Here is a 99,941-nt window from a genome sequence, read left to right as displayed (position 1 = left end):
AAGTAATGGTTACCTTATTACTTCGATAAACAGGGGGTGAAAACCTTCAGTCGTATAATTATTCCGCTGTAGTTTTTTTTTCTCTAATCCAATTCTAATTTTTGAATGAGAAGATGTACGAAGTGGAGAGGAGGTCATCGCTTTGTGCTGAGCTGGTTGAGAAATAAGGAAGGAGTTGAGGCGTTATGCTTTCTGCTGCCAAGTATGACAGGGTTTGTCGTTTTTTTCCTCCTTCCTTTTGGAATGGGATTTTATTACTCGCTGTTGGACAGCCCTGTGGACGGCTCATTTGCGGGTTTGACGAATTACCGCGACTTGCTGGGAAACCCGATGTTTCGCCGGGCAGCGCTGAATACAAGCTTGTTCACAGGCATATGCGTCCCTCTGAATATGCTGCTTTCATTGGGGCTGGCCATGCTTCTAAACCGTAAGCTGCCGTTTCGTTCAACGTACAGAATCGCTTTCCTTACGCCGCTCGTCATCCCTGTTGCATCTGTCGTACTTGTCTGGAAGGCTCTGTTCGATTTGCATGGAACCGTGAACGGATTGCTTGCGGGTTGGGGATTCGTTCCGAAGGACTGGATGGAAAGCGAAGCCGCAATGTTCGTGGTCATGATCGTGTATCTGTGGAAAAATATCGGGTACAACATGATTTTATTCCTGGCCGGTCTGCAAAATATACCGAACGACTATTACGAGGCGGCTTCGATCGACGGGGCGGGGAGATTCAGGCAATGGCGTTCCATCACGCTGGTCTACTTGACTCCAACGGCATTTTTCGTTTTGTTGATGTCGATTATCAATTCGTTCAAAGTATTTCGTGAAACGTATCTGATTGCCGGCGAGTATCCCGATGCCAGCATTTATATGCTGCAGCATTACATGAACAACATGTTCAAAGCGTTAGATTACCAGAAGCTGACCTCGGCAGCTTTCCTAATGGCGCTTGGCATTGTACTTCTGGTTTGGCTCATTTTCTTGATCGAGCGGCGAATCAGCAAAATGTTCGGGTAGTTGAAGCTTTAAGTCGAAAGGAGAAGCAGTATGGACAATCGGCTTCACTTCCGGGCCGGTCGCAAGCTTCGACAAATAGCGATCATTGTGTTGCTGACGGCGATGACAGCGGGATTTCTATTTCCGCTAGTGCTGACATCCACCAATTCGTTCATGTCGGAGAGCGAAATCACGAACAATTATGCGGCTCTTGATGGCGTGGACAAAACGAAAGCGAGCAGCAGCGAGTTCGTGCAGTTGAAATGGATTCCGGAGCTTGTGACTTTCTCGCAATATTACAACGTCCTGATCGGAAGACCCCATTTTCTGGTCATGTTCTGGAATTCTATGAAAATTACAGTGCCGGTCATTGCCGGTCAAATTGCGGTTGCCTCGTTAGCTGCCTATGCATTTGCCCATTTGCGCTTCCGCTTTCGAGAGAGCCTGTTTTTCATTTACATCGTCACGATGCTCATGCCTTTTCAAGTAACCCTCGTACCGAATTTCATCATCGCCGATAAGCTGGGCCTCCTTGGCACATATGGGGCCATCATTTATCCGGGAATATTCAGCAGCTTCGGTGTGTTTCTGCTAAGGCAGTTCATGACCTACGTACCGGGAAGCTACATCGAAGCGGCTCGTGTAGACGGTGCAAGCCATTTGTACATATTCGCCAGAATCGTTACGCCCATGTGCAGCAGTGGAGTCGCGTCACTGGCCATTCTCGTCTTTATCGATCAATGGAATATGGTGGAGCAGCCGCTCATTTTTTTGAAGGAGGCTTACCAACAACCGCTCTCGGTCTATTTATCGGCGATCAGCGAAGGGGAGCGGGGCATTGCGTTTGCGGCATCGGCAATTTATATGCTGCCGATTCTGTTGATTGCGCTTTATGCGGAAAGATACTTGGTCGAAGGCATTCAGCTTTCCGGCATTAAGGGGTAAAGAAAGCTTTATAGGAGGAACAAGCAATGGAAGGAACCATGGCCGTCCCCGATGACGAACAGGTCAAAAAAAGAGGAATCAAACGGGTTATCATCAGCTTCGTAATTGCGATGGCGGCGTTGACGTTTTTTTCCAATACGCTGCTGAATATCTCGCTGCCTGAGGTGACTGTCGAACAATCGCGTGCCGGCAGTTTATCGCATGAGGTTTCGGGATCTGGAACGGTGGAAGCGGCGGAAACAGCGGATTTGTATGTAGAAACAACTTGGCCGGTGCTGGAGGTGAATATAAAAGCAGGCGACACCGTCAAGGCGGGTCAGGTATTAGTCACTTTAAAAACGAGAGATGCAGAAGACACGCTCAAAGACAACCAAGCCAGATACGAGCAAAAGAAGATCAGTATGGAAAAGCAGCAGGATGCCTATGCCGAGGCTTTTCAAGCCGATGACGAGAAGCAGCTTCGCAATTTAGCCCGTGATATGGAAACGGCGAAACTGGATCTGCAAATTCTAAAACGGCAAATCGATAATTTGCAAAGGCAGCTTGCTGAATATTCACAAGTGATTGCTCCGGTTGACGGCATTGTCATTGAACTGAATGCGGTGAAGAACGCACCCGTGCCAAGCGGGAAAGCTGCGGTGCGAATTGCGGATTTTACCAAGGGGCAGCTGCTCAAAGCAACGATTGCCGCTGAGAAGAGCTCTTATATGAAAGTAGGCGAAGAAACCGATATTTTATTCACCGCATTGAGCAACGCTCGAATGAAAGCCAAGATTACCGACATTCGGGATGTTGCGCCGGCGGCATCCTCTTCGAGTTCACCCCAGTCTGGCTCGGACCGGAAAGAGGTGACTTTCGCCCTGCGGAGCGATCGGCTTACTGGCGGGGAGAAAGGGGAATTCAATATCGTTCAGAAGACGGCGCCATTTCGTTCGCTGCTGCCCAACGATGCGGTCAGGGAAGACGATAAAGGCAAGTATGCGCTGATCGTGAAGGAGAAGAAAGGGCCGCTTGGCAATGAATATGTCCTGCAGCGGGCTTCCTTGCAGGCAGGAGATGCCGATGACGAGATGACTTCCATCGAGAATGGCATTTCACCGCTGGATCTAGTGGTGGTCTCCAGCAGCAAGGCTGTCTCCGAAGGCGACCGGGTGCTGAAGAGCAAATGAGTAAGGAGGCAAATGCGGTGCGTCATTTACGCTTAAGAGGCTGGTTGGTGTTTCTAGGGATGCTGCTCATCCTGGGGAGCATGGGGCTAATGTCGTCAGTGCTCTCCGAGTGGGAGCAGGTAAGCGGAGCCCGTCAGTTGGATAAGCTCGTTGTGAACGTGAACGCCGCTGCGTCGAAGGCGAAAGGCTTGGAGCTACAAGAAGCCGAACAGTTATCCAAGAAATGGCCGCTTGGGATCGCCTATTCGGCGGCAGGTCAAGAGAAGGCGGCTGTAGGCAGCGTCTCCGTGCTCTGCAACGTATTCGGCGTGAGCGGGGATTACAGCCAATTCACTTCCTTTCCGATGAGAAGCGGCTCAACGATAACACAAAAGGCGGTCGACGAACATAGTCGCGTCGTTGTTCTTAGTGAACGGACAGCTGACAAGCTGTTCCGGTCGAGTTCTATAGTCGGCAAACAAATCAAGCTGTTTGACACAAATTTCACGATCATCGGGGTTTATGCCGATCGCGAGTCTTTACTGAGACAGCTTTGGGATGACGGCAAAGCGGATATGTGGATTCCGATTACTGCAATGCTTGATGTGAGCCCGGAAAGCCGAATCCAACACATGCAGCTTGCCACTTCTTCGGAGGGGGCTGTCAGAGCGGAGGCAGATGCCGTTAACGGGCTGAGAGCCATCGGGATGAACCCGGCGAGCTTCCGTATCGATAACGAAGTGCTCAGTTATCGTCAGCTCGCCCAACTGCCAAAACTGCTGCTGTTTGGCTGCGGGACTGCTGCGATTTATATGCTGGCGCGGTTGATTATCCGGCTATGGGGGGAGCAGATTACATCGATCAGGCGAAGGCGGCTGACGGAAGAATTATCCCATATCGTAAAGCGTAAACGATATTCGCTGCTAATCTGCATCATTGCAACTTTCGCCGCAGCTGCATGTACAGCCTTGATATGGCAGCAGATCCAGTTCCGTTTCTATATTGACCCCGAATGGCTGCCGGAAGAGCTGATTCAAGTGTCTTTTTACATGGATAAGCTGAGGAGCCTTTGGGAACAGCAAGCCGTGCAGGCGGGCTACGTTCCTTCGCCGCAAGAACGGCTTTCAGATGTGGTAGATCTGCTTTCATGGCGTCTGCTGCTTATTGGAGCCTGCGGCATCCCGATGTTGTGGACGGGGCTCAGGTGGTGGGCGGTAAGACGGGTGCCTGTAAGCATTCAACTGCAAAGCCTATTTCTTATGCTCCCGGTTACAGCCCTAGCGGTATTTGCCGCCGTTCGGCTAACAGGGCTCAATATGCGGCTGGACTTACCGGAATACGCTGTCGTAGGCGTGTTCATGATTTCGTGTGTCTTATTTATTTATAAATTCAAAGGAGTGACTTCTCTTGATGTCCAAAATGAAAGCTAAACGAACGTTTCTCGCTTGTACGCTCATTTCCATGCTAGGTGTTACCGCTTGTTCAGGTTCAGGAAATCCAACCGCCGCCCCGGCAGTCAGTGAAGGGAAAAGCGGCTCAGGTCCCAAAACGGTGTCACTGTCCGTCATGACATCGGACCGGTTTCTTGAACTGGCGAAGCAAAAGTTCGAAGAGGCCCATCCCGATATTAAAATCGAGATCAAAGAGTATGCGGCTGCGCCGAACACAGCGCCGAAAGCGCAGGCGCCCGGACAAAATATCGTCATGATGACAAAGCCGGATCCTAAGAACATCGAGAAATACGTAAGTTCGGTCGGTGCGGAGTTAATGAGCGGCAAGGCTTCGGATCTGATCGTTACCAGTAATTTACCTTACAAAAAGTATGCCGACAAAAAGCTGCTCGAAAATATGGGCGAGATGATGAATAAAGATGCTTCATTCCCGAAAGACAATTATTATACAGGGGTTTTCGATGCGATGAAATACAATGGCGTATTGTATAACGTCCCTGTGCGGGTGGGCTTGAACAAATGGCTTGGCAATCTAAATGTGCTGGGCAGCGAACAAATTGACGATACCAAATGGACATGGGCGGATTTCAAAAAGCTGGCACAGAATTGGATGGCGGATAAAAATAACGATGGCAAGCCGGATACGTATCCGCTGGGAAAAATCGATCCGGATCAGCTCATCTCCTTGATGCTGAACAGTTCTTACAGCAAATTCGTTGATGCAGGCGGTAAAAAGGCGAGCTTCGATAAGCCGGAATTCATCAATCTCTTGAAGCTGGCCAAATCAATGTATGACGATAATATCATTCAAGGCGACAATGCCGATAAAGACGCCGTTGTTTTTCAACCTAAATCCAATTTACTTATGTACATGGACATGTATGCGACGCCGAAAATGTCTTTTGACGGCAAATCGCGTTTTTACGATCTCCCTTCGGAAAATGAAACGAGAGGAAGCTCGTTTACAAGTTCGCTTCTCGTTGCCATGAACAGCAAATCCCCAAATAAGAAGGAAGCTTGGGAATTCGTGAAGTTTCTGCTCTCTGACGAGATGCAATCGACGATGGAACTGAACGGATTCGCCGTGAACAAGAACGGCGCTAAAGCACAAGGCGATACCTTGAGGAAGCTGGGCTCCAGCGACGGAAAAACCATGAAGCTGAATATTAACGGCAAATCGATGACGCTTCAGCCGGCTACGGATGAGGAAATTGCCGCTATTGAGAAAGCTGTAAGCAATGCGAAGGTATATGCCGAAAGCGATCCGAAAATTAGTACGGTCGTAGCGGAAGAAACCGCGCCATTTTTCCAAGGCCAGAAATCCGCTGAAGAAGTCGCCAAGGTGATTCAAAACAAAGTCAGCACGTATTTGCAGGAGTAATCATGATGCACCGCTCACATTTCATGATTTGTCTCGTCCTGTTCATGGTTTTCGGCAGCGTGTCCGGTACGGAATCGGTTCAGGCCGATTCCCCGTTGAACGTAACGAACGACCAACTAATCAGTGAGAATACCGTGGGGAAAGTCAATTTGACAACTGTAAGCACGTTGGAAGTCAAGGATGTTCAGCTGCTTCCCGGCGACAATAGCGCTTTAGTTACATTTACGCTCAGCGTTAAGAACGGGGATGGGATTGACATCGATTTTAAAAGCTATTGGGTTAGACTGATGTCCGCTGCCGGAGAGAAGGTTACTGTCAATTTATTTCCGCAGGATAAGGGGAAAAACAAGATTGCCCCTGGGCAAACAGAGGAATATCATTTCTATGCCAAAGTGAATCAGAATGCAAAGCTGCAGGATTTGGTGTTTAAGTTCGTTAAATTGGATTTTGCGGCAGCAGGGTATGAACAAGAGGTGGGCCGGCTCATCGTGCCGGAGGATTACGGCTTCGTAACCCCCGCAGGTGCCAAGCGTGGTTTCCATATTGGAAGCACGCCGTTTCACGGCAAAATAACCCGTGCCACGCTCAGTTACAATGATGATTATTTTTTGCCGTTAGTCACTTTTGAGCTGACGCATGACGGGTCTCGAGGGGGAATATTGCCGGATCTCGGCTATTATATGCGAACGGGCAGCGGAGCGATGTATCCGCTGCAATCGAGCGCATTCACGGCAGGAAGCGCGATTCAGCCCCTAACAACGAAAGAGGGGAAGCTGAGCGGATCCATCCCGAGAGAGGCAGGGGAGGAAGGATGGCAGCTAGTCATCACGCAATCTATCTCTACAGGAGAATCAGGCGGCAGTGTTCAACTGCCTCTCGCCTTTTTTGATGTAGGAGATGCGGTAGCTGAAGAAGTATCAATTGGCCACGATTATGACTTTACCACCAAGGCAGGAACGTATACCACTCAGCTAACTTCCCTGCAGCGACTTCCTTGGGAGGATGAAGATATATTAGCTGCCAATGTGACTATTAAAAATAAGAGCAATGCGGCGCTTCCAATTCCGGATCTGTCGGGTGCTTTCAAACTCGATGATGCCGTCCATGTGGAGGCCCAAATTGTCCGGATGGATAAAGCGCTAACGCTGCAGCCTGGAAAGGAGCTAAACATCCAGTTTGCCGGCAAAATCCCGTACACCGACGAATTCAGCTCTATTAGCTTGTATCTGCAAGAGAAAGAGTCGGACAGTACCATTGTCGATCTGCTTACGTTCAAGCATAATAAAGATCTAATGAATATGGCATTTGTCCCTGCAAGGAAAACCAAAACGCTTAGGGATACCGGTCAAAGCGCTGCCTATACCGTTCGATCCGATCAGATTTTTCATAGCGATACGTCGGATTTGTACGCCGTGCTCATGGACGTAGAAAACCTGGAAAAAAGGTTTACGCCACTTCGCAAGCAGGTCGCCCAGTTCAAAGCGGCCGATGGGACGGTATTTCCGGCGAGCATAACGGCTCCCTCCGATAAAGTGATGCCTGGCGGGAAAGCGCTGCAGTATATATGGGCGATGGTACCGAAAGGGTACAAGACAGAAGGCATGCAGTTGATCCTCGGAGATGAAATACCTGCTGCTACAGCAGTAAATGACAAGGCGAAACCTCGGCAAGAGGGCTATGTCAACGGGGTTGCATTCGGAATCCCTGAAGATAACAAAGTGCCGCAGGCAAGCTTTGCTAACTTGGCTGTTTATCCCTATTCGATAACATTAAGTCACATTGGTACTCAGGCGAATTTTATGGCCGGAACCGTACAGCTCGATTTCGATTATGAGTTAAGCCGGAATGATCTGGTTGCAGCCGAGATGAGGGATCATAAACTTATCGTTGAGCTGACGGATGAGCTTGTTGATAGCGGCAAAGAGCTTATCGTGAGCCAAACGTTTGATTTTGAGGGTACAGATCCCGCTAAATCACTGCTGCTGGGCAGTCACGATGCCACCATTTCTTACACCAACAAAGATAAAATTTATAAAGTCAAAGACTTCTCATCGTACCGGCTCAGCGTCTACCACGAATTTCAAGGGCAGAAAGTGCTGCTGGCCCAAAAGGACCTTGACTGGTTCATTTATGCGGAGTAAGCTCATGAGATTTTAAGCTGGCATTCATCTTGTCCTTATATACTTAAGCCAATCGCATAAAAAGTAAGCGTTCAAGTCTTCGCCGGGCAAAGAAACAGGAGGCATACATAATGAAAATACTCGTTGTCGAGGACGACGTCCATCTACTCAAAACCATTACGACTCTGCTCACGGAAGAGGGGTACCAAATCGATCCGGCCGTGTGCGGGGAAGAAGGCTGCTATATGGCGGAGCAAAACATCTATGATCTGCTGGTGCTCGACAGAATGCTGCCAGGCATGGACGGTCTTCATATTGTACGTACCATTCGCGCCAAGCAGGTACTGACGCCTATTTTATTCCTTACCGCCAGAGACAGCGTCGAAGATATGGTGAAAGGGCTTGACTCCGGAGCAGATGACTACATGACGAAGCCGTTCGAGGTGCCGGAGTTGCTTGCGCGTGTCCGGGCGCTATTGCGAAGACGCGGTACAATCGATAGCGAACCGGGGCTTGAGTATCATCGGATTGCGCTGAATGTCAGGACGAAAGAAGCCGCCATCGGCGGAAACCCGGTGGATCTTTCGCAGAAGGAATTTGAGCTGCTCGAATATTTGGTGCGCAATCGGGAGCAGATTCTGACCAGGGAGCAAATTTGCATGCGGGTGTGGGGACTAGACTCCGACTTAGGTTCTAATGTGGTAGACGTCTATATCTATTATTTGCGGAAAAAACTAAAGCCTTTTGATTATGATCATCTCATCCATACCATACGGAATGTCGGGTATATGTTGAAGGAGCCTATCCATGTTTAACAAAACCCGGATCCGGCTTACGGCATTGAATGCGGCCGTATTTTTCATCCTAATCGCTCTCATTGGTTTAATCGTTTATTCGGAATTGCGGCATCAGCTGTATTCCAAAGTCGATGAGTCGCTGCAGCTCAGAATTCAGCAGGATTCCCAGCTCATGTTCGCCAAAGTACAGCTGTTTGCCCAAAACGAGATGTCCCTTACGGACGGGACCACGAAGAAAACATTGATTCAGGTGCAGGGGATAGATCCGAGGGCTTTTTTGGTCATGTGGGATGACAAAGAGAATCCATATCCCATCCTCGGAGGGGCGCAGAATCGCAAAACCATCGAAGCGTTCAAGCCGTACCGATCGATTCTTAAGCCGCAAACCATCCATGTGGACGGACATTCGTACCGCATTTATGCAGCGAAATACGAGCAGCCGATTGCGATGAATCAGCAGCTGCTGACAGATATCGCTCAAGGCTCCCAACGTATGATTCAAACGCACGTTTCTGGTACACTAGCTTCGAATATCGTATCCGTTCAAGCGATCTCGATCATCGATTCCGAGCAAAATATGCTCAAACAATTGCTAAAGCTGATTTTGTTCGGTATTTTCGGAGGCGGTGCGGTGACCGTGCTGGCAGGCTTGTATTTGGCCAATCAGGCGCTTCTGCCGATTAAGCGCTCATGGGACAAGCAGCAGCAGTTCGTGGCGGATGCCTCTCATGAGCTGCGCATGCCATTGTCCATCATCCAGGCGAACACTGAGCTTGTTTTCCGTCATCCGGATCGCAGCATTCTCGATATGAGCGAACCGTTGTCTATGGTGCATGCGGAGTCGCTGCGGATGGGGAGATTGACGGCACAACTGCTTACGCTCGCAAGAGCGGACTCCAATCAGGAGGAAATGAGCTTAAAGCATATACAGCTGAATGAAATTGTTTTGGAAGTAGATCGTAAGTTTGAATCGGTTGCCGAACTGAAAGGGCTGGAGCTTGTGCTGGAGATCGAGGAGAGGCTTGAAATCCTGGGAGATGCGGAGAGGCTGCATCAGCTCTTGGTCATTCTGCTTGACAACAGCATGAAGTTTACAATGGATTCGGGCCAAATTAAGCTAAGCGCTCACAAGCGAGGCAGTCATGCCGAGATCGTCGTCGAGGATACGGGTTCTGGGATCGACAGCCAAGATTTGCCGCACATTTTTGACCGGTTTTACAGAGGGGACAAAGCGCGCAGCCGCAGCAGCGGAGGAGCAGGCCTCGGCCTCGCCATTGCAAAATGGATCGTAAGCGCGCACAGCGGTACGATCCACGCCGAGAGTCGTTTGGGCAAGGGAACGACAATGACGCTCCATTTTCCATTGGTGCAAAGGAAATCGTAACTGAAGGCAAGGCGGATAGAAAGAAGGCTGTTTTCAGAGGTCTGAAAAGACGATCTGGCAGAGCCTTCTTTCTCTATTTAAGCAGTCCAATGCGGAGGGCGGCTGAGCGCCATCGGCAGCTTGGTACGAGCATCGCCGATAGCCGCATTGATTTGAAACTGCGTGAGGAAAAGACTTCCAGTTAGATCAGCGCCACGGAGGTTGGCATCCCGCAGGTCTGCTCCGATGAGATCAGCCGATCTCAGATCGGCGTCTCTGAGATCCGCAGCGATCAAGTAAGCGCCACGCAAATAAGCGCCTTGGAGATCTGCGTTTCTGAGATTGGCTCCGATCAGATCGGCTCCGCGATCATAGCTCTTTTGACGCTTGCGGGGACCTTTCTGCTCTCGCTGAACGCCGGCTCGCACGAGCTCGCTTGTCTGAAGGAGCAGAAGATTCACATTCGCACGGTGCGCTGTGATATCCAGTTTTAGGAGCGCTTCAGGGCTTAGCGCTGTTAGACGATCCGTTTCATCCCGCGCTGAGCGCAGCGCTGCATGTATCGAGCGTGTCTGTTCCAGCTCCAGAGCTTCCGATAAATACCAGAGCAATTCATGAAGCTGACGCATGATAGGGAATACCTCAAACATTTGCTTCGCGGTTTGCGGGGCTTGTACCCAATCTTGCCCGCTGTAGGTGACTTGAGCGACCTGCTGACCGGCGCCGAAGCAATCGTACACGGTGCATCCGCGAAAACCGATCTCCCGCAGCTCTTGATGCACGCCGCAGCGAAAGTCGTCTCGCAAGTTATGGCAGGGGCGGCTGGCAGTCTTGTCGATTGCGAAGTCGATCGAAGCGGAGAACGGCAAAGCGACACAGCACAAGCCGAAACAGTTGTCACAATCAGACTGCAGACGGCGATTGTTCCTGTCTGGAGCAAGCTCTGCGTTATCCTGTAGCTCAGACAATGGAAGTCCTCCCTTTACAAGGTGAATAAAAAAGAATTGTTGGATGTCATTTCAAATATAATTTTTAGGCCACTGTTCGTCAACGGCGAAAGATCGTTATAACCAAACTTGCGGCAAGGAACGCCGCCGTATCGCCGCACCGGATTTGGTAATACTATAATATTTACTGAATGGGAGAACGGCAATTATGGATGGGAAGCGGAGGAATGAGATGCAAAAGCTGATCCGGAAAGACAGAGGCAACGATCTTTTTGAACTGGCCTTATATGTGCTTGCGGGCGTAAGTTTTGTATATTTTCTGATCCAAGGCATAGCGCCAAAAATGTGGCAGGCTGTCTTGATTGCAGGCGTACTGCTTTTGATCCGAATCGTGCTGAAGCTGACGAAGACGACGATGTTTGCCGCGCTGCGCTTTTGCGTGCTGCTGTTCATTTTTATCACGATGTTTTTGGCGAACGAGTTCGGGTTTTACAGTGTGATTCCTTATTTGGATAAAGTCGAGCATCTCTTCTCCGGCGTGATTTTGTGTTTTGTCGGTTTACTCATTTATCAGAAGGCAAGCGCTAGCGAGGAAGGCCCGGTCGTTCGAAATGGGAAAGTCGCGATCTGGCTCAGTCTTTTCTTCTCCGTGGCAATGGCCGGCGTCTGGGAAATCTACGAGTTCACGACGGATCGCTGGTTCGGACTGAATTCGCAAAACGGCAGTTTAATTGACACAATGACCGATATTATTTGCGGTACGATAGGAGCTGTGTCGACCAGCCTCTACTTGGTTATTCAGGCAAAACGGAGGAAAATGCCCGTCATAGACGAACAGTAAGGGGAGCTTGCCTAATGGCAGCTCCTCTTTGTTTACACCGGCATGACCAGAATATGCTGAAGGCCGTTTCGGCCCATTTTTGTCCGGCCGTGATCTATGAATCCGCAGGATAAGTAAACATGGCGCGCAGAGGGATTTTGTAAGTTTACCGCTAAGGCAATTTCTACAACCTCTGGAAAGTGCAGTTTCACAAAATCTTTGAGCTGCCTAAGCGCGTCTTTGGCATACCCATTTCCCTGCTCAGAATAGTTGATAGAAAATGCGCGAAGAACAAGGGAATTCGCATGATCTGAATACTCAAACCTTTCTTCGCCGTCATACAGGACGAAAAACCCGACGGGATTGCCATTCGCAACGATAACAATCGGAAAGCGGTGATCGTCCTCTAGTGCGATCTTCAGCATTTCCTTCGGCATCCCGGTAAACTGTTTTTGCGCGTCAGTTAGATGAAACGATTCTAGCGCGGTTTTATGTTCAGTTTGATAAAAGACAAGTTTAGTCTGTGATCGTTCAGCGGTATGTTGACTCATCGTGCCCTCCAAATGGATGCGAAATAATTAGCTTATGATCCCCATTGTACTATAGCGTGGGGGATTTTCTCCATCCATACCTTTTACTTGCAAAAAATAAATTCACCCTCTAAGCATGTTTCAGTACTTTTCGCAGGAAGAGTCTGATATGCATATAACCAAGTAGGTAAAAGGAGGGTGATCGATGTTAGAAAAGTACGAATTTATACTTGCTTTGAAATTGTTGGAATTTGAAATTAGGCAAATGACGAAGTACACGAATGTTTTTCCCAGCTGTTTTGCCTTACTGAAAAATAAATTGGATTTTCTGTGCGAATTTATTAATCTCGATGAAAATGTGCAGAAATGGCAATCTTGGAATGGGCTTGACGAAGTGCAGGAGCATGCGCGGAATCTGAGGGAGACAGCCGTTCAAGCGCTCTGTGAACTGGAGAAATATCAATCGCGGCTTATACATAAGCATGAAAAACAAATTAGTCATTACATCGATCAATTATCAACTTCGGTCCAGGCTGAGTTAGCCAGCTTGCAAGTTGATCATCAATCCAAGGTGCTGTTTATCGGTTCCGGAGCATTTCCTTTATCCGCTTTAACGATAGCCCAGGAAACGGGCGCAGAAGTATTGGGGGTGGATATCGACAAGGAAGCCGTGCTGCTTGCCGAACAGGCAGCTGCGATGTCCGGTTCCGGCAGCAAAATAGCTTTCAGCCATGGAAGCTTAACGCAGCTGGCCTTTACCAAGGAAGCTACGCATATTATTGTAGCTTCGCTTGTTGCGAATAAACTTGAGGTTCTAGAGGAGCTGAAGCATGCAGCGAACAGCCGGGCGAAAATCATGATGAGATACGGCAGCGGTCTGAAGTCGCTGTTTAATTACCCTTTGCCCCAAGAAAAGGAGTTGTCCGAATGGACGCAAAGCCGGGTGCACACATCGTCACAGCTATATGACACTATGATTTTGGAGAGAGCGATGCAAATGAAAGGGGTTTGATTTCACGAATGGCCGCGTAAATCGCGGCTATTTTGTTTTAAACCTATCATAATGTTGCTGATTTGTGCGAAATAAGGATAAACCGCCAATACTTTCTCGCCGCGGTTCTTGTCGTATAGCGTATATCGTCATATAATAGAAGATAATATTTTAATCTATAGGCTTATCATTGATATGGAAAAGATGAGTGATATCTTACGCCTTGGCTTGCTATGCGCCTAAGCGGGAGAGCCTACATCTTTTCTGCAAATTCAGGGTATAAGGATGGTAATAATGGGCAACAGAGAAACTAAAACAGACGTCATCTTAATTGGTGCCGGTATCATGAGTGCTACGCTAGGAACACTACTGAAAGAATTGGTACCGGAATGGGAAATTAAAGTGTTTGAGAAGCTCGAAAATGCAGGCGAGGAAAGCTCTAACGAATGGAATAATGCAGGAACGGGGCATGCGGCGCTTTGCGAGCTTAACTACACGGAAGAAAAACCAGACGGATCTGTAGATATTAGTAAAGCTATCAAAATTAATGAACAATTTCAACTTTCCATGCAGTTTTGGTCTTATCTTGTAAACAGCAAATTGATCCGTAATCCGAAAGACTTTATCATGCCATTGCCACATATGAGTATGGTCCTAGGGGAACAAAATGTAGCGTTTTTAAAGAGACGTTTTGAAGCTCTGTCCAGCAATCCTCTGTTTCAAGGGATGGAATTTTCCGACGACCCTCAAAAACTAATGGAATGGATCCCGCTTATTATTAAAGATCGTCAATCTAGCGAATCTATTGCGGCAACCAAAATCGACTCAGGGACGGATGTCAACTTTGGTGCTTTAACACGCATTCTGTTTGAGCACTTAAAAAGTAAACAAGTCGATATTAAATATAAACATAGCGTTGATAATATAAACCGTACAGGCGACGGCGCGTGGGAATTGAAAGTACGCAACGACAAGGGCAACGTCGAACGCCATACGGCCAAATTCGTTTTCATCGGCGGCGGGGGTGGAAGCCTGCACTTACTGCAAAAATCCGGTATTCCTGAAGGAAAACATATTGGCGGATTCCCGGTAAGCGGAATTTTCATGGTATGCAATAACCCGGAAGTTGTCGAGCAGCATCATGCCAAAGTATACGGTAAAGCTAAGGTTGGAGCTCCGCCGATGTCAGTTCCTCACCTTGACACAAGATTTATCGACAACAAAAAATCGCTGCTATTTGGACCGTTCGCGGGCTTCTCACCAAAGTTTCTGAAAACCGGCTCCATGTTTGACTTGGTAACTTCCGTTAAACCGGATAATCTCGTGACGATGTTGTCGGCAGGCGCCAAAAATATGTCTTTGACGAAGTACCTGATCGAGCAGGTCATGTTGTCGAAAGAGAAGCGAATGGAAGAACTGCGAGAGTTTATTCCAAGCGCCAAGATTGAGGATTGGGAGCTAGTAGTAGCGGGTCAACGTGTACAAGTTATCAAAGATACGGAAGCTGGCGGCAAAGGGACACTGCAATTCGGAACGGAAGTGATTAGTGCAGCAGACGGCTCGATTGCAGCTTTGCTTGGTGCTTCTCCAGGTGCTTCTACCGCTGTTCACGTCATGCTGGAAGTTATCAAAAAATGCTTCCCGCAACAAATGAAAGCTTGGGAGCCGAAAATTAAAGAGATGATTCCTACGTATGGCGTATCACTTTTGAACAACCCAGAGCTTATCAACGAAATTCATACTTCCACAGCGCATGCGCTTGGTTTAAGCGAGAGCGAGAACTTGCCATTAAAGGCAGTACGCAGAACCGTATCCTAATATCTGTACAAAATATGAGGCTGTCTCAAAAGGTCTGAAACGACTATGAGACGGCCTTTTTATTATAGCCAATCTCTCCGTGTCATCTCGCTGAGGTTTTATGGTAAGTTTTAGATGAAAACCGCGTGATGATAGGAGTTGACGGAATGAGTATCAATTTACAGGAATGGATAATAGAATCTGATATTACGAGTATGCAAAATGCGTTGGAAGCGGGATTTTTTACCTCGGAGGATTTGGTTAAGGTTTATTTAGAGCGCATTCATACATATGACGGGAAAATCAATTCGATCCTGGAGTTAAATCCAAAGGCTTTATTGATTGCGAGAGCTCTGGATAAGGAACGCAAAGAATCAGGGAGCCGCGGGAAGCTCCACGGCATACCTATTTTATTGAAAGATAATATAGACACACAGGATAATATGCATACGAGTGCAGGATCAGTGGAGTTAGCCGAATCTTTTGCGGCGAGGGATTCATATGTCGCTTCACAGCTGCGAGCTGCCGGTGCCATACTGCTTGGAAAAACGAACATGACGGAATGGTCAAACTTTATGTCCAGTCAAATGCCGGCAGGCTACAGCTCGCGAGGCGGGTTTGTTCTTAACCCTTATGGAGCCGGTGAGGTGTTCGTTAGCGGCTCAAGCTCCGGCTCAGCGGCTGCAATCGCAGCCAATTTGGGAGCGGCAGCCATTGGAACGGAAACGGCGGGTTCGATCGTAGGCCCCGCCAGTCAACATTTCCTCGTAGGCATCAAGCCCACTGTCGGATTAGTGAGCCGGTCCGGGATTATTCCGATTTCCGTTAGTCAAGATACGCCAGGCCCCATCGCCAAAACAGTTAAGGATGCGGCTATCCTTCTAGGTGCGTTAACGGGAGTTGACGATAGAGACGAGGCAACACGCTCCAGCATGAATTGCCACTTTAAAGACTACACTATTTTCTTGGATGGAACCTTTTTACGACATGCTAGAATAGGGATTCCAAGGCATTACTATGAGCATTTAGATCCTGAAAGAAGGGCGCTCATGGAAGCGGCTATTACGACTTTGCAAAACGAAGGCGTCACGATTGTAGATCCTGTAACGATTCACATTGAACAAAACAGTTGGAATAATGACGTCATTTGCTATGAGTTCAAGAAGGGGCTCAATGAATACTTATCGCAATTAGATGGCCCAGTTCCGGTTCATTCCTTGAAAGACTTGATTGCCTACAATAACAGTCATTCGGAACTCGCTTTACAATACGGGCAAGATACGTTGATCAAGTCGGATGAAATAACGATGACAGAGGAAGCTTACTTGCAAAAGAAACAAGCGTACAGCGAGTTATCCTTAAAACAAGGGATAGATTATGTGATAGATAACTATGAGCTTGACGCTTTATTATTACCGGGAGATGTAGACGGTATGTACATTGCCGCCCGTTTGGGATATCCATTGATATGTGTACCTGCAGGATATTCCCACACGGGCGTCATCGACGCGGATGGTGATCATACGAAAGGGCCTTTCGGTGTGGTATTTTCCGGGAAAGCCTTTTCCGAGCCTACGCTGCTTAAAATCGCTTACGGATTTGAACAAGCGACGAAACATCGTTTTCCGCCTCAACTGGATTAAGCATTTCTGAATATATTCCAGAAGCATTCCCTGCATAAAGCCTGCCGCAATAATCGGCAGGCTTTTTTTACAATATTTGCTGAATAACGATCAAAACTATATTGACACACGATATATCATGCGATACTATATCAACATACGATATATCGTGAACCTATATAGTTAGTGGCGATATAGACAGCTCGATTGAAATGAGGAGGAGCCATGTCGGAGTTTTCTAAAGATTTGCTGCCTTTGACGGAGGCGTTTTACTACATTCTAGTGACGCTGTATCCCCGCGCTGCGCATGGTTATGCCATGATGCAGGATGTAGAAAAAATGAGCGCAGGCCGGGTTCGCATCGGGGCAGGCACTTTGTACACCGCTTTAAACACGCTTTTGAAAAAAGGGCTTATCGAAAATGTGCCTGAGACCGATATTGGCGCAGATTCGAGGCGCAAGCTGTATGGCATAACGGAGTTGGGCAAAAGTGTTTTAAAAGCCGAAATGGAACGTATGGAAGAGTTGCTGCTGAATGCAAGAACAACCATCGCGAAGGTTCAGAAGGAGAGGGAGAGCGGAATATGACAAGTTCATCAAAGAATGATTTTGAGTATCGGACTAGGTTCTCATTTGTTTGGAATTACGAGAGGGATGAGTCTTGGCTTACCGGCTTGTCTGCGCAAGGCTTACATCTGAATAAACCGGGGATATTTCGAAACCGTTTTGAAAAGGATGCTTCAGCCCGATTTGTGTATCGCATGGATTACCAGAAAATCACCGGGGCAAAAAACTTAACTGATTATTTGGCCATTTTTGAAGATTCAGGCTGGGAACATGCAGGATCGCTGGTAGGCTGGCATTATTTCAGAAAACCTTATGAGGAAGACGCATCCTATGACATTTATACCGACCGCGTATCGGTGAAGCAGCTTTTCCGCCGCATACAATTGACTTTAGGAATCGTTGCGGTTGCGAACATACCTGTACTTATTCTGAATATCACTAATTTGTTTTCCGAAACGCGCTCAGAGGTGATAGGAAGCGTGATCTCCTTCGTGGTTCTTCTGGAATTAATGTGTGTTCTACTGTTATCTTACGGCTGCTTGCGATTCGAGAAAAAAATCAAGAAACTTGAAGTACCTGAGTAACTATGAAATGCGATCTCGTTCCAGTTCGCTTAACCGTTCGAGAATGCGCCGCTTCTTGTACAGCATCTTTGCGGCTTCGCCGACGTCTCGAAGCGTTCCGCTATTGATCCATGCGCCAAAGAGAATACCGGCAATGGGGATTAGCTGAAAAAGTTTTTTCCAGCCCCAATTATCGCGGTAAGTCGCGAAAACTTCACGCCAGCCTTGAAGCTGCGAAATGATTTGAATGTCAGCTTCCTCATTCGCGGCTTCATTGGCAAGCTCTTCAAGGATCGCTTTTTTACCTACAATGTCCGCTGACGAGAATTGCATGCATTTGATCGTGAATATCCGTTCCTGCTTCATATTTGGATCGTAACCATAGCAGATCGCCAGCTCTTGAATCGTTTTGAGAGACAAACCAAGTACGGCCGGAATATCGATGGCGAGGGTGAGAATGCCGCCAATGCCTGTTGTCGCTCCCTGGAGTCCGGCCAGTTTCGTTCTGCTTTGAACAATCTCGTCAGCAGCTTGATCCAAGATGTTCAGCGGCAGCAGCCTCACGTCTTCGATCGCCGCGATTTCCTTTGTCAGCAGACGGATTTCCTCATTGCGATACCGTACTTCCTCTATATGTCGCAGTGTGCCTGCTTCCGAAATCAAATACCTGCCGCCCGCTTGCAAGTAATTCCCCAGCTCATTCAAGGCTTCGCTCATTTTGGCAGTTACAAATTTAGGCGTTAACCGATCTAATAATTGGAAAGGCAGCCGTCCGATTTTCTCCCAAAACCACAAGTCTTTTTGTTCCGATTCCCAAGCTTGTATGTTGTGAAGCTCTTCCAGCAAAATTTCTCTCGTTTCCGTCATTTTCTACAACTCCTTTGCAAGTCTTGAAATCTACCATGCGAATGTGTGACAATGAGAATGCACTAATTTTGAACAATGGTAAGAAAAGCCTAGAGGAGGAATTACATCATTATGAGAACCATGAAGCTTGGTACCAGCTTACTAGAAGTTCCTGTTTTAGCGGTAGGCTGTATGAGAATTAATTCGCTGGATAAGAAAGAGGCGGAACGTTTCGTCCAAACAGCTCTGGAAGCAGGAGCCAACTTCTTTGATCACGCAGATATATACGGCGGAGGCAGCTGTGAAGAAATATTCTCGGATGCCATCCACATGAACGATGATATTCGCGAGAAAATGATTCTGCAATCCAAATGCGGGATTCGCAAAGGGATGTTCGATTTTTCCAAAGAACATATTTTGGAATCCGTAGATGGCATTTTGAAACGGCTAAAAACCGATTACTTGGACATTTTGCTGTTGCATCGCCCGGATGCCCTAGTTGAACCTGAAGAAGTGGCGGAGGCATTCGATCTTCTTGAAAGCTCAGGCAAAGTTAGACATTTCGGCGTTTCCAATCAAACGCCTTTGCAAATTCAACTGCTGAAGAAGTCGGTCAAGCAGCCGCTCGTGGCCAATCAATTGCAATTAAGCATCACGAATTCCACGATGATCTCGAACGGCATGAATGTGAATATGCTGAATGATTCTGCCGTGAACCGTGACGGCAATGTACTCGACTACTGCAGATTGAACGATATCACCATTCAGCCTTGGTCGCCATTCCAATACGGATTCTTCGAAGGCGTATTTCTAGGGAACGATAAGTTCCCGGAATTGAACAAGAAGATCGATGAAATCGCGGCAAAATATGAAGTAAGCAATACGACGATAGCGATCGCTTGGATTTTACGCCACCCTGCGCGGATGCAGCCGGTTACCGGAACGATGAATATCAATCGCTTGCTCGATTGCTGCAAAGCGGCCGACGTTCATCTGACTCGTCAAGAGTGGTATGAGATTTTTACGGCAGCAGGCAATGTGCTTCCATAAATGAGAGCTTAAATTATCGCAGCAAGTTGAGAAACCATCGCATCGCAGGATGCGGTGGTTTTGCTTTCTAAAGGAAGGCGGAGCTAGTGCAGCAATCGAATCTACGCTATGAATAAAAGTCGGCTCATATAGGGAAATTACTCCATATACGAATCGAAAAGGGAGGTTTGCATGATGTCTGAACGCCCTAAAGGCCTTAAAAACGTAGTAGCAAACAAAACGAGCGTCTTTAATAACGTTGGACAATCAGCCACAAACTATGTGCAAAATGCTATAGAAAATGTGTTTGATTCCACGCAAGACGCAACCCAAAACCTAGTGAATAACGTAATGAAGCGGCGAAATAACGATAACGAAAACAAGACAGATAATAAACAGGAATGAGCTTATTCATTATAGATAGAAATACATAATAAAAAGGCGGTGCCGCGTAGTTTTGTAACGACCCGGCATATCGCCGTTTTTTGTTTATTTTAACGAAATCATGGTTATTTTGCAAAAGGACATAGAAGAGCATTCGCATTTAATACGCCTAGAGAACGATGCGAAACTTGCTATGGATTAGGTATGCTATCTGTAGATGTAAATTTGCTGCCCGATCTAGATGTGAAGTGTCGCGAGTGTAAGGGGAGGAGGTTTACGACAGAGGTCGTGCAGTTCAGAATGAGGGCTTCTCCATCGGATCTGATTTGAGGCAGTAGTAGAAGAAACTTGGAGGGAACAAGAAACGTGGTAAAGGGAAATAACATAGGTATTATCGTTGCAGGTTTATTACTATCCATCTTAATGGCGTCAATGGACAACACGATCGTCGCAACAGCGATCGGTACGATCGTCGGGGATCTTGGCGGTTTTGACAAGTTGATGTGGGTGACATCGGCTTATTTGGTAGCAGAGATGGCTGGAATGCCGATTTTCGGTAAATTATCGGATATGTATGGGCGTAAACGTTTTTTCATCTTTGGTATTCTTGTTTTCATGGGAGGCTCCGCCTTATGCGGTACCGCAGACTCAATCGTGCAGCTTAGCATTTACCGTGCCATACAAGGGATTGGCGGCGGCGCACTGATGCCAATTGCCTTCACAATTATGTTTGATGTCGTTCCGGCGGATAAGCGCGGGAAAATGGGCGGTTTGTTCGGTGCTGTATTTGGCCTATCGAGTATTTTCGGTCCACTGCTTGGCGCTTATATTACGGATTACATTCATTGGTCTTGGATTTTCTACATCAATTTACCGCTGGGACTGATTGCATTCGTGATGATTGCTTTCTTTTACAAAGAGTCTGTTCAACACTCCAAACAAAAGATTGACTACTTTGGCGCCATTACACTGGTAGCTTCCATCGTCTGCCTCATGTTCGCACTTGAGCTTGGCGGCAAGCAATATGCTTGGAATTCGAGTACAATCATTGGTTTATTCGCAGCTTTTGCAATTCTTATTATCGGTTTTGTATTTATCGAACGTCGTGCCCAAGAACCAATCATCACCTTCGGCATGTTCAAGAATCGTCTTTATGCAACAAGCAACGTTATGGGGATGTTTGCCGGAGCAGCGTTTATTACGGCCTCCATCTATATTCCGATTTTCATCCAAGGCGTTCTTGGCGGTTCCGCTACAAACTCGGGGCTTGTACTGCTTCCCATGATGCTCGGATCCGTCGTAACTGCCGCGGGCGGAGGGTCCATGCTGGCTAAATTTAGATACAGATCCATCATGATTCCGACATTAGCGCTACTAGTTGTCGGTATTGCTCTGCTCACGACGTTAACGACCGGTTCTTCCCGTTTCATCGTCACGGTCTACATGATTCTAGTCGGTCTTGGAATCGGCGCATCGTTCTCAGTCTTAAGCAATGCTGCGATTCATAGCTTTACTGTAAGGCAGCGCGGTTCTGCCAGCTCGACGCTGAATTTCATGCGTTCATTGGGCATGGCGCTAGGGATTACGGTATTCGGTATTATTCAAAGTCACGCGTTTACGAATAAACTGGCTTCCGTGTTCGGCAGCGGCGGCGGAATGCCGCAAGGTTTCGATCTAAGCGATCCCCGTAAAATTTTGACGCCGGAGACGCGGGGGCAGATCCCACCTCAGGTGCTTGATAAAATTACAGAGGCGCTTTCCTCGTCCATCGCTCATACATTTGCATGGGCAATTATCCCGTCCGTCATTGCGCTGCTAGCTGCATTTGCCATGAGTAAAGATAAATTCGACCCGGCTTCTGAACTGGAAGAGTATTCGGCGTCACATTAAAGAGTGTTCATCAATCCGCCTAAATGGCGGATTTTTTTTGCGAACTCGGAAAAATTCGTTTGGCTCGATAATTATTCAAATCTTTTTGAAGACAGGGCATTCTGGATCAGAATTAGTAATACCTTGTACTATACGGTTATTAAATAGGAGGCTGCAGTCTAATGGGCAAAATTCGTATTGGAATGATTGGAACAGGCGGAATATCGCAAGTACACGGTCGTCAATTGCTGGAGGTAGAGGAAGCGGAGATCGTTGCACTCTCCGATACGAGTGCAGAAAACCGGGAGAACTTCGCAGCCAAGTTCGAGCTTGATGATGTGCGGCATTATACGGACTATCGGGAGATGCTGGATCAGACCGAATTGGACGCTGTCGTTATTTGCTCTCCACACACGCTGCACTTCGAGCAGGCGACCGATGCGCTGCATAAAGGGCTGCACGTGCTAATTGAGAAGCCGATGACTTGTTCCTCGGAGGAAGCGGAACTTTTGATTGCGACTGCTGAGCAGGCAGGAAAGGTGATGCAGGTCTCGTATCAGCGTCATTTCCAGCCGGAGTTCCTGTACATTCGCGACGCGATTGCAAGCGGCGAGATTGGGAAATTGACGTCGATAACGGCATCACTGTATCAAGATTGGAAACAACTCACGACAGGATTGTGGAGACATATTCCAGAGCTGTCAGGCGGCGGTATGCTGATGGATTCCGGCAGTCACATCATTGACGTGATGCTGTGGACGACGGGGCTAACGCCTTCGGAGGTGAAGCCAAGCTTGCATCTGCAAGGAGCGCCGGTGGAAATCGATTCCTTCACTTCAATCCGGTTTGAGGAAGGCGCTGTAGGCGGATTGAACATTATCGGATTTGCGCCACGTTGGCATGAGACCTATGTATTTTGCGGCGAAGACGGCGGTATTTTTTATGACAACGGTAAAATTACCATTCAACGCTTCGGTCAAAAGCCCGTCGTACCTGAGCTGCCCAAACCGCAAACGAATCAAGATAAAAGCTTTATCGATGCCATTCTTGGACGTCACGAGGTGGTGGTGCCGGGTACTTTTGCCTTGAAGGTCGTCAAGTTTACCGAGATGATTTATCAAGCGGCTGGTTATAAACCGTTTTAATCCGCAGTAAAGCCAATTCGGAGCAGCCACTTGCTGCTTTCCGGATCTGGCTTTTTTCCATTCTCCAGCCCATTACGGCTGTTTATATATCCACAAAGTGGAAGATGTGATACGATATTTTCATAAGTAGAAAGTCGGATGTGGGGGAAACCAATTGTATACACGTTCTAGCAATCACGCTTTTAAACAACCTTCCCTAGATGGCGCGAAGAGAAGTGCGAATGTGCAGACCCAAGCAGGGCAAAGTCCGTACAACTCGGTCATCCAAATGCAGCGTACGATCGGAAATAAGGCTGTGCAGCAGCTATTTGTCGGGTCGCAGGTGATTCAGGCTATGCCTTGGCCCAGCAGAAAGCCTCAGCAATCTAAGTTAATGGAAGCAATCGCGGAAAATTGGAGTGATCTGGATACTTCCGATGTCAAAAGTTTTTATGCCTGGTGTACGACAACTGAACAGTTTGAGAACATTCCGAAGGAATTAAGCCATTCAGAATGGAAAACGCTTAGTGAGACTTGCACGGGAGCCCAATTTGACAAGCATGGTTTTAACAGCGATCAAAGCACGGGGAATATTCGGGGTATTTTCAAATTCGTTACAGCGAAAAAAGTTGCACCTTACAAAAATTACGATGAAGGAACTTATGATTCATCCAATGAGGAGCTGGCTGCGGATATCTCTAAGGTGCAAACCGAAGGTGTGTTCGATTTGAATCGCATTATTGCCGTGAACAAATCGCTAGCAGCAGATCTGATCCAAGCGGACAAGAATAGACACGCGGCCATTTGGGAAAAAGAAAATAACCCTGACCTCGAACAAGAGAAGAAAACACTGCTTAATCAAAAGCTTAGAGCAGCGAAGGAAAGCATTCAGAACATTCTTGCCCTCTTAACCGGCGAGCATATGATCAAAATTAACGAAGAGAAAGAAGCTGCGAAAAAGAAAGCTAAAATCGACGGTGCCATCACAGCCGCGGAAGAGTCCTATGCCATTACTGGCAGCAGTGCATTAACCCAGGCCATTTGGAACAGTACGAAAGCTAATGCCGGATCAACCGGTTATTTGGAGATCAGCGGCTCTTATTCGGCTCAGGAGTTGCAAACCGCCCATGATGAATGGCGGGACTTTGGTAGCGATTATGCCGATTCGGACGGGAAGGTCGATTATCTGGAGAATATACATAGTCCTGGCAACGGTACGGCGCAAGATAAATTGGGTCATAGCAATTATGAGAGCCGCTCGTGCCGATATCAGGTCGATTTTATCTCGACATGGGGTGGAAATCGAACCGTTATGCATGTAGGCTTACAAGGTACGGAAAAGTAATAAAGCGTTACATTTTTTGAAATGCTGTATACGAGAACTACATGTAGGATTCAGACAGGACGTGAAGCAATGAACGACAAAGTTGTGCTGCCGGTCTGGACGATCGGCTTATTTATCGTTGTCATGAATACAACGATGTTTAATGTCTCCATCCCAAGCATTATCCAAGATCTCCAGATTTCCGCAGATCTCGGCTCTTGGGTGATTTCAAGCTATTCCATCGGTTATGCGTTATCCACTGTGATATACAGCCGGCTCACCGATACGGTGCCTATACGACGATTATTGACAGTAGGGCTGCTTGTGCTAGGCTTGTCGTCTGTCCTTGGCATTTTTGCACGCGATTTCCATGTCCTTCTGATGGCGCGTATACTCCAATCTGCGGGTGCTGGCGTAATGGCAGGGTTAGGATTGGTGCTAGCCAGCCGCTATGTTCCGCTAGAAAGGCGCGGCTCCGCGATCGCCATGATATCGGCAGGGAGCGCGATGGCTTTCGGATTAGGTCCGATTGTTGGCGGGCTAATTTCAGAATATTGGGGCTGGAATGGGCTATTCGCCATAACGGTGCTTGTCCTCGTGATCCTTCCGATTCTGCTTCGATTGCTTCCCAAAGAACCTGGATTGCCTTTCCAGTTAGATATTCTCGGGGCGCTGCTAACGGTAGTCAATGCGGCCACCTTGCTGTTAGCCGTGACGCAAATGTCGCTAATTTGGCTTGCGGTCAGCTGCCTTTCATTTTTGGCGCATTTTTGGCATATGAGACGGGGAAAACAATCGTTTATCAACCCTGTTTTGCTAAAAAGAAACGATTTTCGGCTGCTCGTTGTGATTGGGTTTTGCATTTTGGTTTTGAACTTGGGCAACTTGTTCCTGATGCCGCTGGCTCTGGCCAACTTGTACCACTACTCGGCTATGAAGATCGGCTTAACGATCGCACCGGGGGCGGTGCTGTCCGCTTTCTTGACGCGCTATGTAGGGCGATGGATTGATCTGTACGGCAACTTGCGCTTTCTGCTCATTGGCCATACGGTATTGTCCATTGTCATGCTAGGTTTCTGTACAGTGCTTGGTTTTTCGCCAATGGTGATTCTCCTTGGATATATTTGTTTTTCACCTGCATTTTCTGCAACGATATCGTCTTTGAATAATGAGACGTCGCGTATTTTGCCTAAAGAGCTCATTGGTTCAGGAATGGGACTTATGCAGCTCATTCAGTTTTGCGGTGGATCGATCTCAGTAGCGGTGTGTGGCATTTTGCTTGAAGTACAGAAGAGATCGAGTCTTCTTCAAGCCTACCGGCACGTATACAGTTTACTGCTGATAATCGGATTGGTTTCTGCGGGGATGCTGTTCTGGTATAAGTTTTCTGTTTCGGAGAAAACAGCGGTCTTGGAAAAGTAAGGCTTGCCTGTTTTGTAATTTTGAGAATATAATTAATGAAAATGACTTGTATGTGCGACTGGCGTAAACGTGGAGTACCACGAGGGAGCACATATGTATAGAGCCGTACGCCTGGGCAGAGGTAGGGATGATTATCCCTGCCTCTTTATGTTTAAAGGGGGCTGATCTATATGACAGAGAAGTTAATTCTAGACGGTAATCGAGTCGCGGAGAAGATGAAAGAGGATCTTGCGGAGCGAATAAGAGCTCTATCCGAACGAGGGATTGTTCCCTGCCTAGCTACAGTTTTGGTTGGAAATAATCCTTCCTCAGCCACTTATGTCAGGATGAAAGGCAATGCATGCCGAAAGCTAGGTATGCGCTCCATCCGTGTAGATTTACCTGAGAATACGACTACGAGTGAATTAATCGAAGAAATCAACAAGCTTAACGCGGATCCGAATGTACACGGCATTCTGCTCCAACATCCAGTCCCCCCGCATATTGACGAGCGGGCAGCATTTGATACCATTCGAATCGAGAAAGACGTAGATGGTGTTACCACGCTGGGTTATGCGCAAAATGCATTCGGCATAGCTCGATTTCCATCCTGCACACCCGCGGCAATTATGGCAATCTTGGCGTTTTACGACCTCGAAGTTGCAGGTAAACATGCCGTCGTGATTGGACGGAGTCCCATTCTCGGCAAGCCAGTGTCAGCCATGCTGCTGAACAGTAACGCGACGGTTACAACATGTCATTCTAGAACGGCTAATCTAGAAGAGATTGTACGTTTAGGTGATATAGTGGTTGCAGCTGTGGGGAAACCAAATTTCGTCAAAGGCAGTTGGATCAAGCAGGGTGCTATTGTGTTGGACGCTGGGTACAATGCAGGGAATGTGGGAGACGTAGATTACCAAAGCTGCTTGCTGAGTGCTAGTGCAATCACACCTGTACCAGCGGGAGTTGGACCTGTAACCATTGCAACATTGCTTAAACATACAGTGGATGCTTCTGATAGATAGTTTAAATTCAGTTATGAGAGGCTGTCTCATAAGGAGATTCAGTTGCTTTAGGAGACGGCCACTCTAGGTCGATGTTATCTTGATCTTTAAACCTTCAAGTGTTATTATAGACATTAAGGGTCTTTAATAGTTTTTATACAGGAGGGTGATGAAAATGGCATTATCTTTTGACGCAGCCATTATTGGCGGAGGGCCAGCAGGATTGAATGCGGCGCTTGTGTTAGGCAGGGCGAGAAAACGTGTAGTCGTGATCGACGAAGGACGTCCGCGCAATCGGGTTACTCGTGAGACTCACGGGTTTCTGACGCGCGACGGCATTCCTCCGGGGGAGTTTCGGCGAATTGCGAAGGAACAGATTCAAGCTTATCCGTCCGTTCATTTTGTAGAGGAGACAGCTCATTCGATTTCGGGCGAGGAAGGTAATTTTCAGATTACGACAGGACAAGGCTCATCTTTCAGGGCCAAAAAGCTGCTTTTTGCTGTAGGGATGAAGGATGTACCGTTGGAAATCAACGGCTTGCAAGAGGTATATGGCAAAAGTGCTTTTGTTTGCCCCTATTGCGACGGTTGGGAATTGAGAGACCAACAGCTTGTTCTTATTGGGAAAGGGGCTAGAGCGCTACACTCGGCCAAAATGCTGGCAGGCTGGACAAGTCACTACGTTATCTGCACGAACGGACCAGATGAATTGACGGAAGAAGAACGCGAAGAGTTGAAGCTTCACAATGTACCCGTATTTGATGCTCCTATTGAGCAAATCCATTCAAAGGATGGTATGGTGCAGCATATCCATCTGAAGGATGGCACCCAATTAAACTGTACGGGCATTTTCTTTGCCCCAAATCTGGTTCCCGGATCGGATTTGCCGAGGGAATTAGGCTGCCAAGTGACAGAAACAGGCATGATTGTCGTAGATGCGTTTGGTAAAACAAATGTACCTGGCATTTATAGTGCGGGAGATGCGGCAACACAAATGTATCAGGCGATTGCCGCTGCATCTATGGGGGCTCTGGCCGGTGTAGGCATCAATAATGAACTGCTTGCCGAAGCTTGGAACAGTCCTTCTAATCTCACAGGTGAAACTGAGTAATCGATCTTTAAAAAGTCCGATTAAATTTGCTAAGGAGCTCTCCAAATTTTTGTTGGTCATCCAAAGACCATTCCTGGAGCAGCTCCATAACAAGTTCGAATCGGACTTGCTTGTTAGAAGCGAGTTCCTTGGCGCCGAATTCGGTAATTTGCAAAGAGTAAGCGCGTCCATCTTGAGGATCCGGAATCCGATAGACGTAACCTTTCTGCTCTAATGCGGCGGTTTGACGGCTGATCGTCGACATATCCAGTTGAAACTCTTCAGCCAAAGCTTTCACACCAGCAGATCCATGAGAGGAGATTTGATGGAGCAGAAGATAAGCGGAACGATCCAGATTACCGATTTTTTTATTCGTTGTGGCAGCCAAGAATCGACGCATAAGTATGGTTAGTTCGAGTTCAATCGTTTCGGCAGGATGAATTGTCATAAGTTACCTCATCTTAGTTCTTAGTCTTTATGGATGGGGAATTGAACTTCACGGTGTATAGTTGTATAATACAAATATATAGTTGCATTATACATCTAGTTAAATCCAAAGGCAATTCATATTGGAGGGGAACGGTCATGAAAGCCAAAGAAATCATGGTCCGCCAAGTTTACAAAGTGAAGGAAGATGACCCTGTCCGCAGTGTGATTGAGAAATTTATTAAGTACCGAATCAGCGGGCTTCCCGTCGTTAACGATCGGAATGAGGTAACCGCTTACATTAGCGATGGAGATATTATGCGCTATATCGGCAAGCATGATGACCATGTCTTCGGTTCTTATATTTACACGGCTGTGATCAAAGGAGACAGCGAAGAATTCCACGAAAGAGTTCAAAATCTGCTCCCGATGAATGTCATGAAAATCGCCCAAAAGAAAGTGATTGCTGTCGACGCCGAAGAGGATATCGAGCAAATTGCTGCCATATTGGGTAAAAAACGAATAAAAAAACTGCCTGTCCTGCACCGCGGCGTATTAGCGGGCATTATCAGCAGGGGGGACGTTATTCGCCATTCTTTCCAGTCTTTTTTATAATAGGAAACGAAATAAAAGGATGCCGAATAGCCGGAAGAGGCTAAGGGACATCCTTTTTTTAATGCTTAGTAAGCAAGAGCGAACAAACCGTGAATATGGGACAAGTAGCGAACATTGCTCGCTTCTTTCATCAGGGAAGCAGGCAAGCCTTTCAACTGCGTGCTGTTTCCGCCAATTGTGCCGATTCCGTCTTTACGGCCTAAGCTTCCAAGCGTTCCGGAGAATACAGGGGTGAATTTGTCCATAGCGCCACCCTTGATGAGAACGGAGAGATTGTAACCAACCGTTTCACCCATCTGCCAAGCAAGTTGAGCAGTAGGAGGGTACGGTCTTTCACTGCCTTCAGGGAACACTACCGCGCAGTCGCCTGCCAGGAAGACATCCGCGTGGGAAGTGGATTGAAGCGTCGATGTGACAGTAGCACGGCCGCGGTCTTCTGCGATTCCACAGCTGCCGACAACCGGGTTGCCTTTCACGCCGCCAGTCCAAATGATCGTATTCGACTCGATGGTTTGTCCGCTTTTCAGGGAAACCGTGTTTTTAGTCGCTTCCGTAATTGCTACGCCAGTTAGGAACGTAACGCCGCGTTTTTCAAGGCTGGTTACCGCGCGCTCGATCAGCACTTTAGGGAATACAGGAAGAATGGCTGGGCCAGCTTCCACGCAATAGATGGAGATATCGCTGAAATCGATGCCTTTGCTGCGGCAAACTTCCGGCAGTTTATCCGCGAACTCGCCAACAAGCTCAACGCCAGTCAGACCGCCACCGCCAACGACGATGGTTGCATCAGCTTTGTTGCCGGAAGCTTTATAAGCATCCAGACGAGCTTCAACATGCTCACGAATACGGTTAGCATCCGCAGCGGATTTAAGCACCATGCTGTTCTCTTCCAGCCCTGGAATGCCGAAGTAGTTCGTTTCGCTACCTAGAGCAACGACAAGTGCATCGTAAGTATGTACAGCGCCGCTGCTTGTAACGACTTGCTTATCATTTGGTTTAATTTCTTTAATCGTATCTACAACGATATTGACATGTTTGTCGCCAAGCAGTTTTTGCAGTGGAAGCGCAACAGCTTGCTCTTTAATCGTGCCGCCGGCAAGACGGTGCAGTTCCGTAATAATTTGATGTGTTGGAAAGCGGTTGATGATTGTTATGTTTGCTTCTGAAGCCGTCAAATGTTTACGAGCTGTCAGTGCGGTCAAAAGGCCGCCGTAACCGCCGCCAAGAATAAGTATTTGTTTAGCCATCGTTATCATCCCTAGTCCGTATTAATTTTTACGTTCAGATAGTACGTTCAAGAATGCTTGTGCAAAACGAAGAGTTTTCTGCACTTCAGGATCTTTCAGCATTTTTAGTATACCGAAGAGACCGATTGTTGATCCTGCTTCAGCCTGGGAGCGCTCACCGGCTTCAATAGCCGCGGACGCAATGTCTTTCGCTTTCTCTTGCACAGGCTTAACAAATTCGCCAATACCTTGGGCAAAATCGTTAATCAATACTTTGTCCGTTGCTACGCTTTGTGCAAAATCATACGCTTTGGTTAGCACAGTAACCATTTCCGCCAATTTAGGCAGGTTGTCGACCAGTACAGTCAGAGATTGTTGCACCTCAGGCTTCAGCAATTGGTCAAGTACGTCTAACGATTTTGGTTCCGCAGCGGCCGTAGCAGCTACTTCTTGAAGAGCAGATGTTTGTGACATGTGAAAATCCTCCTTTGCGTTGAAAAAAAATCGGGTACTGTCACAATGTGTACGGGTGAAACAGATGTTTCCCAAATGGTTGTAACATTTTTCACAAATGAAAATGCCAATCAACATCGACACAATTGGATTTAAACCGTATTTAGATATTTTACACCGTTTGCCAGCAAAATTATATTTGAAAATATTTCAAATTCGTGAACATTCGTAAAATTGGGGAAAATACTTCTGTCGGGAAGGAGGGTTTCCGGGAAGGATTCTTTAGAAAAATATTGAAATACTAAAAGCAATTTGTCGCAATTTATCGTAATGGGGAAGGAGCGTTACCGTTTGAACGTTTTTATTATCATTCTCATGCTGCTGGTTCTGATTGGCGTGTCCAATGTCGTGAACCGCTATGTTCCGTTCATACCCGTACCACTAATCCAGATTGCTTTAGGAGCAATTCTGGTGATCGTACCGTTAGGTGTTCACCTGCACCTGGAACCGGAATTGTTCTTCATTCTGTTCATTGCCCCGCTGTTGTATAACGATGGCAAGCATACGCCGCGTGACGAGCTATGGAGACTGCGTGCTCCGATTCTGCTGTTAGCTGTCGGTCTTGTTTTCATCACCGTATGCGTCGTGGGGTATGTGACCCACTGGCTGATTCCTTCCATCCCGCTAGCAGCAGCTTTCGGGTTGGCGGCCATCCTGTCTCCGACGGATGCCGTAGCGGTAAGCGCCTTAGCCGGGCGCATTCATTTGCCTAAAAGCTTGAAGCGTCTGCTCGAAGGGGAAGCTTTAATGAACGACGCATCAGGTCTTGTCGCGTTCAAGTTCGCCATTGCCGCGGCAGTCACGGGTGTTTTTTCGTTGCCGAAAGCAAGTCTCAGCTTTCTTGTCATTTCCATTGGCGGGTTGCTGGTCGGAGCCATCGTAGCTTTTCTCATTATCGTCATTCGCCATCTGCTGCGCCGGGCAGGTCTTGAGGATGAGACGATGCATATGCTTTTGCAAATCTTGACGCCGTTTCTGCTCTTTCTGATTGCGGAGGAGCTTGGGCTATCGGGTATTTTGGCCGCTGTTGCGGGAGGTCTGGTGCATGCCATTGAGAACGAGCGCATTGCGTTTACGATGCCGAATCTGCGGAACGTCTCCAACGCAACATGGTCCGTCATTTTGTTTGTGTTAAATGGATTGGTTTTTGTCCTACTTGGTCTGCAAATCCCAGGTGTGTCTCGAACGATCCTCAGTGATCCGAATTTCGATAATTTCAAAGTCATCGGATACGCGATACTCATCTATGCTCTGCTCTTGATACTGCGTTTTGGGTGGACGTTCATTTTCACCAGAGGAGGGCGCTTGTTCGGGAATCAGAATCAGGCGGTGCCAAGCATGCGCATTCTGATGCTTACGACCATATCCGGCGTTCGTGGAGCAGTTACGCTGGCGGGTGCGTTCTCCATTCCGCTCTTTTTGCAAACTGGCGATCCCTTTCCGCAAAGAGATCTTATTATTTTTCTTGCAGCATCCGTGATTCTGTTATCGCTGCTTACCGCGAGCATCGTCCTTCCGCTCCTTGCTAAGAAGAAAAATACAGCAGGGGATGCCGAGAGAGAGCGTTTGGAGCGCGAGTGGCAGATTGAGGTTCTGGCTTCCGCCGTACGGGCGCTCCAGAAAACGAGCACGGAAAAGAATGAGTTGGCCGTGAACACCGTGATTGGCGATTATAAAATCATGATGCAGCAGCTCGGTCAAAAGGACGGCAGAGTGAAACGTCTCCCGCGTTTTCAGCAGGAAGAAGCCGGGATGCGTCTGATCGCGCTGAAAATAGAGCGCCAGTATGTGAACGATCGTTTGGAGAGCGGACAAGTGAGCCGCGAGCAAGCGAATTACTATTTAAAAATGTTGGAACAACTCGAGCTTATTCTCGCTAATAAATTGGATCTGGGCAAAGTTATTTTTAAAAATATGTGGCGGCGATTTAAAACGGTTATGACGTCCTACTCGCAACCTCGTGTGGCAGCCAGCTTTGTCGAACCTGATATGGTCGAGATCCGTTCGCTCAAAATGCAATGCAGCCAAGCTGTTGTCGAGGAGTTCTCCAAACGCTGCGCGCTTCAGAGCGACGAAGCAGCCGAAGGCGTGCTCGATTATTATCAGCAAACGCTTGACAGGCTGCGCAGATTTACTTTCGGTTCGCGGCGTAAGGACGCCTCGTTCAATGATTGCCTCCGCGAGGTGCACTGGATCGCTATTCAGGCAGAGCGCGATGCCGTGCAGGCGTTTTTCGAGCGTGGAGACATTACGCGTGAGATGGCTTCCCTGCTCAGACGGGTCATTCGCAACAGGGAGGCTTCGCTTTACGAGCTTGAGGAAATTGGATGACATTGAACGCTTAGAAAGAGTTTGAGCGATTAGGGTATCGAATTTCGCGATTTTATTTTTACATTTGGAATAAAAATAGGTTATTATGTGTAATGAGATAAAAAAAAGAAAGTGGGAACAAACGTGGGCCGTAAGTGGAATAACATTAAAGAGAAGAAAGCCTCTAAAGACGCAAATACAAGTAGAATTTATGCCAAATTCGGACTTGAAATTTATGTAGCCGCTCGGAAGGGCGAACCGGATCCCGAAGCTAACCGTGCGTTAAAAGTTGTTCTCGAACGCGCCAAAACTTATAATGTGCCGAAAGCAATTATCGATCGCGCAATCGATAAAGCCAAAGGCAGCTCCGATGAAATTTATGAGGAGCTTCGTTACGAAGGCTTCGGACCTAACGGTTCGATGGTCATTGTGGATGCTCTGACGAATAACGTGAACCGTACCGCACCTGCCGTTCGTTCAGCGTTCACCAAAAGTGGCGGCAATATGGGCGTAAGCGGCTCTGTTGCTTACATGTTCGACCCCACTGCGGTTATTGGGATTGAAGAGAAGAGCATGGATGAAGTTATGGAGCTTCTATTGGAAGCGGATGTTGATATTCGTGACATCGTCCAAGAGGACGAGATGGTCATGGTGTATGCTGATCCCGAGCAGTTCCATGCGGTGCAGGAAGCTTTCAAAAATGCCGGAATTACGGAGTTTTCCATTGCAGAATTAACGATGCTGGCTCAAAATAACGTTACGCTGTCAGAAGACGCACAAAAGCAATTTGATAAATTGATCGATGCGTTGGAAGATTTGGAAGATGTGCAGCAGGTCTATCATAACGTGGAACTTGAGGACTAAGATTACGTAAAGTTTGTAATGTGTATGGTAAATACATATTAAGGTTTAAGGGGGAAGCCGCGCTTCCTCCTTATTTTTGTATTCGGGAGTGAGCTTCCATCTCCAGAAAGTCTGTGACGATAGCCCCTGTGAGGGCGCTATTTTGCTATAAACAGCTCAATGGCCGTGGGGAAGGGAACTGGGGTCCGCTATTCCTTACGCGCGGATTGATTTTTGGATACTTGAGGTAAAATAAGACCCTGTAGGCTCCATTGTGTCTGGAAATGTGTCACTTTTGCTGAAATAGTGGCCTGTAGTTCCCAAACAAATGTATTTTCCTCGCGAAAATATAAAAAAGCCGCCATGAGATCACGGCAGCTTCTGGCTCTCTTGATGAGAGCCATATATGAGCATTATTGAATGCGGTTACAAATCATTTCTTAAAGCTCTCCAAATATTTGAGTACGACTCCGAGTGCGCCAAGATAATAACCAACCAACATTAAGAAACCGGTAGGGTCAAGGCCCATCATGTTGGAAAGCAGAAACAATGGGAACACATAATACAGCATGTCTTTCAAATAAGGGAGAAACAAAGAACTGGAGAACGAACCTGCTTTAAGGGATTTGTACAAATTGAATAAGAAACTTAAGCCCATAAAGCCAAGAACAGCAAACATTGCGTAGAGCATCCATCCTGTAAGAGCTAGTGTCATTTGGATTCACCTCCCCATTGGGAAGATTTACTACTGCTTTATCATATGTAGCTCAGTGACAAGTCGTACTAGGATGAATCACTCATTTTGAAAAAAATTTTAAAAACATTACATAACTAATATTATGTAAACAAATTTAAAGCTGCATCGTATTCCGGTAAATAAGAGGAGATACTCCGACGTATTTTTTGAATAACCGGGAAAAGTAGAACACGTCTTTGAACCCCAAAGAATCCGCAATTTCCTTCACGGTATCGTCGGTATTGAGCAGAATGTTTTTCGCTTCAGCTATTTTCAAACGGTTCATATACGCGTTAAGCGGGTAGCCGGTATATTCGCTAACGACTCTGCGGAGCGTAGAGATGGAGATGTGATGCCGTTTAGCGATACTTTTCGCATCGAAAGTCCGGAAGAGGGAGTCCCCAAGATCGTCCATGATGTCGATGACTTGCTGGGTTTTCGTCGTCTCGGCCGTCGCCTGATCTTTCAGGATAAACTCAAAGAGCAAAGTTTCCATCAGCAGCGCTGCGCGATCGGCATTATCTGGCAAACCGCTCTCCATCAGCATGAAGATGCGCTCGATCCGGTTGTGCTGGGTGGCGTCCTCATGCCCGACCTGCTTCGCTACATCGACATTCGTCAACCAACTGCCAAGCCATTCCTCGATTCGAGTGCCTTCGAATGTGAAATAATATTCATCCCAAAAGCCGCCTTGATCAGGACCATAATTATAAACGACGCCGGGCCGCAAAAAGAGCAAACTGCCGCTTCCTACACGTTGGACGGGACCGTCGTTTGCTTGATAAGAGCCTTTGCCGCCGGACAGGTAAATAAAAGCCCATTTTGAGAAGGTCGACTGATGTCGAAAGGATATACGTCCAGGGAGATGCCCAACATTTAATATAATCAAAGACTGCAGTTTCAGCTTGCTGGAATCGATGGCCAGTGTAATGATCCGAAGCGGATAAGGACTGATCATATAGTCCATGAATTTTGGCATATCGTACATTCCCTCCGTAATAACTCCATGTTATCGTTGATTTAGCTCGAAAAAAGGGTTTCAACTCATTTTATTGTATCTGATTACTTTATCCATGGAAACCGAGCTGACGAATAATTTTGAAGGTAGAGACTACAATGACAAAATCGCTGAAACGATTATTAATGATGAACGTGAGTTCGAGCGTCATTTTCAATTACATGGGTATTTTTATTAATCTTTTCATATGGGAAAAAAATCGGCAAATCTTCGATGTCGCTTGGTTTAATTTGATTTTGTTTGGAGCGTGGGGACTTGCTTTTATGTATGGCGCCAAACTGCTGGCTCAATTCAATATTAGTTCGGTGATGAGGGCTTCAGCGATTTGTGCCGGAATTACCTTTGTTTTGCTGTCTTATGTACATGTTGAACCCAAATTGTTTTATTTATCCCTGATTGCGCTGCCGGTAGGAATTACGAACGGACTTTATGCAGCTGCGCAAAATATCGGAATCTCTCTTTTTGGTAAGGGAGAGGAGTTTACAGCTTTTTTTTCAGCCACGAATGTATTCGGTCAATTGATTGCGTTCCTCAATCCACTGCTATTTGCGATATTGATTCAATGGATCGGGTTTTCCGGGTCCTTCTTTGTGATGTTTCTTTTTATCGCGATAATGATTGTGATGTCGTTCTATGTGCCTCGAATTTCTTTAAAAGATGCGGGAGAAGCGGTATTTAGCCACTTTTCCATCCGCCGGGTTTTCAATACGACAGGTTTGAAATGGATGATCCCATCGCTCATCGCAGGCGGGTTCTTTATTCAATTCCAGGGCATATTCTCCCTTATTTTCACGTTTTCTGTAACCAGCGACAAGCTGATGATTGCTCTTCTTCAGATCATGTATACAGCATTCACCGTAGTTTGCGTGTTTGTCTACCAACGATTCAGCCGCACACGCCGGATTAGCGATTCTTGGTGGTTAACGTTCGGAATGCTGGCGGCCGCGGCAGGCTTTTTGCTTGCGCTTTTTCCGAAGCCTCCGATTTTGATACTCTCTAATATATTAACGACAATCGGGCTGTTTTTCTTTTTCACGATCTGGAGCTCGCGGCAATTCGTTGCGACCAATCATCTTGCACCTATACACCAGGCGCGGGTCATGGTATGGCGGGAACTTATGCTGATTTGTTCTCGCATTGTGATGTTGGCGCTTATTCTAGGGATAACTGATTTCAAAGGCTTTGTGTTTAAAGCCGTCATGATTTTCAGTTTCTCAAGTGCTCTGCTGATCCCTTATTTTTCGAATAAAAGCGGTGAGGTTGATGTTAGCGAGTAGGCGTAAAATAAAGGGTTTTTGCGGTATTAAAAGCGAATTCCGCATGAATTAATATCATTAATCATTAATGTCATTAAATAAAATTAACCGCATATTTTGGCTTATTTCGAGCCATTGAAAGAATCGTTGAGCTTCTCAAGAGCCCAAATCTTTACCTTTAATTGTTTGGCAAAATGTAAAACGGGAGGCTGTTCTGGAAGGATGATCCCAAAAGAAAGAGGCAGCGTATTGATGGTGATATTAGCCTCAGCAGACTGCAACGGCCATGGATCATGAGCGATTTCTCCCCGATAAACGTTTCCGCGGCGATCCTGGCAATAAAGGCAGTAACGCTCTGTCAGCCAGTATTCTAAAGTTCCTGGCATTGCTAGCCGGTTGGGGGAGATGGGGCGGTATTCAGCTAAAAATTCACCCGCTCGAGCGCGTGGATCTTGACGAACACTATGATAGCGGATAGTGTTTTTTGTTAGTTCTTTAACTTCTATTTTGGTATAAAAATACGGAAGATGAAAGAAAGAGCGTGCTGCTTCCACGGCGAATTTGTTGTGAGCGTCCAGGCTGAAAAAATAGACGCCTGGTTTACCATCAATCGTTACGTAAGTACGTACATTGATTTCAGGAAAAGATGAGAAGTAGGGCAGCGGAGGAATGCCTCTTAACGTAACGCCTGACATATGAAAAGGAACTACGCCTATCCAAGCAGTCTCTTCAAACGTATCGATCGGAATATGATCAGGAATATGTTCTCTTATCATGTTGACGGGGATAGGCCAGTGAGCGAATAGCAGATCGTTCCAAACTTGATGCATGATCCAAGGTTTTGCAGGCAGCGGCCACGAACGACTCATAATCGAAACTCCTTTTTACTGTAGTATTAATATCAATAATCGTATGAGTTAGCCAGCATGTTGTAAAGTGGCCAGCCATTGTTTCTACAGATGTGGGGATTGCGAAGAAATTATGGTATAATGAAGCACAATCTGGAAAGAAAGCAGGCGACATACACAGCATGAATGGACAAAATCGCAAAGATGTCTTGCCGGGTATAGAAGTCAATATCGTGTTGAAGCAGGACCAGCGGAGCGGTAAACTAACTCGGGGGATTGTGAAGGACTTGTTAACGAATTCGCCGACACATCCTCATGGCATAAAAGTAAGATTGACTGATGGACAAGTGGGAAGGGTCAAAGAAATTTTATCGCCGGTTAGGTGATTAGCGTACAGGGGGAGCGAGAATGGCAAAAGCAAAAGTAGCAAAAAGACCAACGCGGGATGAATTTGTTTTGGAAGAAATCGGCAATCAATTGTCGGAAGCAAAGATGGAGAATTCGGAGATTCTCCTTACGGTTTGGGGACGTGAAGAGCAAGTGCGCGGGCTCATTACAACGATGGATTCACGAACAGGCCGTGTACATATAGAGACAAGCAGCGGGGAAGTAGATAAAGTACCTTTTATGGATATTATGAAAGTCGAATACCCAAGGGATTAGAAGGCTGGCGGCCAGGCACCCATTCCAAACACACGGAAAAGGTGCCAAAGCGCCGTTTTTTTCGGTCAAAAAAATTGCACTAAATCTATATTTAACGCAACTTAGATTGTAACGAACGGAGTGAGCTCGCATGGGACAAGAGTTTGAGTATATGGACGACTATTTGGAGATGTTTGATACCTGGATGAAGGATCAGGGTTTCACCAAACGAACGCAACAAGCGTACTTGGGAGATGTTCGTTTATTTCTTTCTACGATAGAAAAATCTTTAACTGCGATAGAGACGATCGATATTATGCGTTTTTTAACGAAGATGCGGCAGGGTGGGGCAGGCGATGCTGCACGTAATCGATACTTGTCATCGATCCGGACTTTTTTCTCATCGCTGATCGACCTTCAGTTGACGAACCACAATCCGACCCTCAACATTAAGAAGTCAAAGGTAGAGAAGAATCAAATTCCAACCTTTCTTAGCGAGCAGCTGTTGTCAGTTTTTCTGCAGTCTATTGAGGGGAAGTATCAGATTCGAAATGTGGCCATGTTTCTGCTGATGAGCTATGCGGGGCTGCGGGTGAGCGAACTGCATCGACTGAATACATCCGACTTCAACCAAACGACCCAATCGCTTCTTGTTTATGGAAAAGGGCGGAAATGGCGCCTGATCCCTCTCCCTGATGAATTGGTCAAAGTGCTGAATAAAGCACTGGCGGAGCGTTTGGATTCCAGAAGTGCAGGAGAGCAGCCTTTTTTCGTCTCGCAATTTGGCCGCCGGATCAGCGTTCGCATGATTCAAACGATTGCGGAGAAGCATTTCGAAGAATTGAAGAAGCATTATTCAGAGCTGCAAGGAAAGTCGATTTCCAGCCATAAGCTGCGTCATACATTTGCCACGATGCAGGTTCTCGCGGGGACGGACATCCGAACTTTGCAGGAATTGCTTGGGCATGCCAGCATCCAAACAACACAAATTTACACCCATGTTGCAGATAAGCAGAAGCAAGAGGCGATGAATCGGGTCACAGCATTTATTCCGGCAGGAATGGGCATTTAACCGGAGTCATATTTTGCCCGGGCAGCGCATATAAGGCATCAGAGAGTATTATCCTTTGCTCTACAAGGAATTGGCAGGAGGCATCCTAATGGCAATTCAGCCCCCAATCTTGCGCAGCGGAGACACCATTGGAATCGTTACGTTAGGAAGTCCGCTTGACGCAAGCATCATAGACGCAAGAATTCGTACGCTTGAAAATATGGGTTTTAAAGTTATAGTGGGGAAATATGCCTATTTTTACGGTGGAATTGTTGCCGCATCCGCTCAGCAGCGCGCTGAAGATTTTATGACGATGATCAATAATCCGAACGTGAGAATGATACTTCCGACAAGAGGAGGTACTGGAGTAAAGGATATTTTACCCTATTTGGATTATCGAAGAATTAATTCCAATTCCAAAATCGTATCCGGCTACAGCGATATTACCATCTTATTAAATATACTGTATCAATTTGCAAATTTAATTACGTTCCAAAGCCTGCTTTTAATTGATTTTAATGCGAGTACGCCGACATACAACTTTAATCAATTTTTCGCGGCTACGTCAACTCCTGCGAGTACGAGAACGATTCAAAACCCGTCCGGGATGCCGCTGAAAAGTCTGGTTCCAGGCCATGTGCGGGGGCCGATTGTAGGCGGAAACCTTACCTCATTCGTCGGCACGCTTGGAACGCCCTATGAAATCAATACCTCTGGAAAAATTATCCTCATCGAAGATACGCATGAACCAACGAATATGATTTATCGGTATTTAACACAATTGATAATGGCCGGGAAATTTCATGATTGCCTGGGCATCCTTATAGGCCAATGCACAAATTGCACAACTTCTTATAGAACGTCATTTGATGAACTGATCAACGAATTACTGTCCCCCTTGGGTAAACCTCTTATGACAAACTTAAGTACAGCTCACGGTTACTACAAAGCGGCAATACCGATTGGCGCGGTTGCTGATCTTAATACGTACAATAGCACGCTTACTGTAGTTGAACCTACTGTTAGAGTATAATTCCAGAACGCGGGGAACAAAATAGAAATTAGTTTACATAATATTAGTTATGTAATTAATATGAACACCCTTGACTCGAAGATGAGCCAGGGGTATTTGATTTGGAAGTGAGACTATACACTCTGTAAAGTGAAGCAGGAGATTTCGAAACACTTTGTATAATGAAAAAAAAGTTAAGAGTTATATACTATTACATATATAGTTATTTAAAATAACGCCAACGTGTTTCATCTGATTAAATGAAAAAAGATCCTTAAACCCTTAGTAGCAAGGGATGTCTCCATCTATTTTCACATACAAATAAAACAGGAGATATTAGTGTGAGAGTGTCGCCAGGTGAGGAGGCTGTTTATGCAGAATGATCAAATGAGTGGCGAAACGAGTGATCTGCCGTCCTGGGATGAACTGCTCGAGAAAGATCGCAAATATGTCTGGCACCACATGTCCCCACATAACGAGAATCCGCTGATTGTTGCTTCCGGTGAAGGGAGCTGGGTGACGGATGTGGCGGGCAACCGCTACTTGGATGGCATGTCCGGGCTATGGTGCGTGAATGTGGGGCATGGGAGGAAAGAGATTGCAGAAGCGGCCGCAGAACAGATGACGAAGCTCGCTTACACGACCATGGTAAATTCCCACATCCCGGCCATCGAGTTGGCGGCGAAAATTAATGAATGGCTGGATGGCGACTATCGGATTTTTTTCTCCAATTCGGGGTCCGATGCCAATGAAGTGGCGTTCAAAGTTGCCAGGCAATACCACCATCAGAACGGGAAACCGGCGAAGCACAAATTCATTTCCAGGCATCGTGCTTATCACGGGAATTCGATGGGAGCTTTAGGAGCGACGGGGCAGGCGCAGCGCAAGCTGAAATATGAGCCTCTTGGCGTTGGGTTCGCACATGTCCCCCCGCCATATTGCTATCGCTGTCCATTCGGTCAAACGCAGGGGAATTGCAGCTTGCAATGCGCCAAAGCGTTCGAGGATACGATCGTTTGGGAAGGCGCGGATTCCGTCGCCGGCGTCATTCTGGAACCTGTTATTACGGGAGGCGGTATGATTGTTCCGCCGGACGAGTATTTGCAGACGGTTCGGCGCATATGTGATAAGTATGACGTTTTGCTGATTGTGGACGAAGTGATCTGCGGGTTCGGACGCTCCGGCGAGAAGTTCGGCCACCTCAATTATGGCGTAAGGCCGGACATCGTCACGATGGCCAAAGGCATGACGAGCGCCTATTCGCCGCTATCGGCAACGGCGGTTTCAGCGGAACTATATGAATTGTTCAGAAACAACCAGGAACCGACAAGTCATTTACGGCATATTAACACGTTTGGAGGCAACCCGGTTTCCTGTGTTGTGGCATTGAAAAATATTGAGATTCTGGAACGTGAACATCTGGTGGCACGCTCCGCTGCGATCGGTAAAGCTTTTAAAGACGGCTTGAAGCCATTGCTGGCGCATCCCCATGTGGGTGAGATCCGGATTTTCGGTTCGGCGATGGGCATTGAGCTTGTTGAAGATGTGGAAACCAAGCAGCCGGCTTCACCGGAGCGCGTAATGAAAATTATAGCAGCGTGTAAACAAAAGGGTTTGCTGGTCGGAAAAAATGGAGACACCGTACCTGGCTACGCCAACATCCTTTCGCTAAGTCCCCCGTTCTCCTCAACAGATGAAGATATAACGTTTATTGTAGACACATTGCTTGCTGTTTTCGATGTCAATGAGGAGAAAGGATGAAGGATGTTGTCTACAGCCCCTCGGATTCAAATCAACGCTGAACGCTTGCATCAACATATTCAGGAGCTTGCGCAAATTGGAAAAATCGGAGAAACAGGCGTTTGCCGGCTGGCGCTGTCCAAGGAAGACCGTGAAGGCGTGGAGCTTGTCAAAGGCTGGATGGAAGAAGCGGGCATGGAAGCTCACATCGATCCGTTTGCCAATCTCATCGGGAAGCTGAAAGGCAGGAATTCAGACGCGCCAGTGCTCATGCTAGGCTCTCATATTGATTCGCAGCCCTATGGCGGGCGGTTCGATGGCGCAATTGGCGTACTCGGCGCGATCGAGGTGGTTCACAGTCTGGTGGAGTCAGGCAGAACGCCGGAGTGCGATATCGAAGTTGTGGCATTCTGCGATGAGGAAGGCTGCCGCTTCAATAAGGGCTTGTTCGGCGTCCGCGGAATGACAGGCACGCTGGAAGCAAATGAGCTCGACCGCACGGATAAAAGCGGCATTACCCGCCGTGAAGCATTGCAGCAATTCGGCTGCAACCCTGCTGATTTCGAGGGCTATGCGTTTCAACCGGGCCGCATCGGCACTTTCCTGGAGCTGCACATCGAGCAAGGGCCGATTCTCGAATCGCTGGATGCTCCGATCGGCATCGTTACAGGCATCTCCGGTCCGCTATGGCTCACGGTTGAAATGACCGGTTTTGCCGGTCATGCCGGCTCAGTGCCGATGTCGATGCGCCACGATGCGCTTCTCGGCAGCGCCAAAGTCATCGTCGCGCTGAACGAGCTTGTGCAGCGGATTCCAGGGGCTCCGACGGTAGGTACGGTAGGCTCTCTTACTGTTTTTCCCGATTCGCGCAACATCATCCCGGAGAAAGTGTCCTTCACGGTTGATCTTCGCGATATTGATTTATCGCGCCGAAACGCTCTTGAGGCCGAACTCTTAAGTGTCATCGAGAATGTTTCAAGGGAGCATGGTCTTCGGTATACAATTCGCGAGGATACGAACAGCGAGCCCCGCTATTGTGCAGGCTGGATCATGCAAAGCTTGCGTGAGGAAGCGGAGACAATGGGATTCTCCCCGCCGGAGCTCATGAGCGGTCCTTTTCATGATTCGCTTGCGATGTCCTACGTATGCGATTACGGGATGATCTTCGTGCGATGTCTGGAGGGGATCAGCCACAATCCGAAGGAATATGCGAGTCCGGAAGATATTACACTGGGAACGGAGCTTTTGTACCGGACAGCGTGCCGCATCGCCATGGAGAAAACAGAATCGTAGACCTGATTGAAGCTACAATCCAATAATGAGCTTATCGCGCGCGGAGGTGCAGCCAATGGGGAAATCATTTATTTCGCTAAATGATTTGAAACGCAATTTCGCTGAAGTCAAGGCGGGGATGAAGCCGAAAGAGGCGATCGAAGAATCAAATCGATGCTTGTATTGTTATGATGCTCCTTGCATACGCGCCTGTCCGACAGGAATTGACATTCCTTCTTTCATTAAAAAGATTGGCAACGGCAACCTCAAAGGTTCTGCGCGCACCATCATGGAGGCAAATCCAGTTGGGGCCACCTGCTCGAGAGTATGCCCGACAGAGGAGCTCTGCGAAGGGGCTTGTGTGCTTAATCATTCGTCCAAGCCTATCCTGATCGGGCAGTTGCAGCGCTACGCAACCGACTGGGCGATGAAGAATGAGCAGTTGTTGTTCAAAGCGGGGGCGGAGAATGGGAAATGTGCCGCAGTCATCGGCAGTGGGCCTGCCGGCCTTTCGGCAGCCCGCGAGCTTGCCCGCTTCGGATTCAAGGTGACGGTGTTCGAGGCGAAGGCGCAAGCAGGAGGCTTGGATACGTATGGTATCGTTTCTTTCCGCTTGCCGCAGGAAATTTCACTTTGGGAAGTGGATCAAATACGCCAGCTCGGCGTCGATTTCCGGATGAGCATGCGAGTCGGGGTGGATATTACGGCGGAAGAGCTGCTGCAAGACTATGACGCTGTCGTGCTTGCCGTTGGCATGTCGAAAGTGCCGATGCTCGGTATCGAAGGCGAAGCCTTAGCCGGTGTCTATGATGCGATTGACTTCGTTGAAGCTACGAAAACCGGTACGGATCTGAATGCCGACTTGATCGGAAAACGCGTAGCGGTCATCGGAGCCGGGAATACCGCCATAGATGCTGCTACATGCTCGGTGAGGCTCGGGGCTGAACAAGTGCAAATCGTGTATCGGCGAACACAAGAAGAAATGACGGCCTATGATTTTGAATTTGATTTCGCCAAGGGAGACGGCGTCGAATTCAAATGGCTAACCGCTCCGAAACGGATCATTGGGGATGAGAACGGCCGCGTCGCGGCTATGGAATGCCTGCGGATGGAGCTGATCGATGCCGAGGGGGGGCGCAGACGGCCTGTTCCCATTGCAGGGTCTGAATTTCTCCTTCCCGTTCATGCTGTGATCAAAGCGATCGGGCAAACACGGCATGAATCCCTTGTCGATCAATTCAAGCTCGCACATATCCGGGGGACAGTGTCGGTAAATCCGCAAACGGGTCAAACCTCGAATCCGAAAGTCTATGCGGCAGGAGATGTCATTTTCGGAGAAGGTCAGGGCGAGGCTATGGTTGTTTCGGCGGCTCAACAGGGCAAACAAGCCGCTTACGCGATCTACCGGCACTTGATTAACGCACAGAACGAGTCTGCTTAATAGCTGCTTTATGATTAGTTAATCAAACAGGAGGGATACTGCATGGCAGATTTACGCATTAATCTAGCGGGCATAACGTCACCAAACCCTTTCTGGTTGGCATCTGCTCCCCCGACCAATACCGGATATCAAGTTCAGCGCGCTTTTGAGGCCGGATGGGGAGGAGCCGTATGGAAAACACTCGGAGATCCGATTATTAATACATCCTCGCGTTTTGCAGCCGTTCATTTCAATGGACAACGCGTGTCCGGATTTAACAATATTGAATTGATTACAGACCGTCCGCTTGAGGTGAATCTCAAAGAAATTTACGAAACGAAGAAGCGTTTTCCGAATCATGCGCTCGTCGTATCCCTTATGGTTGAGCCCAAGCGTGAAAAGTGGCATGAAATTGTTAAAAAGGTGGAGGCTGTCGGCGTGGACGGTCTTGAGCTGAACTTTGGCTGCCCTCACGGGATGGCTGAGCGCGGAATGGGGGCAGCCTCCGGACAGCAGCCCGATCTTGTGGAGGCGCAGACGATGTGGGCGAAGGAAGCGGCGAAGACACCGGTCATCGTGAAGCTGACGCCGAATATTACGGACATTACGAGCACGGCGAAGGCGGCAGTTCGAGGCGGAGCGGATGCCATCTCCTTGATCAATACGATCAATTCATTGGCTGGCGTAGATATCGATACGTGGAATACGATTCCTCATGTTGGCGGGAAGGGCTCTCACGGCGGCTACTGCGGCCCGGCTGTTAAGCCGATTGCTCTGCACATGGTTGCGGATTGCGCGCGAAACCCGGAAATTGGCATTCCAATCTCGGGAATTGGCGGTATCTCCAATTGGCGGGATGCCGTTGAATTCATGCTGATGGGCGCTACGGGAGTGCAAGTTTGTACAGCCGCCATGCATCACGGCTTCCGGATCGTCGAGGATATGATCGACGGTTTGAACAACTATTTGGATGATAAAGGACTCGCCAGCGTTACGGAGCTGATTGGGAAATCCGTACCCCGCTACTCCGATTGGGGCAATTTGGATTTGAACTATGCCGTTGTAGCTAAAATTGACAACGACACTTGCATTAACTGCAATAAGTGTCATATCGCTTGTGAGGATACGTCTCACCAGTGTATTGAGATGCTGACCGGTGAGAATGGACAGTCCTATTTGCAAGTACGTGAAGAAGACTGCGTTGGCTGTAATTTATGTGCAATTGTTTGTCCAGTAGAAGGAGCGATATCCATGGTTGAGGTTGCCGGCACCGAACCGCCAATGACCTGGAACGAAAGGCAGGAGGCCATTGCCAAGTTGTCGGAAGGCAATTCCAACAAAAAGGAGGCTGTATAACGATGGCCAAACTCATTAGGAACGGTACGGTCGTGACGGCTGCTGACCAATATCAGGCGGATATTCGGATTGAGGACGGGATTATCGTGCAAATCGGCCTCAATCTGAATACAGAAGACGCCGAAATCATCGATGCGCAAGGACATTATGTGTTCCCTGGGGGAATCGATCCGCACACGCATCTGGAAATGCCTTTCGGCGGAACCGTGACCGCCGACGATTTCGAAACAGGAACGAAGGCGGCAGCGTTCGGAGGGACGACGACGATTATTGATTTTTGTTTGACGAATAAAGGTGTTCCGCTAAGCCAATCCGTTCAGACCTGGCATAATAAAGCCAAGGGCAAGGCCGTGATTGATTACAGCTTCCACTTAATGATTGCAGAAATTACCGATGACGTGCTGGCTGAACTGCCAACCATGATACATGACGAAGGAATCACCTCGCTCAAAGTATTTATGGCTTACAAAAATGTGTTTCAAGCGGATGACGGCACCTTGTATCGGACAATGCTCGAGGCTAAGCGGCACGGCGCACTTGTCATGGTTCATGCCGAAAATGGCGACGTCATCGATTACTTGATCAAAGAAGCGCTGGATGCGGGCAATACAGAGCCGATCTATCATGCGCTGACACGCCCATCCTTGATTGAAGGCGAAGCGACAGGGCGTGCAGCCAAGCTTACCGCTCTGGCAAATTCACAGCTCTATGTCGTTCACGTGACTTGTGAAGAAGCCGTCCAGCAAATTGCTCAAGCGAGAAATCAAGGCGTCGATGTTTGGGGGGAGACTTGTCCGCAGTATTTAATGTTGGATCAGTCCTACTTGGAAAAGCCGAATTTCGAAGGAGCGAAGTATGTGTGGTCGCCACCGCTGCGCCCGAAGATTCATCAAGACGCGCTCTGGACGGCTCTTCAAAACGGTCAACTCCAGACGTTAGGTTCCGACCACTGTTCCTTTAATTTCAAAGGTCAAAAGGAGCTTGGACTCGGTGATTTCAGCAAAATTCCGAATGGCGGTCCTTGTATTGAAGATCGTTTCTCGATTCTGTTCTCGGAAGGTGTCCTGAAAGGGCGAATTACGCTGAATCAGTTCGTAGATATCGTTTCTACCCGAAGTGCCAAGCTGTTTGGTTTATTTCCGAGGAAAGGTACGATTGCCGTAGGCTGCGATGCCGATATCGTCATTTTTGATCCGCAGGCAACTCGCGTCATTTCCTCAGAAACGCACCATATGAATGTTGATTATAATCCTTTCGAAGGACTTGAAATAACAGGTGAGCCGGTAACCGTGCTGTCGAGAGGGGAGTATGTGATCAGAGATAAACAATTCGTGGGCACTCCGGGTATTGGGCAATTTCTGAAACGGGATACGTACCCATCCTCATCCCTCCAAGTAACCGCTAAGCAATCTGCCGATCAAAGGGGGGCGACGCATGTCTGAACACGAACAATTTATGCTGGAGAAGCGCAAACTTGATGGTTATGCCGCCCAGAAGTTTAACATTGTGGGAGTAAGGGAGGACCTGGAGGGCGCATGGCTTCAGCTCGAACACCCCGGCGGCGAAAAAGCCACCCTGCATCTGAAAACAGCGAATGCGCGGAAATATTATGCCACGCTGCTCATACGGCAAGGACAAGAGCGCAACTAAGCGATAACGCCATGCAAATATTCGTACCCGTGTAGCGCAAGCTCAATGGCTATCCTTTTGTCCGAGCGCATGAAATCTTCACCAAGCAGCAGCGTGATTTTATCGAGCCGATGATACAGGGTTTGCCTCACGATAAACAGCTCCTTGGCCGTTTCCTGCTTGGAACCGCTTAAAGCTAAATACATTTTCAACGTTTTCATAAGCTGGCCGTTTTTTTCTCGGTCGTAGCGAAGCAAGCTCCCGAGATATTCGTCAATATACGAAGTTAGTCGTCCGCTTTGCTTCATAGTATGAATGATTTTGTTGACATGCAGTTCGTGATAGAAGGGCATATGTAATACCCCGATATCTTTTTGAATGTTAATCGTATCCAAGGCGGTTTCATAGCTTTCCTTGAGCCGTGTCAGATCGTTTATGACCTTGCCAATGCCCAAAAGGGGAGCGAAAAGAGCCGTCTCTGGGACGATCTCTGTTTTCCGCAATCGCTGGAGTGCTCGCTGGAGCCGGTCTTGAAATAGCCCAGATGCTGTTCCCAGTTGATTTAGGAGGATAAATACAAGATGAGAGTCGAACAAAGCAGGGACCAAATAGAAGCCTTCACTTTCGAAAATGGAGCGCGCTGCCCGATGTTTTTGAGAAAGCTGCGCTTCATGATCGTTGGCATTCTGCAGGACAGAAGAGTTGTCAAACACACATACAACAGCTTGGTCGAGTTTTATGGCAGGTTTTTGAGCAAGCATGTAGTCTCGAATATCCTGGTGGGAATGCTTTCCTTTCAACCAATCGGTTACCCAAAGATCTTGTTTATAACGCTTTTTCTCCTCCATGTAGGTGGTACGCATCATTTCCTGCGCAATGGCGGTTGCGAATCGGTCCAGAGCAAGAATCTGAAATTCGCTTAACTCCTGTTCTCCGTATAATAGCAGGTCGGCGAACAGACGATCCAAGGCTAAGATCGGGCGATGCGCAAGCCGGCCTTTCAGCTCGGGCTGACGCATGATTTCCCCGAAAATCCATTTTTCATAAAAAGCATGAGCTTCATCCTTCGGCATGTCCGGGATAAAACGGGCTTCTTCCCCAAACGGAAAAAAAGCCACCTGAACGTTCGTTGTTTGCTGCAATAGTTTCAAGATTGGCCGCAACCCTTTACCCGACAGGAGCAATTGATTCAACTGTGCGGAGAGGGCTTCCAGCTCGGACACCATGCTGTAATGCTGATGAATGAAATGTGCGTGCAAATCTTGGGTGATATCAATATAACGGACTTGTTCATGAAAAAAAATAAGTGGAAAATGTTCGCGAAGGGCAAGCTCTTTCATTCGTTCGAGGGGCAAGTTCGTATACGGCCCCATCTCGATACAAAGTCCGGATGCTCCGCTGTCTATCAACTGCTGGAGGAAGGAGAGGCTTAATTCTTCATTATCATGCCAGCCAATCCCGGTGTTGAGGATCAGCTCGTTGCCATTCAATAAGTGGCCGACCTGGGGTACTTCCATAATGTGAGCCCATCGAACTGTACGGTTTAACGCTTCTTCCGTGGCGATGGCTTCGGCTTGCTGAAACAAAGGACGCTGCAAAATATCTTTCACGGTTAGTTGCATAAGTGTCTGAACCAATTCCATCCACCGCCTTTGTGTTAAGGAAGGTAACATATGAGCTGATTTCGTAGTATTAGTTTATTATAAAATGTTTTCAATGACTAGTGGCGGTCGCGAGAGATTGCGGCTTTTTTGGCTTTTTTTTTGCACAAAAAACGTGCGTTGTCGGTTGTACCTCAATTTAGTATGATTGGATATACGATTGGCGGAGGAGGACAATGTTAAAGGGCATTAATAATTAATGCCATTAATAATAACTACTGGAGGCCCTGCATAATGAAAGCAAAACCTAAGAAAAATAGCTCGATGGGACAGTATAAGGAGCTGTTAAGCCGTTATTTGTTTCCTCAGAAAGGTACACTCGCATTATTAACGCTGCTATTATTCGCTTCAATTGGATTACAGCTCGTCAATCCGCAAATTATTCGGTATTTTATCGATCAAGCGCAAGCCGGCAGCGCGATGCAGCCGCTGATTACAGCCGCGATCTTCTTTATAGGTTTCTCACTGGTACAGCAGCTTGTTTCAGTCATAGCGACCTATTACAGCGAAAATGTCGGTTGGAAAACGACGAATAAATTGCGTGGTGATCTGGCTGCGCACTGCCTGTCGCTCGATATGTCTTTTCATAAGTCGCATACGTCAGGCTCGCTGATTGAACGTGTAGATGGCGATGTGAATGCATTGGCGAATTTCTTCTCCAGTATGATCATCCATCTGTTCGGTAATTTGCTCCTGATGACAGGCATCATTGTTTTATTATTCCGGGAAAATTGGATCATTGGCGCCGGGATGGCTTTTTTCGTCGTTTTTGCTGTTTTTATGATCCAGTGGATCCGCAAATTCGCTGTCCCTGTATGGGCGGGCTGGCGGCAGGCCAACGCGGAGTTTTACGGTTTTATCGGCGAACATTTGGAAGGGACGGAAGATATTCGCGCCAATGGCGCGGTCGGTTTCGTCATGAATCGCTTCTATACGATGCTTAGAAAAATGCTTCCCTTGCGTGTTAAAGCGTTTCTTGGCTTCTGCGCAATGTGGAACACATCGATATTCGTTTTTGCGCTGGGCAACGCCATGGCTTTCGGAATCAGCGCTTATCTGTGGTATAGCCAGAACATCTCGCTCGGTACGGTGTATTTGATTTTCTTTTATACGGAGCTGCTGGCAAAACCTATCGAGAAAATTCGCACACAGATGGAAGATTTGCAGAAAGCCGATGCAAGTATTTCGCGTATTCGGGAACTGTTCGCGATCCAATCCGCAATTAAGGATGGGCCGGGCGCGGCACTGCCGAAAGGACCGCTTAGCGTTGAATTCCGCGATGTTACGTTCAGTTACGATGGCGATCAACCTACGCTGAAAGGTGTAGAGCTAAGCTTAAAGCCAGGGGAAGTCCTCGGCTTGCTTGGCCGAACGGGCAGCGGGAAGTCTACGATGGCGCGGCTTTTGCTGCGGTTTTATGATCCGCAAAGCGGTACGATTGCGCTCGGCGGAACGGATATCCGCAGCTTTAAGCTGGCGGATCTTCGCAAACGGGTCGCGCTCGTGACGCAAAATATTGAAATTATGCAGGGAACCATTCGCGATAATTTGACTTTCTACAATGAGACGATTACCGATACTGAAATCGTCGATGTTTTGACAGAGCTTGGGCTTGGCACATGGTATGAGTCAATGCCGGAAGGTTTGGATACGATGTTGGCCTCCGGAGGAGGCAGCTTGTCGGCAGGTGAAGCCCAATTGTTGGCGTTCGCACGCGTCTTTTTAACAAAGCCTGATCTCGTCATTATGGATGAAGCTTCTTCCCGGCTTGATCCGCTGACCGAACAGAGGATTGAGAAGGCGGTTTCCAAGTTGTTGACGGAAAGATCCTGCATCATGATCGCCCACCGGTTAGCCACCGTGCAGCGCGCGGATCATATCTTAATTTTGGATAACGGACAAGTGATGGAAACAGGGAGAAGAGAGCAGTTGACCGCAGATCCAAATTCCAGATTCAGCCAATTACTTGCTACGGGACTCGAGGAGGTGTTGGTATGAATACGTTTCAATATTTGTGGCGGCTTATTATGTACCGGCCTCTGCGTTATTATATCAATGCCATTGCATGGACGGTTATTTATTTGGCGCCGATTGCCCCAGGCTTGATTACGAAACAGTTTTTTGATTCCTTGACAGGGCATTCCAGTCTCGGCTATGGGGTCTGGGGGTTAATCGCGCTGCTCATGGCTGCGGCATTAGGGCGAATCTGCCTTATTATCATCGGATTTATTACGGATGTTCATTTTCGTTTCCGAATGGGCATGCTGCTGCGAAGGAACTTGCTTGAGCATGTCTTAAAGCAGCCGGGAGCACAAGCCATTCCGGTCTCGCCCGGGGAAGCGATCAGTCACTTCCGGGACGATGTGGATCAATCCGAAGAGGCCGCAAGCTGGTCTGTCGATGTGTTTGGATTGACTTGTTTTGCTATCGTGTCCGGTTATATTCTGATTCGCATCGATGCTCAGATGACGCTGCTCGTTTTTCTGCCGATTGTGCTGGTCATTACGGCTGCGCAGTTAGCGACGGTTCGTCTTCAGAAGTATCGCGCTGCGAGCAGGGAAGCAACGTCCAAAGTGACAGGAGAAATCAGTGAAATGTTCGGCAATGTGCAGGCCATTCAGGTGGCTGGTGCCGAGAAACGCGTTATTGCGCGATTCCGCAGCTTCGGTGACAACCGCAGGAAAGCGATGTTGAAAGACCGTTTAATGACGGAGCTGCTGGATTCGGTATTTTCCAACTCTGTGAACTTGGGAACCGGACTCATTTTGCTGCTGGCAGGTACGAAAATGAGAGCCGGCGATTTCACGGTCGGAGACTTCGCGCTGTTCGTGTACTATCTGACCTTCGTGACGCAATTTATTACGAATGTCGGCAAGTTTATTACGTATTTTAAGCAGATGAGCGTATCCTTGCAAAGGCTAACGTTCCTACTGCAGGGAGCTTCGGCAAAGGTTCTAACGATGGTTAATTCGCTGCATTTGAAGCAGAAAGGCAAGGGCCGGGAAGCTGGAGAGCGAGGCTTGAGTGGAGCGAAAAGCAGTGCGGACCGAGCGGAGGAGAGCGGAAGTGGAGCGAAGAGAAGCATGAGCAGAGCGGAGCAAACCACAAATGAAGTGCTGAGGGGTGAGGCTGCCTTGCGGCGGCTTGATGTGAATGGACTGAGCTATGCTTATGGGGATACAGGCAGAGGCATTTCGGACATTCACTTCAGCTTGCAAAGAGGATCGTTCACCGTTGTAACGGGAACGATCGGTTCCGGCAAGACCACGCTAGTTCGCTCTCTCCTTGGGCTGCTGCCCAAAGGGGAGGGAACGATCGCGTGGAACGGTGTGCCCGTCGAAGACCCGGGCACGTTCTTTACGCCGCCGCGGAGTGCCTACACCGCGCAAGTGCCGCGGTTGTACAGCGATACACTGCGGAACAATATTTTGCTCGGGCAAGCGGAGCAAAACGACAGCTTGCGTGAGGCGCTGCACGCGGCGGTGCTGGAGTACGACGTCGCGCAGCTGCCCGACGGGCTGGACACCGTCATCGGCCCGCGCGGGGTTAAGCTCTCCGGCGGCCAGGCGCAGCGGACGGCTGCAGCGCGCATGCTCGTGCGCGACGCCGAGCTGTACGTCTTCGACGACTTGTCGAGCGCGCTCGACGTGGAAACGGAACAGAAGCTCTGGGAGCGGATGTTCCAGCGTCGAAGCGATGCGACCTGCTTAGTCGTCTCGCACCGCAAAACAGCGCTGACCCGGGCCGACCACATCATCGTCATGAAGGATGGCCGCGTTGAAGCTGAAGGCACTTCAGAAGAGCTGCTGAAGCGGAGCGCAACGTTCCGTGAACTTTGGTACGGCGACGAGCGCCAGTCGGAGTAAATAACTAGAGGGAGCCAAAAAGGCTTCCTCTTTTTTAAAATTTAGGCAGACTCCCCCCGCCAAAATTAAGCATGTTCTGCAGCGTTAACGCAGCCAAATGGCACATCGCGCTCAGTTAACGCGAAAACAGTGCTATCGTTGTAATCTACAGCTTGCAAGGTACGTGCTTTCACGCGAGACGTCCAAAATGGACGTCTCACGATGAAAGAACGCGATTTTCGCTGCTGAGAAAGCCTTTTTGACCTTCTCAAACAGGAAATCTGCCATTTGGCGGGCAGAATGTTAGACGAGACGTCCATTTCGGCCCTCTCGCCTTTGAGGGCAATCATCATTATGATCTCACATTCGGATATTTTCGAACATTTAGAGGAAATTACTGGCAGATAAACGAATAGTTGATTGAAGCAGTATGAGGAGGAAAAAGCGCATATGCCAATAGACAAAAAACAAACCTATCATGTCCTTGCCAGAGGCATTATTTTAAGCGGAGATTTTCTGTTAGTTGCACATTGCATCGGTATGGATCATACTTTCCTCCCAGGTGGACACGTTGAGTTCCACGAAGGTATACGAGCTTCGCTGGCAAGAGAAATCAAGGAAGAGCTTGGTTTAGCAAGCGTAGTGAAGGCGTACATTGGGGCTGTTGAGGCTGAGTTTGATCTGGAGGATGAGTATCATCAAGAGATAAACCATCTATTTCTTGCAGACGTTCCCGCCATAAACCACCAACAAAATCCGGATTCGATAGAACAACATCTCGAGTTTTATTGGATACCGCTAAGTGAAATGGAAGCACATAATCTGCAGCCATATCCGGTTAGAACGGTCATAACTCAATTTGTTCATGAGGGTCCGGGGCCATATTTTGAGACCACTTTTCAGTAAATTAGGCGGAAGAAAAGGAGGCACTTATGCAGATACAGATCAGAACCGAAGAATTAAAGGATCATCAGGCCGTATATGACTTGAATGTCGCAGCGTTTGGAAACCGAGAGGATGAAGCCCGATTAGTTGAGCGCGTTCGGTCATCACAAGGTTTTATCCCAGAACTCTCCCTTGTAGCGGAAATGAACAACCAAATTGTCGGACACGTTTTATTAAGCAAAGCTAAAATAATAGATGGCGAACAAGAGTACGACGTTATTGCGCTAGCCCCAATAGCTGTAAAGCCAGACTATCAAAAACTAGGCGTAGGCTCCCAGTTAATTCGCGAAGGAATCCACAGAACAACAGCTTTAGGATATGGAGCTATTTTCCTGATCGGTCATCCGAGCTATTATCCTAAGTTTGGATTTATGCCGGCAAGAAACTATGGTTTTGTGCTGAAACAATTTCAAGTGCCGGATGATGTTTTTATGGTATGCGAAGTGTTGGAGTGCTATTTGCAAAATAAGCGCGGGGAGCTTCAGTATCCCGATTCTTTTTTCAGCTGAGCCACATTCTTTCAAAAAGGAGGGATTGCTCCATGCTAAAAGCCATTATTTTTGATCTGGATGGAACGTTGCTCGATCGGCAGGCATCACTGGAAGCTTTTGTTAAACATCAACATTCTCGTATGGTTGAGCTACAAAGCATTGACAAATGCGTGTATGTGAACAGATTCATAGAATTGGACCAGAGAGGATATGTATGGAAGGACAAAGTGTATCAGCAGCTGACGCACGAATTTGGACTAGCTCTGGCATGGGAGGATTTATTAGAAGACTACGTGCAGCATTTCAGCTCGCACTGTGTGGGCTTCCCCAATCTTCATGAGCTTCTGGCGCATTTAAAAGAGAGCGGGATAAAGCTGGGCCTGATTACCAACGGCTTTGGAACTTTTCAATTAAAAAATGTAGAAGCACTGGGTATCTCCCCCTATTTGGATACTGTGCTCGTCTCGGAAATAGAAGGTCTGCGAAAGCCAGATCCAGAGATTTTTCTAAGAGCCTTAAATAGCTTGGGTGTACAGCCTAATGAAGCTGCGTATGTCGGGGATCATCCGGAGAACGACGTAGGTGCTAGTCGCAAGGTAGGAATGCTGGGTATTTGGAAGAAAGACGACTATTTCGAAGGTGATTTCGAGCGGGATCATACGATTGGGGATTTGATCGAACTCAAGGAGTATGTAGAGAAGTTCGCCTATTACACGGAATCAGCAAAGGAGGAAAGTTTATGAAACCGGAGAAAATCGTAGGACTCACGACTTCTGCAGGTTTTCAAATTGGGGTTAGAAGAACGATTCCTATCAGTCAAGGGAAGGTATGGGAAGTGCTGATTTCGCCGCAGGGCCGTAAACTTTGGCTAGGGGATCTTGCAGAAGAAACAACTCTCGAAAAAGGGAGCTCGTATTGCGCGGACGATGGACTTAAAGGGATTGTACGCGTAGTTAATCCATATGAGCAGCTCCGCCTCACATGGCAGCCGGCTGCTTGGCCCGAAGCTTCAACCTTGCAAATTCGCCTGCTGCCTGCCGCCTCTCCCGGTAAAACGACGATCTCCTTTCACCAAGAAAAATTGGACAGTTTGCAGCGCAGAGAAGAGATGAAGGTACACTGGGAAGCCGTCATTAGCGGCCTGCAGGAGCTTGCTAACCAATGACCATGACGAATACGCTCATTCTTGTTTTTATTTTGACGATGATTATTCATACGGCTGAAACCTTGTCCTACTCCATACGTTTTGCCGGGGTGCAGGTGAACAAGCTGGCTGTGGCGCTCTCCTTAGTTGGCATCGTGGTGCTCGTTTCACGTACGGCCAATTTAATTCAGGCCCCGATGACGGCTAAATTCGTTGATTTTGCCAAGGCAGAGCCTGCTTTTGATTTAGAAAAATATTTTCGAATTTCCTTATTCGCCTCCTCCATCGGAACATTGATTGCCATAGCTTTATTTCCTTCTTTTATTAATCTCAGTGTTCGCGTCATCGCCCGTTTGGAAGTGGCAGGCTCTATCCCGAAGCTCATTTCAAGCGTGACCGTCGAACAGCTGAAACAAACCAAAAAATATTTGAAAAAGCCCAAATTCAAGCTAAGTCAATTCCGCTATCTCGGCGTCTCCAAACGGTTTTTGATCATCAATATATTGGTAACGGCCTTTTACTCTGTCGGGGTGCTGTCATCTCTGTATGCGGCACATTTGCTGCCTGAGTTTGCGACTACCGCTTCGCAGGCATCGGGTCTCATCAACGGGATCGCGACGATTTTGCTCACGATTTTCATCGATCCGCAGCTGGGTCTTATTACCGATAAAGCGCTGCAGGATGAATCGCAGAAAAGGCAGCTGGGGAAAATTTATGCATTGCTCATGACTTCGCGTTTTCTGGGCACCCTGCTGGCGCAGGTGTTTCTTATCCCTTCGGCGCATTTTATCGGCTGGATCGTGAAATGGATTTTCTAATTGTTGCAATTCCTTTCTTTCATGTGAGCACCTTGTTATAATAGCTATTATCATAGTAGCGCAGCTAGAAACGGAGTCATGGGATGAAGAAGTTTAAGAAGTTTTATATTGAAATTACAAGCGTATGCAATCTGGCTTGTACTTTTTGCCCGCAAACGAAGCGGCAAGCCAATTTTATAAAGATAGATACATTCACGAATATTCTAGATCAAATCAAACCGCATACGGATCATATCTATTTGCATGTTAAAGGGGAGCCGCTCTTGCATCCGAAGATCGACGAGCTGCTCGATTTGAGCCATGAGAAAGGCTTTAAGGTCAATATTACGACCAACGGCACGTTGATTAACAAGAACCGGCACAAACTGCTGGATAAGCCGGCGCTTCGGCAAATGAATTTTTCTCTGCACAGTTTCGACGGACACGAGGGCTCTGAGGATAAAGAAGGCTATGTGATGAGCATTTTGAAGTTTGCCAAAGAAATCGTAGCAAAGTCGAATGTGATCATCTCTTTCCGACTGTGGAACCTCACCATGGACAATCAAACGAATCAGGAGCGGCAGCGGAATCGCGAAGTGCTGGCCATGCTGGAGAAAGAGTTCGAGCTTGATTACAAAATCGATGAGGAATTTGTACGCGGCAGCGGTGTGAAACTGGCCGAACGCGTCTATCTGAATCAGGACCATGAATTTCAATGGCCGGATTTGAAAGCTCAAGAGATTGAAGGGCCCGGCTTCTGTCACGCGCTGCGGAATCAAGCGGGCATTCTGGTTGACGGTACGGTCATCCCTTGCTGTCTTGACGGGGAAGGCGTCATTAATTTGGGCAACATTAACCAAACGCCTTTCTCTGAGATTGTGGAAGGGGAGCGGGCGAACCGCTTGTTCGAGGGCTTCTCCCGAAGGGAAGTTGTTGAAGAGCTGTGCCGCAAATGCGGGTACCGGGAACGTTTCAGCATGTAAGACAAGGGAATTAGAGACGAAAAGCTTCTTCATGCCAGCTGGATCAGCGGGGTGAACGAAGCTTTTTTGTTAGTTACTTTTGCTTTTACAGCCGCTTAGTGAGATAATAGAAGTTTGATTTCATATTTATTGTTGGGGGCTCGGAACGTGGGACGGTATCCATTTGATTATGATCATTCACAGCCATTCATGCAGCAGGTTTCTGACTGGATTGCTGATTTATTTTATGAAGTTTTGCCGGAGGCCGGCTTTGAGGTGCGCGATGAACAAATTTACATGGCGTTTCAGCTGGAGCGGGCTTTTGCCGAGAAACAAACGATTTTTGCGGAAGCCGGCGTAGGAACCGGAAAGACGCTCGTTTACTTGCTGTATGCGATTTGTTATTCGCGTTTTACGAAGAAACCGGCCATTATCGCTTGTGCGGATGAATCGTTGATCGAACAATTGGTCAAGCCCGGTGGCGATATTGATAAAATAACGCGGCACTTGGATCTAGTGATCGATGCGCGGCTTGCCAAATCCCCAGATCAGTACGTCTGTCTGCAGAAGCTGGATGAAGCACGCTTCGGGCACGAGGATACCGGCCTATACCGGGATCTGCATGCCGGTCTTCCCGACTTCGTCCATACGAGGGAAGCACTGCAATCCTTTTATGCCTATGGAGATCGCAAAGACTATCCGAACCTGAACGATGAGCAGTGGTACCGCGTAAGCTGGGATGCATATCAGGATTGTTTTGTCTGTGATAAAAGGCACCGCTGCGGGCAAACGCTTTCCCGGGAATCGTACCGAAAATCAGCGGATCTTATTATCTGCTCGCACGATTTCTACATGGAGCATGTTTGGACCTACGAGGGCCGCAAGCGGGAAGGCCAGCTTCCATTGCTGCCGGAACACTGCGCGGTTGTTTTCGACGAAGGCCATTTGATGGAATCGGCCGCTCAAAAAGCGCTGACCTACAAGCTGAAGCATACCGTTTTTGAAGAATTAGTGGTGCGTTTGTTAAAAGGGGAAGTGAGGGAGACGCTAGCCGTCTGTATCGATCAGGCGATCGAGCAAAGCGAATTGATGTTCGAAGTGCTGGAGAGCTGCTGTCAGCCGATTCCGGGCTCGGACCGTAAGCAAATTGTGATGAACGAACGGCTTTTGCGTGAAATTCACCGGCTGTGTGACATTTTGTCCCAGATTGAAGAGGAGCTTGTCTTTGAAAGTGAGATGTTCACTTTGAACGACTACCAGCTCAAGATTGTCGAAGAGCATTTGGAAATGATGCAAAAGGCGCTGGCCTTGTTCCGCCACGATCAAGCCTTCATTTGTTGGGCGACGGAAAGTATAACGGGTCTCAGTTTGGTCATCATGCCAAGAACGGTCAAAGAAGTGCTCAGAGAGCAAGTATTTTCGGCAAAAATGCCCATCGTATTCTCATCAGCTACGCTATCCGTCGAGGGAACCTTTGATTATGTGGCGGAAAGCTTGGGACTCGACAAATATTTATCTTTTTCCGTAGATTCGCCTTATGACTATGCAGAGCAGATGGAAGTGATCGCTCCCAAATGGCCTGCAGGAGGGACTTTCCAGGAGAAGCTGGAAACGGCCGTTACACTGGTGCAAAGAACGGAGGGCCGCGCGCTCATTTTGTTTCCGACGCATGAGGAGCTTCGGCGGTTTAAGCGGGAGATTCAGCAGCGAACTGATTGCGCAAAGCTGCGGTTTCTATTTGAAGGAGATCAAGAAATCAGCCATCTCATCGCCTCTTTCCAGAATGATGAGCATAGCGTGCTTGCCGCTGTAAGCCTATGGGAGGGACTTGACGTACCGGGTCCGTCGTTGTCGAACGTGATCGTTTGGGCGCTGCCGTTCCCTCCGCAGGATCCAGTGTTTATGGCGAAAAGGGAAGCGGCCGCAAATTCTTACGAGGAAGTGGACATTCCGTACATGCTGTTGAGGCTGAGACAAGGGATTGGCCGCTTGATCCGCACACGGGAAGATAGCGGGATGATCGCCATCTTCAGCGAGGAGATGCACACGAATGAGGGACTTCGCGAGCATATTGCCGGCGTACTGCCATCAGGAGTAACGTTAACGTACGAACTGTAAAGCCTGAGTTTTAAGTGAACCAAATGTCGCGAAATCGCACCCACCCGAGCGAATCGAACGAAATGCCGCGGATCGACGGGTGATAGGCTGTTTTGAGATGCTTTCGATAAAGAAAAAGCAAACTATAGCGCTGCTTGAGCCGTGTTTCTAACTGCTCGAGCAGCGTTATTCTGCGTTTCGGGTCGATTTCATCGCGCAAATGCTGCAAGCTGTCTTCGAGCAGCCTGTGTACGTCAGGCGCCGCATGCTGCTGCATGCTTTTGTACATGTCGTAAAGCCTTAGTTCGCGGTGCTCGTCAAGCATGATGGCGAACAGAACAAGATCGGCCGACATGCGAAGCTCGCCTTTGAATTGTTCCGCCGGGATGAGCATGATTTGGAGAGTAATGCCTGACATAGCGTACAGGTTTTGCAATAGTAGCGCATCCTTCTCATATTGCGGGATGGTCGCAAGCTTCAAAGGTTCCCCTTGGTAACCGGCGGCTTGAAGGAGCTGATGCACATAGGAAGCTCGATCAGATAATAGTGCAGGCGCTTTGTGATCGGATACTGACTGCGGGAAAAAGGAATTGGCCGCCTCAATCACATCGCCGGACAGCTGCTCTAGCAAGTAATCTTGATCCAGGGCTAACTGAAGGGCTTCCCGCATGAGAGGGTTTCTTAACGGACCTTCTTTGATTTCATTCACGGTCATGAACTTGGTCGTCATCCCCGATTGCCGTACTTGCTGCCAGCGACGGGCATCCATATCCGATATGCGTACATTGTGCATGACTTGAAACGGCTGCTGGTGATCGGATGCATGAAGTTGTTCGTTCTCTGGCAGCGTCCACACTTCGACGCGATCCAAGAACCCCCTGCCTTGAAAATAAGCCGGAAAAGCTTCCAAATTCCATATCCCGTGTTCATGCCCGGCTAATCGAAAAGGGCCCGTTCCGACAGGGGCGGTACCCATCCAGCCCCCGGATGCTTCGCATGCATCTTCCGGAACAATAACGGCCCGATTCGTACTCAAAAAGCCCAAAAACAATTCATTGCGCTCCGCCAACTGGATAAGAACCGTTGTTTCATCGAGGCAGTCGATCGATTGGATTGCCGCGTAAGCCCAGCTGTACAGTCCGCGGGGAGCTAGGCGCCGAAGACGCTGCAGCGCATATTGGACATCACTGGCGTGCATCTCGCGGCCATGATGAAAGCGCACGCCTTTACGGAGATAGAACGTCCAGGCCGTTCTCGACTCGTCCACATCCCACGCATGCGCCAAATGAGGAATGATGTGCTCGCCTTTGGCATCCATCCGCACGAGTCCGTCGAAAAGCTGATTAACCAAATGCGATTCCCCGGCATAATGGATGGCCGCAGGATCTAACGAGTGAATCGTCTGTGTGAGCGGAAACCGCAGGACGTCGGTTCTTCTCTGGCCCTGCAGCTCGGAATGAAACCCAAACTGACCCGACAGCCATTCTTGGAATTGCTCCCGCAGCTGAGCGGGATGCTCGGGTGCTTGCAGCAGCTCCAAGGCGGATTTCAAATCTTGTTTCGCCACATATTCCTTCGCCTCATCCAGCAGCATTTGCTCTTTGCGCATGAGAAAAAGCAGGGTCGAGCGATTGCCGCGGCCCTTCTTGGGGTGCCAAGCGAGCCACTCCTCCTGCTGCATTCGCTTTAATAGAAGCACCATATTGCGGTGCGTACAGTCCAAATGTGCCGCCAGCTCTTCGAGCGTCGTTTCCAGCGGAAACTCTTCGTGAACATGAGGATAAGCGTTTCGAAGTGTTAAATAATGCTTGCGAATTTTCACCCAAAGCCCTCCGCCATAAAATATGAAATTATCAAAAATAAACTTACACTTTTTGTTCTTATTTTAAAGGTTACAATAATAGGCAGGAATTATCAATTCCCAGCAGCTTCTGCAAATGGCAAATCAAAGGAGAGAAGTTTAATGAGAGATCCGGCTCCATGGCAAAAAAAGTATAGCTTCATGCTTTTGTATGCTTGTTTATTCGGATTGTTGGTGCAATATTTATTTCTCGGCCGACCGGCGGGTATTTCCGTTTTGCTTACTGTGAGTGGCTTCTATGGCCTCTATTTTTATGCGATAAAAGGAAGACTAGGCGGGTTTGAGCCATGGAAAGGGCAGAGCACGGCCGGTTGGCTGCTGATGGTGCCTGTGGCATTGCTAGCTTTGACTTATGCGGTATTTGCGAACAGCTTGTTTCATACGCTAAATGGGCTAGCCTTACCGCTCTGCATCGTGATGCAAACGATCGTCTTATCCAGGAACAGCAAGCATGCATGGTATCATGCTACTTTCCTTCAAGATATGGCTAGGCATGTAATTAGCAGGCCAATCGCTCATCTCCCTGTGCCCTTCGGTATGATCAAAGCGTGGCTGCCGAGCCGGGAGAGCGGAAAAGAATCGACTTGGGGAAGAGTCGGTAAAGTTCTGGCAGGGCTTTTGCTGGCGGCGCCTATTTTGTTTATTGTAGTCGGTTTGTTGGCGTCAGCCGACAGCATTTTTTCATCCTGGGTCATGCGAATTCCTGATTGGTTCAGCGGCATATCCGCGGGGGACGGGGTTGCCCGCACGATTTTTGCGGTTTGTACGGCTTTGTACACCTTCTGCTATATGTGGGGATTATTGTTTGCGAAAGTCGTCGAAGCCGCACACCCTTTTGATCGTCCAAAAGATGAAGCTGCCGTGTCGGACCGTAATAAGGTTCAGCTGGATCCGATCACAGCGGGAACGCTGCTCGTATGTGTGAACGTTGTATATGTATTGTTTGCAATTATCCAATTTTCGTATTTATTCGGAGCGGCTGACGGCCTGCTGCCGGCGGGTGTGGCTTATGCCGAGTACGCTCGCAGGGGTTTTGCAGAGCTGGTAGTTGTCGCTTTGATCAATGTGACGCTATTGTTTCCTTGCCTGCACTGGATTCGCCGAAGCGGCCGATTGAGCGAGTCCATTCGCAAAGCGCTTCTCACGATGCTAGTTGCCTGCACGATTGTGATGCTTTTATCCGCTTACGGAAGGCTCTCGCTTTATGAAGAAGCATATGGTTTCACGCAGTTAAGACTGCTTGTGCATGGGTTTATGATTTTCCTAGGCATCTTGTTTATTCTTGCATTTTTCCGGATATGGATGGAAAAGATGTCGATGTCCAGAGCGTACATAACGACGGCCATCCTTGCTTATTTGGTCATGAATTACATAAATATCGATTACCGGATTGCCATGAATAACATGGAACGCTATGAAAAAACGGGAATGATCGATCTGGATTATTTAGGCGTACTCTCAACCGATGTTGTTCCTGCCTTAAAGAAGCTTCAAGCGAAGCATCCTGAGCTGGACACCGTACAGCAAAAAATCGATCGTATTATTGGCGAGCAAGAGAACACGGCTTGGCCATCCTGGAATCTATCGGGCTATCGTGCGAGAAGGTAGGGGAAATATAACAGCATAATAAGAGATGAGGCTGCGGGATGGCATATGGTGATGAGCGAAGCAGATTGGTAAAATACAACCAAACGGAATGAAGAAAGGGTTGAAGATATGCCATTTTTATCGCTGACGAGCTGGAGCCTGCATCGGCTTCTCGGTCCATTGCGTTGGACACGATGGGATGAAACGACTCGCGCTCAAATCACGGTTCCGCAGGATCAGCCGGAACACTTCTCGCTGGTTGAGCTGCCGAAAGTACTTGCCGCAAAAGGGTTTGCTTCGTTGGAGGTGTGTCATTTTCATTTCCCTGAGACAGGCCCGGCTTATTTGGAAGCATTGAAGCAATCGTTCGCGGAGACCGGTCTGCGTTTCTATACGCTGCTTCTTGAGTATGGGGATATTTCCAGCAGTGACGAGGAGCGCAGAGCTTCGGACATCGCATGGATCAAAGGGTGGATCGATGTCGCATCGCTTGCCGGAGCGGAGAGAGTTCGTGTCATTGCCGGCGATGCAGAGCCTTCGGATGAACAAGCGCTGGCTCGTTCCGCGGAGGCGTTTCGGGAGTTAGGCCAGTATGCAGCTGCACGAGGGGTAAGAGTAGTTACCGAGAATTTCCATGCTTTAACCTCGGAAGCGGGTAGCTGCCTTGCCTTGTTGAAACTTTGCGGGGATGATCTTGGGTTTACTTCGGATTATGGCAATTTTAAAGGCAGCGGCAAGTACGACGCGCTTGCCCTTACGATTCCTTACAGCGAATCCATCCATGCCAAAGCGCAGACGAATGAAGACGGAGTACCGGAGGAAGAAGATTTTATCCGCTGTATGGAGATTGCCTCGCAGTCCGGTTATGAAGGGCCGATCACCCTTGTCTACGACGGTCCCGGGGATATGTGGGACGGGATTGAGCGTGTCCGCAAGCTTGCTGCTCCGTATCTTTCGGTGAGCTGATGAATCGGCGGCAACAGCCGCGGCAGGAGCATCCACATATGACAAAAGAACCGTCAGGAAAATCCTGACGGTTCTTCTAATACAACAGTTAGTCCGTAATGTTATTCATGTAATAAGCAATAATATCTTTTCGGCGAATGATGCCCAGAAAAATCTGCTTAGCATCGACGACAGGAACAAAGTTTTGATCGGCAGCTTTTGCCAGCATGTCCTCCATAAAGGCATCTATAGATACACATTCATTGCGAATATGCTTTTTAATGGCGCTGACCGGGATTTCATCCATATTATCGAAGCTTACGCCCGGCGTATTTTTAAGCGTCCATAACAGATCGCCCTCGGATAGGGTTCCAGCATACTTGCCTTCGTCATCGACGATAGGAAGCGCCGTATAGTAGTGCTGTTCTAATTGTTCCATCGCATCTTTCATCGAAGAGGATGATCGGATAAAGGCAACCTTGTCTTTCGGAAAAAGAAAAGAGGCAGTTTTCATAGTCGTTATTACCTTTCTCGGAATTTTCAAAACAATAGATTATATCTATTAAACCATACTTTTGCCTAAAAGGCTTTGAAAGTTCTTTCCATAAACCGGAGAGTCATCCTTATCATATACCCAAACCCTTGTCATTACTAACATTTCCAAGCCATTTTGAGCGAAAAAAAAATAAAGCAAGAAAAGAAATGACTCAGGGTATATACTTGTCTTATGGGAAATTATGCGAATTTGAACCACTGAGGGGAGTCGATCATCATGTTGAAAATTGCAATTGCCGGCACAGGCTGGTTTGCAGAAAAGCACGCAAGCTTGCTTGCTGCCAGGGAAGATGCGCAGGTTGTTGCTTTTTTGGGTTCTTCGCTGCCAAAGGCGGAGAAGATCGCCCGGCAGTTTGCCGGCGCGCAAGCTTTTGACCATATTGAGCAGATGCTGGATACATGTAAGCCTGATGCTGTGTACATCAGTGTTCCGCCGCTGGCTCATGGTGAAATTGAAGAGGCGATTCTCGATCGGGAGCTGCCGTTCCTGGTGGAAAAGCCGATTGGACTCGAGATGGCCGCGGTCAACCGAATTCAAGCGAAAATCGCCAGCAAGGATATCGTTACTTCTGTTGGTTATCATATCCGATATACGGATACAGTGCAAAGAGCCAAAGAACTCTTGGCGACCCGCAAGGTGGGCATGGCTGTTGGCAGTTGGTTGGGAGATATGCCGGGCGTTCATTGGTGGCGCAAGCAAAATGGCTCCGGCGGTCAATTCGTTGAGCAAACGACGCACATTGTAGATCTCGTTCGTTATTTGGTCGGCGAAGTCGAAGAAGTGTATGCCGCTTATGCGCAAAGGCACATGCATACGGCCCAAGACGGCGTTGAAGTCGCGGATGTGGGAGCCGTAACGCTTAAGCTTGCCGGCGGCGCGATCGCATCGATCACGAATACGTGTATGCTTCCTTTCGGTCACCGGTCCGGTTTGGAACTGTTTACGGATAAAGGCGTTTTGGAAATTCAACAAAACCGGTGTTTAATCAATCACGAGGGAGCTTGGAAAACGGAGTATAAGAATTTATTAAATCCCTATGAGCTGGAGACGGATGCGTTCTTGCATGCGATCAAAACGGGAGACCGGTCACGTATTTTGACGGATTACGCCGACGCGGCCGTCACGCTGCGAATTACACTCGCTGCTTTGGAGTCGTCCTTCAGCGGGATGCCCGTTAAAATTGGATAAGTCCAAAGATGAGAACAAACATCGCTGAAGAGCGGTGTTTTTTTTCATAGTAACGTAAATTCAAAGCCTGTCAGGTATAAGCCATCCGCGCGGCGTGTATATATAAAACATGTTGTTGGAAGCGTTTACAACTTGTCCGATTTTTGAAAATGACCACTGAACTTATCCTCGGCCAAACATGCAGGAATAGCCATCATGTCGAAGGAGGGGGTCATATGGAACTGTCCTTTACGGACGAACAGCTGATGATTCGGGCTATGGTGCGGGATTTTGCCAGAAATGAAGTTGAACCTACAGCTGCGGAGCGGGACGAAGAAGAGCGATTTGACCGTGCGTTGTTCGATAAAATGGGAGAGCTTGGTTTGACGGGAATTCCATGGCCGGATGCGTATGGGGGGATTGGCTCCGATTTTGTAACGTATGCCATCGTCTTGGAAGAGCTTTCGAGGGCTTGTGCTTCGACCGGCGTCATGCTCTCCGTCCATACGTCGCTGGTTAGCTGGGCGATCTTTACGTATGGGACGGAGGCGCAGAAGGTTAAGTTTTTGCAGCTGTTAGCTCAAGGCAAGAAATTGGGTGCTTACAGTTTAACGGAAAGCGGCTCAGGCTCTGATGCGGCTGCCATGAAAACAACAGCGCTCAAGGACGGAGACAGCTACGTGTTAAACGGCTCCAAGCTGTTTGTCACGAATGGCGGGGAAGCGGACGTCTACATTGTCTTTGCCATGACAGATCCCCACAACAAGAAGCGCGGCTGCAGCGCATTCATCGTGGAGAAGGGAACTGAAGGCTTTATTTTCGGGCGCAAAGAGAAAAAGCTTGGCATCCGCTCTTCCCCAACGCTCGAGCTGCGGTTTGAGAACTGCCGCGTACCTGCGGAGCATCTGCTGGGAGAGGAGGGAGAAGGCTTCCGAATTGCCATGAGAAGCCTCGATGGCGGGCGAATCGGAATCGCCGCGCAGGCGCTTGGCATCGCGCAGGGGGCGCTGGATGCGTCCGTTGCCTATGCCAAGCAGCGCAAGCAATTCGGGAAGCCAATCGGTCAGCAGCAGGCCATCGCCTTCAAGCTAGCCGATATGGCGACGAGGATTGAAGCGGCCAGACTGCTGACCTACCAGGCAGCGTGGCGGAAAAGCAATGGCCTGCCCTTTGGGAAGGAGGCTGCGATGGCGAAGCTTTTTGCCAGTGATACCGCGGTTGCTGTCAGTATTGAAGCTGTGCAAATTTTCGGAGGCTATGGGTACACGAAGGATTATCCTGTTGAACGGTTTATGCGCGATGCCAAAGTAACGCAAATCTATGAAGGGACGAACGAAATTCAGCGCATTGTGATTTCCCGGATGCTGCTTTCAGACTAGAGGCGGCAGAAATGGAGGAAGGGAGAGCGACGAGATGAGCAGCAGCTTTTACCCTGGATTGGAAAATGTCATTGCCAGCGAGACGGCGATCTCTTATCTGGACGTTGAAAAGGAAGAAATTGTCGTTCGCGGGTACGACCTCATCGAGCTTGCGCAAAGTGCGACCTATCTGGATGTTGCAGGGCTCTTGCTTGAAGGTTCGCTGCCGAGTAGGGATGAACGAAATAAACTTGAAGAAACAATTAAAGTGGAATATGGCTTGCCACAGAACATTTGTTCGATTCTTCGATTGATGCCAAAGCAATCCGACCTTATGGATGTATTGCGAACAGGGATTTCAGCCTTAGCCAGCTATGATGAGGAGCTTGAAGACCGCTCTAAGGAGGCAAATACGCGAAAAGCGATCAGATTGCTCGCAAAAGTGCCACAGTTGTTGGCAAATGGGTATCAAGCCATTACAGAACAAATGTTCGCAGAACCGCGTGATGATCTGTCTTATACGGCTAATTTTTTGTACATGATCACAGGTCAGGTGCCCTCTAAGATGGAAGAGGCCATTTTCGATCAATCGCTCATCGTCTATAGTGAGCACGAAATGCCGAATTCGACCTTCGCCGCGCGGGTCATCGCCTCAACGCAGTCCGATTTGTACGGCGCACTCACTGGCGCGGTGGCCTCATTGAAAGGCAACCTGCACGGCGGCGCCAATGAAGCGGTGATGGAGATGCTGCTTGACGCAGGCACAGACGAGGGACTCGAAACCTTGATGTTAAGCAAGCTGGCTCGGAAGGAACGCATTATGGGCTTCGGACACCGGGTGTATATGAAAAAAGCCGATCCGCGCGCTCTGCTCATGAAAGATGCATTGGCTGCGCTTGCCTTAGAGAAAAACAGGTCTGATCTCTACACGATGTGCGTGGTGGGGGAGGAGCTCATGAAACGGGAAAAAAATCTGCACCCGAACCTGGACTACTATGCGGCGCCAGTCTATTATTTGCTGGGCATTCCGATTGATTTGTTCACGCCGGTATTTCTCGCGGCCCGCACGATCGGCGTCAGCAGCCACGTCATGGAGCAGCATGCGCATAACCGGCTTTTCCGGCCTCGTGTGCATTATACGGGACCTCGCAATTTGCATCCTTGAGGGGCTCGAAAGTATGAAGGAGGAAAGGACGAAGAGGGCATGAGCGGATATGAGAACTTGGCCAACAAGGAGATGAGCTTCGACCCCTTAATTGAGGAAATTGCGGAATATACGTTAAACGCACACATCGAAAGCGAAGAAGCGTACCGAATCGCGCAGCATGTTTTGCTCGACTCCCTTGGCACCGGCTTGCTTGCGCTGCGTTTTCCGGAGTGCGCCAAGCATTTGGGGCCGGTTGTGCCAGGAGCGAGCTTGCCGGGCGGCGTTCGTGTGCCGGGTACGCGTTATGAATTAGAGCCGGTGCATGCCGCATTTAATATCGGGTGTATGATCCGCTGGCTGGATTATAACGATACATGGCTCGCCGCCGAATGGGGGCATCCTTCCGATAATTTGGGCTGTATTCTGGCACTTGCCGACTATATCAGCCGCAGCCGAGTGGCGGAAGGCAAAATGCCGCTCTATGTGAAAGATATTCTTTCGATGTCCATTAAAGCGCATGAGATTCAAGGCGTGCTGGCATTAGAGAACAGCTTAAACCGCGTTGGCTTAGACCATGTGCATCTGGTTAAAATCGCCTCGACGGCCGTGGCGACGGCTATGCTGGGCGGAAGCAAAGAGGAGGTCTGCAGCGCTCTTTCCAATGCATGGATTGACGGGGCCAGCTTAAGAACTTACAGGCATGCTCCGAACACAGGCTCCCGCAAGTCTTGGGCTGCCGGGGATGCGACGAGCCGCGCGGTGCGCCTGGCCTTCATGGCCGTCGGGGGCGAGATGGGCTATGCCACAGCGCTGTCGGCCAAAACATGGGGCTTCCAGGATGTTCTGTTCCGAGGCAAGGCGTTAACTTTAGGGCGACTACTTGATTCCTATGTCATGGAACATATTTTGTTTAAAATCTCTTTCCCTGCGGAATTTCATGCCCAGACCGCCGTGGAATGCGCGATGGAGCTCCATCCGGTGATTCGTGATCGAATCTTGGAGATTGCCTCCGTCACACTTACAACCCATGAATCGGCCATTCGCATTATCGATAAAAAGGGACCTTTGCATAATCCGGCCGACCGGGATCACTGCTTGCAGTATATGGTGGCGATCGGGCTGCTTTTTGGGACGCTGACGGCTGAGCATTACGAAGAAAGCATCGCCAGAGATCCGCGGATTGATGCGCTGAGGGAGAAGATGGTCGTCGTCGAAGATGAGCAGTATAGCAAGGATTATTTGGACCCGGACAAACGGTCGATCGCGAATGCCGTGCAAATTCATTTTCAGGACGGCACCTCGACGGAGAAAATCGTCTGTGAATATCCGATCGGTCACCGCAGACGGCGTGCGGAAGGGCTGCCGAAGGTGATTGAGAAATTTGAGCATAATCTTCTAACCCGCTTCCCTCGGAAAAAAACGTCTGAGATCATGAATCTTGCTCTTGATTATGAGCGTTTCATTCAAACGCCTTGTCACGAGTTCATGGCCCTTTTCATTATTTGACCAATGGTTTAAAGTTTCCAGGCAGGAGGTTCCTATGGCGTGGCTGATAGAGGAAGAACCGGATCAAAGGCAGCTAGCGGCCCGTTTCCGGCAGCTTGTGGAGGCGGGTCCGATTGTCAAAATTCCGGGAACGCATGACGGGATGTCGGCACTTATTGCCAAGCAGGCTCAATTTAAAGCTATCTATCTCTCTGGCGCCGCGTATACGGCTAGCAGAGGATTACCGGATTTAGGGCTCATTTACTCGAATGAAGTGGCAGCGCGTGCCCGTGAACTGGTTCGCGCGGCAAGTCTTCCCCTGCTGGTGGACATCGACACCGGCTTCGGCGGCGTGCTGAATGCGGTACGTACGGCGAAGGAGATGGTGGAGGCGAAGGTTGCGGCCGTTCAAATCGAAGATCAGGAAATGCCGAAGAAATGCGGGCATCTGAACGGGAAAAAGCTGATTTCCGCAGAAGAAATGATGCAAAAAATTCAAGCGATCAAGGCCGCTGCTCCAACGTTATACCTGATAGCCCGTACAGATGCGAAAAGTGTGGAGGGAATGGACGCGGCAATCTCCCGGGCAAAGCAATATATAGCTGCCGGAGCGGATGCCATTTTCCCGGAAGCGCTGGAGAAGGAGGAGGATTTCGAAAGATTCAGCGGAGAAGTAAGCTGTCCTCTGCTGGCGAATATGACGGAGTTCGGCAGAACGCCTTATTTTACGGCGCAGCTCTTCGAAAGTTGGGGATTTCGCATGGTGATTTATCCGGTGACTTCACTGCGAGTGGCTGCCAAAGCGATGGAAGAGGTTTTTGACGAAATTCAGCAAACCGGAACGCAGAAACAATTTATTAGCCGGATGCAAACCCGCAGCGAGCTGTATGAAACGATTCGTTATTATGAATATGAAGATTTGGATCGGAAAATCGCCAAAACCGTTTTGCCTGAAAAGGACTAGGCCTCACTCCGAGGGAAGGAGGTGCAGCGGTGTCACTAGGCAAGCATAAAATAAGATTCGTCACCGCCTCCGCGCTATTCGACGGCCATGATGTGTCCATCACGATTATGCGTCGAATCCTTCAAGCCAGCGGAGCGGAAGTTATCCATCTCGGACATAACCGATCTGTGCAGGAAATTGTGCAGGCGGCCATTCAGGAGGATGTGCAAGGCATTGCCGTTTCTTCCTACCAAGGCGGGCATGTTGAATTTTTCACGTATATGATGGATTTGCTGCGGGAAAAAGGGGCCGCAGGCATCAAAGTGTTTGGAGGCGGGGGCGGTGTCATTCTGCCGTCTGAGATCAAACGGCTTCATGATTATGGCGTTACGCGCCTTTTTTCTCCGGACGATGGCAGGGAGCTGGGGCTTCAAGGAATGATTGCTTACATGATGAAGGCATGCGATTTCTGTACGGTTGATGATTTTAATCAGGGAGATGCAATTGCTCTAGCAGGGAAAGATCATAAGTCGATTGCCAAGCGTATTACGGCGGCAGAACTCGTTTGTGAAGCTCCAGGGGGAGGCTCGTTTAAGAGGCAGGTCAGCCTGCTAGCCGAAGTGTCCGCATGCCCGGTTGTCGGGATTACAGGCACGGGAGGAGCGGGCAAAAGCTCTTTAACGGATGAAATCGTGCAGCGGTTCCTCCGTCATTACCCGGATAAAACGGTCGCCATTCTGTCGGTCGATCCGACCAAACAGCGAAGCGGGGGAGCTTTGCTTGGCGACCGGATCCGCATGAACGCCGTACATTCCGAGCGTGTGTATATGCGCAGCATGGCAACGCGGGAATCGGGCACCGAGCTGTCCGCTGCGCTAATCCCGGCGATTCAAGTTCTCCAGGATGCGGGCTTTGATTTGGTGCTCATCGAAACGAGCGGCATCGGTCAAGGAGATCACCGGATAACGCAGCTTGCCGACGTGTCGCTCTATGTGATGACCAGCGAATTCGGTGCGCCTTCGCAATTGGAGAAAATCGATATGCTCGACTACGCGGATCTGGTGGCGATCAATAAGTTCGACCGGAGAGGTTCGGCGGACGCGCTTCGGGATGTGCAGAAGCAGGTGCAGCGAAATCACGGAAGATTCGACGAGCCTTACGAAGCGATGCCCGTCTATGGCACGATGGCCAGTCAATTTAACGACGTCGGCGTGGATATGTTATTCGCAGCGCTGATCGATACCTTGAACCGCAAATGTGCGCTCGAGTGGCCGGTGAATCGCATACCGTCCGCTGCGCAACAGAAAACCCACGTTATCATTCCGGCGGATCGCACGCGGTATTTAGGTGAAATCGTCCAGACCGTCCGGTCGTATCATGCTTTTTCAGATAACGAAGCGGAGCTTGCAAGTGCTTGCTACCGGATCGATGGAGCTATTGCTGCCCTTGGGCAAGAGCAGGCTTCGGGTGAAAGCTTAGCTGAGCTGCAGGCTCTTAAGCTGAGCTTTGAGAACCGGATGCACAAAGATACGCTTCGCATGCTTGCGCAGTGGCCCGAACGCCAAAAGCAATACGCCGGCAAATCGTTCGTCACCCGTGTGCGCGAGAAGGAAATCGTCACCGGGCTTACGACGACAAGCTTGTCGGGACTGGACATCCCGAAGGTCAGCCTGCCGAAGTTCAGGGATGCCGGCGATATTGTTCGATGGCTGTACCTGGAAAATGTGCCGGGCGAATTTCCGTATACCGCCGGCGTATTTCCTTTCAAACGAACGGCAGAAGATCCCAAACGTCAGTTCGCAGGCGAAGGATCGCCTCAGCGCACGAATCTGAGGTTTCATTATTTGTCCCAAAATGATCAGGCGAAGCGCCTCAGCACGGCCTTTGATTCCGTCACTCTGTACGGCGAGGATCCCGATGAACGGCAGGATATCTATGGGAAAATCGGCGAAAGCGGCGTCAGCATTTGCACGTTGGACGATATGATAAAGCTGTATGCCGGCTTTGATCTTTGCGATGGGATGACGTCCGTTTCGATGACGATTAATGGTCCGGCCCCGATCATTTTGGCGATGTATATGAATAGGGCGATTGATGATCAGTTAGCTCGTTTCGCGCAGCGTGTCGGGAGAGCGCCGACTGGCCTGGAGGCGGCTGAAATACGCAGGACAACGCTGAAATCGGTAAGGGGGACGGTGCAGGCCGATATTTTGAAAGAGGATCAGGGCCAGAACACCTGCATTTTCTCCACGGAATTTGCGCTCCGGATGATGGGCGACATTCAGCAATATTTTATCGATCACGAAGTGCGCAATTATTATTCGGTTTCCATCTCGGGCTACCATATCGCGGAGGCTGGGGCGAACCCGATTTCACAGCTTGCTTTTACACTGGCTAACGGTTTTACGTATGTGGAGTACTATTTGTCTCGTGGGATGTCGATCGATGACTTTGCCCCGAATCTGTCCTTCTTTTTCAGCAATGGGCTGGACCCGGAATACACAGTCATTGGGCGCGTAGCGCGCCGAATATGGGCTGCAGCAATGAAACACAAATACGGCGGGAACGATCGCAGTCAAAAGCTGAAATATCACATTCAAACCTCGGGACGTTCGCTGCATGCGCAGGAAATGGATTTCAATGATATCCGAACGACCCTTCAAGCCTTGATGGCGCTGCTCGACAACTGCAATTCGCTGCACACGAATTCGTATGATGAGGCGGTAACGACGCCTACGGAGGAATCGGTTCGCAGGGCGATGGCGATACAGTTAATCATTACGAAGGAGCTTGGTTTTGTTAAAAACGAAAACATGCTGCAGGGCTCATTCCTCATTGAGGAATTGACGGACCTGGTCGAAGAAGCTGTTCTGCAAGAGCTGGAACGGATTAGCGATCGGGGCGGCGTGCTCGGGGCGATGGAATCGCAGTATCAAAGGGGCAAAATTCAGAATGAATCCATGCTGTACGAAATGAAAAAACATCAAGGCGATTTGCCGATTATTGGCGTCAATACGTTTCTGAATCCCAACCCGCCTGTGGGCGCCATGAATATTACGCTTGCGCGGGCTGCGACCTCGGAAAAGGATCAGCAAATCGTTCATCTCCGGGAATTCCAGGAACGGAATTACGCAGCTGCACCGGCGGCCTTAGCGAAACTTCAAGAAACGGCACTTTCTGGCGGCAATATTTTTGCAGAGTTAATGGAAACGGTCAAGGTTGCAAGTCTGGGACAAATTACACGTGCGCTGTATCAGGTCGGAGGGCAGTATCGCAGAAACATGTAAAAAAAGGGAAGAGGAGGAATGGCTATGTCTTCTCAGCACAATCTCAAGCATCACCAGCTGGGTTTATCGGACGATGACGTGCTGAAGATGTATACCTACATGCTGAAAGCGAGAAAATTCGATGAACGCGCAACCCTGCTGCAAAGGTCAGGCAAGACCGCTTTTCACATCTCCAGTATCGGCCAAGAAGCGGCTCAAGTGGCGGCGGCGTTTGCGTTGGATAAACAGCAGGACTACTTCCTTCCTTATTACAGGGATTACGCCTTTGTTCTAACGATTGGCATGACGGTTCAGGAACTGCTGCTGGCAGCCTTGTTCAAAGCGGAAGATATTAATGGAGGCAGGCAAATGCCGGGGCATTTCGGCTATAAAAAGCTCCATATCGTATCCGGCTCAAGTCCCGTGGCTACGCAGGTGCTCCATGCTGTAGGCATTGCGCTCACCGCGTTGATGAGAAAGGAGGAGCATGTCGCGTTCGTCACCTTTGGCGAAGGCTCGAGCAATCAAGGCGATGTGCATGAGGCCTTCAATTTCGCCGGGGTGTTCAAGCTGCCCGTCATTTTCCTGTGCGAAAATAATCAGTATGCCATTTCCATTCCTGCTCACCGGCAGGTAGCCGGACGTGTCGTTGATCGCGCCGCAGGGTACGGCTTTCCGGGTCAACGTGTAGACGGCAATGATGCGCTGGAGGTGTATCGGGCGGTCAAAGAAGCCAGAGAGCGGGCCGTCCGCGGATACGGACCTTCGTTAATTGAAGCCATGATGTATCGAATCCCGCCTCATTCCACGGCTGATGACGATATGCTGTACAGGACGAAGGAAGAGGTAGATTACCATAAAGAACAGGACGGTGTCGGGCGCTTTCGGCGTTATTTAATGGAGTGCGATGTGCTGAGCGACGAGTTGGATCGCGCACTGCAAGAGAATATTGCGAAAGAAGTGAATGAAGCTACGAAATATGCTGAAAAATCGCCGTATCCGGCACCGGAGGACGTGCTGCGGCATGTGTACGGGAACGATGGGGGTGACGTGTGAGATGCCGATCCTCACCTATTTGGAAGCAATTCGATCGGCGATGGCCGAGGAAATGGAGCGGGATGACTGCGTTTTTGTGCTTGGCGAGGATATTGGAAAAGGAGGCGTGCTGAACGCGACGAAGGGCATGCGCGACAAGTTCGGCGAGCTGCGGGTGCTCGATACGCCGCTTTCCGAGTCCGCCATCGTAGGGGTCGCAATTGGAGCGGCCATGGTCGGCATGAGGCCGATTGCGGAGATCCAATTTGCCGATTTCATTTTCCCGGCGACTAATCAGATTATTAGCGAAGCTGCAAAAATCCGCTATCGCTCCAATAATGACTGGCATTGCCCAATCGTCATTCGCGCCCCTTACGGCGCAACGGGCGGCGGAGGATTGTATCATTCGCAGTGCCCGGAATCGGTGTTCTTTGGCACGCCGGGGCTGAAAATTGTTGCGCCGTCTACGGCGTATGACGCGAAGGGATTATTGAAAGCAGCGGTTAGGGACGATGATCCTGTGCTCTTTTTTGAGCATAAGAAATGTTATCTCTCTGTTTCGGACGAAGTTCCTGCGGAAGATTATCTCGTACCGATCGGCAAGGCGGTTACACGGCGCGAAGGTACGGATATTACGGTCATCGCTTACGGGTTATCCGTTCACCATGCCCTGAAAGCAGCGGCTGAACTGGAGTTGGAAGGGATCAGTACGCATCTGCTTGATTTGCGAACGCTGCATCCGCTCGATCAACCGGCGATTTTGGAGGCGGCGGCAAAAACCGGTAAAATCTTAATCGTCCACGAAGATAATAAGACAGGAGGCATCGGGGCGGAAATTTCGGCTATGCTGGCCGAACACCTGCTGTATGAGCTGGATGCTCCCATTATGCGATGCTGCCCTCCGGATATTCCCCCTGTCGGCATGGCGCCGACGTTAGAGAAGTATTATTTGCCGAATGTAGACACGGTAAAAGAAGCGATGCGCCAATTAGCGGAAATATAGAGGAGGATTCATATGGCGCAAAATGTCTCCGATATTCCCCATGCGTGGCTGATGACGGAGGTGGATGTCAGCAACCTAGTCGCCTTGCGGCATAGGGTGAAGGACGCATTCTTATTGGCGGAAGGCGTGCCGCTTGCGCTCTCCTCCTTCGTGCTGAAAGGGATCGTGAACGCATTGAAAGAGTTTCCGCTGCTGAATGCATCGTGGACCCCGGCAGGCATTGCTGTTCATAAACATATGCATATCTCCATCGCGACCGGTTCCGGCGATTCAGTCAACGCACCCGTTATTCGCCATGTGGATCGCAAGTCAATTGCGGGCTTGGCGATTGAGCTGTATGAACTTTCCGTACGGGTGAGGAACGGCGAAATACAGCTGCCGGAGACGCAAGGAGGCCATTTTACGTTCAAGAATACGGGCGCTTTCGGGTCTATGCTCTCTTATCCGCTTATTCAGCCCCCGCAAGCTGCTGTGCTCACTTTTGAGAAAATAGTAAAGAAGCCCGTCGTGGTTCAAGAGATGATTGCGATCAGGTCGATGGCGAACGTCTGCCTTTCATTCGATCATCGGATCTTGGATGGCAGGATTTGCGGGCGATTTCTGCAGCGGGTGAAACAGAATCTGGAGAAATATAATCAAGATTCATCGATCTACTGAAGCTTCTGCCCTTTGGAGGAGTGACTTATGAGAGAAAGCGTTATTGTCGGAGGAGCCCGCACACCGTTTGGGAAATTCGGAGGCGGATTGAAGGATGTTCCTGCTGTCGTACTAGGCGGGAGCGCCATTCGGGAGGCAATTCGGCGTTCTACGCTAGAGCCGTCGATGGTGGAAGAAGTCATCATGGGCATGGTGCTGCAAGGAGGAGCAGGGCAAAATCCCGCGCGTCAAGCCGCTCGGTTGGCGGGTCTTGATTGGAGCGTGTCAGCGGAAACGGTTAATAAAGTGTGCGCATCGGGACTTCGCAGTGTGACGCTTGCCGATCACATCATCCGCTCCGGCGGTGCAGAGGCGATTGTGGCCGGGGGGATGGAGAGCATGAGCAGCGCCCCCTTTTTACTGCCAAGCACCCGTTGGGGAGCGCGCATGGGGAATCAGACGGCCTTTGACTTGATGATTCATGACGGTCTGCTGTGCCCTTTCGAACATGTGGAGATGTTCTTTCATGGCAATAGCGTTGCCGAAGAGTTCGGCATAAGCCGCCATGGGCAGGATGAATGGGCGCTGCGCAGTCATTCTTTGGCAGTTGAGGCGAGGCATAAAGGATATTTGGCGGAGGAAATTGTGCCGATTGAGGTGCAAACCAAATCCGGCATTGTGCGAGTGGATCAAGACGAAGGTCCGCGAGCCGATACAAACTTGGAAAAGCTTGCCGCCTTGCCGGCGCTGGTAAAGGGCGGAACGATTACAGCCGGCAATGCGCCAAGCGTTAACGATGGTGCGGCGGCTATGGTTGTCATGTCCAAGGAGAAAGCGCTGGCTCAGAACATAAGCCCGCTTGCTGCGATTGTAGGGCATGCGAGCGTCGGGGAAAGAGCGCCGTATATTGCGGTTACGCCTGCTTTGGCGATTCAAAAGCTTTTGCGTCAAACCGGTTTGAAGCTGGAGCAAATCAGCAGGTTTGAGGTGAATGAAGCGTTCGCCGCAGTCTTGTTGACCAGCGGAAAATTGCTCGGTTGGAATTCGGAGCTCGTTAACGTCGGAGGGGGTGCCATCGCATTAGGACATCCTATCGGCGCAAGCGGTGCCCGGATTCTGCTTGCGTTAATTCATGAGCTGCGCAGGATCGGTGGCGGTTATGGCATAGCCGCTATTTGCAGCGGGGCTGCGCAGGGCGACGCCATTCTCATTCGGGTGGATGGGTGAATAAGGGCGAGGGGAGCGAGTCTATGGACATACAGACCATCATGGTCGTTGGCGCAGGGCAAATGGGGAGCGGGATCGCGCAGGTCGCTGCAGCATCGGGCTTGCAAGTGCTGCTGCACGATTCTTCCCCGGAATTTCTGAATAGAGGCATGCTGGGGATCGACAAACAGCTAAGCCGGAGTGTTGAGAAAGGCAAGCTAACGCAAGAAGGTATGAGGGAGATTCTGGGGCGCATACAACCAACTGAGTTCATAGAGCTGGCGGAACAGGCGGATTTCGTTATTGAAGCCATTTCCGAAAATATGGCGCTCAAAGCACTGCTGTTTCACAGGCTGGACGGAATCTGCCCGCCCCATACGATACTAGCGACGAATACGTCTTCGCTGCCGATATCGGAAATTGCCGCCGTGACGGGGAGGCCGGCGCAAATTATCGGGATGCATTTTATGAACCCGGTGCCAGTTATGCCGTTGATAGAAGTGATCCGGGGGTTGGAGACGTCCCAGGAAGTTTTTGAGGTTGTGCGCGGACTGAGTGAGCGTTTGGGGAAAATACCGGTCGAAGTCAATGATTTTCCGGGTTTCGTGTCCAATCGGATCTTGATGCCGATGATTAACGAAGCCATTTTTACCGTGTACGAAGGCGTGGCCTCTGTGGAATCGGTTGATAAAGTGATGAAGCTCGGCATGAACCATCCGATGGGACCGCTGGAGTTAGCGGATTTTATCGGATTGGATACGTGTCTTTCGATCATGGAAATTCTTTATGAGGGATTTAAAGACTCGAAGTACCGGCCGTGTCCGCTGCTGCGCAAGTATGTGAAAGCCGGTCGATTAGGACGCAAATCGGGGCGGGGATTTTATACTTATTCAAGCTAAAGGAATTAAGGGGGAACTGGTCGATCATGGACTTGGTTCCCTTTTATTTGTTAGGTGGTTTACATGAGAACAAACGTTTGGTATAATGTGGATATAAATTCCAATTTAAGGAGAGCTAATGGCATGGGACGAGTTGTCTTATTTGAGATGAATAGTCAAGATCCTGAACGTGCAGCAAATTTTTATGCTACCGTATTCGGCTGGGAAATCGGGGCATCCAATTGGGGCTATTCTCCGGTTACGACAGGGGATGCGGACAAGCCAGGCATTAATGGCGGTATTTCTAAGGGACCAGGCGACTATCCGCACGGTATTCGGATTCAAATTGAGGTTGAGAACATCGAGGAAGCGATACGCAAATCCGTGGAATCCGGTGCTCAGCTTGTAAGAAACAAGATGGAGTTTGATCATTTTTACCTTGCTTATTTAGTGGATCCTGTAGGGAATGGCATAGGATTAATTGAGCATAAATAAGGGAAAACATACGTGCCGGGGTCAATCGATTAAACGGTTTTTTTGAGTTTACCCCCGCAGAACGGCCTTGCCATGCGAACAAGTATACAGATGCAGTTAGTCATAATCATTTTAAATAAACACGCTACTAGGGGCATCGTCTAATAAACAGCGAGAAGGAGCGAGTCATGTTAAAGAGATTGGAAGAACTGTTCGGTGTGGACTTGGGCACCTGCAATACGCTGATCTATCAGCAAAAAAAAGGTATCGTGCTGCAAGAGCCATCTGTTGTCGCCATTCAAACGGATACAGGGGAAATCAAAGCTATCGGTCAAGAAGCCTATGATATGATTGGGAGAACGCCTGCAAATGTGGAGGTCATCTATCCGTTAAAGGATGGAGTTATTGCTAATTTTGATATGACCTTAGCGATGCTTAAATATTTTATTGGCAAAATAAAAAAAGGCTACAATTTTTTCCGCAGCTTTCATGTATTGATTTCGGTTCCATGCGGGATCACGAATGTGCAGAAGCGGGCTGTGGAGGAAATGATCGTACATAAAGGAGCAAGGCGGTCAACTACGGTGGAAGAACCTTTAGCGGCAGCAATGGGCGCCGGTCTTCCTGTGGCAGAGCCGATAGGCAGCATGGTGCTTGATATCGGTGGCGGAACGAGTCAAGTCGCTATTATTTCGCTTGGCGGCATTGTTGTCTGCGAAGCCATCCGGCGTGGCGGCATGTCGATCGATCAAGACATTATTGACTATGTGAAACGTACATACAATATGGTTATTGGCGAAAGAACGGCAGAGGATATTAAGAAGACTGTGGCAACTGTCGTGAAGCCTGTGAAGGAAATCACGATGAACATTCGGGGTCGTGATCTGATGGAAGGATTGCCGCGAAGCCTTTCCATTTCTTCCGCAGAAATCTATGAAATATTAGATGATTTTATGATTTCGATTGTGGAGTGCATTCGACTGGCGATGGAGAAATGTCCTCCGGAGCTGGCCGGCGATGTCATGGAGCAGGGAATTTTGCTATGCGGTGGAGGCTCCTTGCTCGATGGGCTGGACAAGCGTCTTCAACAAGAATTAGGCGTTCCTGTGTTTTTAGCTGAACAACCGATGGCATGTATTGCTCAAGGGACAGGGAAAATGCTAAACTTCAATGGGGCGATAATTGAGCGATCTGCCAAATGGATGACAGAGTCTACCAAAATAACGACAGAGAATCAAGAAAGCGTCCAATAAAGGAGGCTTTTCCATTGAAGTTTAGAGCTGTATCCGAGCAAACGAAAATGAACTATATGCTTTGGAGTATCAAAAAGGAAATCATCAAAGAAACTGCGTATTTGAATGCACTCCCGTATGATCCAACGCCGATCATGGAGATCGTCAAGCATCATATCGATGCGTGGGACCCTGTCAAGCTGCTGGCGCTAGGCTGTCCGGATGACGAATACGAAGGCGAGACGCGAACGCTAACGATTTATTTGACGAAACACCTGCAGCAGGATCTGGAGATACAGGCATTTAGCAACAAGATCGATCAGCTGTTTCGTTCATCTTTCGGTGATGAGTATACGGATGAGGCTGGCTCGATGCAGGTTGCAGGCGAAATCCTACGGGTTCTTCGAACGTTGGTTCAGTGATTAAGCAAGATAGACACCTTGATTGGTGTCTTTTTTGTATAGTGCGAGACCTGACATGGTTGCAATCACCTGTGTTTTATAAGAGAATAGATCGAAGGTGAAGAGAAATGGGGTGTCATTGTGAGCGAAATGCTTAACAAATACTGTGCTAAATTATTCGGTAAAACCGGATTTATCGTTGAAATTGGGGTCGTTAAAAAAGTAACGAACCGAACCGTCCACGTCGACTGGGGAAGCAAAACATGGATTTACCTCAACAAAGATTTCAAATGGATACCGCTTGATAAGGAAGAATTTGAAAAGAAGTATAAGAAGCCCAAATTCTCTGAAGCAGCACTAAACCGTGCAGCGGAATTAGGATTGAAAATAACGTATAACTAAAGAGTTGGGAACGAAAATGACTTGATTTCCTGGGGGGAATATCAAGTCATTTTTTTATTTTTAGGGGGGCGGCCTGATTGTTGGAGTGCATATGGTGGCTGAGAGGTGCAAAAAGGCCGTCTCCGTAGGGAATACGGAGAGAATGTGCAGTGAGAGGTCCGAAAAGGCCGTCTCAGCTGAAATTATCACGCGAAAATGCGCTTCCGCCGCTCGAGAAAGCCTAAAAGGCCGTCTCCGTAGGTAACACGGAGAGACTGTACACTGAGACGTCCCACAAGGCCGTTTCCCAATGCAATCTATTGGTTATTTTTTTCCCAGATTGCATATGCGCTCTCATGCAGAGTGTAACTTCGAATGCATCTTTTACCACTTCCGGCGGGTTTAAGCAGTGATTTTGCGACCATCGCTTTCAACGTTTGGCGAGCTTTACGTGAACCGAAATGAAGAGACGTGCTTACATCACTAGGTTTTACAGGTCTTCCAATTGTAAGTGCTAATCGAATAACCTCCTTCTCCATGTAACTCAGCCTAACATGAGGCTCTACATCGCGGCCAAGAAAGCGTCCCATGAATTGCTGCATAATTTGTTCACACATGCGCGGGCGGTCTTTGACATCGTCATAAGAGAAACGGAGAATTTTCCAGCCATCGATGATGAGATGGTTTTGGCGAATCCATTGGTCGGAGAACTGTCTCCGGCTGATCTTGGACGCATGAGTGCCGTATCCGTCAATTTCGATGGCAAGCTTTAGCGATGGCTTCAAAAAAGCAAAGTCAAGAAAACGTGTCCCGTCACGGAAGTCTTTAACCTCATATTCAGGGTGCAAATCTGTGAAGCCGCCGAAGGCAGGCCACCAAACCTGTTCAAGAAATAAACGCTCGGCATGACCATGACCCTCTTTGAGTCTTCTATATCGCTCTCCTTTCCTTTGCTCAAGATGGTGTGTAAGAAAATTCTCTAGTACAATGCTTAGTTGCTCATTCACGTTGGTATCCTCCAATTGAATAAAATAAGCCGCTTCCCTAGATTCAGCAGACTATGCTGGATCTAGAAAAGCGGCGTGTGCTTCACAGCCGAATGAAACTTGTAAATTACTTCCATCATAACACAAGGAGTTTAACTCGAATAGCAGGAGCTTAACGAGTGTTTCAAGTTTTCATAAATTAGAATGAAAACAACTTGCAAAAGGTTAACTTGAGAGAAGTTATCGGACAAGGTGGAAATGGCTCATTGGTAGAACTTACTCTTTACAGCTTTTCCCCCCGCACAGACCTCATCCACTCGGCTACAATAGCAAAGGCTTCGTTTGACTTTACGATTCTATCGTGGTTGTGACCGGCTAGGACGCGCACCTGGGCGGAGCTATGTTTGCTATACAGCGGCTCATAGGCGTGGGCATCGAAGACTTCATCTTCTTCGCCGACAAATACGAACGTAGACGGGTTCAAGCGCTGTAAATATTTCTCGAATTCATTGTCCACCATGCGCGACTTGGCCAGGCGGTAGCTTAGGTTGCACGATTCAGTGCCGTGAAGCTTCTCCGGAGGCGTGAGTCGCCGATATACGACGGTATCGTTAAACCACTGGATGCCAAGCGCGTTAAGGCCCATCAATAACGCATATTTGGGAATGCTGACTGTGGATTCATTGTTGTTGCCGTCTTTGCGGTTAAGCGGAGAATTAGGACTAAGCGCGGGAGAAATGAGCAAATAAGCGTGAACATCCGCATGAATCGGGCGAATCGTTTGCCGTAGTGCCGTTGCGCCTCCTGCGGAATGTCCGCCGAACAGAATGGCTGCATCAGGGTGACGGGATTGGACGAAACGGAATAAGTCCTCCAAGTCATCGTCGAGCTGCCCGACATAATCGATGTCGCCTCGGCGAAGGGGAGAGTCTCCGTAACCGCGCAAATCCGGTAAATAGACCGTAGCCAGGTTTTGCTCGGAAATATACTTTCCAAATTCGCGAAGGTAGAGGCTTGGTTCCGTTATCCCATGCAAAAAAATGAGCACGGTATCAGAGGGACCTTCAAAGTATCGGAAAGGCAGCTTCGCCCCGTCCCGGGCTGTAAATGTTTGAAAGTCGGTTGGATAGGTTGTCATAAATGAGCAGCACTCCAAATGAATGATTTGATTTTCAAAGAAATTAATTCCATACCGCTAGTCCAACTTCCTTCTCACACCAATCTTTCTTCCGGTTCGGTTCATATGTTTCCAAGGAGTGTGTGTGGTAAAATGATGAAAATGGAAAATGAGGTGTTTGATATGCGAAAAGTAGCAGCAATAACCGGCGGAGGCCAAGGCATTGGTCGTGCCGTTGCGATTGCTTTTGCCCAAGAGGGATACGGCATTTCAATTGCGGATATTCACGAAGACGCCGGTTTGGAGACGATTAAGCTTTTGCGTCCTTATACGGAGGATGCCCTGTTCACGAAGGTCGATGTGTCCATGGAAGAGGAGGTGCGGGAATGGATACGCAGGACGGATACCGAACTAGGCGGAGTTGATGTCATCGTGAATAATGCAGGAATTGCCCATAACATGGATGTCCTGGATCTCACGAGCGAACAGTTCCAAAGAGTCATCGCCGTTAATTTAGGCGGGGCCTTTCTCTGCTCGCAAGCAGCGGCGCGCTTAATGAAGGAGAAGGGTAGAGGAGGAGCAATTATCAATATCTCGTCTACACGCGCATACATGTCGGAACCCAATACATAGGCTTATTCTGCTTCCAAAGGTGGAATCTCCGCACTAACGCATGCGATGGCTATTAGCCTCGGCGGCTATGGAATTCGTGTGAATGCGATTTCTCCAGGCTGGATTGAGGTTAGAGATTGGCATTATTCGCAACAAGGGGAAAGCTTGGCGCACTCCGATACAGATAGAAACCAACATCCGGTCGGACGAGTAGGCAGACCTGCTGACATTGCTGCGGCTTGTCTTTATTTAGCCAGCGATAAGGCGGGTTTCATTACAGGTCAAAATCTGACGATCGATGGCGGGATGACCGTTAAAATGATTTACGCAGAGGATTAAACGACATGTACCCAACCATTCGTGGTGTATCGTCTGCTGTATGGATAAGTATGCGGAGAAAGGTAATCCTAATCGTAACAACGGTAAGGGGTTGGCAGCATGCAAAATGACGAAATTAGCGAGTTGGACACGCAAGATGATGCTGTGCAAAAGACGGAATCGGAGTTTGAGCTTGACTATGATTTGATACGTGCTTACGCAAACCAACTGAACGGGCAGTTTGAAGCGAGCGATGAATGACCAAAGCAGCCTAAGTACGAATGCCGCAAACGATGCGGCATTTTTTTATTGCGGAGGCAGCTATAAATAATTTTACTAGTTGACAAAATACGGCTTCAGAGCGTTATATGAATGTAATTAAGCTAGCTATGATTTCCAGTCAGAGGGGGCTTTGCATGTTCTACTCGCTCAAGAACCGGTTGATCGTGTTTTTCGTCGTCTTGCTGTTCGTCTCATTCGGGACGATGTCCTATCTTTTTTTCACGGAGTCTCGTTCTATCATTCGCTCCTATATCGAATCTTCGGCATACGAAAAGATGGACGAGTACGGGTCATTTGTCAATATGGCGCTGATGCAAATTTACGATGTTTCCTCGATTGTCTTTAACAACTCCATGACGAAAAACTGGGATAGCACCTTGTCAGATCCTGCTTCGCCGGAAGGCGAGAAAATGTTGGCGAATATTAATTTGAGCCAATTTTTGACGCAGACCACGAATAATTACTCGATTGTGTCGTCGGTCACCGTGTATCGGCAGGAGGGAATGTGGATTTCCACGGATAATCAGATCGTGAACGATTCTTCCTTCAAGAATGAACAGTGGTACGAACAATTTAAAACAAAAAGCGTTCAGTGGGTGTCCGCACATCAAGATGCCTTAGAAGTCAGGCGGTTGAGGCCTTTTGACGTTCTCAGTTTATTGCTGCCGATCGGGACTTTCGAGCCGTCCCAGTCTAAAAATATGCTGAAAATTAACGTCAGATCGGAATTTTTCCTGGAGCCTTTAAATCGCATTCATCTAGGCGAAAAAGGTACGATTTTCCTCGTGGACGGGAGTGGAGAATCGGTGCTGGGACAGCGGGAGTATGCTTCGCATCCCGAAGCTGCCGAGCAAATGGAAACAATCCGCAATAGCCATCTGCAGAACGGTGTCATTTATTTGGAAAATGAGAATGGCGCTAAAGATATTTTGGTGTACAAAAAGCTGAAATATAACAACTGGTTGTTGGTTGGCATTGTGCCTGAGCTGGATCTGTACGGCAAGCTGTACAAGCTGCGTACAAGCATGCTGATCTTCGGTTCCTTGCTGTTGATAGGCGCTATAGCTGCTGCCATTTGGCTTTCGCACGGTATTTCGAAACCGCTCTCACGGCTGGCCTCCGGGATGCGTTATGTGCAGATGGGCGATTTCGCCGGGGCGGAGAACCGGATACCTGCCGTGGAAAAGGTACACAATGAGGTCAGTTATGTCACAACGACGTTCCGGAACATGGTGAGTCAGCTAAGGTATCATATCAAAACGGAGTTTGAATTGAAGCTGTTGAGGCAGCAGGCGGAATATAAAGCTTTATTGATGCAGATCAATCCGCATTTTTTATTTAATACGTTAGAACTGTTAAGCAGTTTGGCGATGCAGCAGCGCACGCAGGATACAGTTAAAGTCATAGAATCCCTAGGCAAAATGATGCGGTTCTCTTTAAAAATAAGCAATGATTTGATTCCGCTGGGAGAAGAGCTGAAATATGTCCGCCATTATACGTCCATCCTGCAAATCCGTTTCGCAGACAGACTTCAACTCTCGTTGGAGGAAGAAGAGAAATTGCATCATTGCATGATTCCTAAATTTATTTTACAGCCTTTGATTGAAAATGCGGTGAAATACAGCTTCAAGGAACAAGCGGAGGCGAAAGTGATCATCCGGGTACGAAGAGAAGCGATGAGGTTAATTCTCACCGTTGCCGATAACGGCTCCGGGATTACGAAGGAATTATCGCAGGAGCTGCGCGCCGAATCGCTGACTTCTCATTTCGAGCATATTTTGAAAACGAGGTCGGAGCAGATCGGTTTGCGCAATGTTCTGGCGAGGTGCCAGCTTTATTACGGGAATTTGTTCGAATTTGAAATCGCTTCGGGAGAATTGGAAGGGGCAAGCATCTCGCTAGTATTGCCAATACAAGGGGGAACAATGGATGTATAACGTGCTTATTGTCGATGACGAACCTGAAATTCGGCTTGGTTTAAAGCTCAAGGTCGATTGGGAGCGTTTGGGCTTGTCCCTTGCGGGTGAGGCGGGGAATGGGGCGGAAGCCATGGATTGGCTGGCACAGCACCCGGTGGATATTGTCATTACGGATATGAACATGCCTGTCATGAATGGCATTTCCTTTTTGGAAGCATGTAATGAGCTTTATCCGACTTTGCGTTTGATAGTTATTACGGGGTATGAGGATTTTCAATATGCCAAAGCGGCGATCCGCAATCAGGCAAAGGACTATTTGTTGAAGCCGGTTACACAAGACGAAATGGTCGAAGCGCTGAGCAAAATCGTGCAAGAATTGGATGAGCTGCGAACGGAACGCGATCAACACGCGATGATGCAGTGGCGGCTCTCCCAATATTACAAGGAAATCAAAGAGCATTTCATCGTTCGTCTTGTCAAAGAAGAAGTGGAACGGGAGTCCATGATGCGCGAAAGAGCAAAATGGTTTCAGCTCGATACATGGGAAAATCGCAAGGTGCGCTTCATCACCGCAGGGTCTATGGAGCGTTTGCAAGGCGAGAGTCATAGTGATCGTTCGCCTGACAAAATGAGGCTTCCCTTCGAGATGTTCTGCAGAGAAGCCGCAGAGGCGACGAACGGTTTGTTCCATGTATTTCGCGATGCGAATTATTTGGGGTTAATGCATTTCGTTACCGTCGCCGAGGAACTGGAGCTGGAAGCATTTGCGCAAAACCTTCGCCTGGCCGTAACCCACCATTTGGGATTCGAGCCGGCGATCGTCAAGGGTCAGCCGGTCATTGGCCTCAGACAGTGGAAGGATGGCTATTTGTCCGCACTCTTGGCTTGGAATTTAACGGGCAACCAAGCTTCCAAAGCGATTCAGCAGCAATCGGTGATGGAAGCCGATCTCTCGGAAGAGACCGTGAAAGTGCTGCAGCGATATGTTTCACGCGGGGATCTGGCTTCTTTCGAGCAAGCGGTTTCCAAAGAGCTGAATACGGCATTCGCCGCTTCTCCAGCCCGGTTTGTGAAACTTATTTTTCAGCTTTACCTGATGCTGGATGCGATGGCCTTTACGGCCGGCATTGCTCTGGAAAGCGAAGAGCAGCTGTGGATTCGTCCCGAGCAAGTATGGGGATTCGATACAGCAGCCAAAGCGCAGCATTTCCTGAATAAACTGGCGGGTAAAATCATTCTCGGCCCGGAAAAGGATCGGTTCGACGCCGAACATTCGATGATTCAGGCTGCGGAGCAATTCATTCAAGATAATTATATGTACGATCTTAATTTAACGATGTTAGCCGAACGTTTTAATTATAATTCTTCTTATTTTTCCGAGATGTTTAAAGCAAAAGCAGGCAAGACATTCATTCAATACATCACGGATGTGAGAATGGCGAAAGCTGTGCATCTGCTGGATGAAACGATGCTTAGTCTGTGGGATATCGCGGAATTGACAGGCTTCTCCAATGCGAGTTATTTTAGTTCTAAATTCAAACGCATGTATGGCCTATCGCCATCCGATTACCGGCTTCGTCTCAAAGTACCTGAAAAAATTAATACTCAAGTGCCAAAAAAATAGCATTCAAAGGAGCGCCGTTAATCCTTATGATGATCCTATTGGTGATGCAAAATCACTCGAAACGATCATGAAGGAGGAGGGCGCTCATGTCATCTCTACGTAAAACCGCCCTTTCGCGGCAAAATCGCACCGCCTATTTATTTTTACTGCCCTGGTTAGTCGGTTTTTTCTGTCTAACGCTAGGGCCAATGCTGGGATCGTTGTATTTATCATTCACGAAATTTAATTTGTTGAATTCCCCCCGATGGCTAGGACTGGACAACTATGTGCAAATTTTTAAGGAAGATGAGTCCTTCTTGCACTCCATGGGGCTAACGTTCCAATATGCCTTATTGTCCGTGCCTTTGCGGCTGATCTTCGCCTTACTGGTGGCATTGGCGCTGAATAAGGGAATCCGGGCGCTCGGCGTCTACCGGACCGTTTATTACATCCCTTCCTTGTTAGGGGGAAGCGTTGCGATTGCGATCGTTTGGCGCAAAATATTCGACGGCGACGGATTGTTCAACCAATTCTTAAGTTGGTTTGGCATTGAAGGGCCCGCTTGGGTGGCGCACCCGGATACGATTTTGTACACGATTATCACATTGTCGGTTTGGCAGTTCGGATCTGCGATGGTCATCTTTCTGGCCGGATTGAAGCAGGTGCCTGCCGATCTGTATGAAGCTTCACAGGTGGACGGGGCAGGAAAGGTCAGACAGTTTTTTCAAATTACGCTGCCGCTTTTGTCGCCTGTTATATTCTTCAACTTGGTGATGAGCATCATTAACTCGTTCCAAGTGTTTACTCCCGGCTATGTGATCGGGGACGGACGCGGAGGACCGGTTAACTCGACCTTGTTTTATACGTTGTACTTGTACCTGAAAGGGTTCTCTTTCTTCGATATGGGCTATGCCTCAGCGCTTGCCTGGATCATGCTAGTTGTGATTGGCGTATTGACGGCCTTAGTGTTCCTGACTTCGAAGTATTGGGTATTTTATGGCGACGGCAAGGATGAAAGGGGATGATCCAATGACTGTAGAGAGGAACTTTACGAAACTGCTGAAGCATTTATTGATTATCGCCTTTGGCTTGCTGATGCTGTATCCCGTCTTATGGCTGCTCAGCTCATCTTTTAAACCGAATCAACTGATTTTCTCCGATACGAGTCTTTGGCCGTCAAAGATCACGTTCGAGAATTATGCAAACGGATGGAAAGGGCTTCAGGGCACCACGTTCGGGCGATTTTTCCTGAATTCCGCGCAAATTTCGGTGCTTTCCGTCCTGGGAAACATCATAACGTGCTCTTTCGCTGCGTATGCCTTTGCCCGGCTCGATTTTAAATTCAAAAAGCTGTGGTTCAGCCTTATGCTGGTGACCATCATGCTGCCTTACCATGTTACTTTGGTTCCTCAGTACATCATTTATAATAAATTTGAGTGGATTAACACGTATTTACCGCTCATCGTACCTAAATGGCTGGCGCATGATTCCTTCTTCATTCTGCTCATGGTGCAGTTCATTCGGGGAATTCCGAAGGAATTGGATGAAAGTGCAACCATCGACGGCTGCGGACAGGCTCAGATTTATTTTCGCATCATTATGCCGCTGCTCGTACCTGCGTTAATTACAACCGCTATCTTCACGTTCATATGGACATGGGACGACTTTTTCTCGCAAATGATTTATTTGAACAACATCAAATTGTTTACGGTGCAGCTCGGTATCCGATCCTTATTCGATCCTTCCGGGGAGTCGGATTGGGGCGCTCTGCTGGCGATGTCCGTGCTTTCACTTGTACCGATCATGACGATTTTCTTGTCTTTCCAGAAATATTTTCTGGATGGCATTGCAACGACGGGTTTGAAATAACCCGAAAAAATGAGGAGTCAACACCCGAAAAAATGACATTCTAAGTATTTTGAAAATGCTTTACGATCATGTTGTTGGCAATCATCACACTATAAGCAGGGGGAAAATACCTATGAAAAAACGTTTGGTCATGACAACGATGGCAATGTTGATGGCGGTTACAACAGCTTGTTCCACAGGTACGGGGACAGGCAGCAGTGGAAGCACCAACGCACCTAGCACACCTGGCGCGACTACGGCAAGTTCAGCAACCCCGGCAGCGAAGGCGGAACCGGTTGAACTAAGACTGATGTGGTGGGGCGACCAAAAGCGGGCGGATCGCACGAATGAAGCGCTTCGCAAGTTCGAAGAGAAAAATCCGAATATTAAAATCGTCGGCGAGTTCGCGCCAAGCTCCGGTTATTTCGATAAGCTCAACACGCAGCTGGCCTCCGGTACAGCGCCTGATGCGTTCTTCCTGGGCGGCAACGTTGTGGATTATGCCAATAAAAACGTTCTCCTGGAGATGGACCCTTATGTGGGCAAAGAGCTTAACCTAAGCGATATGGATAAATCGATGATCCAATACGGCACATTCAAAGGCAAGCTGCTTCATGTCTCTGCCGGCGCCAATGCACGCGGGATCGTGGTGAATACGGAGCTGTTCAAAAAAGCCGGAATCGCCGTTCCGAAGGATGGCTGGACTTGGGAGGATTACGGAAGAATCTCCAAAGAAATTTCCGATAAGCTGGGCAAGGATTATTTTGGCACGTACAATTTCACCGTCGACGGCATGGATATTTACTTGAAGCAGCGTGGCAAAATGCTCTATGACATGGATAACGCGAAGCTTGGATTTGAGCAGAAGGATGCCGAGGAATGGTTCGGGTTATGGGATACGATGTCCAAAGCCGGCGGCGTTGTCACACCGGCCCTGCAGGTATCGAACCCACCGTCAGATACGAGCAAATCCCTCGTTGTTACCGGTAAAGTCGCGATGAGCTTGCTGGCTTCCAATCAGCTTGGCGCTCACCAGAACTTGATCCAAGATAAGCTGGAGCTGGTGCAGCTGCCTCGCGGACCGAAAGGAACCGGTGTCGTATTTGAATCCAGCCAAGGGCTGTCCGGCTATGCGAAAACGAAGCATCCAAAGGAAGTAGCCATGCTGATGAACTACTGGATTAACGATCCGGATGCAGCTAAGATTTTGGGCAATGACCGTGGCGTTCCGGTGACATCCAAAATGCGCGATCTACTGAAAAAGGATGCGAATCCGGTTGATCAAGTGATCTATGATTACACCAGCCGTGTATCGGAAGCGACGAATAAAGAGCCGTTTGCGATCAGTTATAACCCTCCGGGCTTCACGGAGTATACGAAATTGATTGAAACGACCGTGCAGGAAATCGGTTTTGGCAAGAAAGATGTGAAGAAAGGCGTGGCTGATTTCTACACCGGCGCCGTGAAAATTTTCAACAATAACAAATAAGGAAAACCGCTTAGCCGGGAGAAGAGACTGCCACTGGCAGTCTTTTTCTCATCAGCCGGGTCGCATCGCGGAGAATCCAATCAAAGAAAAGAGGCCTTCCTATGAGTCATGAACTGCTGGAGAAACTGAGAGCTATTCGAATAGAGGAGAGGATCGGCGAACTAAAAAAAGCGTCCGATGGTCCGGTTCTCGCAGAATGGATGGATCATGGCGTGAAATTCGCAGCTTCATCCGATAAAATTGAGCGGGTTTACTACGAAGCGCTCCGTAAACTGCTGGATTGTGTAGTGCCAACCGGCGGCGACAAACCCATTTTGCAGGAAGGCGGCATCTATTTAGGCTGTTGGCTGGAAAGCACGGGAACGATCAATGCGGAGCTGCTTTCACGTTTTATTCCGACGGTATCACAAGCGACGTATGAGCAATTTGCCGATTATCAGCGCGAGGACGGGTTAATGCCCTATAAATTGACCGCAGCCGGCCCATCGTACAGGCAAATTCAATTGGTGACCCCACTTGCGCGGAGCGTCTGGAATCATTATCAACTGAATGGGCGGGATAAAGCCTTTTTACGCAAATTGTATGCGGCAATGGCGCGCTATGACGCATGGCTGCAAACGTACCGCAATACCCGTGGTTCGAATGCGGTTGAAGCGTTCTGCACGTTTGATACCGGGCATGACTTGTCTCCGCGTTTCTGGCATGTGCCCGATACGCCGCATAGGAACGATGCGAGAACTTATAATCCGGACTCTCCGATTCTGCCATTCATTGCGCCGGATCTGACGGCAAATGTGTACTGCCAGAGGCTGTATTTAGCTAAGATAGCGGAGGAGCTAGGGGAGAGCGGCCAGCCATGGCTCGACAAAGCGGAAATTAGCTTGAACAGCTTATTCCAATACTGCTTCGACGAGGCGGATCAATTTTTCTATGACCGGGATAAAAATGATGAGCTGGTTCGCGTGCAGTCGGATGTCCTTCTGCGCGTGTTAGCTTGTGAAGTTGGCGATCAAGCTTTCTTTGACCAAGCGCTGAACAAGTATTTGCTCAATACGCGCAAATTCTTTGCGAAGTATCCGTTCACCTCGCTGGCGATGGATGATCCGAGATTCGATCCTTCTTCCAGCTATAACAGCTGGGCGGGTCCGTCTAACTTTCTCAGCTTAATCCGCTCTCCGCATGCTTTTGAACATCATGGCCGGTTTGTAGAATTAACCTATGTGCTTTATCCGATTATGGCGGCATTTCATCAAATGACACGCTTCGCTCAAACGTTAAGCCCATGGACCGGGGAAGAGGGCTTTACGCAGACTTACTCGCCGGCGATCTTGTGCATGCTCGATTATGTCGAACGTTTGTGCGGGATTATGCCTAAACCGGATGATGAACTGTGGTTTACAGGCCTTCTGCCTTATCCCGTCGATCACGGAGAGGAAATTGCCGATGCTACGGCTTACAGCCGCATAGTAGACGGGGTTTCATTTGAGCTTATGAATACAATTGAAGAATCCGTCGTTTATCGGGATGGGATAGCCAGCCTTCGGTTTCCGAGCGGGTTAAGAGCTGTAACGGACCGTCAAGGCAAGCTGAAATCGCTCATCGGAATGAGTGTACGCACCGTAGAAGGGACCGTCGCCTATGAAGGGCAAGAGTGGCAAGTAGCTGTCAAAGGCAACGAGCGAATCGATCTATTTGACGGCATAGAGCTGAGAAAAGCGGACACCCATAGAGGCGTTATCGCACCAACCTACCGGTAGTTTCGTGTTTATGGGCAAATGTTATTGCAGCAATCTTCCAAAATCTTTAATTTTCACTTTCGCGTGAATGGTATAGTCAGCATCAGAAAGGATGCTTCGCTGTGGAAGTTTTAACCACTCGGAATAAGGGATGATGTTTCTGACGTATTGCCCGATGCCTAAGGGATCGACTTTGTTTTTTTTCATGATATCAATTAATTCTAAACTTTTCTTTTCGATTAAAGCGCTCATCTTAGATTCGAGTTCTTTCTGATCGGCATCATTTTTCATATTGAGCTCTCCTGAATATTCTAACAAGGAACCTATAATGTTGATGTCGATAGATACCATTAATTTTCCGCCTTGAAGCAAAGTATGGGGTGAGGATAAAATATGTATTTTTCTTTTACTGGATATATAAAGCAGTGCGGCTTGCTCATTTGGGTTTTGGTCAATCTCGCTCAAATCCATATAGATATTGCCTGAACCTAAATTATCGTGAAGCAGGGCGAAGAACATTTTATCTTCCGGTTTTATTTTGGCCACATACTGATCGTTTCTGAATAAGGCAATTCCATCGATAATCAAGCTATCCTTCGTTTCATTGATGATGGCGCATACGGGATCCGTGCCGTCGTCATAATAATCCCTGGCAAAGGAATAGAGGTTTGTGAAGGGAATATCGTTGGTATTCGCTTCCGTACGAATGAGATCGTCAATATACTCGCCTACCGTTTGGCCTTGGGGATAGGTTCTTGACAATAATTTGTTGGCGCTCTCTTCGACAACAAGGACATGAAGGCGATTTCCGACAGAGGGATCCCGAACAAGGGCATCGATGTGTTTCCAGATGCCTTTTTTTGCGAATTTATCGCCGAATAACACTTGCCGTACTTGGCCATTCACAATCTTCCGATTGTTTTGGCGGTCGAATATCATTCTTGCCTCTCTGGAGGTTTTGGCATTGGTTGAGTAAATAAGGGCTTCCTTTTCATTCGATTTTGGAATGCTAATCGTGAGTTTGATTAAATCGTCATCGTCTTTATTGCTGCCAACATCGTAGGCAATAGATCTGACGAATCCCGTTTTCTCAATAATTTTTTCATCCGAGCAGCCGAGAAGACATACAAAAAGAAGGAGGAGCCCCCTTTTATATTTCATTTTTCGCATTCCTTCCCTTCCATTTTTGAAATTCCAAGACAAGGATTAATAGAACGGGCATCGCAAACGCTATGCCTATTTCAATATGAAAAGCAATGCTGAGCAGCTCTTGAGATTTTCTTAATATTTGTGGAATAAAACCGATAAGCAGCACGATGATGGAGATAACCATTTCGATCGATTTCGGCTTGGCGCGAGGGAATAGTTGCTTTAGGGACATGAGCGCAGCGAAACAAAACATAACCGTTGAGATCAGGTTCACATAGAGAAAAAAAGGGAAGATCATACTTTCTATCCGGTTAATAAAAGGAAGTTCAATATAACTGAACATATTCATGAGCGGATATAGGAGTGCTTGCAATTGCTGAAAACTATAGAAGCCGGATGAAATCCAAATGATGATGAGTTGAATGATCGTTGCGAGCCAATGGCCGGCGAATACCCCTTTAAACAACTTGCTATCTTTATTCGTAAAAGGAAAGAAAAACAAGCATATTTCGTAACCAGCGAAAACCTTAAACACTTCCACCCAACTGTGAAAGGAAGGCGGATTGGTTGTTCCCTGAAAAAACGAGGTTGTAAAACGAATCATTTTCCATTCGTCAAAATAAAAAAAGATCAATCCGACAATCCAAATGGTTAAAAAGAAGAATAACGTACTAGCCTTGCTAATGTTGTACAAGTTCTTGCTAAGTAAGCAATAAACCATGATGCAATACACGAAAAAAATGATCATTGGGTTCATGGATTGAAAATACAGCAATTGAAAAATAAAAATGAAGTTCTTCCCAATGAAGGAAGCGAGCCCGATCCAGACGAGGGCAATTAACACATAGAAGGGGTACAGCAGCATCTTAGGAAGAGAGCTCTCCAAGATTTGAAAAGCGGACCTTCCATTTCCCACCTTATAAACGATCCAGTAAAGAAAAATGTTGAATGTGGCTGCACAAGACAAAATAAGAAGGCCTACCCAGCCATTTGTCCCCAAGTTTTCGGCGACGACACGGGGGAGATCGAAAATCGTGATATCGATTTCAGTCATGCAGATTAGAAGTGCAATATGGAAAGCATTTAATTTTTCTTTCACAGAAACCACCGTCATTTTCGCATTTTATTTCGGATCATATTTTTAGTTTTTGAAATGCTGGGACGTTTTGTCAACGACCAGAACGGTCCTCGAATGAAAGTATCCAAGATATCACTCATATTAAAAGGAGCAACAGGAGTTAAATAGGAAGTACCCATATTTGTAATTCCGGCAAGATGGATAACCATAAATCCGATGCCAATGACGAGTCCTAAATTCCCCAATAATCCCGCTAAGATGATGAATCCAAAACGAATGAGTCGAATGGATGCGCTCATAATATAGCTTGGCACAACAAATGAGGCGATGGCGGAAGTAGCCACGGTAATGACGAGGATATTACTTGTAAAACCGGCTTGAACCGCTGCTTGTCCAATTACGATACCGCCAACGATGCCAATCGTTTGCCCGATTTTCGTGGGCAGCCTGGCGCCCGCTTCCCGCAGCAATTCGATTGTCGTTTCCATAATCAATGCTTCTAGTAATGGAGGAAACGGCACTTTGCTTCTCGACTCCGTTAAGTTATAGAGCATCGTATGAGGAATCATTTCATAGTGAAAGGTCGTAGCCGAAACATAGAAAGAAGTTAAACCAAGCGTGAGAACAAATCCAGCAATGCGAAGAAGTCTGATCGCTGTCCCTAAGAGCCATCGGCTATAGTAATCATCAGGTGAAGAAAAGAAATCAAAAAAAGAGGTCGGACAGCAAAAAGCGGAAGGGCTGCCATCGACAAATCCTACAATGCGGCCCCCAACGATTTTGGATACGATGGCATCGGGGCGTTCTGTGGTCATGAATTGCGGGAAAATCGAGTTTGGATTTTCTTCGATCAGTTGAACCAACATATTTCCTTCTAAAACCATATCAATTTCAATATTTTGAATTCGATTTACGAGCATGTGAACGAGTTCTTGATTGGCAATGCCCTCCATATACGCGATAATGACATCGGACTTGGTCACTTCGCCCACTTGAAGCTTCATTGTTTTTAAATTGGCACTTTTGATTTTTTTTCGAAGTAAGCCAAGATTTTGGGAAATGTCTTCGACAAAACCATCATGGGGTCCAATGATCACGGATTCAGTCTCCGACTGTTCAATGGTACGACCGATTGATTCAGAAATATCAACCAAATAAGTATGTTGATTGAAGAAGATAGCTGCATGGCCGTCTAAGATCCCCTTGATGCATGTTTTGCTATCATGAACGGGTTGGTAGGGGGCATCTTGCAATATTTCGGCTGCTGCTTCTTCGGTTATATGAGTAAATGGATGGATAATAGCTCGGAAAAGTTCCGTATTTCCAACTATTGTGGGAAGGTACACAACATCGACATGGCTTTTCGGAAAAGTTTGATGCATGAAATCCATACAATCCTTAAACGATGCGATGGCATGCTCCAGCGATGGCAATTCGTGTATGTCTACATGAGTTTCGTTGATTTCGGTCCCTTTTTTGACAGTGAACAGCACAAGTAATTTTTGAAGAATCTTCATATCGCCACCTCGGTGTGTATTTTCTCCATATATCCCCAATATATGCACTGACTAAAGGGAGAAAATCCCTGCTGCAGCTGCATAACCTTCCATCGATTAACAAACAATACCGTTGTTACGAGAAGGAGGGTATACAAGCAATGTGGGTTAGAAATCGGAGCAAATGGAGCGCCGCTATGTTGGCTGTCCTGCTGGTTATGGCTGTCTCAGGATGCGGGAAAAAGGAAACGGTTAAAGTCGGCATCGAGCAAAACTTCCGACCGTTCACGTACATGGAAAACGGAGAGAAAAAAGGCTTCGAGGTCGATTTGTGGCAAGCGGTTGCGAAAAAGGCGGACATTCCGTATGAACTCGTTCCAATGGAACATGGGGAATTGATCAAAAGCGTTAAATCCGGTGGGGTCGATCTGGCGATCGCCGGCATGACGGTCAGCAACGCCCGCAAGAACAACTTCGACTATTCCAGTCCTTATTTTCAAACAGGGTTAGTGATTCTCACCTCGACCGACAACGGAGTCATCAAAGGAAAAGATGATTTAACCCAAAAAGTGGTGGCAACCAAGAACGGCTCGACAGCCTTTAATTACGCCGGTGAAATTCAAGGGGCTAAAGTTCGGAGCTATTCCAACATAGCCGACGTTTTCACTGAGCTCAAAAATAATACCGTGGATGCTGCTATCTTCGATGAGCGCAACGCGCATGATTTTCTGAAAGAAAAAGCGCAAGGACAAGTGAAGATGGTTGGAGAATCATTTAACAAAGAGAGATACGCCGTCGTCGGCAAAAAGCGCAATAAGTACATCGGCAAAGTGAATAAAGGTCTTGAAGCGGTCTCCAAAGATGGAACCTATGAAGCAATGTATACGAAGTGGTTTGGCAGCAAGCCGGATAAGATGCCAGATAAGATTAAAAAAGACATGGAGTACGAAATGCAGCATGAAACGGTAAAGGTCGCTAAATAGCGGCCTTTTTGTTGCGTATTTGGACGCAGAGTTAGGGAACGGTTCTACAACTGTGGCCAGCGGCGGCCAAACTGCATCGCTCGTTGGAAACAAGAGGGCGGTAATCGCGTTAACGTTATCGAGGAGAGCTACGAACTGCTCTTGGACTGGAGCCTTGCTCAAAATGTATTTATTATTCTATTTTCGATAATGACATTAGATAATACCCAAATAAAACCAAAATAGTTATTTAAACTATAATTAAAGCATGATATATTATTTTTGTAGGAATTAATTACATTAATTTACTCAATTTACCTTTTGTATTGGGAAGGGGTGATATGTATGAATTTTGAATTAGTAGAATTTAACCTTACTGAAGAAGAACGTAATAGTGATAGCAAAAACTTTATCATTATCGAAATTGATGCTGAAACAAACGAATAAAATGCAGAAAAATAAAAATGAGGAATGATAATTCTATCATTCCTTATTTATTATGGTTTCATGAGTCCGGTTTATTAGTCCCTACCATATTAGGCTAAAGCAAATTCGGAGGTTTTATAAGAATGAATATTACAAGTGATCAGTTCAAAGAGGTCCAATATTATAAAGATCCTTTCAAACATATTACTGTAGGGGAAGTTTTGGATAAGCTATTATCACTAAGTATTTTAAATTGGTTAAAAGAGACCGACTTATTCAAGCCAGCGAATGGACTGATTAATAGATCGAATTCTTTTTCTATCTTTAAGAATGCTTATCCCAGTGAACTATCAGTGTTGTTCTCACCACAAAATATCCTTTTATTTAAAGAGCAAATCGAAAATATATTCCATACTCCGTTTGAAGATAATTTTTATTTATCTGCAATAAAGTATTGTGAAGATCAGGGAACTAGTATTCATAGTGACTATTACAGTTTAAACCAACGACAAAATACTAATTTTTTTACACATCGATTTTTAATTTATTTGAATGAAAATTGGAAAGAAGAAGACGGGGGGATGTTAGGAATATTTCGTTCAGAAAATCCAAAAGATCTTGTGAAAGTAATACCACCTCTTCATAATACTGCTGTGGGAATGGCATTTGGCAAACAATCTTATCATGCTGTTGGAAAAATTAAGAAAAAAGAAAGATATAGTTTGGTTTTTACTTTGTTGTCGAAAGATAGAATGTATGATGAAGACCGATAAATAAATCTTACGAGTACTAATCTTCATAATTTCTTCAGGTCTGATTCAAATGATGTTTCATTAATTCTAAATGCTACTGTAGTTAAATAAAACACTTCTCCGTTTTCTTCTTGATTTTGAAGGAGCTCTAACAATAAGGAATTGATTTTATTCAACCAAGAAGAAAAACTTTTTTTACTTATTTTGAATTCAACTTCTATTAAATTTAAAGGACATTGTATTGGATCTGACGAGTAAAACTCAAATGACTTCTCTGGTGCAGCTAATGCCTTGAGTTTTGCATGATTGATATCATGTAGTATTGTTTCACGAAAATAGTTATCTCCTTTTGAAACATAAGGAAGAAGTTGTTCACTTGGGAGGAAAGCACGTGCGATAGCGCGATAAAACTTTTGCTCAACGCCTTGTTTATATTCAGTGTGGACAAAGGTTATTAGACTCTGTCTTTCCATCTCTTTGATATGGTAATGAATATTGGAACGTTCCATATTCAGTTTTTTTGCTAATTGTTGACCGGTTCGAGGTTCCTCAATCAAGTAATATAAAAGTTTTAAACGTAACGGGTCACTTAACATTTTTAGTTGCTCAAGATTATCGATAACATAAAAAGGAAGAATATTCATAT

At 48.0% G+C, this 99,941-nt stretch carries 91 protein-coding genes, 1 pseudogene and 1 riboswitch; of the genes and pseudogenes, 72 read left to right on the top strand and 20 right to left on the bottom strand.

Annotated elements, in window-relative coordinates; all coding sequences use genetic code 11:
- Window positions 1–144 precede the first annotated feature (144 nt).
- From AC3WRW_RS16025 to AC3WRW_RS15990, 8 genes are all read left to right on the top strand, one after another.
- Entirely contained in the window at window positions 145–1,014 is an 870-nt protein-coding gene (locus AC3WRW_RS16025; RefSeq protein WP_492547302.1) for a carbohydrate ABC transporter permease, read from the top strand.
- A 30-nt stretch (window positions 1,015–1,044) separates the two neighbouring features.
- A complete protein-coding gene (locus tag AC3WRW_RS16020; protein WP_492547301.1) occupies window positions 1,045–1,938 on the top strand; it encodes a carbohydrate ABC transporter permease in 894 nt (297 codons plus the stop codon).
- 26 nt (window positions 1,939–1,964) lie between these two features.
- Entirely contained in the window at window positions 1,965–3,107 is a 1,143-nt protein-coding gene (locus AC3WRW_RS16015; RefSeq protein ID WP_492547300.1) for an efflux RND transporter periplasmic adaptor subunit, read from the top strand.
- 17 nt (window positions 3,108–3,124) lie between these two features.
- Entirely contained in the window at window positions 3,125–4,516 is a 1,392-nt protein-coding gene (locus AC3WRW_RS16010; RefSeq protein WP_492547299.1) for an ABC transporter permease, read from the top strand.
- A complete protein-coding gene (locus tag AC3WRW_RS16005; protein WP_492547298.1) occupies window positions 4,497–5,918 on the top strand; it encodes an ABC transporter substrate-binding protein in 1,422 nt (473 codons plus the stop codon). The genes AC3WRW_RS16010 and AC3WRW_RS16005 overlap by 20 nt, the downstream gene beginning before the upstream one ends.
- Before the next feature lie 2 nt (window positions 5,919–5,920).
- Window positions 5,921–8,059: a hypothetical protein gene (locus AC3WRW_RS16000; protein WP_492547297.1), complete on the top strand. Its 2,139-nt coding sequence runs from the start codon at window positions 5,921–5,923 to the stop codon at window positions 8,057–8,059.
- 110 nt (window positions 8,060–8,169) lie between these two features.
- Window positions 8,170–8,853, top strand: coding sequence for a response regulator transcription factor (locus AC3WRW_RS15995; RefSeq protein WP_492547296.1), 684 nt, complete (start codon window positions 8,170–8,172; stop codon window positions 8,851–8,853).
- Window positions 8,846–10,219: a sensor histidine kinase gene (locus AC3WRW_RS15990; protein WP_492547295.1), complete on the top strand. Its 1,374-nt coding sequence runs from the start codon at window positions 8,846–8,848 to the stop codon at window positions 10,217–10,219. Before AC3WRW_RS15995 ends, AC3WRW_RS15990 begins: the two co-directional genes overlap by 8 nt.
- Before the next feature lie 77 nt (window positions 10,220–10,296).
- Here the strand turns inward: AC3WRW_RS15990 and AC3WRW_RS15985 are convergent, their stop codons facing one another.
- Window positions 10,297–11,166 (bottom strand): pentapeptide repeat-containing protein, encoded by an 870-nt coding sequence (locus AC3WRW_RS15985; protein ID WP_492547294.1) that lies wholly within the window; start codon window positions 11,164–11,166, stop codon window positions 10,297–10,299.
- A gap of 211 nt (window positions 11,167–11,377) precedes the next feature.
- Here AC3WRW_RS15985 and AC3WRW_RS15980 point away from each other — a divergent pair, with 211 nt between their 5' ends.
- Window positions 11,378–11,986: a DUF2238 domain-containing protein gene (locus AC3WRW_RS15980; protein WP_492547293.1), complete on the top strand. Its 609-nt coding sequence runs from the start codon at window positions 11,378–11,380 to the stop codon at window positions 11,984–11,986.
- A gap of 32 nt (window positions 11,987–12,018) precedes the next feature.
- Here the strand turns inward: AC3WRW_RS15980 and AC3WRW_RS15975 are convergent, their stop codons facing one another.
- Window positions 12,019–12,516, bottom strand: a complete 498-nt coding sequence (locus tag AC3WRW_RS15975; protein ID WP_492547292.1) for a GNAT family N-acetyltransferase — start codon at window positions 12,514–12,516, stop codon at window positions 12,019–12,021.
- Between the two features lie 184 nt (window positions 12,517–12,700).
- Between AC3WRW_RS15975 and AC3WRW_RS15970 the strand changes: the two genes are divergently transcribed.
- From AC3WRW_RS15970 to AC3WRW_RS15950, 5 genes are all read left to right on the top strand, one after another.
- Window positions 12,701–13,507: a nicotianamine synthase family protein gene (locus tag AC3WRW_RS15970; RefSeq protein ID WP_492547291.1), complete on the top strand. Its 807-nt coding sequence runs from the start codon at window positions 12,701–12,703 to the stop codon at window positions 13,505–13,507.
- Window positions 13,508–13,780: 273 nt separating this feature from the next.
- A complete protein-coding gene (locus AC3WRW_RS15965; protein WP_492547290.1) occupies window positions 13,781–15,304 on the top strand; it encodes a malate:quinone oxidoreductase in 1,524 nt (507 codons plus the stop codon).
- A gap of 146 nt (window positions 15,305–15,450) precedes the next feature.
- Window positions 15,451–16,926: an amidase family protein gene (locus AC3WRW_RS15960; RefSeq protein WP_492547289.1), complete on the top strand. Its 1,476-nt coding sequence runs from the start codon at window positions 15,451–15,453 to the stop codon at window positions 16,924–16,926.
- Window positions 16,927–17,130: 204 nt separating this feature from the next.
- Complete coding sequence (locus AC3WRW_RS15955; protein WP_492547288.1) at window positions 17,131–17,493, top strand: PadR family transcriptional regulator; 363 nt, start codon at window positions 17,131–17,133, stop codon at window positions 17,491–17,493.
- The gene (locus tag AC3WRW_RS15950; protein ID WP_492547287.1) at window positions 17,490–18,056 is read left to right on the top strand and encodes a DUF2812 domain-containing protein; all 567 of its coding nucleotides are present in this window, start codon (window positions 17,490–17,492) and stop codon (window positions 18,054–18,056) included. Before AC3WRW_RS15955 ends, AC3WRW_RS15950 begins: the two co-directional genes overlap by 4 nt.
- On the opposite strand, the gene AC3WRW_RS15945 is transcribed toward AC3WRW_RS15950, so the two are convergent.
- Window positions 18,057–18,902 carry an EcsC family protein gene (locus tag AC3WRW_RS15945; RefSeq protein WP_492547286.1) on the bottom strand — a complete coding sequence of 282 codons (846 nt, stop codon included), beginning with the start codon at window positions 18,900–18,902 and terminating at the stop codon, window positions 18,057–18,059.
- A gap of 111 nt (window positions 18,903–19,013) precedes the next feature.
- Between AC3WRW_RS15945 and AC3WRW_RS15940 the strand changes: the two genes are divergently transcribed.
- The 8 genes from AC3WRW_RS15940 to AC3WRW_RS15905 all read left to right on the top strand — a co-directional run bounded on the left by AC3WRW_RS15940 (window position 19,014) and on the right by AC3WRW_RS15905 (window position 28,127).
- Window positions 19,014–19,931: an aldo/keto reductase gene (locus tag AC3WRW_RS15940; RefSeq protein WP_492547285.1), complete on the top strand. Its 918-nt coding sequence runs from the start codon at window positions 19,014–19,016 to the stop codon at window positions 19,929–19,931.
- A gap of 171 nt (window positions 19,932–20,102) precedes the next feature.
- A complete protein-coding gene (locus AC3WRW_RS15935) occupies window positions 20,103–20,315 on the top strand; it encodes a hypothetical protein (RefSeq protein ID WP_492547284.1) in 213 nt (70 codons plus the stop codon).
- Between the two features lie 345 nt (window positions 20,316–20,660).
- Window positions 20,661–22,184: an MDR family MFS transporter gene (locus AC3WRW_RS15930; protein WP_492547283.1), complete on the top strand. Its 1,524-nt coding sequence runs from the start codon at window positions 20,661–20,663 to the stop codon at window positions 22,182–22,184.
- Between the two features lie 161 nt (window positions 22,185–22,345).
- Entirely contained in the window at window positions 22,346–23,308 is a 963-nt protein-coding gene (locus tag AC3WRW_RS15925; RefSeq protein ID WP_492547282.1) for a Gfo/Idh/MocA family protein, read from the top strand.
- Between the two features lie 154 nt (window positions 23,309–23,462).
- Complete coding sequence (locus AC3WRW_RS15920; RefSeq protein ID WP_492547281.1) at window positions 23,463–24,632, top strand: hypothetical protein; 1,170 nt, start codon at window positions 23,463–23,465, stop codon at window positions 24,630–24,632.
- A gap of 69 nt (window positions 24,633–24,701) precedes the next feature.
- Window positions 24,702–26,033 carry an MFS transporter gene (locus AC3WRW_RS15915; RefSeq protein ID WP_492547280.1) on the top strand — a complete coding sequence of 444 codons (1,332 nt, stop codon included), beginning with the start codon at window positions 24,702–24,704 and terminating at the stop codon, window positions 26,031–26,033.
- Between the two features lie 44 nt (window positions 26,034–26,077).
- A riboswitch (ZMP/ZTP riboswitch) is annotated at window positions 26,078–26,157 on the top strand.
- 46 nt (window positions 26,158–26,203) lie between these two features.
- Entirely contained in the window at window positions 26,204–27,037 is an 834-nt protein-coding gene (locus AC3WRW_RS15910; RefSeq protein ID WP_492547279.1) for a bifunctional 5,10-methylenetetrahydrofolate dehydrogenase/5,10-methenyltetrahydrofolate cyclohydrolase, read from the top strand.
- Window positions 27,038–27,191: 154 nt separating this feature from the next.
- Complete coding sequence (locus tag AC3WRW_RS15905) at window positions 27,192–28,127, top strand: NAD(P)/FAD-dependent oxidoreductase (protein WP_492547278.1); 936 nt, start codon at window positions 27,192–27,194, stop codon at window positions 28,125–28,127.
- A 7-nt stretch (window positions 28,128–28,134) separates the two neighbouring features.
- Here AC3WRW_RS15905 and AC3WRW_RS15900 read toward each other — a convergent pair whose 3' ends face one another.
- Complete coding sequence (locus AC3WRW_RS15900) at window positions 28,135–28,554, bottom strand: MarR family winged helix-turn-helix transcriptional regulator (protein ID WP_492547277.1); 420 nt, start codon at window positions 28,552–28,554, stop codon at window positions 28,135–28,137.
- A 137-nt stretch (window positions 28,555–28,691) separates the two neighbouring features.
- Between AC3WRW_RS15900 and AC3WRW_RS15895 the strand changes: the two genes are divergently transcribed.
- Window positions 28,692–29,147, top strand: a complete 456-nt coding sequence (locus AC3WRW_RS15895) for a CBS domain-containing protein (protein WP_492547276.1) — start codon at window positions 28,692–28,694, stop codon at window positions 29,145–29,147.
- A gap of 65 nt (window positions 29,148–29,212) precedes the next feature.
- Here the strand turns inward: AC3WRW_RS15895 and AC3WRW_RS15890 are convergent, their stop codons facing one another.
- The gene (locus AC3WRW_RS15890) at window positions 29,213–30,394 is read right to left on the bottom strand and encodes an NAD(P)/FAD-dependent oxidoreductase (protein WP_492547275.1); all 1,182 of its coding nucleotides are present in this window, start codon (window positions 30,392–30,394) and stop codon (window positions 29,213–29,215) included.
- 21 nt (window positions 30,395–30,415) lie between these two features.
- Entirely contained in the window at window positions 30,416–30,847 is a 432-nt protein-coding gene (locus AC3WRW_RS15885; protein ID WP_492547274.1) for a helical membrane plugin domain-containing protein, read from the bottom strand.
- A gap of 330 nt (window positions 30,848–31,177) precedes the next feature.
- Between AC3WRW_RS15885 and AC3WRW_RS15880 the strand changes: the two genes are divergently transcribed.
- Together AC3WRW_RS15880 and AC3WRW_RS15875 are read left to right on the top strand one after the other, a co-directional pair.
- On the top strand, window positions 31,178–33,217 hold the full coding sequence (locus AC3WRW_RS15880) for a Na+/H+ antiporter (protein ID WP_492547305.1): 2,040 nt from the start codon (window positions 31,178–31,180) through the stop codon (window positions 33,215–33,217).
- Between the two features lie 123 nt (window positions 33,218–33,340).
- Complete coding sequence (locus tag AC3WRW_RS15875; RefSeq protein WP_492547273.1) at window positions 33,341–34,060, top strand: YebC/PmpR family DNA-binding transcriptional regulator; 720 nt, start codon at window positions 33,341–33,343, stop codon at window positions 34,058–34,060.
- 188 nt (window positions 34,061–34,248) lie between these two features.
- Here the strand turns inward: AC3WRW_RS15875 and AC3WRW_RS15870 are convergent, their stop codons facing one another.
- From AC3WRW_RS15870 to AC3WRW_RS15860, 3 genes are all read right to left on the bottom strand, one after another.
- Window positions 34,249–34,404: a hypothetical protein gene (locus AC3WRW_RS15870; RefSeq protein WP_492547272.1), complete on the bottom strand. Its 156-nt coding sequence runs from the start codon at window positions 34,402–34,404 to the stop codon at window positions 34,249–34,251.
- Window positions 34,405–34,472: 68 nt separating this feature from the next.
- Window positions 34,473–34,754, bottom strand: coding sequence for a hypothetical protein (locus AC3WRW_RS15865; protein WP_492547271.1), 282 nt, complete (start codon window positions 34,752–34,754; stop codon window positions 34,473–34,475).
- 136 nt (window positions 34,755–34,890) lie between these two features.
- Window positions 34,891–35,754: an AraC family transcriptional regulator gene (locus AC3WRW_RS15860; RefSeq protein ID WP_492547270.1), complete on the bottom strand. Its 864-nt coding sequence runs from the start codon at window positions 35,752–35,754 to the stop codon at window positions 34,891–34,893.
- 137 nt (window positions 35,755–35,891) lie between these two features.
- On the opposite strand from AC3WRW_RS15860, the gene AC3WRW_RS15855 reads away from it, so the two are divergent.
- Complete coding sequence (locus AC3WRW_RS15855) at window positions 35,892–37,070, top strand: MFS transporter (protein ID WP_492547269.1); 1,179 nt, start codon at window positions 35,892–35,894, stop codon at window positions 37,068–37,070.
- Window positions 37,071–37,171: 101 nt separating this feature from the next.
- On the opposite strand, the gene AC3WRW_RS15850 is transcribed toward AC3WRW_RS15855, so the two are convergent.
- The gene (locus AC3WRW_RS15850) at window positions 37,172–37,918 is read right to left on the bottom strand and encodes a YqjF family protein (RefSeq protein ID WP_492547268.1); all 747 of its coding nucleotides are present in this window, start codon (window positions 37,916–37,918) and stop codon (window positions 37,172–37,174) included.
- A 161-nt stretch (window positions 37,919–38,079) separates the two neighbouring features.
- On the opposite strand from AC3WRW_RS15850, the gene AC3WRW_RS15845 reads away from it, so the two are divergent.
- The 10 genes from AC3WRW_RS15845 to AC3WRW_RS15800 all read left to right on the top strand — a co-directional run bounded on the left by AC3WRW_RS15845 (window position 38,080) and on the right by AC3WRW_RS15800 (window position 48,040).
- Window positions 38,080–38,283 (top strand): YwbE family protein, encoded by a 204-nt coding sequence (locus tag AC3WRW_RS15845; protein ID WP_171685199.1) that lies wholly within the window; start codon window positions 38,080–38,082, stop codon window positions 38,281–38,283.
- 22 nt (window positions 38,284–38,305) lie between these two features.
- The gene (locus AC3WRW_RS15840) at window positions 38,306–38,560 is read left to right on the top strand and encodes a YolD-like family protein (RefSeq protein ID WP_492547267.1); all 255 of its coding nucleotides are present in this window, start codon (window positions 38,306–38,308) and stop codon (window positions 38,558–38,560) included.
- Between the two features lie 130 nt (window positions 38,561–38,690).
- Entirely contained in the window at window positions 38,691–39,611 is a 921-nt protein-coding gene (locus AC3WRW_RS15835) for a tyrosine-type recombinase/integrase (protein WP_492547266.1), read from the top strand.
- An 88-nt stretch (window positions 39,612–39,699) separates the two neighbouring features.
- Window positions 39,700–40,623, top strand: coding sequence for a S66 peptidase family protein (locus AC3WRW_RS15830; protein WP_492547265.1), 924 nt, complete (start codon window positions 39,700–39,702; stop codon window positions 40,621–40,623).
- Between the two features lie 351 nt (window positions 40,624–40,974).
- The gene (locus AC3WRW_RS15825) at window positions 40,975–42,363 is read left to right on the top strand and encodes an aspartate aminotransferase family protein (protein WP_492547264.1); all 1,389 of its coding nucleotides are present in this window, start codon (window positions 40,975–40,977) and stop codon (window positions 42,361–42,363) included.
- A 3-nt stretch (window positions 42,364–42,366) separates the two neighbouring features.
- Entirely contained in the window at window positions 42,367–43,635 is a 1,269-nt protein-coding gene (locus AC3WRW_RS15820) for a M20 family metallo-hydrolase (RefSeq protein WP_492547263.1), read from the top strand.
- Between the two features lie 55 nt (window positions 43,636–43,690).
- Window positions 43,691–45,055, top strand: coding sequence for an NAD(P)-dependent oxidoreductase (locus AC3WRW_RS15815; RefSeq protein WP_492547262.1), 1,365 nt, complete (start codon window positions 43,691–43,693; stop codon window positions 45,053–45,055).
- Between the two features lie 42 nt (window positions 45,056–45,097).
- Window positions 45,098–46,390 carry an NAD-dependent dihydropyrimidine dehydrogenase subunit PreA gene (gene preA, locus AC3WRW_RS15810; RefSeq protein WP_492547261.1) on the top strand — a complete coding sequence of 431 codons (1,293 nt, stop codon included), beginning with the start codon at window positions 45,098–45,100 and terminating at the stop codon, window positions 46,388–46,390.
- Between the two features lie 2 nt (window positions 46,391–46,392).
- Window positions 46,393–47,832, top strand: coding sequence for a dihydropyrimidinase (hydA, locus tag AC3WRW_RS15805; protein ID WP_492547260.1), 1,440 nt, complete (start codon window positions 46,393–46,395; stop codon window positions 47,830–47,832).
- Window positions 47,825–48,040, top strand: coding sequence for a hypothetical protein (locus tag AC3WRW_RS15800; RefSeq protein WP_492547259.1), 216 nt, complete (start codon window positions 47,825–47,827; stop codon window positions 48,038–48,040). The genes hydA and AC3WRW_RS15800 overlap by 8 nt, the downstream gene beginning before the upstream one ends.
- On the opposite strand, the gene AC3WRW_RS15795 is transcribed toward AC3WRW_RS15800, so the two are convergent.
- On the bottom strand, window positions 48,037–49,641 hold the full coding sequence (locus AC3WRW_RS15795; protein ID WP_492547258.1) for a PucR family transcriptional regulator: 1,605 nt from the start codon (window positions 49,639–49,641) through the stop codon (window positions 48,037–48,039). The two genes, AC3WRW_RS15800 and AC3WRW_RS15795, sit on opposite strands and share 4 nt — an antisense overlap.
- A 273-nt stretch (window positions 49,642–49,914) precedes the next feature.
- On the opposite strand from AC3WRW_RS15795, the gene AC3WRW_RS15790 reads away from it, so the two are divergent.
- Window positions 49,915–51,678: an ABC transporter ATP-binding protein gene (locus tag AC3WRW_RS15790; RefSeq protein WP_492547257.1), complete on the top strand. Its 1,764-nt coding sequence runs from the start codon at window positions 49,915–49,917 to the stop codon at window positions 51,676–51,678.
- Window positions 51,675–53,546: an ABC transporter ATP-binding protein gene (locus AC3WRW_RS15785; protein WP_492547256.1), complete on the top strand. Its 1,872-nt coding sequence runs from the start codon at window positions 51,675–51,677 to the stop codon at window positions 53,544–53,546. Before AC3WRW_RS15790 ends, AC3WRW_RS15785 begins: the two co-directional genes overlap by 4 nt.
- A 65-nt stretch (window positions 53,547–53,611) precedes the next feature.
- Here AC3WRW_RS15785 and AC3WRW_RS15780 read toward each other — a convergent pair whose 3' ends face one another.
- Window positions 53,612–53,746, bottom strand: coding sequence for a hypothetical protein (locus tag AC3WRW_RS15780; RefSeq protein WP_492547255.1), 135 nt, complete (start codon window positions 53,744–53,746; stop codon window positions 53,612–53,614).
- Between the two features lie 229 nt (window positions 53,747–53,975).
- Here AC3WRW_RS15780 and AC3WRW_RS15775 point away from each other — a divergent pair, with 229 nt between their 5' ends.
- From AC3WRW_RS15775 to AC3WRW_RS15745, 7 genes are all read left to right on the top strand, one after another.
- Window positions 53,976–54,431, top strand: coding sequence for an NUDIX domain-containing protein (locus tag AC3WRW_RS15775; RefSeq protein ID WP_492547254.1), 456 nt, complete (start codon window positions 53,976–53,978; stop codon window positions 54,429–54,431).
- A 26-nt stretch (window positions 54,432–54,457) separates the two neighbouring features.
- Window positions 54,458–54,979 carry a GNAT family N-acetyltransferase gene (locus AC3WRW_RS15770; protein WP_492547253.1) on the top strand — a complete coding sequence of 174 codons (522 nt, stop codon included), beginning with the start codon at window positions 54,458–54,460 and terminating at the stop codon, window positions 54,977–54,979.
- Window positions 54,980–55,011: 32 nt separating this feature from the next.
- Window positions 55,012–55,704 carry an HAD family hydrolase gene (locus tag AC3WRW_RS15765; RefSeq protein WP_492547252.1) on the top strand — a complete coding sequence of 231 codons (693 nt, stop codon included), beginning with the start codon at window positions 55,012–55,014 and terminating at the stop codon, window positions 55,702–55,704.
- A complete protein-coding gene (locus AC3WRW_RS15760) occupies window positions 55,701–56,126 on the top strand; it encodes an SRPBCC family protein (protein WP_492547251.1) in 426 nt (141 codons plus the stop codon). Before AC3WRW_RS15765 ends, AC3WRW_RS15760 begins: the two co-directional genes overlap by 4 nt.
- A gap of 2 nt (window positions 56,127–56,128) precedes the next feature.
- Window positions 56,129–56,923 (top strand): lipid II flippase Amj family protein, encoded by a 795-nt coding sequence (locus AC3WRW_RS15755; RefSeq protein WP_492547304.1) that lies wholly within the window; start codon window positions 56,129–56,131, stop codon window positions 56,921–56,923.
- Between the two features lie 83 nt (window positions 56,924–57,006).
- Window positions 57,007–57,885, top strand: a complete 879-nt coding sequence (locus AC3WRW_RS15750; RefSeq protein ID WP_492547250.1) for a radical SAM/SPASM domain-containing protein — start codon at window positions 57,007–57,009, stop codon at window positions 57,883–57,885.
- A gap of 147 nt (window positions 57,886–58,032) precedes the next feature.
- Complete coding sequence (locus tag AC3WRW_RS15745) at window positions 58,033–59,982, top strand: ATP-dependent DNA helicase (RefSeq protein ID WP_492547249.1); 1,950 nt, start codon at window positions 58,033–58,035, stop codon at window positions 59,980–59,982.
- Window positions 59,983–59,992: 10 nt separating this feature from the next.
- On the opposite strand, the gene AC3WRW_RS15740 is transcribed toward AC3WRW_RS15745, so the two are convergent.
- The gene (locus AC3WRW_RS15740; protein WP_492547248.1) at window positions 59,993–61,783 is read right to left on the bottom strand and encodes an ABC transporter substrate-binding protein; all 1,791 of its coding nucleotides are present in this window, start codon (window positions 61,781–61,783) and stop codon (window positions 59,993–59,995) included.
- Between the two features lie 141 nt (window positions 61,784–61,924).
- Between AC3WRW_RS15740 and AC3WRW_RS15735 the strand changes: the two genes are divergently transcribed.
- Together AC3WRW_RS15735 and AC3WRW_RS15730 are read left to right on the top strand one after the other, a co-directional pair.
- Entirely contained in the window at window positions 61,925–63,430 is a 1,506-nt protein-coding gene (locus tag AC3WRW_RS15735) for a DUF4153 domain-containing protein (RefSeq protein WP_492547247.1), read from the top strand.
- 108 nt (window positions 63,431–63,538) lie between these two features.
- The gene (locus tag AC3WRW_RS15730) at window positions 63,539–64,375 is read left to right on the top strand and encodes a sugar phosphate isomerase/epimerase family protein (protein WP_492547246.1); all 837 of its coding nucleotides are present in this window, start codon (window positions 63,539–63,541) and stop codon (window positions 64,373–64,375) included.
- 88 nt (window positions 64,376–64,463) lie between these two features.
- On the opposite strand, the gene AC3WRW_RS15725 is transcribed toward AC3WRW_RS15730, so the two are convergent.
- Window positions 64,464–64,868, bottom strand: a complete 405-nt coding sequence (locus AC3WRW_RS15725) for a CBS domain-containing protein (RefSeq protein ID WP_492547245.1) — start codon at window positions 64,866–64,868, stop codon at window positions 64,464–64,466.
- Between the two features lie 258 nt (window positions 64,869–65,126).
- Between AC3WRW_RS15725 and AC3WRW_RS15720 the strand changes: the two genes are divergently transcribed.
- The 15 genes from AC3WRW_RS15720 to AC3WRW_RS15650 all read left to right on the top strand — a co-directional run bounded on the left by AC3WRW_RS15720 (window position 65,127) and on the right by AC3WRW_RS15650 (window position 81,543).
- Complete coding sequence (locus AC3WRW_RS15720) at window positions 65,127–66,098, top strand: Gfo/Idh/MocA family protein (RefSeq protein WP_492547244.1); 972 nt, start codon at window positions 65,127–65,129, stop codon at window positions 66,096–66,098.
- Window positions 66,099–66,313: 215 nt separating this feature from the next.
- Window positions 66,314–67,456, top strand: a complete 1,143-nt coding sequence (locus AC3WRW_RS15715; protein WP_492547243.1) for an acyl-CoA dehydrogenase — start codon at window positions 66,314–66,316, stop codon at window positions 67,454–67,456.
- Between the two features lie 34 nt (window positions 67,457–67,490).
- On the top strand, window positions 67,491–68,600 hold the full coding sequence (mmgD, locus tag AC3WRW_RS15710; RefSeq protein ID WP_492547242.1) for a citrate synthase: 1,110 nt from the start codon (window positions 67,491–67,493) through the stop codon (window positions 68,598–68,600).
- 39 nt (window positions 68,601–68,639) lie between these two features.
- Window positions 68,640–70,088, top strand: coding sequence for a bifunctional 2-methylcitrate dehydratase/aconitate hydratase (locus AC3WRW_RS15705; RefSeq protein ID WP_492547241.1), 1,449 nt, complete (start codon window positions 68,640–68,642; stop codon window positions 70,086–70,088).
- A gap of 34 nt (window positions 70,089–70,122) precedes the next feature.
- Window positions 70,123–71,031, top strand: a complete 909-nt coding sequence (prpB, locus tag AC3WRW_RS15700; protein WP_492547240.1) for a methylisocitrate lyase — start codon at window positions 70,123–70,125, stop codon at window positions 71,029–71,031.
- A gap of 29 nt (window positions 71,032–71,060) precedes the next feature.
- Window positions 71,061–74,297: a fused isobutyryl-CoA mutase/GTPase IcmF gene (icmF, locus tag AC3WRW_RS15695; RefSeq protein ID WP_492547239.1), complete on the top strand. Its 3,237-nt coding sequence runs from the start codon at window positions 71,061–71,063 to the stop codon at window positions 74,295–74,297.
- Window positions 74,298–74,321: 24 nt separating this feature from the next.
- The gene (locus AC3WRW_RS15690; protein ID WP_492547238.1) at window positions 74,322–75,332 is read left to right on the top strand and encodes a thiamine pyrophosphate-dependent dehydrogenase E1 component subunit alpha; all 1,011 of its coding nucleotides are present in this window, start codon (window positions 74,322–74,324) and stop codon (window positions 75,330–75,332) included.
- A 1-nt stretch (window position 75,333) separates the two neighbouring features.
- Complete coding sequence (locus tag AC3WRW_RS15685; RefSeq protein ID WP_492547303.1) at window positions 75,334–76,314, top strand: alpha-ketoacid dehydrogenase subunit beta; 981 nt, start codon at window positions 75,334–75,336, stop codon at window positions 76,312–76,314.
- A gap of 12 nt (window positions 76,315–76,326) precedes the next feature.
- Window positions 76,327–76,971: a 2-oxo acid dehydrogenase subunit E2 gene (locus AC3WRW_RS15680; RefSeq protein WP_492547237.1), complete on the top strand. Its 645-nt coding sequence runs from the start codon at window positions 76,327–76,329 to the stop codon at window positions 76,969–76,971.
- Window positions 76,972–76,998: 27 nt separating this feature from the next.
- Window positions 76,999–78,177, top strand: a complete 1,179-nt coding sequence (locus AC3WRW_RS15675) for an acetyl-CoA C-acetyltransferase (protein WP_492547236.1) — start codon at window positions 76,999–77,001, stop codon at window positions 78,175–78,177.
- A 23-nt stretch (window positions 78,178–78,200) separates the two neighbouring features.
- Window positions 78,201–79,055, top strand: a complete 855-nt coding sequence (locus AC3WRW_RS15670) for a 3-hydroxybutyryl-CoA dehydrogenase (protein WP_492547235.1) — start codon at window positions 78,201–78,203, stop codon at window positions 79,053–79,055.
- Between the two features lie 123 nt (window positions 79,056–79,178).
- Window positions 79,179–79,529 (top strand): VOC family protein, encoded by a 351-nt coding sequence (locus AC3WRW_RS15665; protein WP_492547234.1) that lies wholly within the window; start codon window positions 79,179–79,181, stop codon window positions 79,527–79,529.
- Between the two features lie 167 nt (window positions 79,530–79,696).
- Window positions 79,697–80,761 carry a rod shape-determining protein gene (locus AC3WRW_RS15660; RefSeq protein WP_492547233.1) on the top strand — a complete coding sequence of 355 codons (1,065 nt, stop codon included), beginning with the start codon at window positions 79,697–79,699 and terminating at the stop codon, window positions 80,759–80,761.
- A gap of 14 nt (window positions 80,762–80,775) precedes the next feature.
- A complete protein-coding gene (locus AC3WRW_RS15655; RefSeq protein WP_492547232.1) occupies window positions 80,776–81,162 on the top strand; it encodes a hypothetical protein in 387 nt (128 codons plus the stop codon).
- A gap of 120 nt (window positions 81,163–81,282) precedes the next feature.
- A complete protein-coding gene (locus AC3WRW_RS15650) occupies window positions 81,283–81,543 on the top strand; it encodes a hypothetical protein (protein ID WP_492547231.1) in 261 nt (86 codons plus the stop codon).
- A 296-nt stretch (window positions 81,544–81,839) separates the two neighbouring features.
- On the opposite strand, the gene AC3WRW_RS15645 is transcribed toward AC3WRW_RS15650, so the two are convergent.
- Together AC3WRW_RS15645 and AC3WRW_RS15640 are read right to left on the bottom strand one after the other, a co-directional pair.
- Window positions 81,840–82,529, bottom strand: a complete 690-nt coding sequence (locus tag AC3WRW_RS15645) for an endonuclease domain-containing protein (RefSeq protein WP_492547230.1) — start codon at window positions 82,527–82,529, stop codon at window positions 81,840–81,842.
- A 262-nt stretch (window positions 82,530–82,791) separates the two neighbouring features.
- Window positions 82,792–83,646, bottom strand: coding sequence for an alpha/beta hydrolase (locus AC3WRW_RS15640; RefSeq protein ID WP_492547229.1), 855 nt, complete (start codon window positions 83,644–83,646; stop codon window positions 82,792–82,794).
- Between the two features lie 18 nt (window positions 83,647–83,664).
- On the opposite strand from AC3WRW_RS15640, the pseudogene AC3WRW_RS15635 reads away from it, so the two are divergent.
- From AC3WRW_RS15635 to AC3WRW_RS15600, 8 genes and pseudogenes are all read left to right on the top strand, one after another.
- A pseudogene (locus AC3WRW_RS15635) lies at window positions 83,665–84,576 on the top strand (SDR family NAD(P)-dependent oxidoreductase).
- A 99-nt stretch (window positions 84,577–84,675) separates the two neighbouring features.
- Window positions 84,676–84,816 carry a hypothetical protein gene (locus AC3WRW_RS15630; protein WP_492547228.1) on the top strand — a complete coding sequence of 47 codons (141 nt, stop codon included), beginning with the start codon at window positions 84,676–84,678 and terminating at the stop codon, window positions 84,814–84,816.
- 155 nt (window positions 84,817–84,971) lie between these two features.
- Window positions 84,972–86,774 (top strand): cache domain-containing sensor histidine kinase, encoded by a 1,803-nt coding sequence (locus AC3WRW_RS15625; RefSeq protein WP_492547227.1) that lies wholly within the window; start codon window positions 84,972–84,974, stop codon window positions 86,772–86,774.
- Complete coding sequence (locus AC3WRW_RS15620; protein WP_492547226.1) at window positions 86,767–88,380, top strand: response regulator transcription factor; 1,614 nt, start codon at window positions 86,767–86,769, stop codon at window positions 88,378–88,380. The genes AC3WRW_RS15625 and AC3WRW_RS15620 overlap by 8 nt, the downstream gene beginning before the upstream one ends.
- Before the next feature lie 86 nt (window positions 88,381–88,466).
- Window positions 88,467–89,384 (top strand): carbohydrate ABC transporter permease, encoded by a 918-nt coding sequence (locus AC3WRW_RS15615; RefSeq protein WP_492547225.1) that lies wholly within the window; start codon window positions 88,467–88,469, stop codon window positions 89,382–89,384.
- A 4-nt stretch (window positions 89,385–89,388) separates the two neighbouring features.
- On the top strand, window positions 89,389–90,228 hold the full coding sequence (locus AC3WRW_RS15610; protein WP_492547224.1) for a carbohydrate ABC transporter permease: 840 nt from the start codon (window positions 89,389–89,391) through the stop codon (window positions 90,226–90,228).
- A gap of 112 nt (window positions 90,229–90,340) precedes the next feature.
- Window positions 90,341–91,696: an ABC transporter substrate-binding protein gene (locus tag AC3WRW_RS15605; protein WP_492547223.1), complete on the top strand. Its 1,356-nt coding sequence runs from the start codon at window positions 90,341–90,343 to the stop codon at window positions 91,694–91,696.
- Window positions 91,697–91,797: 101 nt separating this feature from the next.
- Window positions 91,798–93,453: an MGH1-like glycoside hydrolase domain-containing protein gene (locus AC3WRW_RS15600; protein ID WP_492547222.1), complete on the top strand. Its 1,656-nt coding sequence runs from the start codon at window positions 91,798–91,800 to the stop codon at window positions 93,451–93,453.
- 21 nt (window positions 93,454–93,474) lie between these two features.
- Here the strand turns inward: AC3WRW_RS15600 and AC3WRW_RS15595 are convergent, their stop codons facing one another.
- From AC3WRW_RS15595 to AC3WRW_RS15585, 3 genes are read right to left on the bottom strand one after another with little or no spacing between them, the layout of a single operon-like run.
- Complete coding sequence (locus tag AC3WRW_RS15595) at window positions 93,475–94,593, bottom strand: Ger(x)C family spore germination protein (protein ID WP_492547221.1); 1,119 nt, start codon at window positions 94,591–94,593, stop codon at window positions 93,475–93,477.
- On the bottom strand, window positions 94,583–95,695 hold the full coding sequence (locus AC3WRW_RS15590; RefSeq protein ID WP_492547220.1) for a GerAB/ArcD/ProY family transporter: 1,113 nt from the start codon (window positions 95,693–95,695) through the stop codon (window positions 94,583–94,585). Before AC3WRW_RS15590 ends, AC3WRW_RS15595 begins: the two co-directional genes overlap by 11 nt.
- Window positions 95,692–97,176: a spore germination protein gene (locus AC3WRW_RS15585; protein WP_492547219.1), complete on the bottom strand. Its 1,485-nt coding sequence runs from the start codon at window positions 97,174–97,176 to the stop codon at window positions 95,692–95,694. Before AC3WRW_RS15585 ends, AC3WRW_RS15590 begins: the two co-directional genes overlap by 4 nt.
- A 140-nt stretch (window positions 97,177–97,316) precedes the next feature.
- Between AC3WRW_RS15585 and AC3WRW_RS15580 the strand changes: the two genes are divergently transcribed.
- Together AC3WRW_RS15580 and AC3WRW_RS15575 are read left to right on the top strand one after the other, a co-directional pair.
- The gene (locus AC3WRW_RS15580) at window positions 97,317–98,138 is read left to right on the top strand and encodes a transporter substrate-binding domain-containing protein (RefSeq protein ID WP_492547218.1); all 822 of its coding nucleotides are present in this window, start codon (window positions 97,317–97,319) and stop codon (window positions 98,136–98,138) included.
- A gap of 548 nt (window positions 98,139–98,686) precedes the next feature.
- Entirely contained in the window at window positions 98,687–99,316 is a 630-nt protein-coding gene (locus tag AC3WRW_RS15575) for a 2OG-Fe(II) oxygenase (protein WP_492547217.1), read from the top strand.
- Window positions 99,317–99,339: 23 nt separating this feature from the next.
- On the opposite strand, the gene AC3WRW_RS15570 is transcribed toward AC3WRW_RS15575, so the two are convergent.
- On the bottom strand, window positions 99,340–99,941 hold a 602-nt coding region (locus tag AC3WRW_RS15570), incomplete at its 5' end, for an ArsR/SmtB family transcription factor (protein ID WP_492547216.1).

Source organism: Paenibacillus sp. FW126-R14 (assembly GCF_058789495.1).
This window is presented reverse-complemented; position numbering and strand designations above follow the sequence as displayed.

Coding starts and splice junctions, on each gene's coding strand:
- AC3WRW_RS16020 (WP_492547301.1), top strand. CDS start 1,045: ATGGACAATCGGCTTCACTTCCGGGCCGGTCGCAAGCTTCGACAAATA.
- AC3WRW_RS16015 (WP_492547300.1), top strand. CDS start 1,965: ATGGAAGGAACCATGGCCGTCCCCGATGACGAACAGGTCAAAAAAAGA.
- AC3WRW_RS16005 (WP_492547298.1), top strand. CDS start 4,497: ATGTCCAAAATGAAAGCTAAACGAACGTTTCTCGCTTGTACGCTCATT.
- AC3WRW_RS16000 (WP_492547297.1), top strand. CDS start 5,921: ATGATGCACCGCTCACATTTCATGATTTGTCTCGTCCTGTTCATGGTT.
- AC3WRW_RS15995 (WP_492547296.1), top strand. CDS start 8,170: ATGAAAATACTCGTTGTCGAGGACGACGTCCATCTACTCAAAACCATT.
- AC3WRW_RS15990 (WP_492547295.1), top strand. CDS start 8,846: ATGTTTAACAAAACCCGGATCCGGCTTACGGCATTGAATGCGGCCGTA.
- AC3WRW_RS15980 (WP_492547293.1), top strand. CDS start 11,378: ATGCAAAAGCTGATCCGGAAAGACAGAGGCAACGATCTTTTTGAACTG.
- AC3WRW_RS15975 (WP_492547292.1), bottom strand. CDS start 12,516: ATGAGTCAACATACCGCTGAACGATCACAGACTAAACTTGTCTTTTAT.
- AC3WRW_RS15970 (WP_492547291.1), top strand. CDS start 12,701: ATGTTAGAAAAGTACGAATTTATACTTGCTTTGAAATTGTTGGAATTT.
- AC3WRW_RS15965 (WP_492547290.1), top strand. CDS start 13,781: ATGGGCAACAGAGAAACTAAAACAGACGTCATCTTAATTGGTGCCGGT.
- AC3WRW_RS15960 (WP_492547289.1), top strand. CDS start 15,451: ATGAGTATCAATTTACAGGAATGGATAATAGAATCTGATATTACGAGT.
- AC3WRW_RS15955 (WP_492547288.1), top strand. CDS start 17,131: ATGTCGGAGTTTTCTAAAGATTTGCTGCCTTTGACGGAGGCGTTTTAC.
- AC3WRW_RS15950 (WP_492547287.1), top strand. CDS start 17,490: ATGACAAGTTCATCAAAGAATGATTTTGAGTATCGGACTAGGTTCTCA.
- AC3WRW_RS15945 (WP_492547286.1), bottom strand. CDS start 18,902: ATGACGGAAACGAGAGAAATTTTGCTGGAAGAGCTTCACAACATACAA.
- AC3WRW_RS15940 (WP_492547285.1), top strand. CDS start 19,014: ATGAGAACCATGAAGCTTGGTACCAGCTTACTAGAAGTTCCTGTTTTA.
- AC3WRW_RS15935 (WP_492547284.1), top strand. CDS start 20,103: ATGATGTCTGAACGCCCTAAAGGCCTTAAAAACGTAGTAGCAAACAAA.
- AC3WRW_RS15925 (WP_492547282.1), top strand. CDS start 22,346: ATGGGCAAAATTCGTATTGGAATGATTGGAACAGGCGGAATATCGCAA.
- AC3WRW_RS15915 (WP_492547280.1), top strand. CDS start 24,702: ATGAACGACAAAGTTGTGCTGCCGGTCTGGACGATCGGCTTATTTATC.
- AC3WRW_RS15910 (WP_492547279.1), top strand. CDS start 26,204: ATGACAGAGAAGTTAATTCTAGACGGTAATCGAGTCGCGGAGAAGATG.
- AC3WRW_RS15905 (WP_492547278.1), top strand. CDS start 27,192: ATGGCATTATCTTTTGACGCAGCCATTATTGGCGGAGGGCCAGCAGGA.
- AC3WRW_RS15900 (WP_492547277.1), bottom strand. CDS start 28,554: ATGACAATTCATCCTGCCGAAACGATTGAACTCGAACTAACCATACTT.
- AC3WRW_RS15895 (WP_492547276.1), top strand. CDS start 28,692: ATGAAAGCCAAAGAAATCATGGTCCGCCAAGTTTACAAAGTGAAGGAA.
- AC3WRW_RS15890 (WP_492547275.1), bottom strand. CDS start 30,394: ATGGCTAAACAAATACTTATTCTTGGCGGCGGTTACGGCGGCCTTTTG.
- AC3WRW_RS15885 (WP_492547274.1), bottom strand. CDS start 30,847: ATGTCACAAACATCTGCTCTTCAAGAAGTAGCTGCTACGGCCGCTGCG.
- AC3WRW_RS15870 (WP_492547272.1), bottom strand. CDS start 34,404: ATGGCGGCTTTTTTATATTTTCGCGAGGAAAATACATTTGTTTGGGAA.
- AC3WRW_RS15865 (WP_492547271.1), bottom strand. CDS start 34,754: ATGACACTAGCTCTTACAGGATGGATGCTCTACGCAATGTTTGCTGTT.
- AC3WRW_RS15860 (WP_492547270.1), bottom strand. CDS start 35,754: ATGCCAAAATTCATGGACTATATGATCAGTCCTTATCCGCTTCGGATC.
- AC3WRW_RS15855 (WP_492547269.1), top strand. CDS start 35,892: ATGACAAAATCGCTGAAACGATTATTAATGATGAACGTGAGTTCGAGC.
- AC3WRW_RS15850 (WP_492547268.1), bottom strand. CDS start 37,918: ATGAGTCGTTCGTGGCCGCTGCCTGCAAAACCTTGGATCATGCATCAA.
- AC3WRW_RS15845 (WP_171685199.1), top strand. CDS start 38,080: ATGAATGGACAAAATCGCAAAGATGTCTTGCCGGGTATAGAAGTCAAT.
- AC3WRW_RS15840 (WP_492547267.1), top strand. CDS start 38,306: ATGGCAAAAGCAAAAGTAGCAAAAAGACCAACGCGGGATGAATTTGTT.
- AC3WRW_RS15835 (WP_492547266.1), top strand. CDS start 38,691: ATGGGACAAGAGTTTGAGTATATGGACGACTATTTGGAGATGTTTGAT.
- AC3WRW_RS15830 (WP_492547265.1), top strand. CDS start 39,700: ATGGCAATTCAGCCCCCAATCTTGCGCAGCGGAGACACCATTGGAATC.
- AC3WRW_RS15825 (WP_492547264.1), top strand. CDS start 40,975: ATGCAGAATGATCAAATGAGTGGCGAAACGAGTGATCTGCCGTCCTGG.
- AC3WRW_RS15820 (WP_492547263.1), top strand. CDS start 42,367: ATGTTGTCTACAGCCCCTCGGATTCAAATCAACGCTGAACGCTTGCAT.
- AC3WRW_RS15815 (WP_492547262.1), top strand. CDS start 43,691: ATGGGGAAATCATTTATTTCGCTAAATGATTTGAAACGCAATTTCGCT.
- preA (WP_492547261.1), top strand. CDS start 45,098: ATGGCAGATTTACGCATTAATCTAGCGGGCATAACGTCACCAAACCCT.
- hydA (WP_492547260.1), top strand. CDS start 46,393: ATGGCCAAACTCATTAGGAACGGTACGGTCGTGACGGCTGCTGACCAA.
- AC3WRW_RS15800 (WP_492547259.1), top strand. CDS start 47,825: ATGTCTGAACACGAACAATTTATGCTGGAGAAGCGCAAACTTGATGGT.
- AC3WRW_RS15795 (WP_492547258.1), bottom strand. CDS start 49,641: ATGCAACTAACCGTGAAAGATATTTTGCAGCGTCCTTTGTTTCAGCAA.
- AC3WRW_RS15790 (WP_492547257.1), top strand. CDS start 49,915: ATGAAAGCAAAACCTAAGAAAAATAGCTCGATGGGACAGTATAAGGAG.
- AC3WRW_RS15785 (WP_492547256.1), top strand. CDS start 51,675: ATGAATACGTTTCAATATTTGTGGCGGCTTATTATGTACCGGCCTCTG.
- AC3WRW_RS15775 (WP_492547254.1), top strand. CDS start 53,976: ATGCCAATAGACAAAAAACAAACCTATCATGTCCTTGCCAGAGGCATT.
- AC3WRW_RS15770 (WP_492547253.1), top strand. CDS start 54,458: ATGCAGATACAGATCAGAACCGAAGAATTAAAGGATCATCAGGCCGTA.
- AC3WRW_RS15765 (WP_492547252.1), top strand. CDS start 55,012: ATGCTAAAAGCCATTATTTTTGATCTGGATGGAACGTTGCTCGATCGG.
- AC3WRW_RS15760 (WP_492547251.1), top strand. CDS start 55,701: ATGAAACCGGAGAAAATCGTAGGACTCACGACTTCTGCAGGTTTTCAA.
- AC3WRW_RS15755 (WP_492547304.1), top strand. CDS start 56,129: ATGACGAATACGCTCATTCTTGTTTTTATTTTGACGATGATTATTCAT.
- AC3WRW_RS15750 (WP_492547250.1), top strand. CDS start 57,007: ATGAAGAAGTTTAAGAAGTTTTATATTGAAATTACAAGCGTATGCAAT.
- AC3WRW_RS15735 (WP_492547247.1), top strand. CDS start 61,925: ATGAGAGATCCGGCTCCATGGCAAAAAAAGTATAGCTTCATGCTTTTG.
- AC3WRW_RS15730 (WP_492547246.1), top strand. CDS start 63,539: ATGCCATTTTTATCGCTGACGAGCTGGAGCCTGCATCGGCTTCTCGGT.
- AC3WRW_RS15725 (WP_492547245.1), bottom strand. CDS start 64,868: ATGAAAACTGCCTCTTTTCTTTTTCCGAAAGACAAGGTTGCCTTTATC.
- AC3WRW_RS15720 (WP_492547244.1), top strand. CDS start 65,127: ATGTTGAAAATTGCAATTGCCGGCACAGGCTGGTTTGCAGAAAAGCAC.
- AC3WRW_RS15715 (WP_492547243.1), top strand. CDS start 66,314: ATGGAACTGTCCTTTACGGACGAACAGCTGATGATTCGGGCTATGGTG.
- mmgD (WP_492547242.1), top strand. CDS start 67,491: ATGAGCAGCAGCTTTTACCCTGGATTGGAAAATGTCATTGCCAGCGAG.
- AC3WRW_RS15705 (WP_492547241.1), top strand. CDS start 68,640: ATGAGCGGATATGAGAACTTGGCCAACAAGGAGATGAGCTTCGACCCC.
- prpB (WP_492547240.1), top strand. CDS start 70,123: ATGGCGTGGCTGATAGAGGAAGAACCGGATCAAAGGCAGCTAGCGGCC.
- AC3WRW_RS15690 (WP_492547238.1), top strand. CDS start 74,322: ATGTCTTCTCAGCACAATCTCAAGCATCACCAGCTGGGTTTATCGGAC.
- AC3WRW_RS15685 (WP_492547303.1), top strand. CDS start 75,334: ATGCCGATCCTCACCTATTTGGAAGCAATTCGATCGGCGATGGCCGAG.
- AC3WRW_RS15680 (WP_492547237.1), top strand. CDS start 76,327: ATGGCGCAAAATGTCTCCGATATTCCCCATGCGTGGCTGATGACGGAG.
- AC3WRW_RS15675 (WP_492547236.1), top strand. CDS start 76,999: ATGAGAGAAAGCGTTATTGTCGGAGGAGCCCGCACACCGTTTGGGAAA.
- AC3WRW_RS15670 (WP_492547235.1), top strand. CDS start 78,201: ATGGACATACAGACCATCATGGTCGTTGGCGCAGGGCAAATGGGGAGC.
- AC3WRW_RS15665 (WP_492547234.1), top strand. CDS start 79,179: ATGGGACGAGTTGTCTTATTTGAGATGAATAGTCAAGATCCTGAACGT.
- AC3WRW_RS15660 (WP_492547233.1), top strand. CDS start 79,697: ATGTTAAAGAGATTGGAAGAACTGTTCGGTGTGGACTTGGGCACCTGC.
- AC3WRW_RS15640 (WP_492547229.1), bottom strand. CDS start 83,646: ATGACAACCTATCCAACCGACTTTCAAACATTTACAGCCCGGGACGGG.
- AC3WRW_RS15630 (WP_492547228.1), top strand. CDS start 84,676: ATGCAAAATGACGAAATTAGCGAGTTGGACACGCAAGATGATGCTGTG.
- AC3WRW_RS15625 (WP_492547227.1), top strand. CDS start 84,972: ATGTTCTACTCGCTCAAGAACCGGTTGATCGTGTTTTTCGTCGTCTTG.
- AC3WRW_RS15620 (WP_492547226.1), top strand. CDS start 86,767: ATGTATAACGTGCTTATTGTCGATGACGAACCTGAAATTCGGCTTGGT.
- AC3WRW_RS15615 (WP_492547225.1), top strand. CDS start 88,467: ATGTCATCTCTACGTAAAACCGCCCTTTCGCGGCAAAATCGCACCGCC.
- AC3WRW_RS15610 (WP_492547224.1), top strand. CDS start 89,389: ATGACTGTAGAGAGGAACTTTACGAAACTGCTGAAGCATTTATTGATT.
- AC3WRW_RS15605 (WP_492547223.1), top strand. CDS start 90,341: ATGAAAAAACGTTTGGTCATGACAACGATGGCAATGTTGATGGCGGTT.
- AC3WRW_RS15600 (WP_492547222.1), top strand. CDS start 91,798: ATGAGTCATGAACTGCTGGAGAAACTGAGAGCTATTCGAATAGAGGAG.
- AC3WRW_RS15595 (WP_492547221.1), bottom strand. CDS start 94,593: ATGAAATATAAAAGGGGGCTCCTCCTTCTTTTTGTATGTCTTCTCGGC.
- AC3WRW_RS15590 (WP_492547220.1), bottom strand. CDS start 95,695: ATGACGGTGGTTTCTGTGAAAGAAAAATTAAATGCTTTCCATATTGCA.
- AC3WRW_RS15585 (WP_492547219.1), bottom strand. CDS start 97,176: ATGAAGATTCTTCAAAAATTACTTGTGCTGTTCACTGTCAAAAAAGGG.
- AC3WRW_RS15580 (WP_492547218.1), top strand. CDS start 97,317: ATGTGGGTTAGAAATCGGAGCAAATGGAGCGCCGCTATGTTGGCTGTC.
- AC3WRW_RS15575 (WP_492547217.1), top strand. CDS start 98,687: ATGAATATTACAAGTGATCAGTTCAAAGAGGTCCAATATTATAAAGAT.